This window comes from Rhodococcus wratislaviensis (assembly GCF_041228765.1).
Classification (GTDB): Bacteria; Actinomycetota; Actinomycetes; order Mycobacteriales; family Mycobacteriaceae; genus Rhodococcus_F; species Rhodococcus_F wratislaviensis.
In genome coordinates this window covers 922,211-1,037,150 of record NZ_CP150488.1, presented here as the reverse complement: position 1 = coordinate 1,037,150, position 114,940 = coordinate 922,211, and the positions used below count along the sequence as shown (strand labels likewise).

The window sequence follows — 114,940 nt, the reverse complement described above, 5'->3', positions numbered from 1 at the left end:
CGGACGGTCTTCATCTCCTCGAGCAGCCACAGGTAGCGGTCGTATTCGCCGTTGGACGGCCGCTGTCCGGTGTCGGCCACGTGGGACAGGTCCTCGCGCAGATACGTGGGCATCACCCCGGCCACGACGTTGGCGTACGAGTGGTCCCAGCGCGGCGAGTTGTCCATGCCGGACTCCCAGCCGTGGTACAGCGCGATCCGGCCGTTGCCGTCGAGGTCGCGGGCGTTGGCCAGCCAGCGGTGCCAGCGCACGAGGTCGGGCCAGCGCCGGTCGAGGAACTCCTCGGCGACGGCGCGGGTGCTGCGACCGTGCCTGCGCGAGTGGTCGAGGATGCGCTGCACGGCGATGGCGTGCACGGGCGGCTGGGTGATCCCCGACGTCTGCGTGCCGCTCGGCGCGTGCGCCGCGAGGGTCCCGCACTCCCACCGCCCGGGGCCGGGGAAGTATCCGTCGACGCCGTTCGCGAACACGATGTGCGGGATCATGCCGTTCTTCCACTGCGCCGACAGCAGGGTGTCGAGTTCGACGACGGCCCGCTCCACGCTCAGGGGCGCCAGGCCGACCGCGACGAACGCCGCGTCCCAACTCCACATGTGCGGGTACAGGCGCGGCGCGGCACTCGTCATCGTGCCGAGGTCGTTGCCGCGAAGCAGGTACGCGGCACGTGCCGCGAGCTGTGTCGGGGTGAATCCGCGGTCCGCCATTGCACCATTCTGCTGCGGGTCGGCCCACATCGCTCGTCGGACGGGGTTCAGCCTGCGAATCCGCACAGGGTCAGCGTCGGACGCGAGTTGCGCAGCGGCCGCGATTCCGACAGCCTGCGGAGCAGGGTCGACCCCCACAGACCGCGGCCGAGGGGCAACATCACCTCACGGGTGAACGCGAGGTCCGGCACCTGTCCGGGCAGGTCCGCCGCCTCGCCGGCGGAGAGGTGGAACGGCATCGGCGGGACGGTGTAGCCGCCGTGAATCCGCAGTCCCTTCTGCGTCTTGCGGCTGAACCATTTCGGCACCGAATCGAACATCATCCGGCCGCCGGGGAAACGCCGGGCGCAGTCGCCGATCAGGGACAGCGACTCGTCGGCGGGCAGATACATCAGCAGGCCCTCCGCCGAGACGAACACGCCCCGGCCGGTGTCTACGTGGTCCATCCACGAGCGGTCGAGCGCGGACACCGCGAGTGTGGTGACGTTCGGCTCGTCCGGCAACAGTTGCCTGCGCAGGGCGACCACCTCGGGCAGGTCGATCGACACCCACCGGACGTCCGGGTCGCCGATCCGCCAGTAGCTGGTCTGCAATCCTTCACCGAGCGCGACGACCGTTCCGCCGGGGTGACCGTCGAGGAACACCCGTATCTCGTCGTCGAAGGCCCGAGCGCGCAGAGCGTGGGATTGGCTCGGTTTCCCGAAGTTCTCGTACGGATAGTCGAGGGTCTCGTAGAGCGTCACGGCGAGCGGGTCGACCAACGTGCCGTCGGGACGCGACGCCTCGACGGCACGGTTGCGGAGGGTCCACATCATCGTCGCGGGAACACCGGTCAGGGTGGTCGCGTCCACCCGTTCCCCGTCGTCGTCAGGCACGCGGCACCGGCTCTGCTTCTTCGAGTTTGGAGTGCTTGCGCGAGTAGAAGAAGTACACGATCAGACCGAGGATCAGCCAGATCCCGAACCGCAGCCAGGTCTCCCACGGCAGCGAGAGGATGAGCCAGCCGGAGAACACGACGCCGATGATCGGGATGACCGGCATGAACGGAAGCTTGAACGTGCGGGGGACCTCGGGGCGGGTGCGCCGGAGCACCGCGACCGCGATGCAGACGACGATGAATGCCGACAGGATCCCGATGTTGGTGAGTTCCGCGACCGTGTTGATGGGGAAGAACCCGGCCAGCAGCGCCGAACCGATCCCCACGATCCACGTGACCCGCGTCGGAACCTTGCGCACCGGGTGCGTCTTCGCGAACCATTCCGGGAGCAGGCCGTCCCGGCTCATCGCGTACCAGACGCGGGTCACACCGAGCATGAAGGTGAGCACGACGGTGATGATGCCGACGATGGCACCGACCGCGATGATGTTCGCGACCCCGGGCATGCCGACCGAATCGAAGGCGGTGGAGAAGCCGCTCTCGGGGCTGATCTCGGTGTACTTCTGCATTCCGGTCAGCACGAGGGTGACCAGGACGTACAGCGTCATCGCGATGCCGAGGGAGTACAGGATCGCCTTCGGCAGGTGCTTGGTGGCGTCCTTCGATTCCTCGGCGGCCGTGCTCATCGCGTCGTACCCGAAGACGGCGAAGAACACGGTGGCCGCGCCGGTGAACACGGCTGCGGTGCCGAACGGGAAGTAAGGGGTGTAGTTGGCGCTGTCGATGTGGAAGAGGCCCAGCACGATGATGAGGACGACCAACGCGACCTTGATCGCCACCGCGACAGTCTCGAATCGGCCGACACTGCGGATTCCGCGCGAGAGCACCCACGCGGTCCCGAGGCAGAACAGGGCTGCGAAGACGTCGAAGACGTGCCCGTCGCCGGTGCCCAGCGCGCCCATCATCCAGTCGGGCAGGCTGATGCCGATCTGTTCGAGGAGAAACCGGAAGTACCCGGACACGCCGATGGCGACGACGGCCGCCACCGCGATGTATTCCAGCAGCAGGTCCCAGCCGATGAACCAGCCGACGATCTCGCCGAGCGCCACGTAACCGTAGGTGTAGGCCGATCCGGCCTTGGGGATCATTCCGGCGAACTCGGCGTAACACAGTGCGGCCGCAGCACTGGCGACACCGGCGATCAGGAAGGAGATCAGCACGGCCGGGCCGGTGACGGAATGCGCGACCGAGCCGGCGAGGGAGAAGACGCCTGCGCCGATGATGCCGCCGACGCCGATCGCGGTGAGTTGCCACAGGCCGAGCGATTTGGTCAGACGCTCGTCGGGCGGGGTGTCCTCGTCGACCTCGGTGAGGGGTTTGCGGCGCAGCATTTGGGTGCGCAACTTGTCCATCGACATTGCCGGGCTCCGTTTCTCAGTGGGGTGAGATGCGGTATCTCACTCAATCACCTTTTCGGGCCGGCGTGGGCCAGGAACACGGGACTCGGTGGCCGTCGTCACCCTTGCAGGAATACGGTAGGGGGGTATGGTAGTTCTCAGATAGGACATCGATACCCCCGAGAGAGGCAGATCCGTGAGCACCTCGAGCGTCACCGTCACCGGCATGACCTGCAACCACTGCGTGTCCTCGGTCACCGAGGAGATCAGCGCACTCCCCGGCGTCACCAACGTGAACGTCGATCTGGCCACCGGCAAGGTCGTCATCGACAGCACCACCGACCTCGATCCGAGTGCTGTCGCGGGCGCTGTCGAAGAAGCCGGGTATTCCGTCGCCGGCTGAGCCGGCACCTCCAACGCGGCCGGCTGAGCCGGCACCTCCACCACAGGAGACCCACCATGAACGCAACCGGCAAGTTCGCCGGATTCACCGTCGGCCTCGTCGTGATCTTCGGCGCCGCGCTCGCACTCGGGTCGGTTGCCGGCCCGGATGTGGCCGAGCCCGCCGCGCACACGGCCGAGGACGACGGACACGGAGCGGCAGGTCACGGCGCCGCCGCCGACCCGACCCCGGGCGGACTGACGCCCACTGCCGACGGCTACACCCTCGCACTCGCATCCGACCAGGTCACCGCGGGTGCCGCGGTCCCGGTGCAGTTCCGGATCACGAACCCCTCGGGGGTACCCGTGACGGACTACACCGTGGAGCACGAGAAACTGCTGCACCTGATCGTCGTCCGCCGGGACCTCGCCGGGTTCCAGCACGTGCACCCGACGCTCGACGCGACCGGAACGTGGAGCGTCCCCCTCGACCTCACTCGCGGCGGCGACTACCGCGTGTTCGCGGACTTCACCCCGGCAGGCGGCGAAGGCGTCACCCTGGGCACGGATCTGCGCGTCGCGGGCACCTACGACCCGCAGGAACTGCCGGCACCCGCACCGACCGCCACCGTGGACGGCTACACCGTCACACTCGACGGCACGTTGCGACCGGGAGAGACGTCGAACGTGACGCTCTCGGTGAGCCGCGACGGGCAGCCCGTCACCGATCTGCAGCCCTACCTCGGCGCATACGGCCACCTGGTGGCGCTGCGCACCACCGACCTCGGATACCTGCACGTACACCCGGACGGACATCCCGGTGACGGCGTCACCGCGGCGGGCCCCGGAATCGACTTCGCCGTCACCGCACCCGGCGCGGGCGACTACCGGCTGTTCCTGGACTTCCAGCACGCCGGCGCCGTCCACACCGCCGAGTTCACCGCCACCGCCGGACCGGAGGAGAAGTGATGACCCGCTCGACCGACCTCGCGGCACCGCCCGATTCCCAGATCGAACTGGCCATCGGCGGAATGACCTGCGCGTCGTGCGCCAACCGCATCGAGCGCAAGCTGAACAAACTCGACGGCGTCACCGCGACCGTCAACTACGCGACGGAGAAGGCCCGCGTCCATTACGACGCCGCCGACGTCTCGCCCGAAGAACTCGTCGCCACGGTCGAGCAGGCCGGGTACACGGCGCGACTGCCCGAGGTGAAGCCCCCGGCCCCGGAGGAGGAGGACCCGGCGGCGGAACTGCGGCAGCGGCTGCTCGTGTCCGCGGTGCTGACGGTCCCCGTCATCGCGATGGCGATGATCCCGGCGCTGCAGTTCACCAACTGGCAGTGGCTCTCGCTCACCCTCGCGGCACCAGTCGTGGTCTGGGGTGCGTGGCCGTTCCACAAGGCCGCCTGGACCAACCTGCGGCACGGCACCGCGACCATGGACACCCTGGTGTCGATGGGCACGCTGGCCGCGTTCGGCTGGTCGCTGTACGCACTGTTCTGGGGCACGGCAGGCATGCCGGGGATGACGCACCCGTTCGAGCTCACGATCGCGCGGGTCGACGGCACCGGCAACATCTATCTGGAGGCCGCGGCCGGCGTCACCACGTTCATCCTGGCCGGCCGCTACTTCGAGGCCCGCGCCAAACGCCGGGCGGGAGCGGCACTGCGGGCGCTCCTCGAACTGGGCGCCAAGGAAGTGTCGGTACTGCGTGACGGCACCGAACAGCTGATCGGCATCGACCAGCTCGAGGTCGGCGACCTCTTCGTGGTCCGTCCCGGCGAGAAGATCGCCACCGACGGCGTCGTCGTCGAAGGTTCGTCGGCGGTGGACGCGTCGATGCTGACCGGTGAATCCGTGCCGGTCGAGGTGTCGCCGGACTCCGAGGTGGCGGGTGCGACGGTCAACGTCGGCGGTCGAATCGTGGTTCGCGCCAGCCGGATCGGAGCCGACACCCAGCTCGCGCAGATGGCGTGGATGGTCGAGGACGCGCAGACCGGCAAGGCCGAGGTGCAACGCCTGGCCGACCGGATCTCCGGCATCTTCGTCCCGATCGTGATCGCATTGTCGGTCGCGACCCTCGGTTTCTGGATCGGCACCGGCGGTTCGGTCGCCGCCGCGTTCACGGCCGCGGTCGCCGTCCTGATCATCGCGTGCCCGTGTGCGCTCGGACTCGCCACCCCGACCGCCCTCATGGTGGGCACGGGACGCGGAGCCCAGCTGGGCATCCTGATCAAGGGACCCGAAGTTCTGGAATCGACCCGGCGAGTCGACACGGTGGTGGTCGACAAGACCGGCACCGTCACCACCGGCACGATGTCGCTGCACGACGTGATCGCCGCGGACGGCCAGGACGGGGAGCAGGTTCTGCGGTTCGCCGGCGCACTCGAGGACGCGTCCGAGCATCCCATCGCACGGGCGATCACCCGCGCGGCACGGGACCGGTTCACGACGCTGCCCGACGTCGAACAGTTCACCAACATCGCGGGACTCGGCGTCCAGGGCATGATCGACGGACACGCGGTGGTCATCGGCCGCGCGAAACTGCTCCGCGACTGGTCGCTGCACCTCACCACGGAACTCCAGCGCGCCGTCGACGCGGCGGAGTCGGAAGGCAAGACTGCCGTCGGGATCGGCTGGGACGGCCAGGCGCGCGGCGTGCTCGTGGTCGCCGACACCGTGAAGCCGACGTCACGCGAGGCGGTGGCGCAGTTCCGCGAACTGGGCCTCACCCCGATCATGCTCACCGGCGACAACAATTCCGCGGCCCGGGCGATCGCCGCCCAGGTCGGCATCGGCGAAGTGATCGCGGAGGTACTGCCCCAGGACAAGGTCGACGTGATCAAGCGTCTGCAGGCCGAGGGCAAGGTGGTCGCGATGGTCGGCGACGGGGTCAACGACGCCGCCGCTCTCGCGCAGGCCGACCTCGGTCTCGCCATGGGAACCGGCACGGACGTGGCCATCGAGGCCAGCGACCTCACGCTGGTGCGCGGCGACCTGCGGGCCGCGGCCGACGCGATCCGGTTGTCGCGCAGGACGTTGAGCACGATCAAGGGCAACCTGTTCTGGGCCTTCGCCTACAACGTCGCGGCGTTGCCACTGGCGGCGGCGGGCCTGCTCAACCCCATGCTGGCCGGCGCCGCCATGGCATTCTCATCGGTGTTCGTCGTGAGCAACAGCCTGCGACTGCGCCGCTTCCAGCCCCTGACCACTCCCACCCGAGGGGAACACTCATGACCGAGCAACCGAACACCGACCACGACCACACGGCCGGCCACGGGTACATCAGCGCCAAGGACGACTACCTCAAGCGCCTGCGCCGCATCGAGGGCCAGGCGCGGGGACTCCAGCGGATGGTCGAGGACGAGAAGTACTGCATCGACATCCTCACCCAGGTCTCCGCGATGACCAAGGCGCTGCAGGCCGTGGCGCTGGGTCTGCTCGAAGACCACATAAGCCACTGCGTCGTCGACGCCGCCGTCGCGGGCGGCTCCGAGGCCGACGCGAAGATCAAGGAAGCCACCGACGCCATCGCACGACTGGTGCGTTCCTGAAACCAGACCACGAGAGCAGCTTCCGAGGGAGCAGGCATGTCTCACGATCATCAGCAGCAGGAAATGGAACGGGTCCGGCACACCGACCACGCTGATCGGCACGCCGGTCACGGCGCGCACGGCGAGGTGTTCCGGCAGAAATTCTGGATCAGCCTCGCACTGTCGGTGCCGGTGGTGGTGTTCAGCCACATGTTCGCCGATCTCCTCGGCTACACCGTCCCCGACTTCCCCGGTGCGTCGTGGATTCCGCCGGTGGTCGGCACCGCGATCTTCTTCTACGGGGGTGCGCCGTTCCTCACCGGCGCGTGGGGTGAGCTGAAGTCGCGGCGGCCCGGCATGATGCTGCTGATCGGCATGGCGATCACGGTCGCGTTCGTCGCGTCGTGGATCACGACCCTGCAGATCGGCGGGTTCAACCTCGACTTCTGGTGGGAGCTGGCGCTTCTCATCGTCATCATGCTGCTCGGCCACTGGCTGGAGATGCGGGCGCTGGGGTCGGCGTCCGGCGCCCTCGACGCACTCGCCGCGCTGCTGCCGGACACCGCCGACAGGGTCACCGACGACGGTGTCACCGAGGTGCCCGTCTCCGAACTCGCCACCGGCGACCTGGTGCTGGTGCGGGCCGGTGGTCGCATCCCCGCCGACGGCACCGTCGAGGACGGCCGCGCGGAGGTCGACGAATCGATGATCACCGGCGAATCCAACCCTGTCCCACGGTCGGTCGGCGACACCGTGGTGGCCGGCACCGTCGCCACCGACAGCGCGCTGCGAATCCAGGTGGGCGCGGTGGGGGAGGACACCGCCCTCGCCGGCATCCAGCGGCTGGTCGCCGACGCGCAGTCCTCCTCGTCCCGGGCGCAGGCCCTCGCCGACCGTGCCGCGGCGTTCCTGTTCTACTTCGCTTCGATCGCAGGGCTTCTCACGTTCGTGGTGTGGTCGCTGCTCGGCAACGTGGACGAGGCCGTGGTGCGGACCGTCACCGTTCTGGTGATCGCCTGCCCGCACGCACTCGGTCTGGCGATACCCCTCGTGATCGCCATCTCCACCGAGCGTGCCGCGAAGGCAGGTGTCCTGGTGAAGGACCGGCTGGCGCTCGAACGCATGCGCAACGTCGACGTCGTCCTGTTCGACAAGACCGGCACCCTGACCCAGGGCAAGCACGTCGTCACCGGGGTGGTCACCACCGCGGGTGTCACCGAGACCGAACTGCTCGCGCTCGCCGGCGCCGTGGAGGCCGACAGCGAGCACCCGGTCGCGCGGGCCATCGTCGCCGAGGCGGCAGCGAACGTGCCCGCGGACGAGCGGCGCACCGCGTCCGACTTCCGGTCGCTGCCCGGACGTGGGGTGCGCGCAGACGTCGACGGCATACCCGTAGAGGTAGGCGGGCCGGCGATGCTCGCGGAGCTGAACGTGACCGTCCCCGAAGACGTTGCCGCGCAGACGACACGGTGGGTCGAGCGCGGCGCCTCCGTCCTCCATCTCGTCCGCGACGGCGCGGTGCTCGGCGCGGTGGCGCTCGAGGACGCCGTCCGCGAGGAGTCCCGGCAGGCGATCGACGCCCTGCACGAGCGCGGTGTGAAGGTCGCGATGATCACCGGAGACGCCCGTCAGGTGGCCGACGCCGTCGCCGCCGATCTCGGGATCGACGAAGCGTTCGCCGACGTGCTACCGGAGAACAAGGACGCCGAGGTGGCCGCCCTCCAGGCCCGCGGTCACCGGGTGGCGATGGTCGGCGACGGCGTCAACGACGCGCCTGCACTCGCCCGCGCGGATGTCGGCGTCGCGATCGGCGCCGGCACGGACGTCGCCATCGAGTCGGCGGGTGTCGTCCTCGCCGCCGACGATCCCCGCGCCGTCCTCTCGATCATCGACCTGTCCCAGGCGAGCTATCGCAAGATGTGGCAGAACCTGGTGTGGGCCACCGGCTACAACGTCATTGCCGTCCCTCTGGCCGCCGGTGTCCTCGCGTTCGCCGGGGTCGCGATTTCACCCGCGGTCGCGGCGATCCTGATGTCCGTGTCCACCATCGTCGTCGCACTCAACGCGCAGCTGCTGCGACGACTCGATCTGGATCCGGAACGGCTGAGCCGACACTGACCCGCTCTGCATCGACCGGGCCGGCGCCCTCGCTATCTGCTGTCGGTCAGTACTTCGATCTTGCGGGAGAGGCCGAACAGCACCGCTCCCAGAAGGACGGCTCCCGAGCCGACGAGGAGGAAGAAGTTTCCGGTGGAAATTGTCGTGAACAACCCGCCGAGTAGGCCGGAGAGCGTCGATCCACCGGCGAGGGTCAGGAAGAGCAGTGCCACGGTTTGCGCCGTGAATCGCTCGGGTGCAATGCGCGTGGCCAGTGCGAGTCCGACCGGTCCGACGAAGATTTCGGATGAACCGGCAACGGCCATGCTGACGAGAACCAGGAGCGGTGGCACAGTCTTGTCGGGAAAGAACTGCGAGAGCAACAGCAGCAGGTAGGCGCAGCCGACCATGGTCAGCCCGATGGCGAACTTCGCGGACGTAGTCGGTTGGCGAGTACCGAGTTTCGTCCACAACATGGCGACGAGAGGGGTGAGCAGGACCGCGGAGACCGGGCTGATGGTGGTCAGCCAGGGAGCGGGTACCTGCCAGCCACCGACATCGAGATCGACCCGATCCTTGATGAACACCGAGATGGTGGTGAACTTCTGGAACAGGAACCCGAAGTACAGCAGGCTTGCGATCCACAGTGGGATGAAGCCCCTCATACGACGCTTCTCCGCCGGTGTCACGTTCGGCGAACGCAGGATCACCGTGAAGTAGATGATCGCGGCGACGAGGATGACGGCCCCGACGAAGTGCGAGAGGTTGGTGTTGTCGACGAACCCGAGCTGCCAGAGGGCGACCACGAACGCAGTCACGGCGGCGACGGCGGCGAACGCGTAGGGCAGGTGCGTGCGAGCGATCGGATTCTTGACGACGCCGGCCTCGGCGGGAAGGTCGCGCATCTTCCACGAGTATTGGATGAGCGCCCCGACCATTCCGACAGCGGCGAGGCTGAAGGCCGCGTGGAATCCCCACCTGCTCTGGGTGAATCCGGTGAGCAGCGGTCCGAATGCGGAGCCGGTGTTGATGGCCATGTAGAAGTACGAGAAACCGGCGTCGCGTGCGGGGCGATTGTCGGCATAGAGCATGCCCACTATCGACGTGATGTTCGTCTTGAGCGCGCCGGTACCCAGGACGATGAGCGTGAGCCCGAAGGCCAGGCCGGAGAGTCCGTCGAGTATCGCGAGAGCGAGGTGGCCGACGGTGATGACGACGGCGCCGTAGAGGACCATTCGGCGTGGCGCGATCAGCCGATCGGCGATCCATGCCCCGAGAATCTGGGACAGGTACACCGATCCGCCGTAGGCGCCGACGATGCTGACCGCGGTCGCCGGCGCGAGATCGAGTCCGCCGTCGCTGAGTGAGTACAACAGATAGAAGCTGAGAACTCCCTGCAAGCCGTAATAGCTGAAACGCTCCCAGAGTTCGGTGAACGCCAGGTTCCACAGACCCTTGGGTTGCCCGAGCGAGTCGGACCTCGTCCGTTCGACCGTGCGGTGGTACTCGGTTGCAACGCTCTTGTCGATCTCGGTCATGTCTCTCCCTGTGTTCGGGGAAGGGGTGTAGTTCGTACCGGTGCCTCGGCGCTGAGCGCGTGCTGGTGGTGAGAGATCAGCGCCCGGCGATCTTGTCGGCCAGCAGCGCGAGTCGGGAGGTGCGAGGGCCGGCCGCTCGAGCCTCGAGAACGTCGGCGATCGAGTAGATGCGGTAGAGGCCGTGTGCGCCGATCCACCGGAGCGGTTCGGGTTCCCAGCGTCGGGGCATCTGACGAACCCACGGCAACGTGGAGAGCTTGGTATCGCCCTGCAGGATCAGGTCGGAAGCGATGCGGCCGGCGAGATGGGCGGCCGTCAGCCCTTGGCCGGCGTAGCCGCCCACGCGCAGGATCTTGCTACTCGGGTCGTTGTCGATGAACGGTGACCAGTCGCGGGTCACCCCGAGCACACCGCACCACGCGTGGGCGGCGGCGAGGGGGACTTGTGGGAACAAGTCCGCCAGGAGGTTGGTCAGTGCGGCAATGGTGTGCTGGTCGACTTCACCGTCGCGGTCTACTCCGGAGGCGAAGCGGTACGGCTTACCGCGGCCGCCGATCGCGATGCGCCCGTCGGGCGTTCGCTGGCCGTAGAAGTACGTGTGGGCTGCACCCGACACGCCGTCGCCGTGCGCCCAGCCGATCTGCTCCCACTGATCGCCGGTGAGCCGGTCGGTCACGAGCATCGCGCTGTTGAGGGGGAGCATCCGCCGGCGCTGTCCCCGCTGCCGGGAGGAATAGCCTTCGGTGGCGACCACGACATGCCGACGTGCCCGGACGGTGTGAGCGCCGACGGCGAGTCGGCCGGGCTCGATCGTGTCCACCCGCGACGAGGTGTAGATGCGTACCCCGGCCTTTTGAACGGTCCGGGCAAGGGCGAGCAGCATCTTCACGGGATCCACGCAGTAGTTGTCCGGTGAGTGCAGGGCGCCCGTCACGCCGGCGATGTTCACCCGCTCGCTCGCCTCGGCGGCGGTGAGGAGGCGGAGGCGGCCTTCGTCGACGCCCCAGCTACGGCTCTTGGCAAGGTAGTTTTCGATCCGGTTCTGTTCGCTGGCCGAGCGGGCCACCTGCATCCAGCCGCCATGGCGGGCGTCGATGTTCTGAGCGCCGAGCACGTCGACGACGTCGTGGATGGATTCTTCCAGTCGCTGTTCGATCTCGAGGACGCCGGCACGACCACCGTGTTGACGTGCCAGAACATCGCGGATTCCAACGGGTTTCGCGGACAACCAACCGCCGTTGCGTCCGGAGGCTCCGAATCCGAGACGCTCGGCTTCGAACACGGCGACGGACAGTGTGGGGTCGGCCTGGGTGAGGGCCCACGCGGTCCACAGTCCTGAGAGTCCACCGCCCACGATCGCGACATCGACTTCCTCGTCGCGGTCCAAGGGCACGGTCGCGGGGGTGTCGAGATCATCTCGCGACATCCAGTGGGAAAGGTGGCCGTTTCGCATGCAGAGACTCCCCGGTCAATTTTTCTTTACCTACGATCAAGTTATCTTGATCACAACCAAAGGCTGATGTACTTTCTGAGGTATGTCAAGTGCATCGACGGACGACGGTTCGCCAGCGGTCGATCCCCATTCACTGGGTGCGCGACTGCGCTCACGACGGCGCGCGCTGCGGTTGACGCTGGCCGAGGTCGCCGCAAAAGCCGAGGTCAGTGAGGGGTTTCTCAGCCAGCTCGAACGGGACCGCAACACTGCCAGCATCGCGACCCTGCAGAGGATCTGCGCGTGCCTGGAGATGAACGTCGGCGAGTTGTTCACCGAGGCATCGACGACCGCTGTGCACCGGTACCGCACCGCGCATTTCAATGCCTTCGGCACCAACGCGCGGAAGGTCCGCATCACGCCGACCACCCATCGCCAGCTCGAATCGTTCATCGGGGAGTTCGACCCGTACGGGACCACCGGTGACGAGCTGTACGCACACGGCGACTCCGAAGAAGTGCTGCTCGTCATCTCCGGCCGCATCGAGGTCACCGTCGGTGAGCACACCGACGTGCTCAACGCACTCGACAGCGTCGCGTACTCGAGCGCCAGCCCGCACCGCGCCCGGGAGATCGACGGCAAGCCCGCTGTGGCGCTCTGGATGATGTCGCCACCGAGCTACTGAAGCGTCACCCGTCGCAATGCGGATATCAGCCCGTCGACTGTGTCGGTGACCGCCGCGACGTACGCGTCGGGGCGGATGACCCACACCTCACCGGGCTTCGCGTCCAACGCGGCGGTGAGGACGCCGGTGCTGTCGATCTCCGACAGCCGGACGAGGCGGATCGGCGTGTGCACCGTGTCGAGTGCCGCGCTGCGGATCTCGTCGACGTCCACACCGTCACCCGCGAGAAGCAGGATTCCGTGCCGGGCGATGGCGCGGAGCCGGGTGCCGGCACCGCCCTGCAACGTCACCGGGGTGTCGGGCACCAGGATTCCCGGCGCCGCGGCCGGGGTGCAGCCGCGGTCGGGGCGCCCGGCGAAGGGTCGCTGCGAATCGATTGTGGTCACGGGTGATTCGACGTACCAGAACGGCTCGGCGAGGCGTCCGCTGTCGACGTGGGCCCGCGCCTCCGGGTCGGTGACCGCCGCGGTGAGCACGTCGCGCCGGTGCCGGTGCTGATCCTCGGACTGCGGGACGAGGAAGTCCATCGTCGCCGTGGTGACCGCGATGTTCTCGACGGCCGCCGCGTGCCGCTCGGTGTGGTACGTCTCGAGCAGCGACTCGCCGGCCCAGCCCCGCAGGACGAACGCGAGCTTCCATGCCGCGTTCTCGGCGTCGGCGACACCGGAATTCAGTCCGCGCGCCCCGAATGGCGACACGATGTGCGCGGCATCGCCGGCCAACAGCACCCGGTCGACGCGCATTCGGCTCGCGACCCGGGAGTGGAAGCGGTACACCGATTTCCACACGATCCGGTAGTCGGTGTCGCCGATGATCTTCCGGATCCGCGCGTCCAACGCGCCCGACTTCTCCTCGGCCTCGAGGTCGTACTCGCCGGGCACCTGCCAGTCGATGCGGAACGTCGAGTCCGGGCACGGGTGGATGAGCACCTGCCTGCCCGGGTTCCACTCGGGGTCGAAATAGAAGCGGCGTTCATCGGCCCAGCCCGGGATGTCGGCGGCGATGTCGCAGATCAGGAACTTGTCGTCGAACGAACGACCGTCGAACGTGACACCCAGCTGCCGCCGGATCGCGCTGCCCCGCGACCCCACGGCCACCACCGCGTAGTCCGACCTGACGGTCTCCTCCCCGGAGCCGGTGCGGCAGGTGATGGTCACGCCGGTCTCGTCCTGATCCACCGACGTGGCCTCGTATCCCCACCGGACGTCGATCGACGGCGTCGCCGCGATCCGCTCGTCGAGCAGTTCCTCGGTCCGTGCCTGGGAGATGTTGACGAACGGCGGGAACGACGAGATGCCGCGGTCGACGAAGGTCTGCGCGAACAGTTCGTGGTCGCGGTGGAAGGTGCGGGCGCACCCCCACGTCACGCCCTCGTCGGCCAGTTGCCTGCCGACGCCGATCGCGTCCCACACCTCGAGGACGTCCCGCTGCTGGCAGATGGCTTTCGATCCGATCGGGTCCCGTTCGGCCCGGGCGTCGAGCAACGTGACCGGAATGCCCCAGCGTGCCAGCAGCAACGCCGTCGTCTGCCCCACCGGGCCGTTGCCCACGACGGTGACCGTGCCGCCGCGGGTGTGTCGTCTTCCCATGATCCTCGCCTTGTCAGTGTGAAACGGTGACGGACGTCAGCCCTGCAACTGGTCCCAGACCTCGCGGTCACGCTCGGCGGTCCAGATGACGGGCCGTTCGATGCCCGACAGTTCGTCCCACACGCGGGAGACGTCGAACGGGAGGCAGTGTTCGAAGATCGGCCAGTGCCCGTACTGGTCGTTCAGTGCGGCGTGGGTGGCCTCGAACGCCTCCTTCAGGGTGCCGCCGCGCTGCTGCACCGCCCCGACCTCGGCCAACATGACCTCGATGAAATGGCGGGTCTGCTCGATGGCGGCGTCGACGGCCTCCCGCCCGTGGGAGACGGCGCCGCGTCCGCCGATCAGGACCTCCGCGCCGAGCGCCTTGATCCGGTCGAGGGTGCCGGTGGACCAGTCGCGGTGGAACGCGTCGCCGGTGTAGAGCGCGGCCTGCGCCTCCACGAGGTCGCCGGCGAAGAGGATCTTCTGCTTCGGCAGCCACGCGGTGATGTCACCCTCGGTGTGGCCGCGGCCGAAGTGCTGGAGCACGAGGTCGCCGCGTCCGCCGCCGAGGTCGATGGTGAGCTTGTCGGCGAACGTCAGGGTGGGCCACGTCAGTCCGGGCACCGAGTCGGCAGCCTTGGCGAGGCGGGGCATGCGTCCGAATTCGCTAGCCCAGTCTTCCTTTCCACGCTCCTCGATGAGGGCGCGGGTGGTCTCGTGCGCCACGACGGTCTCGGCGTCGAACGCGGACGCACCGAGCACGCGGACGGCGTGGTAGTGCGAGAGCACCAGGTACCGGACCGGCTTGTCGGTGTGCTCGCGCAGCTTGCGCAACCAGTCCTGCGCGGCCACCGGGGTGGCGAGTGCCTCGAAGCAAACGACGAAGTCCTCGCCCTCGATGGCGCCGATGTTGGGATCCCCCTCGGCGGTGAGGGCGTACACGCCGTCGGCCAGGACCTCGAGCGTCTGCTCCTTCTCACCGAGGTCGGCCGACGAAGCGAAGCTTGTGGGGCTCATGCGATCCACCTAACTAATCAAAGGTTTGATTGATGGTGGCCACAGTAACCCGGATCACAAAATAATGAAAGCCTTGATCAAAAATCGGCCTGGTATCCCTGCGCCCGCGGCCGACCGACCGGACGAACGGGACGCTCGTTCGATCTGACGCAACGAGCGTCCCGTTCGTCGCGACGGGGGTGGGTAGACGGGGGTGGGTACCCGACAGGCTCAACCCTTGATGAGGTCGTCGATCTGGCCGATCGCCTGCGAGGCGCCCTCCACCACGCCCATGTCGAGCACCTGCTGGAGGCCTTCGGCGGTTGCGTAGGTGCTGACGTAGGTGGCGATGGTGCCGCCGTCCTTGTCCTGGAATGAGAACTCGTTGGTGGACACTGGCATCGATTCGATCGGGGTGAAATCCGCATCGGCGAATCCGTCGGTGAAGGTGAAGCCGGTCGGCTCGTCGACGGAGATGATGTTCCAGTAACCGGCATGCTTGTCACCCTCGGGCCCGGTCATGTAGTAGGTGACCCGCCCGCCGGGGGCGAACTCATGGTCGACCACTGTGGCAGGGTATGTCGGTGGGCCCCAAATCTTTTCGAGCTGGCGCGGATCGGCATAGATCTGCCAGATCCGTACTCGGGGGGCGGCGAACTCGGCGGTGATGGTCAGGGTCAGTGCATCGATGTCGTGGCTGACATTGGTGACAGGCATCGTTCATTCCTTCCGTTGGGGTTGTGTTGCGATCAGTTCGTCAATGCGTGCGATACGTCCACGCCAGACCTGTTCCAGCTCGGCGAGCATGGACGACACTGCGCGAACTGCGTCCACATCGCCCGTGGCGAGTTGTTCACGGCCGCTGCGTCGTTTGACGAGTAGGCCGGACTTCTGGAGGACGGCGACGTGCTTCTGTACGGCAGCGAAACTCATGTCGTATTTCGCTGCCAGTGCCGAGACGGAATGCTCGCCGGCCAGCACGCGACGCATGATGTCGCGCCTCGTTCGGTCGGACAGCGCGTGGAACAGGGCATCGGCCCGGTCCTCATCTGTTTCTGACACCCTTAGAACATACAACCGATTGGTTGTATGTGCAAGGCTGCTTCGACTTTCAGGATGCGAGTGGGCGCGGATGGCACCTTCGACGTACGAGCTCGCGAATCACCTCAGGGAGCTGGTCACGCTGCCACCGGCATTCACGTCGTCCGGCCGCCTCGCCCTCACCCTCCGGCGCGGCAGCACCGAGTTCATGCGCTGCAGGGCCAGAAGCTGATGATCCGAGTCGGTGAGGGTCCCACCGCGGCGGATCGTGACGAAGCGAGGGTCTCGGACCTTCGGGAGGATCTGGCTGGAACTTCTCTCACTTGCATCCGGCCACAGCACCCGAGGGCCGCGCATACCACCCGCCTCGGATCTGAATACTGTTTGCGGGCAGCGCTGGTCGAGGTGGGGAGTTGTTACCCGGTTTGCCGGAGACCGGTGTGGGCAAGGCAGGTGTCGGCAAGCTCGTCGAGCGACAGGGGAAGCACCCGGGCGAGGGCCGCGACAGTGGTGAACGCGGGTGTCGCCATCCGCCCGGTCTCGATCTTTCGAAGAGTCTCCGGTGAGATCCCGGCCTCCTGCGCGACCTCGGCGAGGGTGCGATCACCCCGTGCCTGCCGCAGCTGATGACCGAGGCGCTTGCCTGCGGCCAGCTGTTCCGGGGTCAGAGGGAGACGCACCATGCGAGCAGTCTAACCCTGCAGCGGTATGAAAATCCCAGCCCGCGGTCTAGAGTGGTATTTTAATACCGAATTTGTGCGTACGAAGAGGAGTAGTTGGTGCTGGAACTGAAAACACCCCGCGAGGTCGCTGCGATGGACGTCACCGGCACATTCATCGCCGAGTTGCTCGACGATCTCGAACACCGCGCCGAACCGGGCGTGAATCTGCTCGAGCTCGAAGACCGAGCCCGCCAGTTGATCGCCCAGCGCGGCGCCACGTCGTGCTACTGGGACTATGCGCCGTCATTCGGGCGCGGACCGTTCCGCAACGTCATCTGCCTGTCGGTCAACGACGCGGTCCTACACGGCCTGCCGCACGACTGCGTGCTGCAGGACGGGGACCTGCTGAGCATGGACATCGCAGTCTCCATCGACGGGTGGGTCGCCGATTGCGCCCGCAGCATCATCGTCGGCGATCCACGACCCGAGGACGCGCGCCTCATCGCAGCCACCGAAAAGGCCCTGACAGCCGGAATCGCCGCCGCGTTACCCGGCAACCGGCTGGGCGATGTGTCTGCGGCGATCGGCGCGGTCGCCGCCGAGTACGGGTACCCGGTCAACACCGAGTTCGGTGGTCACGGGCTCGGGCGGACCATGCACGAAGATCCGCACGTATCGAACACCGGACGTGCGGGCCGAGGACTCACACTGCGCCCGGGGCTGACCCTCGCCCTCGAACCGTGGTTCGCCGCCGGCACGGACGAGATCGTCTACGACCCCGACGGGTGGACCATCCGCTCGGCCGATGGATCGCGCACCTCGCACAGCGAGCACACCATCGCGATCACCGACGGCGCGCCGCTCGTGCTGACGCGCCGGGAACAGGTCGCTGCATCTGCACTGTGATTGCCAGGCCCCCGGACGACGGTCCCCGCCGAACGAACGGGACGCTCGTTCGATCTGACGCAACGAGCGTCCCGTTCGTCGCGGCGGGGGACACGACGGGGGCAAGGGGGTGAGGAGGTGGGTGGCGGTGTCACCCCGCGAGCAGGACTCCGACCAGGGCGATCGATGCCACCCAGACGGTGGAGATGCCTGCGAGGACGAAGGGGCGTGCGCCGACCTTCTTGATCGTGGCGATCTGGACGCCGGCGCCGAGGGCGAACATCGCGGCGGTGAGGAGGGCGGTCTGCACGATCTTGGCCTCGGCGAGCAGGCCCGTCGGCAGCAGGCCGGACGACCGCAGGCCGACACAGGCGAGGAACGCGAGGACGAAGAGCGGGACGAGCGGCGGCCGCTTCACGTCGGCATCGGTGCCGGCGAGCCTGCGCTGGCGCACGCTGAGGACGGCCATGACCGGGGCGAGCATGAGGACGCGGGCGAGTTTGACCACCGCGGCCACGCCGAGGGCGGCACCGCCGATCGCGCCGCCCGCGGCGACCACCTGTGCAACCTCGTGGATGGAGCCGCCCGCCCACAGGCCGGCGTCGGTGTCGGAGAGTCCCAGCGCCCGCGACAGCAGCGGGATCGCGGGAATCATGAGCGTGCCGAAGATGACGACGAGCGCGACCGCGGTGATCACCTCTTCCTCGTCGGCGTCCACGACACCGTCCACCGCCGCCACGGCGGCCGCACCGCAGATCGAGAATCCACAGGCGATGAGCAGGCGCTGCGTCCAGCTCAGGCCGAGCAGCTTGCCCGCGAACATCGTTCCCACGATGCCGAGACACACGATCGCGACGACCACGACGATGACGCCCCAGCCCAGTCCGAGGATGTCACTCAGCATCAACTGGAGCCCGAGGAGGGCGATGCCCACCCGCAACAGCTTCTTGGCGGAGAACTGCAGTCCCGGGCGCAGGCGTTCGGGCAGATGCACGGCGTTCGACAGAACGGCGCCCAGCACGATGGCGATGAGCAGCGGGCTCACCGTCGGCAGGAACCGGCCGACACCCATCGCGACGGCGGTGGCGACGGCGCACAGCGCCAGACCCGGCAGGAGAGTGGCCGTGGCGGTCTGGAGTCGCGGCAGCGTTCCCGTGCTCTCGACGCGCTGTTCCTCGGACTTCGATTCGCTCAGTTGACTACTCATGAATCCACGGTCCGTCACGGCGGCTGTCTCCGGTAGCCGTCATCTCGGCATGTACATATATCATCGTGATATGTCTTGCGCCAGGGTCATATACTCAGTGCATGTCCCGCAGATGGCCCGAGTTCCCCGTTCTCGAGTTGCTCGTGGGCGTCGACGACCACGGAAGCCTCAGCGCTGCCGCCAGACTCGCCGGAATGGCGCAGCCGAACGCGAGTCGCGCCATCAAGCAACTCGAGCGCCAGTTCGGCATGACGCTGCTGCAGCGCAGCCCCACGGGCTCGATACTGACACCGCAGGGAACCGTGATCGCGCACTGGGCGCGCCGGGTGCTCTCCGATACGCGCCGGCTTCTCGACGTGGCCGAGGGGCTGCGCGCGGAACGCGCCGCCGAGTTGACGGTGGGTGCCAGCATGACGGTCGCGGAACACCTGATGCCGGGGTGGCTGGGGCAGTTTCGCCGTTTGCACTCCGACGTGACCATTCACCTGCAGGTGCACAACTCGACTCAGGTGTTCGAGCGGATCAACAGCAGGATCTGCGACGTCGGGTTCGTCGAATCGCCGACGGTGCCGCGACCGTTGAAGAGTCTCACGGTCGCGCATGACCGGTTGGTCGTCGTCGTTCACCCCACCCATCCGTGGGCACGGCGACGGAAGGCGCTGTCCGTCGCCGAGTTGGCGCTGACACCGCTCCTGGTCCGCGAGCCGGGATCCGGCACGCGGACCACGCTCGACGTGGCATTGCAGGAATACGACCGGGCGGCACCGCTTCTCGAACTCGGGAGCGCCGCCGCGATTCGCACCAGCGTGCTGGCCGGGGTCGGTCCCGCGGTGATGAGTACCCTCGCGGTGGCGGAGCAGGTCGGTGCCGGCGAGCTGAAGGTGATCGACGTCGACGGTCTCGAGCTCGACAGGGTGCTGCGGGCCGTGTGGCGGGGCGCGCGTCAGCTCGACGGTCCCGCAGGCGAACTGGTGCGTCTGGTCCGCCGGGTCGGTGCCGAGCCGTGAGCGGCTGTCACCCGAGAATGCAGGTCGCCGCACCGGCGGCGATCACCAGGACGATGACCGCGGAACGAAACACCCCCGGCGGAAGTCGGCGGGCGATCGCCAGCCCGGTGACGTTGCCGATCAACGCGGCGGCGACGAAGACCGGGAGGCGCGGCCAGAACATCGATTCCGTGATCTCGTCGTGGAACCACAGGACACCGAGCGCCATCACATTCGCGACGATGAAATAGCCTGCGAGATCGGCGATGAAAGCCATCGGTGGCAACCGCGCTCGCATCAGCAACAGGACCGGTGGCGGTCCGTTGAGCGACGTCGTCGTTCCGAGGTAGCCACCCACGGAACCGGTGAGGACGTGCGCGGTCGTGGAGGGCACACGCGTGGCCTCCGCCCGGTTGGGGAGCGCCATCGCAAGCCCGCACAGCATCACCACAACTCCCGCTGCCGGCTTCAGATACTGCTCCGGCAGCAGACCGAGGGTGACCGCGCCCAGCCAGGCGCCGGGCAGACTGCCACCACCGAGCAGCGCCACCCGTCCCCAAGTGATGTGTTCTCGCAACTGATACGCGGCGCCGATTCGCGTGATCAGGCCCGCCACCAGATTGACGAACACCACTTCGGGAACGGCGAAGCCGACCATCAGCATCACCGGCGTCGCGATCAATGCCGTCCCGAACCCGGTGGCGCCGCCGATGACCGACGCGATGCCGATGCACAGGGCACCGATGAGGAGCATCGTCATCGCGACTCCCTTCCCGATCCGGTGGTACGTTCCCGTGCAGGTCTGATGTTCAGGTGGCCAAAGATTGGACTGCGCTCACCAGAGCCATCAGTTCGATGTCGCTGGCGGTGCACCCTCGGGACAGGTCGTTCCACGGTGCGGCCAGGCCTTGCAGGATGGGACCCAAGGCTATTGCACCCCCGAGCCGCTGAGCAATTTTGTACCCGATGTTGCCGGCATCGAGATTGGGAAAGACCAAAACGTTGGCCCGGCCGGCGACCCGCGAACCGGGCGCCTTGGACGCGCCGATCTCGGCGACCAGCGCGGCATCGAATTGCAGGTCACCGTCCACGTGCAATTGCGGGTCCCGGACGCGCACCAGTTCCGCGGCCTCGCGGACCTTCTCCACGCGGGGGTGGCTGGCGCTGCCCTGGGTGCTGAACGACAGCATCGCCGCGATCGGGGTCTGCTCGGTGAGCTGGAAGTGGGTGGCGCTGGCGGCCAGCGCGATGTCGACCAGTTCCTCGACCGTGGGGTCGGGTACGACGGCGCAGTCGGAGAACGTCAACTGCCTGCCGTCCGACAGCAACATCAGGAACGAGCTCGACAGGATGCTCGAACCCGGCGCGAGACCGACGATGCGCAGTCCCGCCCGCAGCACGTCGGACGTCGGCCTGCTCGCACCCGCGACGCAGGCGTCGACCACTCCGGCGCGCAGTGCCGCTGCGGCGAGGCACACCGGGTCGGACAGCGCCGACTCGATCCGGTCGGGGTACCTGGCGAATCCCGATTCGACGGCGTCACGGATCGCGGGGTCGGCAGCCGCCTCGGCGACGTCGACGACGAGTTCCTCGGCCAGCGGGATACCCGCGGCCTCGGCGATGCGCCGGATGACGTCCCGCCGCCCGAACAGCCGCGGGGACACGACACATTTGTGGTGCAGATGGTGGGCCGCACGGATCGCGCGTTCGTCTTCTCCGTCCGCGAGACCGACGACGCGGTTCTCCCCACGAAGGGTGGCGATCCAGTGCTCGATCAGCGACGAATCGTTCAGTCGTGCAGCGTCGGCGGGTGGTACAGCGGTGACGCCCGGGGCCATGGCCTCGCACTCCCATCACTACGAAGAAGGGTGGCGGTCGTCGATCTCGACGACCGCCACCCGCTGGAAATCGGGGAACGTGTCGTTCCCTACGGCTGGATTGCCTTTTCGATGTCGGTGAGCATGCTGTCGATGCCGTGGAGCAGTTCCGAGAGCACCTCGTCGTCGGCGACGAGGGGCGGCGAGATCATCAGCATCGTGGCACCACGGTCGTCGCCACGGAGAATCACCTTGGTGCGGGCGAACGCCTCCGGCAGTACCTTGCGCAACACCGTCAGCGATTCCTGCTCGGTGAACTCGCGGCCGCTGTCGCTGTCGGCCATCAATTCGATCGCGTAGAAGAATCCGGTGCCGCGCACGTCCTTGACGCAGCGGTGCGCGCTCATCAGCGAGTCGAGTGCCGACTTCAACTTCGGGCCGCGCGCGGTGACGTTGCCCAGCACGTTCTCGTCGCGCATCGCGGTGATGTTCGCGACCGCCACCGCCGTCGACACCGGGTGTCCGCCCCACGTCGCGCCGTGTGTGAACACGCCGCCCTTGGGCGAGTCGTAGAGCTCGCGAACCAGCTGCTCACGCACGATCAGGCCGCCGAGGGGGGCGTATCCGGAGGTGGAGCCCTTCGCGAACGTGATCATGTCGGGAACCACACCGGTCAGCCCGTGCCCGAACCAGTGTCCGAGGCGGCCGAACGAGCAGATCACCTCGTCGGAGACCAGCAGGATCCCGTGCTTGTCGCACAGCGCGCGCAGCGCGGGCCAGTATCCGTCCGGCGGGACCAGGGCGCCGCGCCCGTTCTGAACCGGCTCGGCGAACACGGCGGCGATGGTCTCGGCGCCCTCTTCCTCGATGACGGCTTCGATCGCGGCGATGCAGTCGAGCTCGTTCGCCGGGCCGCAGTCGCCGAGGTAACCGAGAGTGTTGGGTACGGAGCGGACCCCGGGCAGCAACGGTCCGAACGGGTCTTTGATCTTGGGCAGCTGCGTCACCGAGAGCGCACCGAGAGTGGTTCCGTGGTAGGCCATCTCGCGGCTGATGATCTTGGTGCGCTGCGGGTTGCCCTGGCTGCGGTGGTACTGCCGGGCGAACTTGACGGCCGTCTCCACGGCCTCGGATCCCGAGTTGACGAAGAAGGTCGTCCCGAGATCGCCGGGAGCCAGGTCGGCGATGAGCGCGGACGCCTCGATCGCGGGAATGTGGGCGCTGCCCCAGTTGGACGCGTACGCCAGCGTTCCGATCTGCTCGCTCGCCGCCTTGGCGATGTCGTCGCGGCCGTGACCGATGTTCACGCAGAACAGGCCTGCCAGACCGTCGAGGAAACGGTCCCCCTCGGTGTCGATCAGATAGCTTCCCTCGCCACGAACGAACACCGGGAAGTCGCTTTCCCAGGTGTCCTTACGGGTGAAATGAGGTCCGAGGTGCCGGCGGGCCCGTGCTCGCAATTCGGTGACGTCCACGACCATCTCCTTCGTTGTCGAATGGCTGTGATCCACAACATACCGACGGGGCAGACCGCAGGTCAGGGCCAGAAGAGCGGTATTCGATGGGTCCAGTCTGGTCCTCGCAGACGGCGCTCAACTGGTCCTTCTGGTCCCATGCCAGAGTGATCCAGACTTCGGTATCGCTCGGGCACCACGGCGTGTGGTCGGAGCGGCGAACAGCCCCAGCTAACGGAGGTCTCACATGAGGATCGGTATCCCCAAGGAAGTCAAGAACCACGAGTACCGGGTGGCGGCCACTCCCGCCGGCGTCCACGAAATGGTCGCCCACGGGCACGACGTGTTCGTGGAACGCGGTGCGGGGGAAGGCTCGTCGATCGGCGACGACGCCTACGGTGCCGCCGGCGCGAAGATCCTCGACTCCGCCGATGCGGTGTGGCAGAGCGCGGAACTGCTGCTCAAGGTCAAGGAGCCCATCGCCGAGGAATACCACCGGATGCGTTCGGACCTCACGTTGTTCACCTACCTGCACCTCGCTGCGGGCGAAGAGTGCACCCGGGCACTGCTCGCCGCCGGAACCAATTCCGTTGCGTACGAGACCGTTCAGCTTCCCGACGGTTCGCTGCCGCTGCTGTTCCCGATGAGTGAGGTCGCCGGCCGGCTCGCACCGCTCGTCGGTGCGCAGGCACTCATGCGACCGGAGGGTGGCCGAGGCGTACTGATCGGCGGCGTGTCCGGTGTGTCCCCGGCTCGCGTCGTCGTGATCGGTGCCGGCGTATCGGGCATGAATGCCGTCGCCGTCGCCGCAGGCACCTGGGCCGACGTCGTCCTGTTCGACAAGAACGTCGACAAGCTGCGCGCCGCCGACCGGATGTACCAGGGCCGGATCCGCACCCTCGCCGCGAACGCCTACTCGATCGAGCAGGAAGTCATGCAGGCCGATCTCGTGATCGGTGCCGTGCTCGTCCCGGGCGCCAAGGCACCGAAGATCATCTCGAACTCACTGGTCTCGCGGATGAAGCCGGGCAGCGTCCTCGTCGACATCGCGATCGACCAGGGTGGTTGCTTCGAGGATTCGCGTCCCACCACCCACGCGGAGCCCACGTTCAAGGTTCACGACTCGGTGTTCTACTGCGTGGCGAACATGCCGGGAGCGGTGCCCCACACGTCGACGTACGCACTCACCAACGTGACGTTGCCGTACACCCTGCAGATCGCCGAGAAGGGCCTCGCCCGCGCGGCCAGGGACAATGCCGCACTCCGCGCCGGAGTCAGCACCGTCGCCGGGCGCCTGACGAACGATGCCGTCGGTGCCGCACTCGGGATCGAGTCGGTCAGCGTCGACGACGCGCTCAACCTGGTTTGATTTCGCCGCCGGCCCGGCATACTGAGAAGTGCTCGTTCGAGAACTTCTCGGCGTGCCGGGTCGGCCTACATCTGGCCACTCTTGGATCCACAGGAGGCGATGCGTGCCGAGAACACTGATCGAGGTCGACCGCAACTCCGCCGAACCGCTCTACCGCCAGGTTCGACGGGCGATCGAACACGGCATCGCCAACGGACTGTTCGATCCGCGCCACCGTCTTCCGAGTTCGCGTGAACTCGCGGTCGATCTCGCGATCTCACGGAACACGATCAACCTGGCGTATCAGGAACTGATCGCCGAGGGACTCGTTCAAAGCCACCAGCGCTCGGGCATGTTCGTGAATCCCGACATGATCGAGACGCTTGCATCGGACGCCCGCTCGACCATTCCGCGCATCGACTGGTCGTCCCGCATCCGGCGTTACCCCGATGCCGACGTCCCGCACATCGAGAAGAACGTCGACTGGCACAGCTATCCGTACCCGTTCCTGGCCGGGCAGATCGACATCCGCAGCTTCCCCGCCCGTGCGTGGGTGCGCTGTCTCCGCGACGCACTGTATCAACCCCACGCCTACGCGAGTCTCCAGGACAGCGTCGGTGCGGACGACCCGATGCTGATCGACATGATCCGCCAGCATCTGCTGCCCTCGCGCGGCATCGAGGCGAGCGCGGACGAGGTTCTGGTGACGGTCGGTTCCCAGCAGGGGCTGGACCTCGTCGGCCGCGTGCTGCTCGGACCCGAAGATCGGGTTGCCATCGAAAACCCCGGCTATCTCGATGCGCGACACATCTTCCTGCGCACCGGCGCCCAGGTGTACGGCATCGACGTCGACGACCGCGGCCTGCGCCCGCCGGAGACTCTGCACGGCACGGACCTGATGTATCTGACACCGAGCCATCACCATCCGACCAACGCGACGCTCGGCATCGACCGTCGTCAGCGTCTGCTGCAGCTGGCCGCGGAGTCCGGCACTGTGATCGTGGAGGACGACTACGACAGCGAGTTCCGCTATCACGGCAGCCCCAGCCCTGCGCTGAAGGCTCTCGATTCCAGCGGCGACGCCGTGTATCTCGGCACGTTCTCGAAGTTCCTGGCCCCGGGTCTGCGTCTGGGCTACCTCGTCGGACCTGCGGACCTGGTGCGCGAACTGCGGAAGGCCCGGCGGTACGTGCTCCGTCATCCACCGGGCCACCAGCAACGGGCCCTGGCCATGCTCATCGACAGCGGGGAGTATCACCGCGCACTGCGCCATCACCGCACCCAGATGAAACACAAATGGGAGCGGCTCTGTGCGGCCGTCGACAAGTACCTCCCGTGGCCGCAGGAGCCGTATCCGCCCGGTGGCGTCAGCTTGTGGATGACCGGTCCGGAGAACCTCGACTGCCGGGTGCTCGTGCGCGAGGCGGAGGCCCGCGGTGTGCTCATCGAGCGGGGCGACATCTTCTTCACGCAGCCGGTCCCGCCCCGCAACCACTTCCGCATCGGCTACGGGGCGATCCCGTTGCGTTCCATCGAAGAAGGCATCGCGCTCCTCGGCCAGGCGTGCCAGGCGAGTTTCCGCCATGGCAGGTAGACCCCGACAACACCCGCGCCTGCGCGCATACTGCCGCCCATGCGGTCCGGCTGGTGGTGGTCGACTCCACCCACACGGTGTTCGTCCCGGCGGCTGTTCGACGGGGCCCCGGCCGGTTTGTGGTTCGTCGAAACAGCATGGGAGGGGAGCGCGCCATCACGCGACGAATGAACATCCCCGCCGGCGCTCGCGTGTACGAGGTCGACGGTGCGCAGGCGTGGGCAGAACTGTGCAGACGGTTTCCCGTCGAGGTCACCGCGCAGAAACGACACGATTGGTACCGCACCACCGGACGATCTGGACGATGGGTCGTTCCCGACTGGCCGCGGCTCTCCGAACTGTATGAGGGCGTACACCTCACCGTGGCGGGATACCTCGCCGCGGCGGGCACCGCGATCGCCGTCGACACCGACACCGCGAGTGTCATCGCGGGATGGGCGCCCGACGACACCTACTGGCTCACCGACACCGTCAACCTCGACAGTGACGATTCCCGGACCTGGGTGTGCGACACCAGTGGAAGACATCCTTCCTGGGTCGGCGAAACGCACCGCTGAGAACTGCTGTCCTTGAGCCGCAAGCGGATCCGCGAACGCGATACCGGCGGGAATCGGCACGCGACACGCTAAATTTGGGGCACCCCTATGTAGAGGAGAGCCCCATGGGCAAGGTGGTCATGTACAGCTCGGTGTCGGTGGACGGCTTCATCGCGGACGAGAATGACCAGCCCGGACCGCTGTTCGACTGGCTGTCCAACGGTGACGTCCCGTTGGACGAGAGCGGCGAGGTGAAGGTGTCACAGACGTCCTACGACTACACCCGGCCGTACTGGGACCAGATCGGGGCGACACTCGTCGGCCGCCACGTCTTCGACATGACGGACGGCTGGGACGGAAAGCCCCCGAGCGGGGTCGACCACGTGGTCGTCGTGACGCACCAGCCGGAGCCCGAGGGCTGGAACCCCGAGGCGCCGTTTCACTTCGTCGACGGCATCGAGGCAGCCGTGGCCAAGGCGCAGGAGCTTGCGGGTGACCGCATCGTCGAGGTCGCCGCCGGCGACGTGGGTGGCCAGGTGCTTGCCGCGGGCCTGGTCGACGAGGTGCGCATGGACGTCGTACCCGTCGTGTTCGGGTCCGGCAAGCGCTACTTCGGGTCGGTCCACGCGCAGCACCTGTTAGAGGATCCTGACGTGGTGATTCAGGGCAACCGGGTGCTTCACCTGCGCTATCGGGTGCGCCGTCGACCGATCTGAGCGGACTGCGAACGGTGACACAAGATCGGGTCTCAGGCTGCGTTTGCACATCGCTGTCCCTGGTCGGGCAGCCGACGCCGATCCGCCCCAGCGCCTCACCTGCGGCAACTTCAAAGGATCGGGTTCGTCAAAACGCTCTGCCGATCAGGCAGGTATGAGGAAATTTCAGTGAAGCCGTCAGACGATGCTGCCATCCGTGTAGGTCAGGTCAGTGGCTCCTGGGCGAGTGATGAGAATGGGGCGTCATGTGGTTCGGTTGTGTATGGCTGCGGTGGTGGTGACGATCGTGGTGTCCGCCTGTGGGGGTGGTGACTCCGGGTGCCGCGGGCCGATGACCCCGTTGGATGTACACGCCTGCCTGCGGTTCGGCGTCAGCACACCGGGCGGCCCCACGGCCGTCGAGGAATTCGAAGGCGTCGCGAAGATTGTCGGCGAACCACCGACGGTGGTTCTGTCGTATTCCGATTTCACCTCGCCGCCCCCGATCGCCGGCCTGCGGGCCGTGCGGGACCTCGGCGCCGTGCCGGTGATCACCTGGGAACCCTGGCGGTGGCTCGACGGGGGGCGGTACGGGTCGAGTGAGTTCTCGTTGTCGTCGATTGCCGCCGGTGTCCACGACAGGTACCTGTACCGGTGGGCGGACGAACTGATTGCCTGGGATGCACTGGTCTACCTCCGTTTCGCCCACGAGCCGAACGGAACCTGGTACCCGTGGAGTGTGGCCCAGGGAACGCAGCCGAGCAGCTATGTTGCTGCCTGGCGTCATATCCACGACCTGTTCGCATCGAAGGGCGCCGACAACGTGAAGTGGGTGTGGGCGCCCAATGTCGTGTTCCCAGGCAGCAGTCCGATGGCTGACCTGTATCCCGGGGACGATTACGTCGATGTTCTCGGTGTGGACGGATACAACTGGGGCACGACGCAGTCGTGGAGTACGTGGGTGGAGCCGGCCGAACTTTTCGGCCCGAGCCTGGACGAACTGCGGAACCTGGCGCCGCGTAAGCCGATCCTGATCACCGAGGTAGGCAGCGCCGACGCCGGTGGGTCGAAGGCCGACTGGATCGGTACGCTCGTCGACTTCCTCACGGCGCAGGACGACGTGTCCGGTTTCATATGGTTCGATCACGACAAGGAAGCCGACTGGAGGCTGACGAGCACACCGGAATCGGCTGCCGCTCTGGCGGACGCATTGGGGAGGAAATACCGCTGACATGGACATCCCGATCATCGCCGAGGACACCGAGACCGCGCGGCTTCGTTCACTCGAACAGCTGGCGATCCTGGATACGGCGCCAGAGGCGCGTTTCGACCAGATCACCCGTATGGCGCGTCACCTCTTCGGAGTTCCGATGTCGGCGGTCTCGCTGCTCGATCGGGATCGGCAGTGGATCAAGTCGACGCAGGGCCTCGACGTGCAGAATATTCCGCGATCGCAGACGGTGTGTCAGACGACGATCGCCCGGGCGTATCACCATCCGGAGGATCCGATGGTGGTACTCGAGGACGCACGTCGCGATACGGTGTTCGCGGATCTGCCCGGGGTTGCCGCGGACGGCGGGGTGCGATTCTATGCCGGTTATCCGCTGTACGGGCCCGGTGGCCACCCGGTCGGGACGTTCTGCATCTACGACACCGAGCCCCGCAGACTCGACTCGACACAATTGGCCGCATTCGTCGAACTCGCCGAATGGGCGCAGCGCGAACTCGAGCACTCCGACGAACTCGAGCGGGCCGCCAGGATTCAGCGTGAACTGCTCCCTCGACAGGAGATCGACCTACCGGGATACGACCTGGAATCGTCGTGCGTGCAGGCCTTCGCGGTCGGCGGCGACTTCTACGACTATTACCGGATCGGCCGGCACTCGATGTTCAGCCTCGCCGACGTCATGGGCAAGGGCCTGGGCGCGGCGATCCTGACGGCGTCGGTCCGGTCCGCGTTGCGGAGCGTCACCCATGCCGTGGCCGGATACGGCGATGATCGCCCCGACCTCGGACGCACGGTGGCTGCTGTGGCGGCGCAACTCGCCGACGACTTCGACCGTACCGGCACGTTCGTGACGCTGTTCCACGCTGCACTCGACGTCGAATCCGGCGCACTCGACTATGTCGACGGCGGACACGGTCTCGCGATGATCGTCCGCCGGGACGGCACCGTGGAACCGCTTCGCAGCTCCGGGCTCCCGCTGGGAGTGATCGAAAACCACTCCTGGACGGCGCAACACACCGCGTTGCACCCCGGCGACATGCTCATGATCTGCTCCGACGGCCTGCTCGACCACCTCGGCGACGCCGACTGCGAATGGGAATCGGTGCCCGCGTTCGCCGCTGCACACCCGTCGCCGAAGCAGTTGCTGGCAGCCGTTCATACCCTTGCCGCTGCCACTCCGCCCCTCGACGACATCACCGTCGTCGCCCTTCGACGTCGCGACTGCTGAGGAGGACACCTGTGTCACCCCTCCGGCTTGCCGGTCTCCGGATACTCATCGTCCTCACCGCCCTCCTCGGTCTCAACTACATCGTGTGGCGATGGCTGTTCTCGGTGAACTGGCCTGCGTGGTGGATCGCCGTGCCGCTGGTGATCGCCGAAACCTACAGTCTGATCGACTCGTTACTGTTTGGACTGACGATGTGGCGCCTGCGGAAGCGGCCCACACCATCACCGCCGCCGCCCGGCCTCACCGTCGATGTCTTCATCACCACGTATAACGAACCCGAGGACCTGGTGCTCGCGACCGCAGCCGCGGCACACCGGATCCGGTACCCGCACACCACGTGGATTCTCGACGACGGTGACCGCCCCGAACTGGCCCGCGCCGCCGACGAACTCGGCGTGCGCTACATGATCCGCGCGGCGTCCTGGACGAACAAACCCCGGCACGCCAAGGCAGGCAACCTGAACAACGCACTGATGCTCACCGAGGGCGAGTACATTCTCGTCCTCGACGCCGACCAGGTACCCGATCCAGCAATCCTCGACCGTACTCTCGGATACTTCGGGGACGACAAGATGGCCATCGTCCAGACACCGCAGTACTTCGTGAACGTGCCCGCGAGCGATCCTCTCGGCAGCCAGGCCCCCCTCTTCTACGGTCCCATCCAACAGGGCAAAGACGGCTGGAACGCCGCCTTCTTCTGCGGGTCCAACGCCGTTCTGCGCCGCGACGCCTTGATGCAGCTCGGCATTGCCGGATATGTCGAAGCCGTCGAACGCGACGTGCAGCGGGCACTGCGGACGGCTGCGAAGGTGGTCACGAAAGCTCGGGCCGATCTGAACGGGGACCAGGAGGGGATCGCCGACGCCCTCGATGATGTCACCGAGGCCGTGCACTCGGCACGGGAAGCCCTCCGCGGCAACCGACCACTCGCCGACGTTACTTTTGATTTCCAGCAGCGGGTCGACGCCGCCGCGCGCCGGATCGTCGACGCCGACGCCGGGTCGATGCGCGAGGACCTGGCGGCCATCGCCGCGTTGGAAACGGACCTGCACGACACCGACACTCCCGTCGCGGTACTCGACGATGCCGCGTTGGCGCGGCTGGCCGAACGCGAATGGTCGCCGCTCGGCGCGATCGAGTCCGTCCGCACCCTGATCCGAGCGGTTGACGTCGGCCGCGACGACGAGGCGCAGCCGGTGTTGCCGATGGCCACCATCTCGGTCACCGAAGACATGGCGACGTGCATGAAACTGCACGAACTCGGTTGGCACACCGCCTACCACCACGAGAACCTTGCCCACGGTCTGGCACCGGAAGACGCCGGCACGATGCTGACTCAGCGGCTGCGGTGGGCGCAGGGCACCATCCAGGTGATGTTCCGGGAGAACCCGCTGCTGCAGCGTGGTCTCACCCTCGCGCAGCGGCTGATGTACTGGGCGACGATGTGGAGTTATCTCTCCGGCTTCGCCGCCGTCGTCTACATCGCCGCACCCGTGATATATCTCGTCTTCGGCGTCATGCCCGTGCAGGCATACAGCTGGGAGTTCTTCGGCCGTCTCGTCCCGTTCCTCGCCCTCAACCAGCTGGTGTTCTTCGTGGTCAGCCGCGGTACACCCACCTGGCGTGGCCAGCAGTACAGCCTCGCCCTCTTCCCGGTCTGGATCAAGGCGTGCTGGACCGCTGTCCTCAACGTGTACGCAGCGCGGCCGCTGGGCTTCGCGGTAACGCCCAAGACCCGCCAGGAACACGGCACGACCCCGTGGTACCTGGTGCGATACCAGCTGATCGCGATGGCAGCACTCGTCCTCGCGTCGGTGATCGGCGTAATTCATCTGTCACTCGGGAACATCTCCGTCCTCGGTGTCGGCGTGAACCTGTTCTGGGTCGCGTTCGACCTGGTCATCTTGAGTGTCGTCATCCCCGCGGTCCGATATCGCGGATTCCGGCAGGAGGAAACTGCATGATCGAGTTCGAGAGCCGTACCACGGACGAGGGTGTGGCGGTGGTACGTCCGGCCGGCAGGCTGAACATGGTCGCAGCGCCCCGTCTGCGAGAGCTGTTGCGCGACTTCGTCGACGGCGGAACGACCCGCGTGGTGGTCGATCTCAGCGCCACCGACTTCATCGACTCCTCAGGGCTCGGGGCACTCATCTCCGGCCTCAAGGCGGCCCGACAGGCCGGTGGCGACCTCCGCATCGCCCAGCCCACCGAGCAGGTCGAGACCGTACTCGCGCTGACCAACCTCAATCGTGTACTTCGAACACACGATTCGGTCGATGCCGCATTCGATGGCCGCTGAACTCGGCTCCTTCTCCCGGCGGCTTCGCACCACCGCCCGCCCGGAAAGCCTGGACGAGGTCCACGAACTCCTCGCGGACCTGTGGGCGCACGACCCACTGGACCTGCCCCGGCGCATCGAGTTCGAGTCCGCTGTCGCCGAAATCGCCGCGAACATCATCGAGCACACATCCGGTGACAGTGTGACCATGACACTCGAGGTCCGTGCCCTGCCGGACCGGATCGAAGCCCGGTTCGAGGACGACGGTGATCCCGTGTCGGTCGATCTCACAGCCATCGAACTCCCCGACGACCTCGCCGAACGCGGACGCGGCCTCGTCATCGCCACCACGGTTCTCGACCGGCTCGACTACCAACGGGACGGCACCGTCAACACGTGGATTCTGGGCCGCAACCGGGTGGGTTGAATCCACCGAGGGCACCGCGATCCTCACCGGGCTCGGCGGGGGGCGAGCATGCTCAGCAGTCTCGGCGATACCGGTGGCCGAAAGAGTGGTCAATCTCTTCCCGCGCGGCCGCATACCCACCAACATCCAGCACGCCTTCGACGCCGCCCACTGCTAATGCTCCAGAAACGACGGGCAGAGTCACCGGTACCAGGCCCTGAAGGCTGATCATCCGACCTTCGGGGCCGGAGGTCGGCGGTGCGTCGGCCCGTGTCAGGGTTTTGTCGTCCACCCGGCAGGGGCTCCGCGGCACGCTATCGGTATGTGTGGTCGTTACGCCTCGACGACGAGCCGGGAAACGCTGCTCGAGACCTTCGAGATCGACCCCGAACGGGCCGACCCGGAGCTGGCACCGGACTACAACGTGGCGCCCACAAAGACCTCCCCGGTCGTGATAGCCCGCGTACCGAAGGACACCGACGACAAGCAGCCCCAGCGATAGCTCCGCAACCTGAAATGGGGCTTGACACCGTTTCTGGGCCAAAGATCCGGAAATTGGCTCACGCATGATCAACGCCCGCGCCGAGATTGTGCACGAAAAGCCATCGTAGAGATAGCGTTTCAAGTCGCGTCGCGGGATCGTTCCGGTTTCCGTGTTCTACGAGTGGTTCCCGACCGACGAGGTCGGCAAGTCCGGGAAACCCTTCGGGCAGCCGTACTACGTCCACCCGCCGGGTGCGACATTCTCCCGTAGAGCAGCACGGCGATCCGGGTACAGCGCGCCATCAAATCGCCACCCGACGGCAAAGAGAACGTCGAACGGAAGGTAGGTGACCGGCACCTGCCGCCGCACGAGCGCCGGTAGCGGGAGAAACCCGCCCTCGCCTGATCGGCGGGGACGGGTTCCAGTTCCGTTTCAGCTGAAGCACTTACGTTCGGGCTACCGCATGTTCACCGCTTTTCCGTCGATCATGACCATGGTGGGACGGGGGATTTGGGTGGTGCCGTCGGCGAGATCTCCGAGGCTGCCGTCGAGCGCCACCAGGTCCGCACGACGGCCCGCCGTCAAGGTGCCGACACGGGTCTCGTCGTGGACCAGGTACGCGCTGTCGACGGTCATGGCACGGATCGCGCGATCCACTCCGATCCGCTGGTTCCCGCCGAGCACGGTGCCGCCCCTCGTCATCCTGGTGACCGCGGTTCTGATGGTCGCGAGCGGATCCATCGGGGTGATCGGGCAGTCCGAATGCAGTCCGAATCGCAGCCCCAGCTCGTCGGCGCAGGCGAGGGGATCCATCTCGGCGGCGCGCTCGGCACCGAGGAACCGGTCGCGGTGGCGGTCGCCCCAGTAGAAGATGTGGTTGACGAAGAAACTCACCCCGAGTTCGGCTTCCCGGATGGCGGCGAGGTCGCTCGGTGCGCTCACCTGGCAGTGTTCGATGCGGTGCCGTCCCACCCGGCCGTCGGTGGCTTGCGCCCTCCTCAGCGAGGTGATCGCGGCGCCGACCGCCGCGTCGCCGTTGGCGTGCACGGCGACCTGGCCGCCCGCACGATGCACCCGCAGGATCATCTCGTCGAGCTGCGCCTGCGGGTAGAGCAGGTCGCCGTGATGACTGGGGTCGCACGCGTACGGCGTGCGGAGTGCGGCGGACAGCCCCTGGATCGACCCGTCGGCCCAGAACTTCGCGCCGGCCAGCCGGAAGCGTGCGCCGGCCGCGGGTGCGTGGTCGAACGTGACTCCCCGGTCGTCGAGGGCCTCGAGCGCCATGTCACCGCGCAGGAACCCGACGACGTGCACCGGTAGCTCACCCGAGGCGTCCAGCGAGCGGTAGGCGGTCAGCTCCTGCTCGCCCGCCGAGAGACCCACTCCGAGATCGTGGATGGTGGTGATGCCCCGCGACCGCGCCGACAGCAGGCTGCGGAGCAGGGCGCCGTTGACCTCCTGCTCGGTCAGCGCGGGAACCGCCGCGGTGAGCCTGGCCACCGCATCGATTTCCCACGCCATCCCGGTCAGACGACCGTCGGCGCCGCGAGGGAACAGCGGGTCGTCCACCGGCACCGTGGATTCGTCGATGCCTGCCGCCGCGAGTGCGGCGGTGTTGGCGACGGCGAAGTGCCCGCAGATGTGCAGCACGATGACCGGCCGCTCGGTGCTGACGGCGTCGAGATCCGTCCGGGTCGGATGCCGTCCCTCGGCGATCTGGGTGTCGTCGTAACCCCACCCCCTGATCCATCCGCTGCCGGTGGCCGCGGTACGCAACGCCTGCTGGATGTCGGCGATCGACCGGCACGGTGGTGTCCGGCAGTCCGCCCAGCCGTCGGTGAGGCCGGCATAGGTGGGGTGGATGTGCGATTCGATCAGTCCCGGGATCACCGTGGCACCGGGCAGGTCGAGGCGGCGGGCCCCGATGCCGGCGTAGTCGGCCATGTCCTTCCTGGTGCCGGTGGCGACCACGTCGGCTCCGTCGATGACCAGCGCTTCGACGGTCGGCGACGACGGGTCCTGGGTGTGGATCGAATCGGCGGTGAGCAGTGTCCTGGACATCAGGCACCCACTTCGCTGCGTGCGGCCACTGATTCCGCGGCGGTGCCGGACGTTCGGCCGTCGGAGCGAAGGCCACGGACGGGATCGGTGGGTGGCCAGAACACCCGCGTCGACACCACGAACAGGATGTTGAGGACGAGGGCGGCTGCGCCGAGGTTGACACCGTGCTCGGCGAGCCACACGGACACGGGGCCGTGCTTGTCGAGATACAGCCACAGCACCACGACGTCGCCGAGCACCACACCCATGGCGAGGGCAGCGGGACGCAGTTTCCACCCGAAGACCATCGTCGCGAAGACCACCGCGGCCTGGGTGACGCCGTAGTACGCCGTGTTGACCAGGGTCAGCAGGAGCTGAGGTGTCGCGAGGGTGAGTAGGAGCGAGATCCCGAGATACGCCACGACGACTCCGCGCACCCAGACCCGTTGGCGGGATTCCGGGATCCCGGGAATGATGTTGCGCGACACGATCGCGCCGATTCCGAGGGCCGCGCCGCACAGCACCACGATCGCGCAGAGGGCCGCGCCGCCTGCGACGACGCCGGTCAGCCAGTCGGGCAACAGTTGCCGCGACAACTGCAGGAGCACCTGGTCGGATTCCGTGCCCTCGAGCTTGGTGGGCAGCAGTGTGATCGCCCCGAAGGCGGCGGCGACGAGGAACGGGTACATGAGCATGTACAGCGGATTGAACTTGGCGACCCGCTTGATCGTCGCCTCGGACTTCGCCGCGAGCACGGCCTGCACGATGATCGGGAAGATGAAGAATCCGACCGATTGGAACACGATCGTCGTCAGGACGAACGTCAGTGACGAGCCGGTGACCGTGGAGTGTGAGGCCGCGCCGCCACCACTGGCCGCCGCCGCGGCGAACAGTTTCTCGGTACCACCGGTCTCGATCACTGCCGCCAGTCCGATCAGGACGGCGCCGAGCAACAGGGCGGTGTCCTTGACGTACGACACGAATGCGGGGGCGCGCACCCCGGACAACATGAGGAACAGCAGCGCGAGGGCGGCGCCTGCGAATACCGCGACGGTGGGGTCGATGGAGATGCCCAGACCGGTCAGCGCGATCTGCAGTCCCGCGAGCTGAAGCTGGCCCCACGGGATGAGGAATACGACCGAAGCGATGGCGATCGTCAATTCCAGCCCACGCGACCGGAAGTGGCGCCCGGCCACATCGGGCAACGTCATGGCGCCGTATCTCTTGCCCGCGCGCCAGAGGTAGGGCGCGAAGAAGTATCCGATCGGGTAGGCAAGCAGGATGTACCCGATGAACCAGACGCCGTAGCTCGCCCCGTGCGCGTACACGCCGCCGGGGAACCCGATCAGGGTGCCGATGCTGTACGCCTCGCCCGCTCCCAGGATGAACACCAGCAGCGGACCGAACGACCGGCCACCCACGAGGTAATCGGAGATCTCCTTCTTGCTGCCGCGCCGCGACAGCACGCCTGCCCCGAGGGCGAGGACGAGCACCAGGGTGAAGAAGGCCGCGGTCATGACTGTTCTCCGATCCGAGCGCTCGCAGCGGCCGACTCGGCGCGCTCGGCAGCTTCGAAGTCCTTACGGTCGAATAGCTTCCAGGCAAGATGGAGGCACAGCGAGGTGAGCGGCATCCACAGGAACAACCACGCGAACAGGATGGGGACTCCGAAGACCGTGGCCGTGGATCCGGACAGCGCGACGATGCCGCCCAGAACGCCGGCGAACGGGACACCTATCGCGAGTAAGGCGCTTTTTGCCTCGTTGGACATGATTGTTTTGTCTCCTATTCCGACTGCGTCCACCGGCGTCGCGGGTTGGGTCCGGTGCCGGTCGACGTGCACTCTGGCACTAGTGTGGTCTGAATCACTCCCCTCGGGCCATGGGCGAATCCCGGAAAACGCCGAGGCGGTTCGTGAATTTCACGGGAGTGTGGAATGCGAGGGAGAGGGTGCCCGAGGCCGTGGGTGAAGACACGATCCAGCGGTTGTGCCGGCAGGTCTCGGAGGAGATCGAGTCGGTAACCGACCGGGCGGTGGGTCAGATCCGCGCCGAGCTGCAGTCGTACGCCGCCGTTCCGATCGACGAGCAGCGCGGATACATCAGTCGCCAGCTCGCGGCGACGTTGCGCGCCCTCGCGGAGAGCGAACCTCTCGCCGACGACGTCCTCGAGCGTTCGCGTCAGCTCGGCAGGCGCCGGGCCATGCAGGGGTTGCCGCTGTCCGACGTCATCGAGACGTACCACATCGCGTCCCGCGAATTGTGGAACACGATGGTGGCCACAGCCGCCGAGCCGACAACCGACCTGCTGCGCGCAGGCGGCATGATGTGGGACCTCGTCCACACCGCGACCAGCGCGGTCGCCGTCGGACACACCGACGCGACCCGAAGCGAACAGGCCATCCGCGCGGGGGTGCGATACCGGTTCTTCGAGGCCCTCGCGAGGTCGGTCGACGGCGACCACCGTGATGTGCGCGAGCTGGCAGAGGCACTGGGTTTCACCGCGCAGCACGAGTTCCAAGCGGTGTGCGTCGCGGCGGAGGAGTGGTCGGAAGCGCAGCTCGAGCGCCTGCAACGCACCCTGGACACGATCCCGGGCACCACTCAATGCAGCGGGCACGGCACCGTCATCATCGCCCTGAGCCAGCGCGCACCGGTCGACGACATCATCCGCGAGGTACGGCTCGGCCACCCGGGGACCACGGTCGGAGTCGGATTGGGCCGCCCCGGCCTGGCCGGCGCGGCGATGAGCATCACGGACGCGCGACGGGTCCTGCAGCTGGCCTCGCCTACCGGAGAGGTGGTCCGTTTCGCCGACGAATGGGTTGCCGCCACCCTGGCAGACCATCGCGACGAGCTCGCCACGCTGCTGGAGCCGGGTGTCGCCGTCGCCGCGGACCATCCGCACCTCGTCGAGGCGGTATTGGCGTTCGCCCGCAACGAGTTCTCCATCAGCGCGGCCGGGCGGGACATCCACCTGCATGCGAACTCGATCACCTACCGGCTCGACCGCTGGCAGCAGCTGACCGGCTGGGATCCCCGGACTCTCGACGGCCTGCAGCGGTCGGTGTCGAGTCTGAGTCTGTTCCAGCGGGATTCGGGCGGCGCAGCCTTCCGGCAGGAAGATGAGCAGCAGCCTTCCCAGCTCGACACGTCAACTCCATCTGTTTCGCCGACAGGTGCGTCGCACCCGAGGAGTGAGCCGCGCCGGCTGTCGGATAGCTGACTACGTCTTTGGATCGACGAGGCGAACCTGAAGGCGTGTAGCATGTTACTCAGGTAACATGCTACACGTTACTCAACCACGACCGACTAGAGTGACGAAGTGGCCGACTCTCCACTCACACTCCAGCCGCTACCTCGAACGGCCGAATCACTCACCGAGAAAGTGATCACCGGGGTGCTCGACGCCGTGCATAGCGGACAGATGGTTCCAGGCGTTCTGTACTCGGTGTATCAGGTCGCCGAGGAGTTCGGCGTGTCCCGGAGTCCGGTCCGCGAGGGCTTGCTTCGCCTCGCTGATTCCGGATTGCTGCGATTCGAACGCAACCGCGGATTCCGGATAATCCTTCCCCAGCCTCATGAGATCGCAGAAATCTTCGCGGTCCGGCTCGCACTGGAACTACCTGCTGTGCGCCGAGTCGCGCGGGAGTCTTCTCCTGCCCTGATCGAGCAACTCCAGCGACAGCTGGACGATATGGATCGCAGTGCGGCGGCCGGAAACGAGGAATCGTTCTCGAAACAGGACGAGCGACTCCACGATCTGATCCTCGCGGCCGCCGGCAACTCGCGCGCGCGAACCATCATCAGCACCCTGCGGGAAACAACGAGGTTGCTGGGGGCAGCGACGGCCGACCGCTCGCGAACTCTTGCGGACATCAGTTCCGAGCACCGCCCGATTGTCGATGCGATCATGGAGGCGGATTCGTCGACAGCCGAGAGGGCAATGCGGCAGCACATCCTTCATACGGGAAGGCTCCTGGTGGAGCAGGCAGCTGCCGACCAGGGCTCCAACCAGGACTGCAACGAGATCTGGGCCTCCGTTATCGACTGAGCCCGGTAACATCGGCTCACCGACAGGCAAGGCGAGAAGGGGGCGCGCGGTGAGCGAAGAGCTGCCTGCGGGCACACAGTCTGTCGGCCGGGCGCTGGCCGTGCTCAAATTGCTCGCAGCTTCACCTGACGAGCTGAACGGCAGCGCAATCGCCACAGAACTCCAATTGTCGTCCGGCACGGCTAACAGGCTGATCCGAGCGCTGATCGCAGAGGGCCTTGTAGCGCGGAACCCGATATCCGACAGCTACTATCTCGGAAGCGGAATGGTGCTTCTTGGGCAGGCCGCGCAGCGCGGATTCGGCATGGACAAGGCCCTGCCCATCCTGGAGCAGCTTCATTCCGAGACCCAGGAATCGGTGAACCTCTCCATCCGTGAGGGGTCGGAGTCGGTTGTGATGATGCGGGTGCAGTCGACGCTTCCGTTGCGATTCGAACAGCACACAGGCGCCCGGTTCCCCCTGTACACGACCGCTTCGGGCAAGGCCATCCTCGCGTTCTCTCCGAGTGCCGAGACGTACGTCAAGACGCTTCCGGTCAAGCTCGCCAAGGTCACGCCGTACACCCTGAGCACACCCCGCGAGCTCTCCGAGCAACTGAGAGAGATCCGGGCACGGGGGTACAGCGTCGACGAGCAGGAGAACGTAGAGGGTGTGCGATGCGTGGGCGCGCCGATCCTGGACGCAAACGGAACCGCGCACGCTGCACTTGTGATCCAGGTACCCACTGTTCGTATGCCGAAGTCCAGGGTCCGTACGCTCGGGGAACGCATTCTTCAGGCAGCGAAGGAAGTGTCACAGTTCATCCCGGTCAACCGGGCGATGTCTCACTGATCCGACGCCGTTCCGCGGACAGGTCTCGCATAGGGCTTTTACTCGCCGCAGTTCAGTGACGTCCCAGTCCGTCCGGCTCTGGATCCGTCAAATTGTTCGTGTGAGGCGCTTCACATATTGGCAATCCTGGCCTATCGTCGCTTCATATTGTGGGGATTGTCCCTACATGGTGACAGCGAAGGAGTCTCAACGATGTATCGATCGAGCGAGAATGAGAGCGTCTTCACCTGGGCAGCACCGCCACTGAAGTTCGGCATCGGAGCATTGGACGAGCTCGGTGCGGAGCTATCGGCTCAGGCCTTGGAATCGTGCTTGGTAATCACCGATCCGGGTGTTCGAAACACCGGGATACCCGACCGGATCCGTGAACAGTTGGTCGCGGTGGGCATCAAGTCGGACGTATTCGATGGCGTCGCTGTCGAGCCGACGGATCAGAGCATCGACGAAGCCGTCTCTTACGCCTCGGAACGTGGGTGGGACTGCTTCGTCGCAGTCGGAGGGGGTTCCGCCATCGACACGGCCAAGGCAGTAAACCTCCTCACCACACACCCGGGAGAATTACTCGACTTCGTGACCCCACCGATCGGCGGAGGCAAGGCGCCGTGGCTCCCGCTGAAGCCCCTGATCGCCGTGCCGACCACCGCCGGCACCGGATCGGAATCGACGACGATCTGCGTTATCGATTTCCTCGGCCTGCACTTGAAAGCCGGAGTCAGTCATGCCAAGTTGCGACCGACGCTCGCCGTTGTAGATCCCCTGACCACTGTCTCTCTCCCCTCGCAGGTCACGGCGGCGAGCGGGATGGACGTGCTGTCTCACGCACTCGAGAGCTACACCAGCGTCCGGTTCGATGCCAAGCCCGCACCGGAAGACCCGATGAAGCGCCCGGCCTTCTGTGGTTCCAACCCGATCAGTGACGTCTGGTGCGAGCAGGCCCTCTCCTTGGTAGGGAAGTACCTGCGGCGCGCCGTCATGAATGGACGAGACCTCGAAGCCAGGTACCAGATGGCGCTTGCGTCTACCTCCGCCGGAACAGGGTTCGGGAACGCGGGCACCCATCTACCGCATGCCAATGCATACCCGGTCGCCGGAGCGGTCGAAAACTATCAGGCCGAGGGCTACCCTTCAATGCCCATGGTGCCGCACGGTCAGGCCGTATCCGCGACTGCCGCTGCGGTTTTCCGATGGACCTACCCGAGCGATCCCAGTCGACACCTGCGCGCAGCCGAACTTCTCTCCGGCCAGACCTTCACTCCGACCGACGGAGCCGACGCGCTCGCGCATGTACTGAGCGAGTTGATGTCGGACATCGAAATGCCCTCCGGGTTGCGGAGTTTCGGCTACTGCGAAGAGCACCTTGACACACTGGTCGATGGAACGATGAAGCAAACACGTCAACTGGCTGTGGTGCCCCGTCCGGTAACCAGGGATGCCCTTACAAACATATTCCGGGAGTCGTTGTGAGCACTTCCCGAGACACCGAGCAGGAACCCTCGAAATCCGAGATACGAACCGTCGTGGCCTCGAGTATCGTCGGAACAACAGTCGAGTGGTACGACTTCTTCCTTTATGGCATCGCCGCCGGGCTGGTATTCGACAAGCTCTTCTTCCCGGGCTCGGATCCGATCGTCGGCACGCTGCTCGCGTTTGCCACGTTTGCGATCGGATTCATGGCCCGGCCGTTCGGCGGTCTTGTCTTCGGGCACATCGGCGACCGTGTTGGCCGGAAGAAGACCCTGGTAGCCACCATGATGATCATGGGTGTAGCGACCTGTCTGATCGGGCTGGTTCCCAGTTACGCCACGATCGGTATCGCAGCACCGATTCTGCTGGTGGTACTTCGGCTCGCGCAAGGTATCGCAATCGGCGGTGAATGGGGCGGGGCGGTCTTGATGGCAGTCGAGTACGCCCCCCGCGGCAAGCGCGGCTTCTACGGAAGCTTGCCGCAAATCGGCCTCGCGATCGGCCTGATGCTGGGTACGGGCGTATTCGCAGCGCTCAACTCAACATTGTCCGAGGCAGCATTCCTCGCCTGGGGTTGGCGAATTGCCTTCATGCTGAGCGCGATCCTGGTGGCGGTGGGCCTCTTCATCCGCCTCAAAGTCATGGAGACACCTGCCTTCCGCAAGCTAGAGACGGTAGAGGAGAAGGCTACTGTGCCTGCTCTGGAACTGATCAAGAGCGCACAGTCACGACGAAACATGTTGCTTGGAATGGGCAGTCGATGGGCCGAGGGCGTGGCATTCAATACGTGGGCGGTATTTGTCATTGCGTATGGCACCGGCACGCTGCACCTCAGCCGTCAAACCCTACTGCTGGCGGTCATGGCCGCGGCGGCGACCATGGTCGTCTTCATCCCGATCTTCGGAAGAGTTGCAGACCGTTTCGACCGCAGACAGGTGTTTGCTGCGGGAATCGCGATTCTCACGGCTGCGGCTTATCCCGCCTTCGTGCTAATCGGTACCGGAAATACAGCGGTCATCGTCGTCACGATCGTGTTGGTCCTCGGCGTCCTTTATCCGATCGTCTACGCTCCCGAGTCGTCGTTATTCGCGGAACTGTTTCCCACCCGAGTCCGCTACAGCGGTATCTCCGTCGTCTACCAGCTTTCGGGAATCGTGGCATCCGGGCTGACACCGCTCGTTCTCGCGTCCCTCCTCAGTTCGGCAACCGGTGGACTTTCGCTGATAATGGGATACACCGTGGCAGTGGGGGCTGTCAGCGCCGTATGTACGCTCGCAATCCGCCGTCGGGACATTTACACAGAGAGCAGGGACGAGCAGTCACACCCTGACGATGCCCCAATGTCACGGATAGCCTCGACCTGACGATCAGCTGCCGTGGCCCCGGCTCGGGTTTGACCGAGAGCGGGGCCACAGCGCTGCGACCAACTGCACACCCGTTGCTTGTGCTCAACCTCGCGCGCTCCGTCACGTTTTGTACACGACCAACTTGCCCCGTGATTGGAGTCCTGCGCAAAAGGTTTCGCCGTCAGTCAGCGCAACGCCACCTGCACGAGGACGGCGGCGCCGAGGAAGCCGAGTAGCCACAGCACCCGTTGCCGGACCTGCTGGGCGGTGGTGCGGTCGAACAGCCATTTCCCCGCGGCGGCGCCGAACATGCAGAGCGGCACGAACAGGGCGATCTGCGCGAGGACGGGCACGGTGAGCAGACCACCGGCGGCCGACCCCGCGGCGCCGAACGCGTCGATGACGAGGAAGAACACGACGAGCGACGCGCGGCCGGCCGCGACGTGGGAGGACGCGGAGAAGTACATCAGGACGGCGGGCGGGCCACCGAGGGCGAAGCCGCCGTTGAGGAGACCGGACGCCACTCCCGTCACGGTGGTCACCCCGGGGCCGGGCAGCGACTGCCGGTCGGGGACGGCGGCCATGGCGACGGCGGAGCCGATGATCGCGACACCCAGCAGCACGCGCACCAGGTCACCGGACAGCTGCGTGAGCGCCCACATCCCCAGCGGCATACCGATCAGGGTGCCGGCGAACAACCAGCGCAACGACTTCCAGTGCACCTGCCGCCACACCTGGGGCAGCATCGCGGCGCTCGCGACGACCTCGAGGACGAACACGGTGGGGATCACCGACGTCGGCGGGAGCAGCACGACGAGTCCCGCGACCCACACCATCGCGCCACCGAACCCCCCGAAACCGCGGACGACACCGCCGGCCACCACGACGCCGAGCGCGAAGAGGAGGGCAGGCAACGACAGATCCCACACCGTTGCCGCCATACCCTGTTGCACCGCTTTCGTTCGCCGTTGTCTCCGTCAGAAGTGTGAGGGTCGCGGCGGCGAAGCGACAGGTCCAGACGACGTCGAATCGTCGGTACCAGGAACGCACGGGACGTGGCCCCCGGCGTGTGCGCCGGGGGCCACGTGCTCGCGGGGAGCGGACTACACGTAGTCCTTGTACTTGTCGAGCAGGCGAACCGGCTTCGACAGCGCGTCGCGGCGGAAGGGGTCGCCGAGTTCGCGGGTGCACATGATCTCGATGACCGTCGTCTTGCCCTCGTTCATCTGTGCGGCGACCGCGCGCTGCAGTGCGGGACCGACCTCTTCGAGCTTGTCCACGACGATGCCCTCGGCACCCATCGCCTGTGCGATCCCGGCGAAGGACTCGCTTTCGAGCTCTCCGGCGACGAAGCGGCGGTTGTAGAAGTCGACCTGGTTCTTCTTCTCCGCACCCCACTGCCGGTTGTGGAAGACGACGGCGGTGACCGGGATGTCGTGCCGGACAGCCGTCATGATCTCGCCCAGGCTCATGCCCCAGGCGCCGTCGCCTGCGTATGCGATGGCGGGCCGTTCGGGTGCCGCGGCCTTCGCGCCGATGATGGTCGGCAGCGCGTAACCGCAGTTGCCGAAGCTCATCGGGGCGAGGAAGCTGCGCGGCTTCTCGAACCGGAGGTAGCTGTTGGCGACGGAGTTGATGTTGCCGATGTCGGTGGAGACCATCACGTCTTCCGGCATCGCCTTCTCCAGCTCACGCAGCACCTGGCGCGGGTGAAGCCAGTTGCCGTCCTCGCCTTCCTGTTCGGCGATCATGTCGAGGCTGAACGCATCGCGCTCGTGCGTCCATTCGTCGAGTTCCTTCTCCCACGCGGCCTTCTCGGCGTCGATCTTCTCGCTCCGTGCCGCACGGTTGGCGTCGCAGACGAGGGCCTTGCCCTCGAGCCGCTCGGTGAGCGCGACGGCGGCGGCCTTCGCGTCGCCGCAGATTCCGACGGAGATCTTCTTGACCAGGCCGAGCATCTTGTGGTCCGCGTCGATCTGGATGATTTTGGCATTCTTCGGCCAGTAGTCCATGCCGTGCTGCGGCAGAGTCCCGAAGGGGCCGAGGCGGGTGCCGAGGGCGAGCACCACGTCCGCCTGGCTGATCAGCTTCATCGCCGCCTTGGAACCCTGGTAGCCGAGCGGTCCGGTCCACAGCGGGTGGCTGGCGGGGAACGAGTCGTTGTGCAGGTAGCTGTTGACGACGGGGGCGCCGAGACGCTCGGCGAGTGCCTTGCACTCGTCGACACCGTCGGCCATCACCACGCCGCCACCGGACACGATGACCGGGAACTCGGCCTGTGCCAGCAGTTCTGCCGCCTCGTTCAGGCTCTTCTCCCCGCCGGGACCGCGGTCGAGGCGGGTGGGCTGCGGGATCTCCGTCTCGATCTCACCGTAGAAGTAGTCGCGCGGAATGTTGAGCTGCGTCGGGCCCATCTCGGACATCGCGCGGTCGAAACAGCGGCCCGTGAACTCGGCCATGCGCTTCGGGTTGTTGACGTGCCCCTGGTACTTCGTGAATTCCTGGAACATCGGCAGCTGGTTGGCTTCCTGGAAGCCGCCCAGGCCCGTTCCCATGGTGCCGGCCTCGGGGGTGACGATGACGACGGGGCTGTGCGCCCAGAACGCGGCAGCGATCGCGGTGACGCAGTTGCTGATGCCCGGACCGTTTTGCCCGATCACCATGCCGTGGCGCCCGCTGACCCGCGCATATCCGTCGGCCATGTGTCCCGCGCCCTGCTCGTGCACGACGGGGACCAGTCGAATCCCGGCGGGAGCGAAGATGTCCATCGCATCCATGAAGGCGGATCCCATGATGCCGAACATGTCGGTGACGCCGTTGGCGACCATCGTCTCGACGAACGCCTCCGACGGTGTCATCTTCTGTACACCGGAGACAGCGGTGCGATCGGCACCGTTCTTCTTCTTGCTCATGTGTGATCCTCCTTCAAGGGCGCGCCGGAACCGGCAGAGAATGTCAAAAATCGGAACGTTTCGTTCGTGATTTTGTGATCTGCAGTGACAGTAGGCCACGTCACACACTTCGTCAATGAATGTTCCTAAAACTGGAACGGGATGTATGATTTTTCGATACACGATGCGAATGCGTCGCCGTTTCGGCCAAGGAGGAACCGTGGGTGAGATTCACCGGATCGACGAGTCGAACGGACACCCGACTACGGAGCTACCCGGGGACACACCGACGCTCCGCCTGTTCGCACTGCTCGAGATGATCGCGTCCAAGGACCAGCTGTTCACCTTGCAGGGGCTCGTCGAAGAGACGGGCATGGCCAAGCCGACCCTGCACCGCATGCTCCTGCAACTCGAGGGAGCCGGCCTCCTCACCCGGCAGAACAACGGCAGGCATTACGGCACCGGTGTGCGCCTGCGGCGCTTCGCCGAGAATCTGCTGCTCAACGACACCCACCACGGCGCCCGACACGCCATCCTCCGAAACCTCGTCGCGGAACTCGGCGAGAGCTGCAACGTGACCACCCTGTCGGGTAGCGAAGTGGTGTATCTCGACCGCGTGGAAACCTCAGAGCCCCTTCGGTTCACCCTCCATGCGGGATCGCGGGTGCCTGCGCACTGCTCGGCCAGCGGCAAGATGATCCTGTCGCAGCTCAGCCCCGCCCAGCGCCGGCGACTTCTCGGGCGGATGCCGCTCGAGAGGTACACCAACAAGACGGTCACCGACGTCGAGCTGATCGAGACCGAACTCAAGCAGGTCCGCCGCGACGGTTACGCCATCGACGACGAAGAGTTCCTTCCCGGCCTCGTGTGCGCCGCGGTGCTCGTCCCTTGTGCCACAGGTAATTCCAATCTCTGCATCGCAGTCCAGGCCCCGGTCATGCGACTCACCCCCGACAAGGCGCTCAAGCTTCTGCCCGCGTTGCGGCGGGCAGCCGACGCCATCGGTGAGATCGAGAACGAGGTCACGGACGACGGATCGCCAGACCTGAACTGAAGGAGGGCGCATGCCCGAAATGACCACTGCGGCACCCAGCCACGTGCTGTCCGCACGCGAGCTGTTCGGACTCGACACCGACCTGACGGTGCGCGCCTTCCGCGAACCGGTCGACCACGTCCCCGACATCGACCCCGCGTACCGGTTCGATCACGCGGTGACGACGGCCCTGCTCGCCGGGTTCGGCCGTAACCGCCGGGTGATGGTGCAGGGTCTGCACGGCACCGGAAAGTCCACGCACATCGAGCAGGTCGCGGCGCGGCTCAACTGGCCGTGTGTGCGGGTCAACCTCGACGGACATCTCAGCCGACTGGACCTGATCGGTCGGGACGCGGTGGTCCTGCGAGACGGCAAGCAGGTCACCGAATTCCAGGAAGGCATCCTCCCCTGGGCACTGCAGCGACCGGTCGCCCTCATCCTCGACGAGTACGACGCCGGCCGGCCCGATGTCATGTTCGTCATCCAGCGTCTCCTCGAGCGCGACGGGAAACTCACCCTGCTCGACCAGAACAGGGTTCTGACTCCCCATCCGGCCTTCCGGTTGTTCGCCACGGCCAACACCGTCGGTCTGGGCAATCTCAACGGCTTGTATCACGGCGTGCAGCGGCTCAATCACGCGCAGATCGATCGCTGGAACATCGTCGCGACGCTCGATCACCTCCCCGCGGAACAGGAGATCGAGATCGTGTCCGCGCGGGTGCCGTCGCTGAGCCGGGAGCTCATCGGGTCGATGGTGGCCGTGGCCAATCTGACGCGCAGCGGGTTTCGAGTCGGTGACCTGTCGACGCTGATGTCGCCGCGCACGGTGATCACCTGGGCCGAGAACATCGAAATCTTCCACGACCCCGCCCTGGCATTCCGGTTGTCGTTCGTCAACAAGTGCGACGAGGCCGAGCGACCCGTGGTCGCCGAGTACTTCCAGCGATGCTTCGACTCGGAACTGGAGCGGTCGGCGATGCTCGCGACGAGCACGGCGTGAGCGGGCAGTCATGACAGAACTGCCCGTGCGCCCCGCGTCGGTTCGGCATCGACAGGAGGTTCACGAACTCTGTGCCGGCACGATCCGCGCCCTCGCGGGGCAGGCCGAGTTGCACTTTCGCGGACCGGAACTCCATCGCGGACATCGGCGCGTACCGATGCCCGCCCCACACCTGCACCCGTCCTTCGACGGCGCCGACTTCGCGTCCTTCCGAGGCGCGGCGGACGGCATGGCGTCGCGCCTCCTCCACACCGACCCCGCCCTGCATCGCAGCCTGTGCCCGGACGACACGGCGGGTCGGCTGATCTTCGAGATCCTGGAACAGTTCCGCGTCGAGTCGCTGGCCGCCGACGCGTGGAGCGGCGTGCGCGCCAACCTCGCCCACCGCTTCGCGCAGTGGTCGCAGGATTACGTGGCGTCCGGGCTGACCGAGACCGTGCACGGGATGCTGCTGTTCACGGTGACGCAGATGTGCCGGGCCCGGATCACCGCCGAGCCCATACCCGAGGCCACCGAGGACCTGATCGAATCGACCCGGTTCGCGCTCGCCTCCGTTCTCGGCGGCCACCTGCCGTTGCTGCGTCGAACCCGTTTCTCGCAAAACGACTTCGGGGGTCACGCCCAGGCAGTCGCCGAGCTGATCGGCCGTCACCTGGAGCCGCCCACCGACACGGACGGGTCGGGCGACGACCGGCGCGACGGCCGGGCGGCGTTCTCCCTCCTGTTCGACTTCGACCCCGACGACGAGACCTTCACGACCGCGGTGTCGGGACGCAGTCGCGCGCTGGGGGAGTGCGGAGACGGGTACCGCGTGTTCACCCGCGCGTACGACGAGACCCGACAGATCGCGTCCCTCGTCCGGCCCGAACTGCTCCAGGACTACCGACGACGGCTGGACCTCACCATCGACACGCAGCGCCTCGACGTCCGAAAACTCGGACGGCAGCTGAAGGCCCTGCTCTCGAAACCGGTCCCCGACGGGTGGGACGGCGGCCGGGAGGAGGGATACATCGACGGTCGCCGGCTCGCCCAGTTGGTCACCTCGCCCACCGAGCGCAGACTCTTCCGGGCCGAACGCACCGAGCCGCAGACCGACACGACGGTCACCTTTCTCATCGACTGCTCGGGTTCTATGAAGGAGTTCGGTGAACCGGTTGCGGTCCTGGTCGACGTGTTCGCCCGGGCACTCGAACTGGCCGACGCCCGGTGCGAGATCCTGGGTTTCACGACCGCCGCATGGAACGGGGGACGAGCCCGCCGAGACTGGCTCCGGTCCGGCCGTCCGCGCAACCCGGGACGCCTCAACGAAGTCCGGCAGCTGGTGTTCAAGGACGCCGAGACTTCTTGGCGCCGAGCCCGTCCCGCGATCGCGGGGCTGCTGAAGAACGACCTGTTCAAAGAGGGCGTCGACGGTGAGGCCGTCGACTGGGCATGCTCCCGGATGCGGGGCACCCAGGGCAGGCGGCTCCTGTTCGTGATCTCGGACGGAAGCCCACTGGACGGCGCCACCGCGCTGGCCAACGACGAGTTCTACCTGGACCACCACCTGCAGGTCGTGGTCGAGCGACACGAGGACGAGCGGGCCGTCGAGGTGTACGGACTGGGGGTCGGGCTGGACCTGAGCCCGTACTACGACCGCTGCCGGACGCTCGATCTGTCGCGCGGTACCAACAGCGACGTCATTGCCGACGTGCTGTCGATGATCGCCCACTGACAGCCATCACCTGTCAGTGGCTCAACAGTGAAGGAGTCACACCCATGACCGAACACGGGGTTTCCCTGGTTACCTTGGACATTGCCGGAACGAGCGTCGACGAGGGCGGCGCCGTGTACGTCGCGTTGCGCGACACCGTCGAGAAGCATCTCGGCGAGCCGATTCCGGACGATCGGTTCGATCGATGGAAGGGCACGGGCAAGCGGCAGGCCATCGAGGGGCTGCTGCGGGAGAGCGGGGTGCCGGCCGAGAAGAATGTTCTCGACGCCGTCGAATCGGATTTCACCGCAATGCTTCTGGCTGCGTACCGGGCGACGCCGCCCACCGCACTGCCCGGGGTTCACGACGCATTCGGTACGTTGCGCCAGCGCGGCATCAAGATCGTTCTCCAGACCGGCTATTCACGTGAGATCGCGGAACCGCTGCTCGAGCAGGTCGGGTGGGAGATCGGGCGGGACATCGACGGTGTGATCACGAGCGATCAGGTGCGGATGAGCAGGCCGTCGCCCTATCTCATCTTCCGCGCCATGGAACTCGCCGGAGTGCAGAGCGTCGACGAGGTGCTCGTCGGCGGGGACACCCCGAACGATCTCCGGGCCGGGACGAACGCCGGGGCGCGGTACGTGGTCGGTGTCCTGACCGGCGCCCACGACGCGGCGACGCTGCGTCCGGAGCCCCACACGCACATCCTGGAGAGCGCAGCGAAGCTCCCCGAACTACTGGGCTGAACGAAAGCTGTGGGCCGGTTCTGCTGCACGACAGCAGAACCGGCCCACAGTGTTTCGGACGAGCAGTGTTTCGGACGAGCAGTGTTTCGGACGAGCAGTGTTTCGGACGAGCAGAGTTCAGTACGTCACCAGCCGCGTTCGGCGAGCCGGTGCGGGACGGGGATGTCGTCGACGTTGATCCCGACCATCGCCTCACCCAGCCCGCGGGAGACCTTCGCCAGCACGTCCGGGTCGTCGAAGAACGTGGTCGCCTTCACGATCGCCGCGGCCCGCTCGGCCGGGTTCCCGGACTTGAAGATGCCCGACCCGACGAACACACCCTCCGCACCGAGCTGCATCATCATCGCCGCATCCGCCGGGGTCGCGATACCACCGGCGGTGAACATCGTGACCGGCAACTTCCCGGCCTTGGCGACCTCGACGACCAGGTCGTACGGGGCCTGCAGCTCCTTCGCCGCCACATACAGCTCGTCCTCGCTCAGCGAGGTCAACCGGCGGATCTCCCCACCGATCGTCCGCATGTGCGTGGTCGCGTTGGACACGTCACCGGTACCGGCCTCACCCTTGGACCGGATCATCGCCGCACCCTCGGTGATCCGGCGCAGCGCCTCACCGAGATTGGTGGCACCACAGACGAACGGGACGGTGAACTGCCACTTGTCGATGTGGTTGGCGTAGTCGGCCGGGGTCAGCACCTCGGACTCGTCGACGTAATCGACGCCGAGGGACTGCAGGATCTGCGCCTCCACGAAGTGCCCGATCCGGGCCTTGGCCATCACCGGGATCGACACCGCGGAGATGATGCCGTCGATCATGTCCGGATCGCTCATCCGGGACACCCCACCCTGCGCGCGGATGTCCGCGGGCACCCGCTCGAGCGCCATCACCGCGACCGCACCGGCATCCTCGGCGATCTTCGCCTGATCGGGTGTGACGACGTCCATGATGACCCCGCCCTTCAACATCTCGGCCATGCCACGCTTGACGCGGGCCGTACCGACGGCGGAAGTGTTCACGAGTGTCTCCTCTGGTGACGATGGGGGTTCGGCTTCTGTTGCGCCGCGGCCAGCAGTTCGATGTCCGAGCCGCCGAGCGTCTCCACGGACTCGATGCGCTTCTCGGCCTCCGCGACCGACTCGTCCGCGGAACCGATCGGTGGAGCACCGGACAGTGATTCGTCGTCGCGACCGCCCTTGCCGAGCAACTTCCGCACCTCGTAGCTGATCAGGATGACGATCAACGTCAGACCGCTCATGAGGAACTGGGAGCGGGTGGTCGGCAGGAACGCCATCGCGAGGATGACGGTGGCCATCAGGGCGATGGTGGCGTAGCTGAGCCACGGGAACAACCACATCCGGAGTTGCAGTGCGGCAGGGTCTTCACGCTCGAGTCTCCGGCGGAGGACCACCTGGGAGATGGCGATCAGGAGGTAGACGAAGAGCGCGACGGCGCCGTACGAGTTGACGAGGAAGCCGAAGACGACGTCGCCCCACACGTACGTGCAGGCGACGGACACGTATCCGACGGTGGTGCCGAGCAGGATCGCACGTCGGGGCACGCCGTTCCGGGACAGCGTCGTGAAGAACTTCGGGGCGTCACCGTTGCGGGTGAGCGCGAACAACATTCGGGACGTGGTGTACAGCGCCGAGTTGAGGCAGGACAGGACGGCCGTGAGGACGATGAAGTTCATGATCGTCGCGACACCGGGAATTCCGAGGACCTCGAGCACCGCGGCGTACGGGCTCACCCCCACGCTTTCGGTGTTCCACGGTTGGATCGTGACGACCACGAGAATCGAACCGACGTAGAACGTCACGATCCGGACCACGATCGACCGCATGGCGTGGGCGACAGCACGCTTCGGCTCCTCCGACTCGGCCGCCGCGATCGTCACGATCTCGGCTCCCGTGTAGAAGGCCACGCAGGGGACGACCGCGGCGAGCACCGCACCCCAGCCGAGCGGGGTGAAGCCGCCGTGGTTCACGAGGTTGCCGAGTCCGGGCGTCGAGTCGGGCCACAGCCCGGTGATCCAGAGGGCGCCCATCCCGAGAAACAGAACGATCGCCACGACCTTGATCGACGAGAACCAGTACTCGAACTCGCCGTAGGAGCGGGCGGACACCATGTTGGTGGCGGTCAGCAGGAGCATCAGGCCCAGGCTCAGGAGCCACAGCGGGATCATCGGCAGCCAGAGTTGCAGGATCCGGCCGCCGGCGATGGCTTCGACCGCGACGACGATGACGAAGAAATACCAGTACATCCACCCCGTCGCGAACCCGGCGCGACGCCCCAGGGCCTGGCGAGCGTAGACGTAGAACGATCCGACCACCGGCCGGGCCACCGCCATCTCCGCCAGCATCCGCATGATCAGCAACGTGATGATGCCTGCGATGAGGAAGGAGATGATGGCGCCGGGACCGGCGCCGCCGATGACGACACCGCTGCCCACGAAGAGACCGGCGCCGATCACCCCACCCAGGGCGATGAGATTCATGTGCCTGCGTTTCAGGCCCTTGCCGAGACCTGAACTGTCGGTATGTCCGGGAGCAGTACTGTCCACATTTCCTCCAGAAGGCGCTGCGAGGGGCCCTCGCCTGACAGACCTCGTCGGTCGTACGTCGATGCGGGCACCCACCGGTTCAGCGACTAAATTATGTGTGATCCACATCACTTATTCGAGTGTTCACCTCACACTACGACTGGTGCCGGAGCTCGCCCAGAGCCAGTTGCCTCGCAAGCGTAGGGGCCAGTTCGACAGCGGAATCGCCGCCGGGGAATGCGTTCTGACCTGGGATGACAGCGATCTTCACGAAGAGGGCGGCGTACGCATGGCCCGGCGGCGCGGTTTCACGGCACATCTGGAACCCCCGACTGCGGTGTGCACCCGGGAGACCCCGAGAACACCCATACCCTGTGACCAGTGGTAACGAACTGGTCCTCAGACGTGCCGTCGAACTGGCACTGTGCTGCCCACCAGACCCTCCATACAGTGTTGTGCATCACATCAACAGTTCAGTTCGCGGTGGATCGTCTCCCGTATCTCCGCCGGCACTGTTCTCCGTTCCAACCGCCGACGATCCGACCCCGGATCGCGATGGCGACCTGACGATTCCGGTCAGCGCACAGTGGAGGAAAACGTGACTTCAACACCACCCCCGGTCCAATCCCAGGACTCCGGCCTCGGAAAGGGCCTGAAGAAACGGCACATGAACCTCATCGCCCTGGGCGGCGTGATCGGTGCCGGATTGTTCGTCGGCAGCGGCGTCGTCATCGAGAGCGCAGGCCCGGCGGCGATCGTGTCGTTTCTCATCGCGGGGGTCATCACACTCCTGATCATGCGGATGCTGGCGGAGATGGCGGTGGCCCGGCCGGTGGTCGGCTCGTTCTACGTGTACGCCAGGGAAGCGCTCGGCAATCGCGCCGGCTTCTCGGTCGGCTGGATGTACTGGTATTTCTTCGTCATCGTCGTCGCGGTCGAAGCCATCGCCGGCGGCCGAATACTCCAGCTCTACCTCCCGTCCGCGCCGCTGTGGATCCTCAGCCTCGGCCTTCTCGTGATCCTGACCTGCACAAATCTCGTGTCAGCACGTTCGTTCGGCGAATTCGAATACTGGTTCTCGTCGATCAAGGTGATCGCGATCGTCCTCTTCCTCGGGTTGGGCGCACTGTGGATCACCGGTCTGTGGCCGGACTCGACCCCCGGAGTGGCGAACCTCGTCAGCCACGGCGGATTCGCTCCGCTCGGCTGGGGCGCAGTGCTCGCCGCGGTCGTCCCCTGCGTGGCCTTCTTCACCGGTGCCGAGATCGTGACCATCGCAGCGGCCGAATCCGCGGAACCCAAGAAGGCGGTCGCCCGGGCGATGCGCTCCATCGTGGTCCGGATCATCACCTTCTACGTCGGTTCCATCTTCGTGGTCGTCGCGGTGGTGCCGTGGAGCACGGAGGCCGTCGGAGTCAGCCCCTACGCCGCAGCGCTCTCCGCCCTGCACATTCCCGGGGTCGCCACGATCATGAACGTCGTCATCCTCACCGCGGTCCTGTCCTGCCTGAACTCGGCGCTGTACACCTCCTCGCGGATGCTGTTCGCCCTCACCCGCAACGGCGACGCCCCGCACATGTTCACCCGCCTGTCCGGCGGTGGTGTGCCCCGGCGCGCGATCCTCGCCGGAACGGTGATCGGCTATGCGTCGGTGATCGCGGCGTTCGTCTCCCCGGATCTCGTGTTCTCGTTCCTGGTCAACTCGTACGGCGCCGTGGCGCTCTTCGTCTACCTCATGATCGCGATCTCCCAGGTCGCGCTCCGCAGGAAACTGGAGGCTCGAGATCCCGAGGCCCTCAGCCTGAAGATGTGGCTGTTCCCCTGGCTCAGCTACGCGACCATCGCCCTGATGGGAGCCGTGATCGCCGCGATGGCCGTTCTCCCCACCACCCGTTCGCAGTTCTGGCTGAGTGTGGTGACTCTGGCCTTCATCCTGATCGGGTACGAGTTCCGCCGACGCAGCCGGACCAACGCCGAACGCCTCGACACCGTCACGGCGCCCGCGGAATCGCCCGCCGACGGTTCCGACGCGGAACAACTCGTCGGGGTCGTCACCCCCGAGCAGCACTGATCTCGAACCGCAGCACGAGATACGCCGCGACGGCGAGCCCGAACCCCACGGTGCTCATACGCCGGATCCGCGGCGTTCTCGGCGTTCTCGGCGCTGAGCAACTTCTCACGATGGTCCGCGGGCACTTCGGGGTCAGCCCCAGCTGTTGGCGGGCTCAGCGGACAACCGACCGCGGCTAGCCCCGGGCACCGGCCTGTTCCGTGACCCAGGCCGCGATCTGCGTTCGGGAGGAGAATCCGAGTTTCGCGAGAATGTGTTCGACGTGGCCCTGCGCAGTGCGTTGGGAGATCACGAGGCGGGCGGCGATCGCCTTGTTGGTCAGGCCCCGGGCGACCAGGTCTGCGACCTGGCGTTCACGTGTGGTCAGAGCCGTAGCGGGATCGACGCGCGGCGGTGCGACCGGTGCAGGTTCGCCCAGGGCGTAGGACACGGCGGCGTCGAAACTCAGCGCCTCGCCCTCGTGAGAGGCAGCCGTGAAGGGCCGTTGACCCAGTGCGCGGCGCGTGATGAGCTCGCATTCCTCATGAGATCCGGTCAAGTTCGGGATCTGAAGAGGAGGTGCCCACGCGCCGTCGTAGTACCTCAGCGGCGGCCATCAGGACTGCGGCACGGTGGAAATCCTTCTCGGAGGACGAGATCCAGGCAAGAATCTCGATGCACCAGGTGGCCCCCAACGGATCGTCGACCAGGCGGGCCAGCTCGAGTCCCTTCCGCAGCAGCATCACGGCGCGATCGCGGTCACCCTTTCTCCACATCACCAGGCCCAGGGTCAGGGACGAGCGTCCGCAGGTCACCGATTCGCCATGGGATTCGGCAATCCGGATCGCCTCTTCGAGGCACGCGGTGGCGTCCTCGGTGTGCCCGAGTACCTCGTGGGCCAACCCGATCCCGTGCAAGGCCGTGATGTGCGCAAGGAGGTTGTTCCCGCCGCGCAGGACTGTCAGGGCCTCGGTGTACGAGCGCACGGCGCGATCCGGATTGCCGCTGTGCAGCGCGTGAGCTGCGGTGGCGTGATGCATGAGTGCGCGATCGAGGGCACTTCCCCGGCTCTCGGCCAGCGCACGCCCTCGATCTATCAGCGCAGCTGCCCGCTCCAGATCTTCGTGTCGGGTGGCGAGAACACCGGCCGAATACAGTGCCTTCACTCGGAGCGCGGTGTCGTGTTCATCCTGGAACGCCAGCGCGCGGTCGAGCCAGCGGCGGCCTTCGCGGAGCCGTCCACGGGAGAGCCAGAACGGAAACAGAGCGGTGGCGATCTCCAGCCCCGCGTCGGCCGAGGACTCATCGGCCTGGGACAGGCTGAACTCCATCGCTTCGCGCAGGTTGGGTTGTTCTCGGTCGAGGCGAGCGAGCCAGACGACCTGTCGGTGGCTGATCCACCCGGACTCAGCGTCGAGGGCAAGCTGCCGATACCAGATACGGTGCCGTCGTCGGATCTCCGACAAGGTGCCGGCCTGCTCGAGCTTGTCCCGGCCGTAGTCACGCAGCGTTTCGAGCATCCGAAAACGCACAACAGCCCTCGCCTCCTCGCGGATGAGGATCGACTTGTCCACCAGCGACGCAATGAGATCGAGCAGATCGCCTGGTTCCGCGTCGTCCGCGTACACCCATTCGGCGGCTTCGAGTTCGAAGCTGCCGGCGAAGACCGACAGCTGGGCCCAGAGCTGCTGTTCTGCCGGGAGGCACAGGTCGTAGCTCCAGTCGATGCTCCAACGCAAGGTCTGCTGACGTGTTGGCGCACTCCGACTCCCGCGGGTCAGCAGCTCGTACCGGTTGGTCAACCGTTGCAGGATCTGTTCCGGCGACATGGTGCGCAGTCGGGCCGCCGCCAATTCGATGGCCAGGGGCAGACCGTCCAGCCGGATGCAGATTCGGGCGACGGCGTCGGCGTTGTCCTCGGTGACCTCGAAGCCGGGCACCGTGGTGGCGGCGCGTTCGGCGAACAACGTCACCGCGTCGTAGCTGGGCAGGCCCTTCAGTGTGGGTTCCTTGTCCGAATCCGGAACTGTCAAGGGGCGCACTCGGAGTGCGGATTCTCCGGCGACGTCCAGGGTTTCGCGACTTGTTGCGAGAACCCGCAGACCGGGGCAGGTCCGCAGTAGCGTCTGCGCCAGGTCCGCCGCAGCGTCCACTACCTGCTCGCAGTTGTCGAGCACCAGCAGCATTTCCCGTGTACGCAGGAATTCCACGAGGGTGTGCAAAGGTTTCGGTGAGCGGTGGCGTAATCCCAACTCGGTCGCCACGACTTCTCCCAACAACGATCCGTCGTGCAGGTCACCCAATTCGACCAGCCGAACTCCATCGGCGAATGCCCGCTGCGTGTTGGCCGCGACCCGTAGCGCCAGCCGGGTTTTGCCGACCCCACCGATCCCGGTCAAGGTGACCAGCCGTGACGCCGAGAGCAGTCGCTTCGCCTCGCTGAGTTCCTTTCGCCGGCCGACGAAACTCGTCAAATCCAGCGGGAGATCCCCGTCGGTACCCGAGGTTGAAGGGGGCGGAGGCTGATCGGTGGGTGATCGCCCTGTCGACGGTCGTGCCGGGCGCCTCGTGTCTCGCTCGGCGTCGGGTTCGGACCGGAGAGACATCTCGTCGATCGGGATACCGCGATTGAACTGGATTTCCTGTAGGACTTCGCCCAGCGTCGCCGCGGAGGGACGCTCCCGCGGATCCCGGGACATCGCGCGTTCCACCACGGCGGCCACGTCGGCATCGATACCGGCTTCACTCAGGTCCGGCGTCGGTTGCGTGGTGATCCGCAGGAACTGTGCGACCACCTGCTCACCGCTCCGGCGCTCGAACGCCGCGTGCCCGGTCAGCGCCGCAAACAGCGTCGCCCCCAGCCCGTATACGTCCGACGACGGACTCGGCGGGTCGCCACCGAGGACCTCCGGGGCGGTGAAGGCCGGTGATCCGGTGATGGTGCCGGTGGCGGTCTGGAAACCGCCGGTGATGTGCGCGATTCCGAAGTCGGTCAGCGCCGGTTCGCCGTAGTCGGTGAGCAGGATGTTGCCGGGTTTGACGTCGCGGTGAACGATGCCGAACCGGTGCGCCGTCTCGAGGGCGCCGGCCATCTTCACCCCCAGCCGCAGCGTCTCCGCCATCGTGAGCGGGCCGTGCCGGCGGATCCGCACATCGATGGAATCCTGCGGGTGGTACGGCATCACCAGGAAGGGGAGACCGCTCTCGGTGACGCCGACTTCGAGCACACTCACGACATTCGGATGCCCGGTCAGCCGGCCCATCGCTCGCTGCTCCCGGAGGAATCTGGCCCGGTCCTCGTCGTCGAGATCGCCGGTGAGAACCTTCACCGCCACCGCACGGTCCAGTGCGGACTGGGTGCAGCGGTACACCACCCCGAAGCCTCCGCGCCCGCTCTCCCGGGCGTCATCGAACCCAGCCGCGCGCAGTTCGTCCGTGATCGCGGAGTCTGTGGCGCGCTGAGTTCGGAGGGGATCGTCGGCCGTCACCGTGCTATCCGTCCCTGTGAACCCCTGGGAGCATCTGATCAGCCTCTCGACGACGTCCCCTCAGACTATCGCCATATCGCCGCACCCGTCTCGAGCAGTGTCGTCACGGGGAGCTGGGGAGTTGTGCCGCATCCGGGCCCACGTCGATCAGGTAGTCCTGGAAACGTTCCCGCAGTGGCGCCTTGAGCATCTTGCCGGTCGCACCCATGGGAATCGAATCGGTGAAGACGACGCCGTCGGGGATCCACCATTTGGCCATCTTGCCTTCGAAGTGGGCGCGCAGTTCCTCGGCGGAGACGTCGGAGCCGCGTTTCCGTACTGCGACCAGTAGGGGACGCTCGTCCCACTTGGGATGCCGTACGCCGATGCAGGCCGCGGTAGTGATATCCGGGTGGCCCATCGCGATGTTCTCGATCTCGATGGAACTGATCCATTCGCCGCCCGACTTGATGACGTCCTTGCTGCGGTCGGTGATCTGCATGAATCCATCCGGGTCGATGGTTGCGATGTCACCGGTGGGGAACCAGCCGTCGACGAGCGGGTCGTTGTCGGCCTGTCCGAAATAGTGCGACATGACCCAGAGACCGCGGGCCATCAGGTGACCCGCGGACACCCCGTCCCATGCGAGTTCACGGCCGGTGTCGTCGACGATTTTCAGATCCATCCCGAAGACGCATCGTCCCTGCTTGCCCTGCACGGCGTACCGTTCCTCGGGCTTCGCCTGAAGGTGCGTGTTCTTCAGGACCGAGGCGGTACCGAACGGGCTGGTCTCGGTCATGCCCCATCCGTGGACGACCGTGACGCCATGGGTCTCCTCGAGTTCGCGGAGAATCGCGGGGGGACACGCTGCACCGCCGATGACGGCGCGTCGCAGCGTGGTGAACCGCAGGTGCCGTCGTTTCACGAACTGGAGTTGTCCCTGCCAGACGGTGGGCACGCTTGCCGACACCGTGACCTGCTCGGTTTCCTGCAAGTCGTACAGCGCCCCGCCGTCGAGGTCGGGCCCCGGAAAGACCACCTTCGCGCCGACCATGCACGCGGCGTAGGGGAGGCCCCAGGCGTTGACGTGAAACATCGGCACGATCGGCAACACAGTGTCGCGTGCGGACAGGCCGACCGAATCGGGCAGGGCGACCGCGAAGGAGTGCAGGACCGTGGATCGGTGGCTGTACAGGACACCCTTGGGGTTTCCGGTGGTTCCGCTCGTGTAGCACAGCGAGGATGCGGCGGCCTCGTCGAACTCGGGCCAGTCGTACATTCCGTCCTGTGCCATCAGGAGGTCCTCGTAGGCCAGGATCGGGCCGGCCGGATCGGGCAGGTGGTCGCGGTCCGACATCAGCACGAAGTGCCGCACACTGGTCAGACGCGGCGCGAGTTCCTCGATGACGGGCAGGAATGTGAGGTCGAAGAAGAGCACCGTGTCCTCGGCGTCGGAGACGATCCACTCGAGCTGGTCGGGGTGCAGGCGGGGGTTGAGGGTGTGGAGGACGGCACCGGACCCGGAGACCCCGTAGTAGAGCTCGAGGTGCCGATATCCGTTCCAGGCCAGGGTGGCGATCCGGGTTCCCGGTTGGACACCGAGCGCCTCGAGCGCCTGGGCCAGCTGCCGTGACCGGGCGGCGAGGTCGCTGAAGGTGTAGCGGTGGAGGTCGCCTTCGACCCGCCGAGAGACGATTTCCTGCCGGCCGTGGTGGCGTTCGGCGTGGGTCAGGAGAGAGGAGACCAACAGGGGCTGGTGCATCATCAGACCGTTCACGGGAGCCTCCTGGTTGTCGGCAGTTCGGATTCGAGGGCGCGCGCGGAGATTTCGGAGAGTAGGGCGAGTGCCTGCTGTGCGGCGTCGGCGCCTCCGTCCACGTCGCCCCGGACGAAGAGGGGGCGGAGTTCTTCGATGTCACCGAGGGCGCGGAGCAGGTCGGGCTCGACGATGGAGTATTTGCGGAGTGTGTTCACGACCAGCATGGACGTGTGCACGATGTCCTCGTCCTCGGGGGAGACGCCGTGGTTGTGCAGGGCGTAGTTCGCCCAGTGGGTGCCGGCGAGCATTGCGGCCTCGATCTTCATCTCCCAGTCGCGGTCGCCGCAGTGCACTACCGCCCGCTCGATGCGCTCCGCGAGGAAGCGGTGGCGTTCTGCCCTCACGACACCGTCTCCTTCACTCCGGCCCTCGCGAAGAGGATCGCCTGCACGCGTTCGAATTCGCGCTCGCATTCGCCGACGATGTACCGGGTGGGGCGGCGCTCACCGCGCAGGCACGGGTCCCGGTGTTCCTCGAGCGCCTCGAGAGCGATTTCCAGGCACTGGATGTCCTCGGGAATCTCACCCTCGATCGGGGGCCACCCGACGTGGCTGACGTCGCCCGGGCCTCGCAGAACGCGCGCGTAACCACCGTCGGGCTGCGGCGCCAGGTGAACGCCGGGAATGGTGGAGAAGACCGGGTCGTCGCTGGTCAGGCCGGCGAGGTGCAGGCAGGCGTTGTAGGCGTTGGTGCCGGCGGTGAGGGTGGTCCAGTACCACAGCTCGAAGTGTTCGAGCGGGTCCAACCGAGTGCGCAGGTCGGTGAGCCGCTGGAACTTCTCCACATGGGATGCGGTCCTCACGATGCGTCCGCGAGTGCGTCGTCGACCAGCAGGACGATCTTGCCGAAATGCTGGTCGGTCTGCATGTAGGCATGGGCCGCCGCGATCTCGTCGAGCCGGTACGTCCGGTCGATGATCGGACTGATCGTGCCGGCTTCGAGCGGCGCGAGCAGGTCCCGGGCGCAGGCCTGCACACACGCCAGCCGCTCCTCCTCGGTGCGGGTGCGAAACGTTACCCCGATGAGCTTCAACCGTTTCAGCCACAGCGCGTTGAGATCGATGGTGGCGGTGCTCGACCCCAACCGGCCGATGTTGACCAGTCGTCCCTGAACGGCGAGGGACTCGAGATTGGCTTCGAACGCGGTCCCGCCGACCGAGTCGACGATGACGTCGACGCCGCGGCCCCCGGTGAAATCGGTGACGGCGTCGACCTGGCCGGTGGCGGAGACGTCGATTGCGCAGTCGACGCCCATCGACTTCAGCCGCTCCACCTTGCCTGCCGAACGGGACGTGGCGACGATCCGGGACGCGCCCATTACCCGTGCGATCTGGATCGAGGCCAGCCCGATGCCGCTCGATGCGGCGTTGACGAGCACCGTTTCGCCAGTGTGCAACTGCCCGTTGGTGATCAGCGCGTCATGCGCGGTGATGAACACGTTCGGGAAGGCCGCGGCATCGGCCCAGGAGACGGAGTCCGGGACGCGCATCAGGGCGCGCGACGCGGCCGACGCGTACTCCGCCTGCCCGCCGTTCCCGTGCCCCATCACCCGGTCGCCTTCGCGCCACTGGGTCACACCGGCGCCGACCGCGGCCACCTCGCCTGCGAACTCGACCCCGATCGGTTGCGGCTCGCCGGTGCGCACCCGGCCTGCCTGCAGGATCTCTCCACGGTTGAGCCCGGCGGCTTTCACCTTCACCAGCACCTGATCGGGGCCGGGGGTGGGCGTGGGGACGTCGAGGACGGCGACCTTGCCGCCGTCGGGATGGGGGACTGCACGCGCTGCTCGCATGGGCTGCTCCTTCGACTCGATTGAGGAATTGATGTCGACATTAATCAAAATTCGAGTATTCTGCTAGCCAGCGGGCCACTTTTTCCGGCCCCGTTCATGAATCCGACTTCAGGAGACAGTCATGAGTGCTTCGTCTGCAGAACGTCTCGCCCGACTCCAGGGCAAGATCATCGACTTCCGTCTGCGGCCCCCCACCGGCCCCTACCGCAACTTCTTCACCCCCACCGTGGTGGGCTCGGTCAACCGCATTCTCGGCCATAGCGTGCCCCGCTCCTACACGATCAGCACCGACCCCTTCCCCCAGGCCGAGGAACGCGCACTGCGTGCGCTGATCGACGAGATGGACGCCGTCGGCGTCCGACTCGGCGTGATGAACGGTCGCCATTCGGTGAATCGCCCTGTGCCGGTGCATATCGAGGACGCCGACCTGGCCGAACTGACGCAGCGCACCGACAACCGGGTCCTGGGAATCGCGGGCATCGACTTCGACAAGCCCACCGAGGAGATCATCGCCGGGCTCGACACCGCGATGAAGGAATACGGCCTCGTCGGTGTCTGCATGGAGCCCGGCCTGGCACGCGAGCCCATGTACGCCGACGACGAGCGGATCTTCCCGATCTACGAGAAGATCGCCGAACTCGGTGTGCCGCTGCTGTTCATGACCGGGCCGCTGGCGGGACCCGACATCAGCCACACCGATCCCGTTCGTTTCGACCGGGTGGCCAAGCGCCACCCCACCATGCCGGTCATCCTGGGCCACGGCTGCTTCCCCTACGTCAACGAGGCGATCGCACTAGCGTTCAAGAGCGAGGCGACGGGCATTCACAACGTGTTCGTGTCCCCGGACGTGTACGCGTTCGCCCCGGGCGGACAGGGCTACACCCAGGGCATCAACTGGCTGCCGAACCGGTTCGTCTACGCCTCGGCCTACTCGTTCTGCGGTGTCGAGGAATCGGTGCACGAGACCCTGAAACTCGACATCGACGACGCGGCGCTCGATGCCTACATGTACCGCAACGCCGAGGCGCTGCTGCGTGGGATGGGGGCGTGAGATGACCGGGCGTAACACGAAGGTCACGATGCGGCGGCACCCCGCCGCCATGGTCAGCGAGGACGACTTCGCCGTCGAGGAGACGGACCTGCCGCGGCCCGGCGACGGGCAGGCCCTCGTGAAGGTTCTGTACCTGTCGCTGGACCCGTACATGCGGCCGATGATGGACCCGGTGCGCTCCTACGTACCGCACCTGAACCCAGGCGACGTCATGCCGGGTGCCACCATCGCCGAGGTGATCGAGAGCAACGAACCCGAGCTGCCACAGGGCACCGTCGTGGCGTGCTCTCTCGGGTGGCAGACCCACGGTGTGGTGACCAAGGACGTGGTCCGTGTCATCGACCGGAACGCCGGCCCCGCGTCGACCGCGCTCAGCGTTCTCGGAATGACCGGAGCCACAGCGCATTATGGTCTCCTCGAGCTCGCCAAGCCCACGCCCGGCGAGACCGTCGTCGTGACGGCGGCCTCCGGTGCGGTCGGCGGTGTCGTCGGACAGATCGCCAAGATCAAGGGCTGCCGAGTGGTCGGTATCGCCGGCGGGGCCGAGAAGTGCCGGTACGTCGTCGACGAACTCGGCTTCGATGCCTGCATCGATTACAAGTCCCCAGACTTCGAGAAGCAGCTCGCGGCCGCGACGCCCGACTACGTCGACGTCCTGTTCGAGAACGTCGGGGGTCCCGTACTCGACGCCGTGCTCGGGCGTATCAACGACCATGCACGCATCTCGCTGTGCGGCAACATCAGTGACTACAACGCCGACGAGCCGTACGGTCTCAGGGGCCTACGCCACCTGTTGATGCATCGGGTCACGGTCCATTCCTTCGTGATCGCCGAGCACCGCGACTACTGGCCCACCGCGATCGCCGAACTGTCCGGCTGGCTTGCAGAGGGAAAGATCAAGTACCAGGAGGACATCGCGGAAGGCCTGGACAGCGCACCCAAGGCATTCATCGCGATGCTCACCGGCGGAAACTTCGGCAAACAGCTCGTCAACGTCGGGGCGTGACCCTTCCGATGCCCGCCTGTGCGGCCACTCGGGCACACAGGCGGGCATCGGATCGCGTCTGCCCACTCAACGACGGAGCCGGCGCCGCGGCGGTGATGAGCGACACCAAGGCACAGCAACGAGATCTCACCCCGCTTGCGCGGATCGTCTCGACCGGTGGCGGCGCGTCCGCCTCGGCCACCCCTTCGGCACGACCGGCACACGAGTTGCCGGAACATCGATCAATTCCCTTGTCCACCAAATTAAACAGTTCTGCATCACGCCAGTGTGCGTCGGCGGCGGTCGAGGTATGGCGATGGCGCTCGAGCGGCTGAGCTGAACCCGACAACAGAACCAGTTCGCGCGCCGAGGCGAACGCGAATTCCAGAGAACCGGAGCATGCGAGATGAACACACGATTGGGCAACAAGGTCGCGATCGTCACCGGAGCGAGCCGGGGAATCGGACTCGGCATCGCCGAGCGACTCGTGGCAGAGGGCGCGAAGGTGGTGATCACCGCCCGCAAACAGGATGCGCTCGTCGAGGCAGTCGCGGCACTGGGCGGCCCCGAGTACGCGCTCGCGGTGGCGGGCAGGAGCGACGACATCGATCACCAGACAGAGACTGTCAAGCGGGCGATGGACACGTTCGGGAGTGTCGACCTGCTCGTCAACAACACCGGAATCAACCCCGTATACGGGCCTATGGTCGAACTGGACTTGGACGCGGCCCGCAAGATCGTCGAGGTCAACTGCCTCGCGGCACTGTCCTGGGTGCAGCAGGCCCACAACGCCTGGATGGGCGAACACGGTGGGTCCGTGGTGAACATTTCGTCGGTGGCCGGAATACAGCCCGCACCGGGCATCGGGTTCTACGGCGCCACCAAGGCGATGCTGGCACATCTCACCGCCCAGCTGGCCGTCGAACTCGGCCCGGATCTACGCGTCAACGCGGTCGCTCCGGCGGTGGTCAAGACTCAGTTCGCGACGGCCCTGTACGAGGGCAGGGAAAACGAGGTCATCGCCGCCTACCCGCTCAAACGGCTCGGTGTGCCGCAGGACATCGGTAGCGCAGTCGCCTTCCTGCTCTCCGACGACGCCGCGTGGATCACCGGGCAGACCATCGTCGTCGACGGCGGCCTGACGTTGACCGCGGGAGCCGAATAGCACTGCGTCACAACGTCTGTTCTCACCCTCGCGAGCCTTCCGGCTCCCACATTTCTTCAGCAATGACAAGGAGCGAGACATGTCTGATCAGCGCACCGCCATCGTGACGGGAGCCGCGCGCGGAATCGGCGCCGGCGTGGCGAAACGGCTGAGCCGCGACGGATTTGCCGTCGCCATATTCGACCTCGAGGAAGCTGCCGGTAAGCCGGTGGTGGAGGAGATCGAGAAGGCCGGGGGTCGCGCCCTCGCAGTCGGCGTCGACGTCGGTGACGAGCAGGGGGTGACGCAGGCCGTCGACCGGGTTGTCGAGGAGCTGGGTGCCCCGACGGTCCTGGTGAACAACGCCGGCATCACCCGCGACAATCTACTGTTCAAAATGACGACCCAGGACTGGGATGCGGTGATGACCGTTCACCTGCGCGGCGCATTCCTGATGACCCGCGCGACGCAGAAATACATGGTCGACGCCGGGTGGGGCCGGATCGTCAACCTCTCGAGCACGTCGGCGCTGGGCAACCGGGGCCAAGCCAACTACGCGGCGGCCAAGGCCGGTATGCAGGGTTTGACCAAGACGCTGGCGCTCGAGCTCGGCAAGTTCGGCGTGACCGCGAACGCGATTGCTCCCGGGTTCATCGAGACCGAGATGACCGTCGCCACCGCGGAGCGGATGGGTATGTCGTTCGAAGACTTCAAGGCGATGGGCGTCGCGGACATCCCGGTGGGCCGGGTCGGCCAACCGGAGGACATCGCGGCGACCGTGTCGTTCTTCGCCCGCGAGGAATCCGGGTTCGTCTCCGGTCAGGTGGTCTACGTCGCCGGCGGGCCACGGGCATGACCGCTGAGAGCACCACTCACCGTGAGGTCCGCGCACGAATCGCGGAGCTCGCCACAGCCTTTCCCCCTCGGTCCACCGAACCTCGCGAGTTCCAGAGGGCCCGCTTCGACGCCGGGCTTTCCTGGGTGCACTTCCCCCTCGGACTCGGCGGCCTCGGCCTGGTATGACGTGGGAGTATCCGGCACACCTCTACCTCAAGCGCGCCAAGGCCGACCAGATCGCATTCGGCACGCCGAGCGTGCATCGCACAGTCTTGAGCGAACTCGTACGCCTGCCGATCTAGAGGCTGCAGAACGGAAAGCAGCAGCGTCGGAGTGGATCTCGCACATCGGTGTCGCTCGTCGCGGCACACACACCATCTACCGCAGGAAGTCGACAAATGGATATATCGCGAAGTGTGGCATTGCCACCCCCGACGATCGGCGTCGTTCGGGAGTCGAACGACGGTGAGCATCGGGTGGCGTTGGTGCCGAAGATCGTGGCGTCGTTGATCGCCAAGGGCGTCGACGTGGTGGTCGAGTCGGGTGCCGGGTTGGGCGCGCTGATCCCGGACGAGTTGTACACCGAGGCGGGGGCGAAGATCGCCGACCCGTGGTCGGCGGACGTGATCGTCAAGGTCGCGCCGCCGTCGGACGAGGAAGTGGGCCGGTTGCATGCCGGGCAGATTCTGATCGGGTTCCTCGCCCCCCGCAATCAGGACAATCAGGTCGCCGCGCTGAAGTCGGCCGGGGTGGCGGCGTTCGCGGTCGAGGCGATCCCGCGGATCTCCCGCGCCCAGGTGATGGACGCGTTGTCGTCGCAGGCGAACGTGTCCGGGTACAAGTCGGTGCTGCTCGCGGCGTCGGAGTCGACCCGGTTCTTCCCGATGCTCACCACCGCTGCGGGCACCGTCAAGCCGGCGACGGTGCTGGTCCTCGGCGTCGGTGTCGCCGGCCTGCAGGCCCTGGCCACGGCGAAGCGTCTCGGCGGCCGGGCCACCGGCTACGACGTGCGCCCGGAGGTCGCCGACCAGGTCCGCTCGGTCGGTGCCCAGTGGCTCGATCTGGGGATCGACGCCGCCGGTGAGGGCGGCTACGCCCGCGAGCTCACCGAGGCCGAACGCGCGCAGCAGCAGCAGGCGCTCGAGGATGCGATCAAGGGCTTCGACGTGGTCATTACCACCGCCCTGGTGCCGGGCCGTCCGGCACCGCGGTTGGTGACCGCGGCCGCGGTGGAGGGTATGAAGCCCGGATCCGTGGTGGTCGACCTGGCCGGGGAGACCGGCGGTAACTGCGAGCTCACCGAGCCCGGTCAGACCGTGGTCAAGCACGGGGTGACGATCTGCTCGCCGCTGAACCTGCCCGCGAGCATGCCCGAGCACGCCTCGGAGCTGTACTCGAAGAACATCTCCGCGCTGCTCGAGCTGATGCTCGTCGACGGGGCGCTGGCCCCCGATTTCTCGGACGAGGTCCTCGCCGCGTCCTGCGTCACCCGAGACCCGGAGGGACACTGATGTTGTCGATGATCCTCGAGAGGTGCACAACGTCCGTGACGGCGTTCCTGCACCGAATCTTCACACCATGCGACAACTACGCCCACTTCGATTTCTCGTATGGCACGCCGATCGAACTGGACACGAAAATCGAAGAGGGAGATCGGTAATGTATACCGAATTGTTGGCGAACATCGCGATCCTGGTGCTGTCCGGGTTCGTCGGGTTCGCGGTGATCTCCAAGGTCCCGAACACGTTGCACACCCCGCTGATGTCGGGCACGAACGCCATCCACGGCATCGTCGTGCTCGGCGCGCTGGTGGTGCTCGGCAAGGTCGAGAACCCGCCGTGGGGTCTGCAGGTGATCCTGTTCGTGGCCCTGGTGTTCGGAACGATCAACGTGGTCGGTGGTTTCGTGGTCACCGACCGGATGCTGGCGATGTTCAAGTCCAAGCCCGCCGCCCCCGCCGTTGCTGCTGAGAAGGGTGGGGACAAGTAATGGAGTATTTGGTCAACGTTTTGTACATCGTGGCGTTCGCGATGTTCATCTACGGTCTGATGGGCCTGACCGGCCCGAAGACCGCGGTCCGCGGCAACCAGATCGCCGCGGTCGGGATGGGTGTCGCGGTGGTCGCCACGTTGATCGCGATCCGGGACACCTCCAACTGGGTGCTGATCGTCGCCGGTCTGGTGATCGGTGTGGTGCTGGGGGTGCCGCCGGCGTTGCGGACGAAGATGACCGCGATGCCGCAGCTGGTGGCCCTGTTCAACGGGGTCGGCGGCGGCACCGTCGCCCTGATCGCGTACGCCGAATTCCTCGACTCGGACGGGTTCACCGCCTTTCAGCACGGTGAGTCGCCGACGGTGCACATCGTCATCGCGTCGTTGTTCGCGGCGATCATCGGGTCGATCTCGTTCTGGGGTTCGGTGATCGCGTTCCTCAAGCTGCAGGAAACCCTGCCCGGCCGGCCGATCGGCATCGGCCGGTTGCAGCAGCCCCTCAATGCGGTGCTGCTGATCGGGGCCGTCGCGCTCGCGGTGGCCATCGGGATCAAGGCGATCGACCCGACCGGACCCACCAGCCAGTGGTGGATCGTGGGGGTGCTGGTGCTGGCGGCGGTGCTCGGGTTGATGGTGGTGCTGCCGATCGGCGGCGCCGACATGCCGGTGGTGATCTCCCTGCTCAACGCGCTCACGGGTCTGTCCGCGGCGGCCGCCGGCCTGGCCTTGAACAATCAGGCGATGATCGTGGCCGGCATGATCGTCGGTGCGTCGGGTTCGATCCTGACCAACCTGATGGCGAAGGCGATGAACCGGTCCATCCCGGCGATCGTGGCCGGCGGGTTCGGTGGCGGCGGCGTCGCGGCGGCGGTCGGGGACGGCGCCGCCAAGACGGCGAAGTCCACCTCGGCGGCGGACGCGGCGATCCAGATGGCGTACGCCAACCAGGTGATCGTGGTCCCCGGGTACGGGTTGGCGGTCGCGCAGGCCCAGCACGCGGTCAAGGACATGGCCAAGCTGCTCGAGTCGAAGGGGGTGGAGGTCAAGTACGCCATCCACCCGGTCGCCGGCCGGATGCCCGGGCACATGAACGTGCTGCTGGCCGAGGCCGACGTCGAGTACGACGCGATGAAGGAAATGGACGACATCAACGACGAGTTCGCCCGCACCGACGTCACCCTGGTGATCGGTGCGAACGATGTCACCAACCCCGCCGCCCGCAACGACCCGTCGTCGCCGATCCACGGGATGCCGATCCTGAACGTGGATCAGTCGAAGTCGGTGATCGTGCTCAAGCGGTCGATGAACTCCGGGTTCGCCGGCATCGACAACCCGCTGTTCTTCGCCGACACCACCTCCATGCTGTTCGGGGACGCGAAGAAGTCGGTCGCCGAGGTCACCGAGGAACTCAAGGCCCTGTAAGCGGCTCCGCCGCCCGTGCGTGGTTGACGAGTCCAGAGACTCGCTAACCACGCACGGGCGCGAAGCGCCTTCGCGGCAGACTAGCCTGTGAAGGAACTGACCGCACACGGCAGAAAGGTTCGCGATGGGTCGGATCAAGACGCAGGATCTTCCGGACCTTTCCACGCTGCTGGTTCCACAGAACGAGCTGATGCTCGCGGTGGAGCAGGCCGTGCTCAGGAACCGGGGCGCGGCCGGTGTGGCGGCGTCTCTCGCCGAGCAGATCGCGGCGAAGCTCGCAGGGGTCATCACACTCGGCCATGTGGACTCGGGCCAACGCCTCCTCGAGCAGGACATCAGTGCAGTGCTGGAGGTCAGTCGGGCACCTGTGCGCGAGGCGCTGCGAATTCTCGAGCGTGACCGACTCGTGCACTTCCAGTCTCGGCGGGGTGCGGTGGTGACGGACCTGTGTGCGGGCGACGTTCGCGATCTGTTCGACGTCCGCGCCGCCCTCTACGTGATGTTGCTGCGCCAAGAACTGCTGGAGCAGCCGGAGGATCTGAAGGCGGTATTCGACGCCAACATGCCACGGGTGCTGCAAGGGGCGCGCGAGTCGGTCGACGCCTACGCGGTCGCCACATTTCTGCTGAACAGCACCGTTGCGCAGGTCTCGCGCAATCGCATCGTGGCGGAGCTGTTGCAGTCGGTCTCCTTGCAGACCCTTCGGTATGTGCGCGTCGGTCTGTCCGCCACGCCCCGCGACTTGCCGAAGTTCGCCAAGCGCTGGCGCGCTCTCCACAACGCGATCGTCGAGCACGACGCCGACCTCGCGGTCGAACTTGCCGAGCAACGGATTATCAGCGTCCGTGATTCCGCACTTCGCGAGCTCGCAGCGTCCGAGGAGAACGCCGGAGACCGGCGCGCCATCTGATTCCTGGCCCTCGCGCCTGCTTTCCTCGACCGCAGGTCGGGACGTTGTCGCTCGACCGGTCGGTGTGTGCAGAACTGACCAAAATTGTTGTCGACATAAATTGTGATTCCTGTTACGTTGTGACAGGCACCACTCATCCGGCCTGTGCCGGACATTCGAATCGTGAAGAATCAGCCGAAATCGAGGAGCCCTCGTGAAGCTTTGTGTCACCCCCCTGACCGGATCCATCGGCGCCGCAGTGGACGGCGTTCGCCTGGACGAGCCCATCGACGACCAGACCGTGGAGGCGCTGCGCGCAGCCTTCCGCGAGCACTGCACGCTCGTATTCCGGGACCAGTACGTAAAGCCGTTGGCGCAGATCGAATTTGCCCGGCTGTGGGGCGAGCCGGTAGTCACCGAAATGCTGAACCCGCTGGACGGGCACCCGGAGATCTTTCAGGTCGCCAACGTCAAGAAGGAGACCACCGCCACCGAAGCCTGGCACTACGACGGATCGTTCACCGCGGCACCACCGAAGATCACGATGCTCTCGGCGATCACCACCCCGGTGGGCGGGGACACGATGTGGTCGAACCAGTACCTCGCATACGAACGACTGTCCCCGGCACTGAAAGACACCCTCGACGGACTCATGGTGCGATTCAGCGGCATCCGGCTCGGCCGCATGCTCAACGTCGCCGAGCAGGACACCCCGACCGCGGTGCATCCGCTGGTGCGGACCCACCCCGAGACCGGGCGAAAGGCCCTGTTCGTGGGACACCGGGACAACGCCTGCATCGACGGCTGGACCCGGCAGGAAAGCGAACCCCTGCTCGAATACCTCTACCAGAGCTCGGTCACCCCCGACAACGTCTACCGCCACGCCTGGCGCGAAGGAGACCTCGTCATGTGGGACAACCGGTGCACCATGCACTACGCGATCCACGGCTACGGCACCCAGGAACGAGTCCTCAACCGCATCACCCTCCGCGGCGAGGTCCCCGCGTAGGAGCCCCTACCACCCGCTCGCCGCCGCGGCCGCGTAGCGCACATCCAGACGCGGTGCTCACTGATTGGAGCAGCAATGCAAGAAATCGATCGCCCCTCGGTGAGCGCGACCGCAGCGCCGGGCGGATCGGCACTCTCGGATCGGTCGTGGAAGGTGCCGAGCGAGACTGCTTGCATCTCGACGACGAAGGGAGAGGATGTGTTCATGGCACTCCCGGACGACACCGAACGGGCAGACGACCCCGCCGACGGCGGCAGAAGGGTCGCCCCGGCGGTGAGCGCTCCGACCGCCCGCACCGCATGGAGTATCACGTTCCTCGTGATGATTCTGCAAACGATCAACTTCGCAGACAAGGCAGTACTCGGGATCGTCGCCCGACCGCTGTCCGAGGATCTGGGACTGTCGAACGCGGACATCGGACTCTTGGGCAGTGCCTTCTACGTCCTGTTCGTCATCACCGGGCTGGTGGGCGGATTCATCGCCGACCGAGTACGCATCGTCTGGGTGCTGCTGGCTCTGGCCCTGCTGTGGTCACTGGTTCAGATCCCGGTACTGCTCGTGGGCACGTTCACCGCGCTGATCGTCAGCCGCGTACTGCTCGGCGCCGCGGAAGGCCCCGCGGGCGCGTTGAACAACGTGGCGGTGTTCGGATGGTTCCCCAAGAGCAAACGCGGCCTTCCCTCCGCGGTGGTCAGTTCCGGAACGTCGCTGTCGAAGATATTGATGGCACCCGCGCTCACGGTGATCGTCGCGGCATATGGATGGAAGGCCGCATTCTGGACCCTGATGATCGTCGGCCTGGTGTGGGCGGCGGTGTGGCTGGTTGTCGGCAAGGACGGACCGTATTCGGTGAGCAGTGCACGCCAGGTGGCCCGGTCCGGTGCGCCTGACGGCAACGTGACAAGGGTGAGTTTCCTGCGAATCGCCGCATTACCCACCTTCTGGGGTGGGGTGCTCGGCATGTTCGCCATCTACGGGATGGTTGCGGTGATTCTCACCTGGCTGCCTTCCTACTTCGAGCAGGGGCTGGGTTTCAGCCGGGTCGACTCGGGACTGCTCTTCGCACTGCCGAGTGTGACCGGGATGGCGTCGATGTTGTTGGTGTCCTTCATCACCGATCGACTCGCCGGCAGGGGGATGACAGTGCGGGTCTCGCGCGGAATGGTGTCGGTGGTGGCATTGTTCGCCTGTGGCGTCATGTTGGCCTCCATCCCGTTGGTACACAGTGCGTGGCTGGCCGTGTTCCTCGTCGTCGCGGGATACGGAGCCGGGGTGGCCAGCTACCCGCTGATGAATGTCGCGGTGGCACACATCAGCCCGGAACGTCAGGTCGCATCCACTTTGGGCGTGTTCACCGCATTGTTTTCGACCTCGGGCATCCTCGCGCCGTGGCTCACCGGTCACCTCGTCGATGCGGCGACGACGCCGGCACAGGGGTACACGACGGCTTTCCAGATCTTCGGTGTCGTGGCGATCATCGGCGCCGTGGTGATGGCGCTGACGGTCGATCCCGAGCGTGATCGTGCCCGGATCGCAGCGATCGATACGCTGACCAGCGCCGACGACAGGTCCTGACGAAGGCGCAACCCAGCCGAACCAGTATGCGAGGCCGCGCGGCCACCCGGCTTCGGTCATCGCACACGAATCCACCACGGGCGATTGGCTGACGATACGTCAATTGCTGTGTAGTCCTGCGCTATTCACAGCAGTCGAAACTGACCAAAATTGTTGTCGACATAAATTGTGATTCCTGTTACGTTGTGACAGGCACCACTCATCCGGCCTGTGCCGGACATTCGAATCGTGAAGAATCAGCCGAAATCGAGGAGCCCTCGTGAAGCTTTGTGTCACCCCCCTGACCGGATCCATCGGCGCCGCAGTGGACGGCGTTCGCCTGGACGAGCCCATCGACGACCAGACCGTGGAGACGCTGCGCGCAGCCTTCCGCGAGCACTGCACGCTCGTATTCCGGGACCAGTACGTAAAGCCGTTGGCGCAGATCGAATTTGCCCGGCTGTGGGGCGAGCCGGTAGTCACCGAAATGCTGAACCCGCTGGACGGGCACCCGGAGATCTTTCAGGTCGCCAACGTCAAGAAGGAGACCACCGCCACCGAAGCCTGGCACTACGACGGATCGTTCACCGCGGCACCACCGAAGATCACGATGCTCTCGGCGATCACCACCCCGGTGGGCGGGGACACGATGTGGTCGAACCAGTACCTCGCATACGAACGACTGTCCCCGGCACTGAAAGACACCCTCGACGGACTCATGGTGCGATTCAGCGGCATCCGGCTCGGCCGCATGCTCAACGTCGCCGAGCAGGACACCCCGACCGCGGTGCATCCGCTGGTGCGGACCCACCCCGAGACCGGGCGAAAGGCCCTGTTCGTGGGACACCGGGACAACGCCTGCATCGACGGCTGGACCCGGCAGGAAAGCGAACCCCTGCTCGAATACCTCTACCAGAGCTCGGTCACCCCCGACAACGTCTACCGCCACGCCTGGCGCGAAGGAGACCTCGTCATGTGGGACAACCGGTGCACCATGCACTACGCGATCCACGGCTACGGCACCCAGGAACGAGTCCTCAACCGCATCACCCTCCGCGGCGAGGTCCCCGCGTAGGAGCCCCTACCACCCGCTCGCCGCCGACACCCGATGTTTCCGATTCGAATTCGATTGCGGTACATACTGACTGGAGCAAACCCATGCAAGTTCTCGACCAGACCTCGGTGAACGCGACGGCATCCTCGAGCGAGGCGGAACCCACACGCCGGACCTGGAAGGTGTCGCGGGAGTCGCTGGTGGTGCGGGGAGCGCAGATCCTCCTCGGCCTCGCGTGGCTGGGACTGTGGCAACTCACGGCAGAACACGAGTGGCTGGACCCGGTACTCGCGAAGACACCGGGGCAGTCGTGGGAGTACCTGGTAACGGCGGCGAAGTCCGGCGAGCTGTGGACCAACACTCGGTACACCATGGTCGCAGTTCTCATCGCGTGGATCGTGGCAGGTGCTATCGGCGTCGTCTTCGGTGTCGCGCTGGGACTGCTACCCCGAGTCGAGCGAGTGCTGACTCCGTATCTCGATGCGGCCAATGCAATGCCGCGGATCGCCCTCGCGCCGTTGTTCATCGTGGCACTCGGCATCAACACTTCGGCGAAGGTTGCGTTGGCCTCGACGTTGGTCTTCTTCATCGTGATGTCCGGAGCACGCGCCGGGGTGCGATCCACCGACGCGGAATGGTTGCGCCTCTCCACTGTCTTGGGGGCCACGAAGTCTCAGATGTTTCTGAAGGTACTCATTCCGGTCGCGACGCCCGCGATCTTCGCAGCGCTGCGGTTGGGGCTGATCTATTCCCTGCTCGGCGTGGTCGGTTCCGAACTGATCTCGGCCCGAAACGGATTGGGCCAGTTGGTCGCCACATACTCTGCGACGTTCCGGATGGAGGCGGTGTACGCGATCCTGCTGTTCCTGGCGTTGATGGCAGTGGTACTCAACCAGGCGATGAGTCACGCCGAGCGCTGGTTCCTGCGGTGGCAGCCCCCAGTTGATCGATGACCAATCCTGTCATCGGAAAAGACAAGTCTGGAGCACATGAGATGTCCATGATTTCTACCGCACGGCATGCAGCACGTTCCGCCGGGGTCGGCTCGCCTGCGGATCCGGGCAGGAACGCGATCGAGTTCGAAGGCGTGGAAGTAACCTATCCGGCTCCACAGGGCGGCACCCGGACCGTGTTGTCGGGAATCGACCTACAGATCCCGGCCGGCGAATTCATCGCCATCGTCGGCCGAAGCGGTTGCGGCAAGACGACATTACTGAACATGGCGGCCGGTCTCGTCGACCCCGCTGCGGGCAGGGTATCCGTTATGGGAAAGACACCGCGGGATGCGCGGTCGCATCTCGGATTCATGCTGGCGCGCGACGCCCTGCTGCCGTGGCGCAGCGCGTTGCGCAATGTCGAGTACGGGCTCGAGTTGCGGGGCGTGCGCCGGGCGGAGCGCAGGGCGCTGGGGCGGCGGTGGCTGCAGGCGGTTCACCTCGAGGAAGCTGGGCATCTGTGGCCGTGGCAGCTGTCCCAGGGAATGCGGCAACGCGTGGCACTGGCACGAACCTGGGCGCTGGACCCGGAGGTGCTGCTGATGGACGAACCCTTCGCCGCACTGGACGTCAACACCCGGATGTCGGTGCAGAAGGAATTCCTCGAGTTGTGGCAGCGCGAAGCGCACCGCACCGTCATCTTCGTCACCCACGACCTGGGTGAGGCGGTGGCCCTCGCCGACCGGATCGTGCTGATGGGGGAGGGGAAGGTCCTCGACGACGTACAGGTGGACATCCCACGGCCACGAGAACTCGCCACGGTTTCCGCTGACCCTCGGTACCAGGCGATATACGAACGCCTGCGTGAACGACTGCACTGAATCATCCTCGGCAACCAAGCGTCCCGACAAGCAGGAGACCCAGATGCTCGACAAGCGTTCCGCAATCACAATCGCAGGGGCACTAGCCCTGCTCAGCTCGATGGTCGCGTGTGGCTCCGCCGGCACCGCACCCACGTCGGAGAACGGGCTCACTTCCATCACGATCGGCAGTATGGAGAGCAACTCGCTCAGTTTCCCGTACACGATCGCCCAGGAACAGGGTTTCTTCCAAGGGGCAGGTCTCCAGGTCGAAACTGTCACCGCACCCTCGGGGCCCCAGCTCACGGCGGCGTTGATCGGGAACACGACCCAGATCGCGATCGGGACACCCGAGAACGTCATGGGTGCCATGAATCAGGGGCAGCAGATCACCGCGATACCACCTTTCGGGCACATAGACATGTCACTCGTCACTCCCGCCGACAGCGGGATAACCGATGTCACATCGCTACGCGGAAAGCAAATCGGCGTCGTTCAACGGGGGAGCGCCTCGGAGAGGTTCGCCCGCACGGTTCTCTCCGGTAACGGTGTGGATCCGGATAGCGTGACCTACGTCGCGGTGGGATCCGGCGCGACGATGGAGCCGGCGGTGCGCAACAAAAAGGTCGACGCAACTGTGGGTTCGACCTCCACCGTGGTCACGATGGAGGACCACGGCATCGAATTCCGTACCTTGGCGAGCCCGTTCGACGGCACGGCAGGCGAGCTGGGCGATGTGGGACTGCAGACGTTCTGGACGACGACCGAAGAGTTTGCGCAGCAGAACCCGGAAATCCTCAACGGATTCTGCACCGCGATGAACAAGGCCGCCGACTGGATCGCAGACGACGCGAACCGTGGGTCCGGTGTGCAGTCCCTGGCGACCTTGCTGCGGATTCCGGCGGAGAGCGCCGGACGGATCTGGGACAAAACACATCTGTCCTGGAGTCCGACGATCAATGAAGCCACGTGGACCGCGAACGTCGACTGGATCCTCGGCGACGAGAGTTCGGGTCTTTCCTTCGAGCAAGCCGTCATGCCCGAATGTGCCTGAGGCAGTGAATGCTCCCGCATGTTCGAGGGAGTAGGTCTCGCCCGGCGGCGGCCGCAGGGGCAGATCTGTAGCAACGCGTGAGAGTAATCGCTATGCGAAAGGGTCGACTGTGTCTGAAAGATTGCGGCCGGTAATCGATCTCGAATCATTGCGCATGCTCGTGCTGGTCGCTGATCTCGGCAGCATCTCGGCAGCTGCCCGTGCGGAACAGATCAGCCAGCCGTCGGCGAGTAGGCGAATCAAGGCATTGGAAGAACAGCTGCGGCTGGAACTGATCGATCGCCGGACCCGGGGTGCGGAGTTGACCGTGCACGGCCGAATGGTGACCGACTGGTCTCGCGGCGTCGTGGACGCCGCGGATACCCTCGTGGGCGGCGCCCGGGCGCTGACAGCGCAGGCCACCGAGACGGTGAATATCGGGGCGAGCCAGACCGTCGCGGAGTCTCTCGTGCCGACATGGCTGGCCGAGTTTCGCCGGCACGGCGAGTGGCCCCAAGTGCAGCTGCGCGTTACCAATTCGCAAGGAGTGATCGCGGCACTGCGTGCGCGCGAGATAGACCTGGGGTTCATCGAATCTCCAGACGTTCCCAGCGATCTGCGCAGCGTCCCGGTCGGCCGAGACCGCCTCGTGCTGGTCGTCTCACCTCTGCATCGGCTGGCGTGCTGTCGTCGGCCGCTGTCTGCTCGCGAGTTGGACGAGCTGCCGCTCGCCACCCGTGAAGGTGGCTCGGGAACCCGGGAAACGCTGCAGCGTGCGATGGGCGCAACGATGTCGCCTCCAGCGATCGAACTGCACTCGAATACTGCGGTGAAGGTGGCGGTCAGTGGGGGGGAGTACGCCGCCGTACTCAGTGAGTTGACCGTGCGGCAGGAACTGCGCGACGGACGGTTGATCGAGGTCCCGCTCGCCGATCTGGACCTGACCCGATCGCTGCACGCCATTTGGCGAAGTAGCACCCGCATTCGGGGCTCCGCCGGTGACTTCCTCGCCCTCGCCGCACCGTCCCCAGGCCCGGAACCGGCCGTCGGTCCCGGAGTAGCCCACGACGAGGTGTAGCTCCCTCTAGATTCGGGGTATGGACCTGCGTCAGATGGAGTACTTTCTCGCCGTCGTCGATTGTGGCGGGGTCACACGGGCCGCGACACAGTTGCACGTCGCGCAGCCCTCGCTGTCGCAGGTGGTCCGCAAGCTCGAGAAGGACCTCGGGGTCGAGCTGTTCCATCGCGTCGGCCGAGGCCTGGTACTTTCCCCTGCCGGCGAGGCACTCGTCGGCCCGGCGCGGACGATCCTTCGGGAGGTGGAATCGGCCGAGAACGCGGTGCGCGACGTCGGGGCGATGCGCGGCGGCCGGATCGACATCGCCTCACTGTCGGACCTGTCCTCCGATCCGCTGTCGGTATGGGTTGCGAAATTCCGCCTGCAGTACCCCGACGTCCGGTTCCACATCGAAGAGCGCGACGAGATTGCCGATGTTGTGTCCTTGGTCCGGTCGGGGGCGTGTGAGCTGGGTGTTCTTGCTCTACCGCTGCCGACCGAGGGCCTCGTCGGGGAGGAGCTGATCGACCAGCAGCTCGTGCTGGTGTGTCCGCCCGGCACCGACGCACGGTGGCCGGATCCGGTGCCCATCGAGGAGCTGACTCGTGTTCCGTTCGTCATGGGCGAAAGGGGAACGGCGACCCGGGACTTCATCGATCGCTCGCTGCGGTTGCACGGAGTCGAACCCGACGTCGCGGTGGAGGTGCGTCAGCGTGGCGCCGTACTTCCGATCGTCCTCGCGGGCGGCGGCGTGTCGATCGTCGCCCTGCGCAGTGGACTCGACGCGATGTTGCGTGGCGGGGTGGTGCGCGAACTGTCGCCGCGGCTCACCCGCCGTATGGGCGTGGTCCGCCGTCCCGGCCGGATCACCGAGGCGTCCACGCAATTCTTGGCATGTGCTCGCGCGTCCTTCGAGGAGTTCGCCGCATCCATCGCCGCGCACATGGCCTCCGGTAGGTCCCTCGTGGACGCGGCGAAGCTGACGCGGGCCGAGTCCGACCGCCAGATACGCGAGGACATCGCGGGCAGCATCGACTCATAGGTAATCGCAGTACTTTTCCTACTTTTCTGGTCTTTGACCTGATCGATTCTCGCGCCTTGAATGGTGTGTACCTGATCACACCGTTGCGGCGGAACCCGGCTCGATCACCTAGGCGGTCGCCTGCGGAATCCATCCGGACCGGTTCACACGCCACGCACATCATCGCGACGGTTCGTTCCACGAAGAGGACCTATGACCCAGACATCATCGCCGACGACCACGTCGGCCAGGCACACCAGATCGGCGCCGATGCGACGCGCCTGGATCGTCGTCGGCCTCCTGGTCGTGTTCATGCTCATCAATCACGCGGACAAGTCCGTCATCGCGTTCGCGGGTGTGCAGATCCAGAAGGACCTCGGCCTGAGCCCGCAGGAGTTCGGCATCATCCAGAGCAGTTTCTTCTGGCTGTTCGCCGTCGGTGCCCTGTTCTTCGGCTGGTTGTCGTCCAAGGTGAGCCTCCGCTGGCTGATGGCCGGCCTGATGCTGACGTGGGTGGCCACCATGGCCCCGCTGCTCGGCACGGTCAGCTTCAGTGTGCTGGTCGCCTGCCGGATCGTGCTCGGCTTCGCCGAGGGTCCCGCGTACGCGCTGGCCAACCACGCCGTGCACTCCTGGTTCACGCCCGAGAAGCGAGCGATGCCAAGTGGATTCGTCACCGCCGGTGCCTCGATCGGCACCCTCATCGCCGCACCCCTGCTGACCTGGATCATCGTCCGCTGGGACTGGCACGCCGCGTTCTACATCCTCATCGTGATGGGTCTGGTGTGGGCGGTGGCCTGGATGATCTTCGGCCGCGGCGCCCCCGAGGAGAACACCCCGGCCGCGAAGACCGCAACCACGATCGTCGTCGACACCGTCGACGCCCCGTACAAGACGATTCTTCGCACCGGCACCGTGCTCGGCATCGCGCTGCTGATGTTCTGCTCGTACTGGTCCACCACGCTGAAGGTGGCCTGGCTCCCGGTCTACCTCCAGGACGGACTCGGCTACGACACACTCACCACCGGCCGCCTGGTAATGCTCCCCTATGGGTTCGCAGCGGCAGGCGCGATCGCCGCGGGTTGGTTCTCCAGCCGCCTCATCGCGCGCGGTGTCTCCCGGAAGGTTGCCCGCGGATACCTCTCGGCCGTGCTGATCGGCGGCGCAGGCGCCGCAATGATGGGCTTCACCGTGCTGCCGCAGGGCCCGGTGCAGATCCTGCTCGTCTCCCTGGCCTTCTCGCTGAACACGGCAGCATTCGGTGTCGCGCTGTCGGCCATCGCCGACGTCGTGCAGTCGAAGAAGCGCGGCATGGTCCTCGGTGGACTCAGCGCGGTGTCGAGCATCTCCGGCATGATCGCGCCGCTCGTGCTCGGCTTCACCGTCGGCGGTACAGCCGACAAGATCTCCGGCTACGCCAGCGGCTTCCTGATGAGCGGCGCGCTGATGGTCGTCGGCAGCATCATCGCGGTGTTCCTGGTCAACCCGGACCGCGACATCGCCCGCATCCGCCGCAGTGTCGAGGAGGCAGCATGAACATCGACAAACCCCTGGACGGCGTTCGCGTCGTCGACTTCGGACAATTCATCGCCGCCCCGGCCGCCACCCAGATCCTGGTCGACCTCGGCGCCGACGTGATCAAGGTCGAGCCGCTGCACGGCGAGTCCGCCCGCGGCATCGGTCCGGCGGGCGAGGCCATGCTGCAGAACTACAACCGCGGCAAGCGTGCAATGGCACTGGACCTGAAAGACCCGCAGGCACAGGAGATCGCGCGAAAGCTGATCGCGAGCGCCGACATCGTGGTGCAGAACCTGCGCCCGGGCGTCATGGAGTCGTTCGGCCTCGGCGCCGAGGATGTCCTCGAGGAGCACCCCTGGATGGTCTACGCCACGGTCAGCGGATTCGGCCTGCACGGACCGTCGAAGTACCGGCCCGGACTCGACATCGCGGCGCAGGCCGAGAGTGGGATGATGTGGGTCACCGGCGAGACCGACAGCGAGCCGCAGAAGGTCGGGTCCCAAATCGTCGACGCCGCTTCCGGTTACGTCTGCGCCCAGGCGATCCTGGCGGCCTACGTGCGCCGGCTCCGCACGGGCGAGGGCGACACCGTCGAGGTGTCGCTGCTCGAGGTCGCGATCCACCTGCAGGGCACGAACTGGGGCCAGTACCTGATCACCGGTGAGGAGCCTGTCCGCAAGGGCAACGGTCAGCCCAGTATCGCCCCCGCCGCGGACGTGATGACGACCAGGGACGGCAGCCTGGTCCTGTCCGCCTACTCGGATGTGCACTTCACCCGACTGTGTCGCCTCATCGGGCGCCCCGACGTCGCCGACGACCCGCGCTTCGCGAACAACACCCTGCGGGTGGCAAACCGCAAGGCGATGCTCGTCGAACTGCGGAGCGCATTCTCGACGATGACGAGCGACGAGGCCATGGAACTGCTGACCACCAACGGCGTTGTCGCGGGCAAGATCAACACCTATCCCGAGGCCATGCGGAGCGCGGACGTGAACGCGTCCGGACTGTTCCTCGAGGTCAGCGGCGCGGACGGGGTCCCGAACACCGCTCTCGGATCGCCCTGGCACCTGGGCAGCGTGGCCAAGCTGTCCAGCGAAGGCGACCCGGACCTCGGCCAGCACACCGCCGAACTGCTCGCCGAACTCGGCTATCCCGCCGCCACGGTCGACGCGCTGGTCGCCGACAAGATCGTCGGCGTCGGCTAGACATCGGCACCCACCTGCCGCCCCCCACTTTCACAAAAGAGGATTCACCATGCAACGCACCATCTTCACCGAAGACCACGAAGCCTTCCGGGACTCCGTCCGCCAGTTCATCGCCAAGGAGATCACCCCGAACCTGCCCGAGTGGGAGGCCGCCGGTTTCATCCCCCGCGACTTCTACAAGAAGACGGCAGAGATCGGAATCAACGGGCTCCAGATCCCCGATCAGTACGGCGGCGGCGGTATCGACAGCTTCTTGTTCAACACCGTCGTCTACGAGGAGATCGGTTATGCCGCAGCATCGCTCGGCGGGTTCCAGGTCCACCTGAACACAGTGCTGCCGTACTTCCTCGAGTACGCCGGCGAGGAGCAGCGCGACCGCTGGTTCCCCGGTTTCGCCGACGGCAGCCTGGTGAGCGCGATCGCGATGACCGAGCCGGGCATCGGTTCCGACCTGGCCGGCGTCACCACCACCGCCGTCCGCGACGGCGACGACTACATCCTCAATGGCAACAAGACCTTCATCACCGGCGGCATCAACGCCGACCTGGTGATCGTGGTGGCGCGCACCTCGAAGGATCCCGAGAACCGCCGCAAAGGCCTGTCGTTGCTGGTCGTCGAGGGTGACATGCCCGGCTTCATCCGCGGCCGCAACCTGCACAAGATCGGCATGAAGTCGTCCGACACCGCCGAGCTGACGTTCGACAACGTCCGCGTGCCGGCCCGGAACCTGCTCGGCGAGGAGGGCGCGGCATTCAAGATGCTCGCCCACAACCTGCCGCAGGAGCGGCTGTCGATCGCGATCACCGGTCTCGCCACCGCGACCGCCGCGGTGAACCTCGCCATCGACTACGCCAAGGAACGCCTGGTCTTCGGCAAACCGCTGGCCGACTTCCAGAACACCAAGTTCGTGCTCGCCGAGTGCGCGACCGAACTGCAGGCCGGCCAGGCGCTCGTCGACCAGGCGCTGATCGCGCTGGACGGCGGCACCCTCACTCCCGCCGACGCGGCCAAGGTGAAGCTGTTCTGCACGGAGATGCAGGCCCGGGTCATCGACAAGTGCCTGCAGGTGCACGGCGGCTACGGCTACATGAGCGAGTACCCGATCGCGCGGCTGTACGCCGACGCCCGCGTCACCCGGATCTTCGGCGGCACCAGCGAGGTCATGAAGAGCGTCATCTCGAAGTCGATGGGTCTGTAGGCATCCCATTCCGCCCCGGCGGGCCACACACCGTTCCCACCCCGGACGCCACGCGGCCGGACAACCCGAAAGACCTTCTCCATGCAGATCAAGGACATCAACGCCGTCGTCACCGGCGGCGCATCCGGACTCGGACTGGCCACCGCGACCCGCCTGGTCGAGGCCGGCGCCACCGTCACCCTGCTCGACCTCCCCGGCTCGTCCGGGGCCGAGCAGGCCGACGCGCTTGGTGCGGCAGCGCGGTTCGTGCCGACCGACGTGACCGACGGGGACGCCGTCGCCGTCGCCTTCGCGGCAGCCGCCGAGAGCGGCCCGGTGCGGGCCGTCGTGCACTGCGCCGGCCGCGGTAGGCCCATGCGCGTCCTCACCAAGGATCGCAAGGCCGCCGACCTCGAGCCTTTCGAGTCGGTGATCAGGCTCAACGTGATCGGCACCTTCAACGTGCTGCGGTTCGCGGCCGAGGCGATGGCCGCGAACGAACCGCTGGACGGCGACCGCGGTGTGTGTGTCTTGACCGCCTCCGTCGCTGCCTACGAGGGGCAGATCGGGCAGATCAACTATGCGACGTCCAAGGCCGGAGTCGTAGGGATGACTCTGCCCGCCGCCCGCGACCTCGCCGGTGTCGGGATCCGGGTGTGCACCATCGCGCCCGGGGTGTTCGCAACCCCGTTGTTGCTCAATGCTCGTGACGACATCCGCGACGCCCTGGCCGCCTCGGTTCCGCACCCGCAGCGGCTCGGCGAGCCCTCCGAGTTCGCCGCGCTGGCCGCGCACATCATCGAGAACGGCATGCTCAACGGCGAGACGATCCGCCTCGACGGCGCGATCCGGATGGCACCCCGGTGACCGACGAGACACCCGCACCGGTCGTGCTGACCGAGCGGGTGGGACCGGTGCTGGTGATCACGCTCAACCGCCCCGACGCGCGCAACGCGGTGAACGGCGCGGTCGCACAGGCGGTCGCCGCGGCGGTCGAGCTGCTCGACTCCGATCCGGACCTGCGGGTCGGCGTGATCACCGGAGCCGGCGGATATTTCTGCGCCGGTATGGATCTCAAGTCCTTCCTGCGGGGCGAAAGTCCCCGCGTCGAGGGCCGGGGGTTTGCCGGTCTCGTCGAGGCACCCCCCGCCAAACCCCTCATCGCCGCAGTCGACGGTCCTGCCCTCGCCGGCGGATTCGAGATCGTTCTGGCCGCGGACCTCGTCGTCGCCGCGCCGACCGCGACGTTCGGCCTGCCCGAGGTCCGCCGCGGTCTGGTCGCCGCCGCGGGCGGACTGACCCGGCTTCCCACCCGACTGCCCCGGGCTGTCGCGCTGGAGATGGTGCTCACCGGCAAGGCGATGACCGCCGCGCAGCTGCACCCGCTCGGCCTGGTCAACCGGCTGGCCCCGGAGGGCGGGGTGCTGGCGGCGGCGCTCGAACTCGCCGAGGAGATTGCCGGCAACGGGCCGCTCGCAGTGCGGGCCAGTAAGAAGGTCGTCGACGAGTCTCCGGGCTGGCCGCCGGCCGATGCCTTCGAACGGACCCGGCAGATCGTGATGCCGGTGTTCGACTCCAACGACGCCCGCGAGGGCGCCGCCGCATTCACCGAACGCCGCGCCCCGGTCTGGACCGCGACGTGATCACCGAGAACGAGAGAACAGGAACACACCATGCGTGATGCAGTCATCGTCGAGGCCGTCCGGAGCCCCATCGGTCGCCGCAAGGGTGGCCTCGCGGAGGTTCACCCCGTCGACCTTTCCGCGACCGTCCTGACTGCGCTGCTCGACCGGTCCGGGGTCGACGCCGCAACAGTCGACGACGTCCTGTGGGGATGCGTCGGTCAGGTCGGCGAGCAGGCAGGCAACATTGCCCGCAACGCGGTTCTCGCCGCGGGATGGCCCGAGTCGGTTCCCGGCACCACGATCGAGCGGCAGTGCGGATCGAGCCAGCAAGCACTGCATTTCGCGGCCGCCGGTGTCATCTCGGGCCAGTACGACATCGTCGTCGCGGGTGGAGTCGAATCGATGACCCGGATCCCGATGGGATCGGCGCGACGCGTCGGACTCGGCGATCCGAACAGCGAAGCGATCCGGCGACGCTACGAGGGCATCGAGTTCAACCAGGGCCGCGGTGCCGAGATCCTCGCCGACCGCTACGAGCAGAGCCGTGGCTGGCTCGACGAGTACAGCCTGCGCTCACACCAGCGAGCCGCACAGGCGGCCGACGACGGCCGATTCACCGGCGAGATCGTGCCGGTGACCCTGCCCGGCGGAACGAAACTCGAGGTCGACGAGGGAATCCGTCGGACCACCACCCTCGAGAAGCTCGCGCAGTTGGAACCGGCTTTCGGTGAGGACGGCCGCATTACCGCAGGCAATGCTTCGCAGATCTCGGACGGCGCAGCCGCATTGCTGGTGATGTCAGGCGAGCGCGCACGGCAACTGGGACTCACACCCCTTGCGCGGGTGCACACCGCCACGGTGGTGGGCGACGATCCGGTCGCGATGCTGGCAGGGCCGATCCCGGCCACCGCACGGGTGCTCGAACGGGCCGGACTGGCAATGGACGACATCGGGGCATTCGAGGTCAACGAGGCGTTCGCCAGCGTGGTGGGCGCGTGGCTACGGGCGACCGGGGCGCCTGAAGACAGGGTGAACTCTCTCGGCGGCGCGATCGCGCTCGGACACCCGCTCGGCGGATCCGGCGCCCGCCTGGCCACCACCCTCGTGCATCACATGCGGGCCGACGGAGTCCGCTACGGACTGCAGACGATGTGCGAAGGCGGCGGCATGGCCAACGCCACCGTCTACGAGAACCTCGCCGTCGCAGGCTGACGCTGGTCATCGTTGGACCTCAGGACCGGGAGATATCGAATGCCATGAACTACCGAGAACCTCGCCGATGGCAACAGAGGCGTCGCGTCGAGTGGATCGATGTCGACCGCAACGGCAAGCACCCTGACAACGAGGCGCAGCGGCTCATCGAGTTCGCCGGCCGGTGGGCACCCTACGGGGGCGCGACCGGGGAGGAGATCCTCGTCAACTTCGGGATGACATCGCTCCGATTCGTCGAGCGTTTATGGCAGGTCATTCCTGAATCGACGTGCGACCAGGAAGAGATTCGCAGTCTCGCCAGCGCGTACCCGCTGGATCGGCAAACGAACCGGTCCTGACCACCCGCAGCCTCAGCCTCCCGGGCTCGGGGCAGTGGCCGTTGATGGTGCCCAGGTCGGGGAGGGGCGGACGATCCGTCCCACCCCTCCCCGTCCTTCTGTGTGCCTCCGACACGACATCGGCTTTTCCGGCACGACCCGCCGGGAATCGGGGCACACTTGCAGAAGACCTCGGCGGAGGAGGACACCGTGTTCCACCGCGGAGACGATGCCGTCACCGAAGAACACTCGCTGGACGAGTCCCTGCTCGTCGAGCCCGAATCCCCGCGCCGGCCGTGGCGGGAATTCCTCGTCTCGACCCCGGGACGACTGTCCGTGCTGGGGATCGCCCTCGTCACCGCCGCGCTCGTGACCGGGGCGATCACCTCGGCGGCGATCAGTGCCCGGCAACAGCGCATCGAGACCCTGCGGACGCACACCGAACCCCTCACCTACGCGGCCGAACGGCTCTACAGTTCGCTGTCCATCGCCGACGCCGCGGCCGCCACGTCCTTCATCTCGGGCGGTGTCGAGCCGATCGCCGTCCGAAATCGGTACAACCAGGCGATCGGGGACGCGTCGAACGCGCTGGTCACCGCGTCGAACGGCGTCGCCTCGACAGACGCCGCGGCCCTCGCGCTGCTGTCCGAGGTGTCGAGGGATCTCGCCGACTACACCAGCCTGATCGCCACGGCCCGCGCCAACAATCGGTCGGGCAACCCGGTCGGCGTCGCCTATCTCAGCGATGCCTCCGCGATGATGCAGGACACGATCCTGCCCGCAGCCGAGCGTCTCTACTCGGAGCAGTCGAGATCCGTCGCCGACACCCAGTTCCTCACCGGGCGGCTTCCGAGGGCCGCGTTCGCCGTCGCCGTCGCCCTGCTCGTCGCGCTCGTCCTCGCGCAGGTGTACCTGGCGCGCAAGAGCAAACGTCGCGTCAATCCCGGCCTCGTCCTCGCCTCCCTCCTCGCTGCCACCCTCCTGATCTGGCTGGGCGCCGCCACCCTGGTCTCCACCGCAGCCACGGACCGGGCGAGAACCGAAGGGGCGCAACCGCTCGGCACGATCACCCAGGCACGGATCCTCGCCCAGCAGGCCCGGGCGGACGAGACGCTCGCGCTGCTGCAGCGCGGCTCCGACGAACAGTCCGAGGTCGACTACGCCCGGCGGTCGGCCGAACTCGCCGACATCCTCGGGGGGCTGCAGGACGGCGATCACGGGCCGGCGACGACACCGCCGATCGACGCCGCCGTCACCGCGCTCGGCGACTGGCGGCGCGCGCACACCATGCTGCAGGAGAAGCTCGACGTGGGGGACTACCCGGGGGCGAAGGCCATCGCGATCGGCCCCGCGGACTCGGCGTCCCCCGCCACGTTCGCGGCCCTCGACGAGTCGTTGCAGGACGGCATCGACCGATTCCGCAGCGAGGAACTCGACGGGATGGCCGACGCATATCGCTCGTTGTCGCTGCTCGCGGTGGGTAGCATGGTGATCGGCGTGCTCTGCGGGTTCGCCGTCGGTGGGGGGATCTGGCCCAGACTGAACGAGTACCACTGATGACGCGGGTGAGTCGACCGAGACGGCGGACGCGCCCGCGCGCCCTCCTCCTCTCCGCTGCCGTGGTCGCCGTCCTCGCGGCCGGATGCGCCACCCCGCAGCCCCTCACTCCCACCGTTTCGGGCGACTACTCGGAAATCCCGTTGACGAGCGGGGCCGAGCTCCTTCTGCCCACCGGCGGCGACGTACCCGAGGAGCCACCCGCACCCGACTCCTGCGGCGCGCTCGCGAGTCTCCGCCCCGCCGCGCCGGATGTCCGGGCGCCGGGAAGCTCGCTTGCCGAGATCACCGCCCGCGGCCGGCTGATCGTCGGAATCGACCAGAACACCAACCTCTTCAGTTTCCGGGATCCGACCACCGGCATGCTGATGGGATTCGACGTCGACGTCGCGGGAGAGGTGGCGCGGGACCTGTTCGGTGACCCCTCCCGGGTCGAGTTCCGACTGCTCACGTCCGGCGACCGTTTCGATGCCCTCGCGAACGAGGACGTGGATCTGGTGGTCAAGAGCACGTCGATCACGTGCGAACGGTCCGAGCGTGTCGCCTTCTCCACCGTGTACTTCCAGGCCTATCAACGTCTGCTGGTGCCGAAAGGCTCCGGTATCTCCGGCCCGGAGGATCTGGCGGGCAAGCGCGTCTGCACCGCCGGCGACACCACCTCACTGGACACCGTTCGCCGCGTGCAGCCCGAGGCCACGATAGTGGCGGTACCCGACTGGGACGACTGCCTCGTGGTCCTCCAGCAACGGCAGGCCGACGCCGCGAGCACCGACGACTCCATCCTCGCCGGGCTCGCCGCCCAGGACCCGAACCTGGAGATCGTCGGCCCGCCGCTCGAATCGGAGCCGTACGGCATCGGGGTCAACAAGACCAACGAGGATCTGGTGCGCTTCGTGAACGGCACGCTGGATCGGATGCGTGCGGACGGAACCTGGACGAGGCTCTACGACAACTGGCTGACGGTTCTCGGCCCTACCGCCGGACCACCCGCCCCCACCTACCGGGACTGAGGTGACACCGACGTGAGCGACGAAACCAGGCGAACACCGATGGACGACCCGCAATCCACCAGGGGTGTGCGATTCGATCCGTTCGCGGACGACGACGATGACGACGTCCCCTCCTCACGCACGGTGCCGGACGCCGTCCACACCTCCGACCTGTCGATGCTCCTGACCAATCCCGTTCTGGCGGAGCACAAACGCTACTGCGACCGATGCAAACGCCCCGTCGGACGTTCCACCGCCGCGCGGCCGGGAGACACGGAGGGGGTGTGCACCCACTGCGGCACCGTCTTCTCGTTCGCCCCGCAACTCGAGGCGGGCGAACTCGTCGCGGGCCAGTACGAGGTCCTGGGGTGCCTCGCCCACGGCGGCGTCGGCTGGATCTACCTCGCGCTCGACCACAATGTCAGCGACCGCTGGGTGGTCCTCAAGGGCCTGCTGCACTCGGGCGACCCCGTGGCCCAGGAGATTGCTCTCGCCGAGCGCCGGTTCCTCGCCGAGGTCACGCATCCGAGCATCGTCAAGATCTACAACTTCGTCGAACACCCCGGGATGGACGGCAATCCCATCGGCTACATCGTCATGGAGTACGTCCGGGGCAGAACGCTGCGCGACCTGCTCACCGAACTGAAGGAGGAGGCCGGGCCCGACGAACCGAAGCCGATGCTGCCGGTGGAGCACGCCATCCGCTACCTCCTCGAGGTCACGCCCGCGCTCGGATACCTGCACTCGATGGGGTTGGTGTACAACGACCTCAAACCCGAGAACATCATGATCGGCGACGACTACGACCAGCTCAAGCTCATCGACATGGGCGCGGTCGCCAGGATCGGGGATCACGGATACATCTACGGCACACAGGGTTACCAAGCCCCCGAGATCGCCACCACCGGTCCCACCGTCGCCTCCGACATCTACACCGTCGGGCGGACGCTGGCCGTGCTGACCCTCGACATGCCCACCGTCGGCGGCTGTTACGTCGACGGCCTGCCGACACCCGAGGAGGCGCCGCTGCTGGCGGAGTACGAGTTCTACCACCGGCTGCTGCTCCGGGCCATCCACCCCGATCCGGCCCGCCGGTTCGCGTCGGCCGAGGAGATGTCGACGCAGCTCGAGGGTGTCCTGCGCGAGGTGCGGGCCCAGCAGACCGGCCACCCGCAGCCGGGGTTGTCCCACCGGTTCAGCCCGCAGCGCACGACGTTCGGGACCGACCTCACGATCAGCCGCACCGACGTCTACGTCGACGGGCACCGCCGGGACGAGCGGATCAGTGCGATGAGTATCGTTCGAGCACTACCGATTCCGTTGGTGGACCCGGACGACCCGGCCGCCCCGTTGCTCTCCGTCGTCCACAGCCGACCGAGGGAGCTCCTCGATTCACTGCGCAGGGCGAAGGAGTCGGCGGACGACGGCGTGGCGTCCACGAGCATCGAGATCCCGCTCGCCGAGGTACGCGCGCACCTCGACCTGGGGCAGCCCCGTGATGCCGCCACCATTCTCGAATCCCTCGACCACCAGCGTGAGGACACGTGGCGCGTCGACTGGCACACCGGACTGTGTGCGCTGGTGGGCGGCGACTTCGAGGCGGCGTTCACCCGGTTCGATTCCGTCCTGACCGCGCTACCGGGCGAGGAGGCCCCGAAGCTCGCCCTCGCGGCGACGGCCGAGATGTGGTGCGAATACCGCTCCGGCGAGGACATCGGGCGGTGGCGGCGGACCGCCGAAAAGTATTACTGCACAGTGTGGCGCACGGATCACGGCGCGGTGAGTGCGGCGTTCGGGCTGTCGCGGCAACTGGAGCACCGCGACGACCGGGCGGCCGCGGTGGAGGCCCTCGACGAGGTGCCACCGACATCCCGGCACTATGCCGAGGCCCGGTTGACGAGTGTGCTGATGCTCGTCCACGATCGGCCGCTCGCCGAGGTGAGCGAACGGGATCTGCAGGAGGCCGCCCGGCGAGTCGAACTGCTCGCCCACGACGAGCGCCGCGCACTCCAGACCCGGGTGCTCGTTCTCGGCGTGGCCGTCGACTGGCTGCACGCCGGCGGCATTCCCGAGACGACGCGGATCCTCAGCGTGCCGTTCACCGAACGCGGTCTGCGCACCGGGGCGGAGTCGGCGCTCCGGGCCCTCGCCCGCAAGGCCCCCGAGCGCAGGCATCGGTACACCCTGGTGGATCTCGCCAACCTGATCCGCCCGACCACGTGGCTGTGACTCCCGGATTCGGGTCACCGCACCCCGAATCCGGTGTGCTCGCGTCCCCACCGGGCATTCCACGCCATCACCTGCATGCGGTCGCTCAAAGCATCACGGCTGCGGACCGTTTCGGCCAGCTGGCCCATGAGTTCGATGATCCGTCGCCGAGCGTCCTCCAGTTCCGTTGCCAGGCGCTCCTCCTCCCTCGACCTCGCGGTGCGGTTCCTGCTCGCGATCATGGTGCTCATCTCTACTCCGATCGTGACGACGTGGCGTTCTCCACGGGGCTCATCGCACCGACAACTCTGGGCCATCTGGTACGGGTCCAGAAGATCCAGAAAGGCGGCGAGACAGGGGTCCAATCTGGACCTATGACGTAGCGCACAAGTGGTTCTGACGCCGGAGACGATTCGATCGTAGGGTTCGAGTGCTCGCTGACATCTCGACCGGAGGTACCCATGCGCATCCACACCGACGCACTCACGATCGCGGGCAGGGACTTCTCGTCCCGGCTTCTCATGGGCACGGGCGGTGCGGCCAACCTCTCGGTGCTGGAAGAGGCACTCGTCGCCTCGGGCACCGAACTGACGACGGTGGCGATGCGCCGAGTGGACGCCGCAGGGAGAACCGGGCTGCTCGAACTGCTGGATCGGCTGGGCATCGCGTTGTTGCCGAACACAGCCGGCTGCCGGGGCGCCGCGGAGGCGGTGCTGACTGCGCGCCTGGCCCGCGAGGCCCTGGGCACCAACTGGGTCAAGCTCGAAGTGATCGCCGACGAGCGCACGCTCCTGCCCGATGGGATCGAACTCGTCTCGGCAGCAGAACAACTCGTGGACGACGGATTCGTCGTGCTGCCGTACACCAACGACGACCCCGTGCTCGCGCAGCGCCTGGTCGATGCCGGATGCGCCGCCGTGATGCCACTCGGTTCGCCGATCGGCACCGGGCTCGGCATCTCGAACCCCCGCAACATCGAGATGATCGTCGCGCGCACCGACATCCCGGTCATCCTCGACGCCGGGATCGGCACAGCGAGCGACGCAGCACTGGCGATGGAACTCGGCTGCGACGCCGTACTGCTCGCCACGGCGGTGACGAGGGCGTCGGACCCTCCGCTGATGGCCGCGGCGATGGCCGCAGCGGTCACGGCCGGGCACCTCGCCCGGAATGCCGGACGGATACCGAAACGGTTCTGGGCGCAGGCGTCGTCACCGGTCGCGGTGTAATCGGCGCCCCGCGAACACCGACTCGGCTAGCGTGAGCCTCCATGCGGGTACACCACCTCAATTGCGGCTCGTTCTCCTCGGCGCTCATCGGGCGGTTGGTGTGCCATGTGCTGGCGTGTGAAACCGACGCGGGCATTGTGCTGGTCGACTCCGGCTTCGGGCTGGCGGACGTCGCCGATCCCACCGGACGCGTCGGCCGGTACGCGAACCTGATGGGCGCCCGGTTCCGGGAGTCGGAGACGGCGGTCCGCCGGCTCGAGAAGCTGGGCCTGAATCCTGCGGACGTGACCCACATCGTCGCGACCCATCTCGACTTCGACCACGTCGGCGGCGTCGCCGACTTCCCGAACGCCACCCTGCACACCACCGCCGCGGAACGAACGGCGTCAGAAGGACGTTCGTCGTTCCGGGAGAAGATCCGCTACCGTCCCGCCCAGCTCACCCCCGCACCCACGGTGCACACCTACTCGGGGCCGGGCGAATCCGTGCTCGGTTTCTCCGACACCTACCCGATCGCCGGGGTCGGCGACCGCATCGTGCTCGTCCCGTTGCCCGGCCACACCCGGGGCCACGCGGCGGTGGCCGTCGACACCGGCGAGAAGGGCTGGCTACTGCACGCGGGCGACGCGTTCTACCACCGCAGCACGGTCGCCGCCCCCGGACAGGTGTCGCCGGGAACCGAGGGTCGCGCCCTGCGCGTGATGGAAGAGCTGATCGCGGTGGACCGTTCGAAGATCCGCGGCAATCATCGTCGGCTCCGGGAACTGAACAATCAGGAGGCGCCGCGGGTGCGCGTCTTCTCCGCCCACGACCCGACCCTGTTCGAGGAACTGGCCGGTGAGCGGGGCTAGCGCTACCGCTTCACAAGGGGCTCAGTCGATCGCGAACCAGGCCCGCACCTGAGCCTCGTGGTCGATGTACCGTTCGCCGGACACGTCGACGACGACCTTGTCGATGGCGCCGCCGGTGAAGGTGAACGGTGCGGTGTAGTCCGGGGTCACCGGGGATGCGCTGTCACGCCCGACGCAGATGCCGTCGCCGACGAGGCAGAACGCGCCCGGCTGGGTCACGATGTTCCCGCCCGCCACCCGCTGGTCGTCGACGTACAAGGTGACGGCTCCCGCGAACCCCGGCACTGCCGGGTCGGTGTTCTTGCCCTCCACCGTGAACTCGGCTGTACAGACATGTGATCCCGGAGTGATTTCGCTTTCGGCGGTGATCTCCTGGAGGTGTGTTCCGAGCCAGTTGTACACATAGTGCAGTCGACGATCCTTCAGGTAGAGGCTGTGTCCGCCGGCCACGCCACCGTGGGCGTAGAGGACGCCCTCGGCGTCGGCGGTGTCCAGACGAACCCCCGCCGCGATCGTGAACGACCGGCCGTTGATCGGGACACCGGCCGACTCGGGAACATCCGCGCAATCCGGGTAATACACATACTGATCTCTTTTCTTCCCGGAGTGCGGCCGCTCGGCCACGACCTGCTCGAGGGCGCTGCGGTCGTCGAGTGGCAAACCGTTGTAGAGACCGGCGTAGTAGAACCACAGGCTTTTCAGGGTCGCCAGACGTTCCGGTTCCTGCGCGGCGAGGTCCTTGGTCTGGGCCCGGTCCTCGTCGAGGTGGTAGAGCTCCCAGACGTCGTGCTCGTAGTGACCCCACCCGGACAGTGGCGGATGCACGGCAGTGGCGAGCCACCCCCGCTGATACAGGGATCGCTGACCGAGCATCGTGTAGAACTGCAGTTCCTTGCCCGGTACCGTCGCATCGGTCAGGGATGCCGCGAAACTCTCCCCTTCGATGGGGTTCTGAAGGTATCCCCCGAGGGTGCGCGGCGGTTCGATCCCCACCAGTTCGTAGATCGTCGGAACGATGTCGACGGCATGGATGTACTGGTGCAGGGGCTCACTCCTGGGCTCGAGCTTTGCCGGCCAGGCGACCATGCACATGTCGGCGATGCCGCCCTCGTAGCCGGCCCACCGCTTCCAGTACGGGAACGGTGTATCGAACGCCCAGGCCCATCCGGTGTTGTAGTGGTTGTACGACGCCGGCCCGCCCAGTTCGTCCAGGTGTGGGAGTGTCTCCTCGGTCGTGTCGGCGACCCCGTTGAAGAAGCGCCACTCGTTGAACGATCCGTTCGGGCCGCCCTCACCACTGGCGCCGTTGTCGGAGATGACGACGATGAGCGTGTTGTCGAGTTGCCCCGAGTCCTCCAGAAAGTCGATCACCCGACCGAGCTGATCGTCCGCGTAGGAAACGAAGCCGGCGAACACCTCGGCCATGCGCGCGAAGAGGCGCTGCTCGTCGGCGGTGAGCGACGCCCAGGGCCGGACCGTGTCGAGTTTCGGCCAGGGTTGCCCGTCGGGTCCGGTGCGTGTCGGCTCTCCGTGCGGATTGATGGGTGAGAGCTCGGTGTTCTCGGGCAGAAGTCCCATGTGCTTCTGCTGCTGCAGGATTCCGGCGCGAATGGCCTCGTACCCTTCGTCGAACCTGCCCTTGTACCGGTCGGCCCACTCCGCGGGGACGTGGTGCGGTGCGTGCCCGGCCTGCGGCGCGAGATACATGAAGAACGGTTTGTCGGGGTCGACGGATTTCGCGTCGCGGATGAACTCGATGGCCTTGTCCGACAGGTCCTTCGACAGGTGGTAGCCGTTCTCGGGGGTGCCGGGAGCATCGACCGGGTGATTGTCGTAGACGAGATCCGGGTACCAGCTGTTCGTCTCGCCGCCGAGGAATCCGTAGAAGCGTTCGAATCCGCGGCCCAGTGGCCAGCGGCTCTTGACCGCAGACATGTTCGTCTCTTCGCCCGGGGTGAGGTGCCATTTTCCGACGCAGTAGGTGTTCCAGCCCTGCTCGGCCAGAACTTCGGAGATGAACGCATTCTCGAACGGGATGTGGGTCGAGATGCCCGGGAATCCGGAGCTGAACTCCGCGATGGTCGCCATGCCGTTGGTGGTGGCGTTGCGGCCGGTCAGCAGCGACGCCCGGGTCGGGGAACACAATGCCGTGGTGTGGAAGTTCGCGTATTTCGTCCCCATGTTCGCGATGCGTCTCATGGTCGGGGTGTCGACCGGGCCGCCGAAGACGTCCATGGTGCCGTATCCCACGTCGTCCCAGGCGAGGAGCAAGATGTTCGGGGCACCGTCAGGGGCTGGTGTCGGCAGGTACGGTTCCCAGTCCGGGACCGAGTCACGAATATCGACCGCGATCTTCCCCCGCTGATTCCTGGCCATGGTGTCACTCCTCGACTGGGTAGGGTTGACCTGCCATGCGGTCGCTGCACCCGTGCACCGGCCGCCGGCGGGGATCGCCGGTGATCCCCGCCGGATTCATCGTCCGGCCGCCGACGACCGGGTGTCTACGCCCGCACGGTACGAGCCGACACGATCTTCTTCCCCCACTCCGGGCGAGTCTTGACGGGTTGAATTCCGGCCCCGAAAGGGCCGGCACCTACGGCGGTGCGCGTGTGCGGCGACACCGGATGGACGTCAGGGGCTTACAGCACGGTGGTGAGAATGGTCCTGACGATCATCGAGATCGCGACGACGCCGAATATTCCGAGTCCAACGATCCACACGTAGAACATGAGCCGCAGGTGTATGAGGTTCCCGAACCAGCCTGCATCCAACTTCGTTTCATACGGTTTCCGGAAGGCCGCGCCGTGCGGCCCCCAGTCTCCCGCCCCGAGTTCGTCCTGTTCGAAGCGGTCGAGCCACTGTACGTCCCGAATTTCAGCCTGTCGGTGGCTCGCCATGAGCATGATCGAGATGACCGACAAGTTCAGCGCGAGCACTGCGGAGAAGATCCGAGCCCACGTGTCGACGCCCTGACCCAGCGCGATGCTGAACAGGAAGGCTTGGGCGGTCAGGCTCAGGGCCGGGACCTGCCAGAGCAGGTTCTCGTATTGCAGGCGGCGGGCCGCCACCACCCGGTACAAGGCCTCTGGATCGGTGGGGCGCCGGGGCGCGGGATTGGCCACACCGGCACTGTCTCATGAAACAAACATCTTCCGCCAGAACCGTAACCCGGTGCTCGGCGTCGCCGTGCACGCTCAGTTCGGGCGGGTCGATTCGTGCCGACCACCCGAGAGGATGAACACACTGATCAACAGCACCCACGCCGGAAACAGCAGAGTCACCCAGAAACTCAGGCTGACGACCAGGAGCAGGCTCAGCGCCACCAGATAGGTGATCACCGCCAGCCAGCGCGGCATCAGGCCGGTGCGTAGCCAGATCGTGCCGAGCGAAATCATGAACACCCCGGCCATGCGCAGCGCGTAGACGTTGTTGATCTGCAGCATCACCTCCCGTCCGAAGTAGACGATCGACGATTGCGGGAGGTCGGACTGCCGCGAGATGGCGAGCACACCACCGGCGACCGCCGTCGAGGTGAAGATCATGGCCAGAAACAGCAGCCCGCTGCCCAGGAACACCGTCGAGAAGAATCGGTCCTCGAGATCCCCGAGCCGGTCGCGGATGACGGCGACGAACCACAGGAATGCGATACCCGCGAACGGTAAAAGCGTCAATGCGACAGACATTCTCGATCCGGTGCGCCCCACCCACGCCGTGTCCGTGACGACGCCGCCGGGCAGCGCGGTGCGCACCAGCACGAAGCTGATGGCGAAGAGCACGGCGAACACGATACCGGCGATCGCCGCGGCGCGCGGAGTCTTCAGCTGCCGCAACCGCGCATCGCCCTGCACTTCGGCCATACACCAATCTAGACCGAAGTCGTGTTTCCCGACAGGCCTTCGGCCCGTGCGCGGTTGACGAGTCCCTGCACTCGTCAACCACTCACGGGCGCTGCTTTGCCCATTCCAGCAGATCGTCGGCGGACCACGTGTTCACGACGCGGTCGGCCTCCACACCGCACCGCATCGCCCGCTCGCATCCGTACCCCTGCCAGGCGAGTTGCCCGGGGGCGTGCGCGTCGGTGTCGATCGAGAACAGGCACCCCAGGTCGATGGCCAGATCGATGAGGCGACTCGGCGGGTCGCGGCGCTCGGGACGGCTGTTGATCTCGACGGCGGTGCCGTTGTCGCGGCAGGCGGTGAACACCTGCTCCGCGTCGAACGTCGACTCCGGCCGGGTTCCGCGACCGCCTTCGACGAGGCGGCCCGTGCAGTGCCCCAGCACGTCCACCAGCGGATTCTCCACCGCCCGGACCATCCGGCGGGTCATCGCCCCGCGCTCCGCCCGCAACTTGGAGTGCACGCTGGCGACGACGATGTCGAGTTCGTCGAGAAGATCGGGATCCTGGTCGAGCGAACCGTCGTCGAGGATGTCGACCTCGATGCCGGTGAGGATGCGGAACGGTGCCAGTTCCTCGTTCAGCTCGGCGATCACCTCCAGCTGAGAACGCAACCGCTCCGCCGACAGCCCGTTCGCGACCGTCAGACGCGGGGAATGGTCTGTCAGAGCGCAGTATTCGTGCCCCAGGGCGGCCGCGCTGCGCATCATCTCGTCGATGGGGCTGCCGCCGTCCGACCAGTCCGAGTGGGTGTGCAGGTCGCCCTTCAGCGCGTCGCGCAGCGCACCGCCGCCGATCGATTCCGCGTTCTCCCGTAGTTCCGCGAGATAGACGGGCACGCCGTCGAGCGCCTCACGGATGACGGTCGCCGTCTTGGGTCCGATGCCGGGCAGATCCTTCCAGCTGTCGGTGCGCTGCCGGACGTCCCGCTGTTCCTCGGACAGTTCGGCCACCACGTCGGCCGCGCGCCGGTACGCCTTCACGCGATGCGTCTCGGCACGCGACCGTTCGAGCCAGAACGCTGTCTCTCGCAGGGCCTGCACCGGGTCCATCGGGCTGTCGGCGTCCATGACTCCAGTGTTGCGCCCACCCCGACGTCACCGCAACGCTTCGCGCGCCCCGTCCCGGACCGCGGTGGTGAGCGCCGCGAGGATCGGCGAATCCAGCTTCCACCGCTGCCAGTACAGCGGGACATCGATCGGGCGGGACGGGTCGAGTTCGACGAGCCCGTGGTCGTCGCCGGTGTGCAATTCCGGCAACAGTCCCCAGCCCAGTCCGTGGCGGACGGCGTCGGAGAACGCGGAAGACCCGGGGACGAAATGCCGCGGTGGCTGCAGCCGGCGCCGCGTGAAGCCGCGCAGGAACCGGGCCTGCAGTTCGTCCTTGCGGTCGAAGTCGAGCATCGGTGCCACCGCGAGGGCGTCCGCCGTCGGGCCGTCGGGAAGCCAGCGTTCGGCGTAGTCGCGGCTGCACAGCGCGCGGTACCGCATCGACCCCAGCTTCTCCACGGTGCAGCCCTGCACCGCCTCGGGGACGGACGTCACCGCGGCCATCACCGTGCCCTCCCGCAGCAGGGTGGTCGAGTGGAATTCGTCTTCCCGATGCAGGTCGAACAGCGCCCGATGTTCCGGCGCCAGACGGGCGAGGGCCGGAATCATCCACGTGGACAGCGAATCCGCGTTGACGACCAGCGACAGCGTGCTTGCCGTCGCCTCCTCGGGATTGAGGGACGACATGGCCTCGCGCTCGAGGTGGGCCATCTGGCGGGCGAGCGTGAGCACGACGTGCCCGGACTCGGTGGCCCGGACCGGCTTGGACCGCTGCACGAGGACGCGTCCCACCTGCTGCTCGAGTGCCTTGATCCGCTGGCTCACCGCGGACGGCGTGATGTGCAGGACGCGGGCGGCGGCGTCGAAGGTGCCTTCGTCGATCACTGCGGCGAACGTGCGAAGAGAAGCCAGGTCCAGATCCATATGAAGCGATGCTAATGGCAATGAAGGATAATTAGCTGGATTGATGGACGCGGGGTTCGTAGCGTGGTTTTCATGCACCTCACCCCTGCCTTGCTCACGGTGGCGGCCGGCTTCGGTACCGGCCTGTCGCTGATCGTCGCGATCGGCGCGCAGAACGCGTTCGTCCTGCGACAGGGGATCGCGCGCAGGCACGTCCTGCCGGTGGTCGTGCTGTGCGCGGTGTCGGACGCCGTGCTCATCGCCGTCGGGATCAGCGGGATCGGCGCCGTACTCGCGCACGCTCCGGCCGCCATCACCGTGATCCGCTGGGCGGGAGCGGCATTCCTCGTCTCCTACGCGGTGCTCGCCGCTCGCCGCGCCCTTCGCCCCGGAACTCTCGATGCCACACAGGAAATCGGATCGGCAACTCTCGCGACATCGATCCTCACCTGCCTCGCGCTCACCTGGCTCAACCCGCACGTCTACCTCGACACGGTGCTGATGCTCGGCTCGGTGGCCAACAACCAGGGCGATTCGGGCCGGTGGCTGTTCGGCCTCGGCGCCGCCACCGCCAGCGTCTTCTGGTTCCTGGCGCTCGGCTACGGCGCCCAGTTCCTGCACCGCGTGTTCGCCCGACCCGGCGCGTGGCGCGTGCTCGACGCCGGGATCGCCGCGCTGATGCTCACCCTCGGCATCACCCTCGTCACCAGTTAGTCACCAGCTTGTCAAGATTTTGTTGACAACGGAACTCTTGTCAACTAATACTTGACACATGCCGGATGCCGCGCTCACTCAACTGCTGTCGGACGCGATCGCCAAGGCCGACCCCGAGATCGACCCGGGACTGGACCACGACCCCGCCGCCTACCTGGCCCTCGTCCGGCTCACGTCGCAGGCACGGGAGTCGGTCGACGAACTGCTCGTCTCCGCGATCGCCGCCGCGCGCTCCGCCGGACACAGCTGGGACACCGTCGGCGCCGCACTCGGCATGTCGCGGCAGGCGGCGCAACAACGCTTCGGCAAACGGATCGGCGACGCCCCCGACACGGACCCGGACGGCCGGACCCGCCGGCTCACCCCGCTCACCGCGTTCAACGAGATGCGCATCCTCAACCACGCGGGCTCGTACGGCTGGCACTCCGTCGGGTTCGGCACCTTGTTCCACACGGTCCGCAAGTCCGAGGAACAGTGGGAGCACACCCGGGTGTCGGCGCTGGCGAGCCGCCAGAAGCTCGAGGCCGACGGCTGGCAGAAGGTCGGGACATTGTGGTTCCCGTGGGCATACTTCAAGCGTCCGTTGGGCATTCCCGCCCTCCCGGAACCGGTGAGCGGCGACTATCTGATGGAACCGTGATGGATGCCGTCGCGCGGTTCGCGGCCGCCCGCATCGCGCGCCTCGCCACGGTCGGGTCCGACGGGGTGCCGCACCTCGTCCCACTCGTCTTCGCGCTCGACTCCGACACGATCTATTCCTGCGTCGACCACAAACCGAAGCGCAGCACCGCATTACGGCGCCTGACGAACATCGCGGCCAATCCCGCCGTCACCCTGCTCGTGGACCACTACGACGAGAACTGGGACCACCTGTGGTGGGTGCGGGTCGACGGGCGGGCAGAGGTGCTCGCCCCCGGCTCCCCGGAGAGCGGGGCCGCGATCGACGTTCTCGCCGCGAAGTATCCGCAGTACGTCGACCGCCGCCCGGACGGACCGGTGATCGCGATCCACGACCTGCGGTGGCACCACTGGAGTGCCTTCGGCCCGTGAGTACTTATTAACCTCCCGCGGTTGACAAGTACTCACGGGCGTTAGCCTCGACAGCATGCCCACAGCCCTGATCACCGGCGCGAGCCGTGGCCTCGGAGCCGCCATCGCCCGCGAACTCGCCCCGACCCACGACCTCCTGCTCGGCGCCCGGTCGGCCGGGTCGCTGACCGACATCCTCGACGAACTGCCGGGCGCCACGCCCTGGCCGGTCGAGCTGACCGACTACGGCGCGCTGGCGGCCGCGTGCGCCCCGATCGACCGGCTCGACGTGCTCGTCCACAACGCCGGCGTCGCCGATCTCGCGACCGTGGGGGAGTCGACCGTCGCGCAGTGGCGGCACACGCTCGAGGCGAACGTCATCGCGGTGGCCGAACTGACACGACTGCTGCTGCCCGCCCTCCGCGCCGCGGGTGGGCACGTCGTCCTGATCAACTCGGGCGCCGGGCTCCGCGCGAACGCCGGCTGGGCGTCGTACGCGGCGAGCAAATTCGCCCTCCGGGCGTTCGGTGACGCACTGCGGCTCGAGGAGCCGTTACTGCGCGTCACGTCAATTCACCCCGGTCGGATCGACACCGATATGCAGCGGACCATCGTGGCCGGCGAGGGCGACGAGTACCGGCCGGAGAAGTATCTGCAGCCGTCGACCGTCGCAAAAGCCGTGCGTAACGCGGTGGAGACACCGGGTGATGCGCACCCCACAGAAGTCGTGCTGAGGGTCCGCTGACCGCGGAGAAACCTGCGTGAGATAGATCACAGATTGATCTCACAGAAAGGCTTTAAGCTGCTCACAATTAGTCGCCCTACAGTTCTTCTCATCAGCAGAGGTCGCAAACGTGAGTCAGGTTCAACGAGCTGACTCCCAGGAGGTATCCCCACGATGAACACCGACCAGCGTATGTACAGCGACACCGTCGTCGCCGTCGACGGCGACGTCTTCGCGACGATGTTCACTCTCGACCTCGGTGACGGCGAGGTCGATCGCGAAGCAGTCGAGCGGATTCACGGCGGCGACTTCGACGAGTGGATCGAGGCGGCAGCGCGGTCCGGCCTGTTCACTCCGCAGGCGGTCGCGGGCCTGGTTCAGACGTGGCAGGACAACCCGAAGTCCCTCTTCGACGCCCTGCTCGTCGATGCCGACGAGATGACCCACAAGCGCTACGCGATCATCTGGAACGCGCTCGACGACGCCGACACGTTCGAGAACGTCGAGTACGCCTGACGATCAGAACGGCCACGCGGGCACGGGCGGCAGACCCTCCCGCGTGGGGCGCCCGATAACCCACGCCAGCAGTTCGGTGCGCGGAAGTTCCGGCACCCCGAGATCCGGATGCCGAGCGGCGAGCTCGGGCAGTTCCGATTCCAGCGTGTGCTCCACGAAGGCCGACGGCCAGTCGGCCGCCGAGTAGTCCAGCCCCAGGTCGACGTGGTGGATCTCGAGCTCCCGCCACCGCAGCACCGGCACCTGCCGCGCAGGCACCCGCTTACGCCAGTTCACCGGCGTCTCGTACAGATCTTCGGTGATCCGGCGCAGCGACTCGATCACCCGCCGTCCCGCGAAGCGGAAATCGGCCACCAGCAGTTCGGCCGGACGTCCGGCCCCCTCCTCGATCGCCGCGGCCCGCGCGGCCGGACCGCCCGGGTACATCTCGGGCGCGGCCTCGCCGGTGATCACCCCGACGGCGAACCGGTTAAGCGCGTCCGCATTCCTCGCGAGGTGCGTGACGACGTGCCCCCGGCTCCACCCCGGCAGCAACGACGGCTCGCGCGCCTGATCGTCGGTCAACCCCTCCAGCGTCGCCTCCACCGTGCGGTGCGATTCCGCAACCGCATCCAGCAATTCGGCATACGACAGTGCGGCGATCGGCGACGTCATGCTGACGATGCTAGGCGATGCCACCCACAGCCACCTCACGACGAATCCCCAGGATCTCGATAACGGAACGGTGACGATCGGCACCCGGCGGGTGCAAATCGGACAATCGTACTGATACTGAGATCGACTGTCGGACAACGTGGTTGAAAGGTGGTGTGCGATGTACAACGAATCCGCTACGTGGGGGATACCGAGCGAGACCTTCCTGGTGATCTACGTCGCCGCCGCCGTGCTCGCGGTGGGGCTGGCGGTGTTCCTCCGGTCCCGGGGCACCGCATCCGCCCCGACCGACGGCGTCCGCCTCGATCCGGTGCAGGCCGGCATGCTGACCAGCGACGATCGCGCCATCGCCGCGTCCCTGACGCTGCTGCGGGGAGCCGACCTCATCTCCGCCGACGGGACGGTCCTGCGGGCGTGGGGGGTCACTGACAACGCCCTCGGATGGTTCACGCGGGCCGTTTACGACGAACTCGCCTCCGGGCGCGGCGCCCTCGGCAACCTTCGGCTCCCGGGCCGGTTGCAGGCCCCGCTCGACCACCTGCGCGCCACGCTGGTCGCGCAGGGGCTGCTCACGGGACCCGAACAGAAGGCCTGGAATCGCCGCACGAGCCTCCCGATCCTCGTCGTTCTGGCCATCGGCGTGGCACGCCTCGTATCCGGGTTCGCCGGCGGCAAACCGATCGGCTTCCTGCTGCTCGCGGTGGTCCTGCTCTCGGCCGCGCGGGAGCTCGTTCGCCGGACCGGCCGCCGGACACACCAGGGCACGGCGGAACTGCAGCGACTGCGCCGCGAGCACTCGTACCTGTCGCCGCGGATGCGCCCGTCGCTCACCGCATACGGTCCGACGCCGATCGCACTGTCGACGGCACTCTTCGGGATGGGGGCCGTCGGCTTGTTCTCCCCGGGGTTCGCCAGCGCGGCCGGTGTCACCGACAGCGGCAGCGGCGACGGCGGCAGCAGCGGCGACAGCTCCTGCGGCGGCGGCGGCGGTGGGTGCGGCGGTGGTGGGGGGTGCGGAGGATGAGCACCCTGATCGAGCCGGGCCTCGGCATCGGCTGGCGCCCGGAGATCTGCGGAATCATCGACCGGCTCGACGGGCTGGGGTTCTGCGAGGTGATCGCCGAATCGCTGCCCGCACGCCGGCGCGGAGTCGGCGTTCCGGACGAACTGCGGTCGCTGGGGGTTCCCGTCGTCCCGCACGGCATCTCACTGTCGCTGGGTGGCGCGGACGGCGTCGAGCAGCGCCGGATCGACCATCTGGCGCGGTGCGCCGACGCGCTCGGTGCGCCGCTCGTCAGCGAGCACGTCGCGTTCGTCCGGGCGGGCGGCCTCGAGGCCGGGCACCTGCTGCCGGTGCCGCGCTCGGCGGAGGCCCTCGACGTGCTGGTGCGCAACATCCGGCGCACGCAGGAGTCCCTGCCTGTGCCCCTGGCCGTGGAGAACATCGCGGCCCTGTTCGACTGGCCGGACGACGAGTACTCGGAGGGTGAGTTCCTTGCCGAACTGGTCGAACGCACCGGCGTGTACCTGTTGCTGGATGTCGCCAACGTCTACGCGAACGCCCGCAACCGCGGATGCGACGCCGGTGAGGAACTCCGGCGGCTTCCCCTCGAACGCGTGGCGTACTGCCACGTCGCCGGGGGATCCGTACGGGACGGCGCGTATCACGACACCCACACCGACCCGGTGCCCGGCGAGGTGCTGGACCTGGTCCGGCAGTGGGCAGCCGATGCCATCCCCGCGGTGATGCTCGAGCGCGACGGGAACTACCCGCCCGCCCGGAAGTTGTTCGACGAGTTGGATGCGATCGCCGATGCGGCCGGCTTCGAGCGGATCACCGGGGGCGCCGTGTGGAGCCTGCCGTGACCGGGCTCGTGGCGCGGCAGGCGGCCTTGGTCCGGGCTCTCGTCGCAGCGGGGGAACTGCCGGAGGGATTCGACCGCCACGCGATCGACACCGCATCGAAGGCCTTGCTCCGCAAGCGGTCCGGGGAAGTGGGCGGACACCTTCCCCACGTCCGCGCCGCCCTCGGCGACCGATTCTTCGCGCTGTTCGCCGCCTGGGCCGAGGGCAGGCCGAAGGTGAGCACCCACGCGGACGCCGCAGCGTTCACCGCGTACCTCGAGTCGATCAGCGAACTGCCCGAGCGGAGTCGGCGTCGTCGGCGTCTTTTCCGCCCGCGAGGAATCTGAGCAGCAGCTCGTTCACCTCGTCGGGCCGTTCCTGCTGCACGAAATGCCCGGCTCCCTCGACGAGATGGAGTCCGCGCAGGTCGGGGACGGTGTCACGCATCCGGTCGAGGGCCTGCGCACCACTCATCACGATGACGGGATCGTGCGCGCCGGCCACGAACAGCGTCGGCACCTCGATGTGCGCGCCGGCGAGACTCCCGGAGCGCTCCCAGTTGGCGTCATACGCCCGGTACCAGTTCAGTCCGCCCGTGAATCCCGTCCGGGTGAAGACCTCCACGTAATGGTCGAACTCTGCCTCCGTCAGCCACGACCACGGCAGGGGTGGGGCGTCGGGCAGCACGTCCAGGTAACCGTTGCCCTCCGAGGGATGCTGCCAGATGTCCAGATAGCGGTAGGCGCCCGACAACGCGTAGAACAGTCGCTGCAGGAATCCTCGGGGGTCGGCGTCGAGTTCGCGGTCGGCGACACCCGGTTCCTGGAAGTAGTGGATGTGCAGGAAGTGCTTGCGCGCCATCGACGCATAGAGCTCCGACGGTCGCAGCGGGAACCGGTCGGGCGCGTAGGGGACGGCCAGGAGCACCAGCCCGGACACGCGTGCGCGGTGACGCAGTGCGACGGTCCAGGCGACCGGTGCTCCGAAGTCGTGGCCGACGAACACGGCCTGCTCGTGACCGAGCGCGTCGAGCAGATCGATCAGCGCGTCCGACACCCGCTCGTTCGTGTAGTCGTCGATGTCGCGGGGCACGTCGGTGCCGCCGTAGCCGGGCATGTCGGGGGCGATCGCGCGGTACCCGGAGGCCGCGAGGGCCCGCATCTGATGGCGATAGCTGTAGCCGAGGCCCGGGAATCCGTGACACAGGACGACGGGCGGCCCGTCACCCAGTTCGGAAATCTGCCAACGGAATCCGTCGACCGTCACCACCCGATCCGTCGACGACGGCATGCTCCGCACCCCCTCACCGGATAGAACGCGTTCTCGCAACGTAGCGTATCTGCGACGCCACTAGAATGCAGCTGACTCGCAGTGGCGACCGTCGACCGACCGGGGAAGTGGGGTGATGCGCAATGGTGGAGGCACGCTCCCGCCATGAGTTCGTCGCACTCCAGCTCCGGCAGCGCATCATGCAACGGCAGTACGCGGTGGGTGAGTCGCTGCCCAGCGAGAGCATGCTGTGCGCGGAGTTCGAGGTGTCACGCGGTCCCGTGCGCCAGGCTCTGGCCACGTTGAAGAACGAGGGGCTCATCCAGCTGTCCCAGGGCAAACCGGCCGTGGTGCGCAGCCACGACATCACGCAGACCCTGGACACGTTCACACCGTTCTCCCAGTGGGCGCGCCGGACCGGCCGCGCCGCGGGCAGCCGCACGCTCGAGATCGCGCGTCGCCGGGTGTCCGAACCCGCCGCCGCCGCACTGGGATCGAGTGCGGACGACTTCGTCGTCGAGGTGCTCCGCGTCCGACTGCTCGACGGCGAACCGACGATGATCGAGCGGAGCACGTTCACCGAGCGCGTCGGCTCCCTGCTGTTCGACTTCGACATCGACACCGGATCGATCACCGACTACCTCACCTCCCGCGGCGTCCGCTTCGAATCGATGGAGCACGTGCTCGACGCCGTCGCCGCAACCGAGGTCGACGCCGAGAATCTCGGCATCGACCCCGGCAGCCCGTTGCTTCGGGAACGTCGGACGTCGCGGGATCAGAACGGCGACACGTTCGAGTACGCGGACGATCGGTACCGTCCCGACCTGGTCGCCTTCAGCATCGTGAACGCCCGCACCATCGACCCCCGGCTTCCGTCGGACGACGGCAACGGAGGCTAGTCGGCTGCCGGCATGCGGTTCCAGTGCGGGATCAGTAGCAGCATCGCCACGAACGCCGCGACCGCGAAGCCGTAGAACAGGGTGGACGTCCCGAGGTACCCGGGGAGCAGCCCGCCGAGGATGGCGCCGACCGATCCGCACCCGTTGATGATGCCGCTGGCCGCGCCCGCATGCTTGGACGTGCCGAAGTCGACGGCCGAGACGCAGGAGATCATCGCGTCGGCGCCGTAGATGGACAACCCGATCACGGCGAGGACTCCCACCATGATCCACGCGTTGCCCGCCGCGGTCAGCGGCGTGAACAGTGCCAGCACGGCCACGAGCACCGCCAGGCTCAGGACGCAGGCCGGGATGCGCCGCGCCGTGAACACCTTGTCGGAGATCCGGCCGATGACCATCGGTGCGACGACGCCGGCGACCCCGAACGCGATCGGGATGACGATCGCCTGGAAGTGGCCGGCGCCGTGCAGGCGCTCCGCGACGATGACCGGACCCCACAGGAGGATGGCGTAGCGGGCGGGCTTGAGCAGGAAATATGCCATGCCCAGCGTCATCACCATGCGGTCCTTCAGCACCACCACGAACGACTCGCGCACCGACCGCGCGGGTTCGGCAATGACCTCCGCCGCGGCCGAATCATCCAGTGGCAGAGTCTTCTCCTCCGCGCGGTACTCCTCGATCGGTGGCAACCCCACGTCCTCCGGGGTGTTCCGCTGGAAGACGACGACGGCGACGAACACGACGACCACGATCGCAGCGCCTGCGAAGAACGCGGCCCGCCAACTGTCGAACACGCTGTACGCGACCCAGCCGAGCACGGGCGCGGCCACGAGGCCCCCGAACGCGTAGTTGGTGCTCCACAGCCCGAGGACCCGGCCGCGTTCCGAGATGGCGAAGAACTGGGCCATGTTCTTCAGCGTGCCGGACCAGCCGGTCGATTGCGCAAGACCCTGAATGATCATGAGCGGCAACAGGAAAGCGACAGCAGGCAGGATTCCCATGAACATCGTCGCGACAGCCGAGATGGCCAGGCCGCCGAGAACGACGATGCGCGGGCCGTATCGATCGGAGACGGAGCCCCAGACGAATTGGCCGAGCGCGTAGGCGGCGAGGTACACCGCATCGAGATTGGCGAGCATTCCCTTCGTCAGGACATCGTTGACGAGTGGGTCTTCCAGGATGCCGAGTTTCGCGACAGCGAAGGATTGCCTCGTGAAGTAGAACCCGGCATACGCGATCCAGGTGATCGCGAAGATTTGTATTCTCCAGCGTTCGTAACGCGGGATCGTTGTGCGTGTGGTCATGATTGTCTGCGCCATGATATTCACCTCGAGGTGAGTGCGGCGGCCTACGAGAGATGTCGAGGCCGGTTCAGGCAGATACGCGGGCTGATGTGCCGAGAAAGGGGCGGCCCCGGAATCGGGGCGGCCACGTGCGCCGAGAATGCGGAAGATGTTCGGCTGTAGAATTTTTCGCCGGTGCGCCGGGCTGGGGCGCCGCGTCGGGCGGGGTGTGCGAAGCGGAAGAACGGGACTGCGCCGCCGAATGACCTGCCGGCGGCGCAGCCGGCTGTGGAACGGGTTTGATCAGGTGTTGCGCAGTTGAGCGAGCAGACTGGGCAAGTCCGCGACGCTGTCGAGAACGTGGGTGGCCCCGGCCTCGGACAGCTGGGTGGCGTCATGGGCGCCGGTGAGCACGCCCACGGAGGCGAGTGCTCCGGCGCGGAGGCCGGTGGTGACGTCCGACGTGGTGTCGCCGAGCACCACCATGGACTGCACGGACGGGGCGCCGGTGCGCATCAACGCGGTCAGCGCCAGGTCCGGGAAGGGGCGGCCGCGGACGCCGTCTCCGGGGCACAACACGACGTCGGCGACGTCCTGCCAGCCGAGCGCGCGGATGATCGACATCTGCGTCTCGTGCGCGAACCCGGTGGTGAGCGCCGTCTTGATGCCCTGCTCACGCAGCGAGCCGAAGAGTTCCTCGGCGCCGGGGATGGCGCTGCATCGGCCGTCGTCGACGAGTTGCGAGTAGCAGCGTTCGAATTCCTTGTTCGCGGCCTGCGCCTGCTCCTCGTTTCCGCCGCTGAGATGGCGGAAGACGACGATCTTGGACTGGCCCATGGTGTCGGAGACGTATTCGAGCATCCGTCGGCGGTCCTCCTCCGTCTTCGACAGTCCGGCATGCTCGTCCGCGGCGAGGAAGGACTGCTGTACCAGTCCGCTGTCCTCCACGGTGGTGCCTGCCATGTCGAAGACGACGAGGCTGATGTCCCGGTGATGTGTTCCCATTGTCTGGTTCCTCTCGATGTTCGTGAGTGTGGTTGTGCTGCTATGCCATTACAGGAACGGTCTCGCGACCGAAGGCGTGGTCGATGCGATCCTTCGCGAGACCCATGCTGGTCGTCATGCCGATCCCGGTGGTCACGGTGACGATGTGCACGCCGTCGATCGGCTCCTCGATCAGGAATTCCGAATCGGGGGCCGAGCTGTACACGCCCTGCCAGCGTTCGGTGACGGTGACGTCCGAGACCCCGAACAGGGCGGCGGCTTCGCCGATCAGCACCTCGAACCCCTTCTCCGACTGGAACGGTTCCGCCGAGATCTCGCGGATGTGGGTGTCGCCCAGCAGGATCGATCCGTCGGGCTGCGGTGTGTACATCTGGTGCAGGTCGAGGTCGACGTAGTCGGGGTACTCTTCCCGCAACCGCGCCGCGAGCGCCGCCGTCGTGGGAAGATTCTCGAAACCGCTGTACCGCACGAGCGACCAGCCGGTGAACAGGGGCGCGGGCAACGGCGCGGACAGCGGCATCCTCGCGCGCATCATGTGGAGCCGGCACCGCAGGAGTCCGCCGCGCTCGGCCGGCTCCGGGAACAGGCGGTCGATGTCGTAGTTGACGGTGACGAACACCGTCCCCGCGTGCAGATCGCCCCGCGAGGTGTGGACGACTCCGGTCCCGAATCCGGTGGCGGCGGTGCGCCAGAAGAAGTCGACACCCGACGCTTCGAGCCACTGCGCGATGGTGGGGGCCGCTTCCCGCGGGTTCACCTGGAGGTCGTCGGCCATGTACATGCCCCCGACGACGCGATCGCCGGCGATGGGTAAGGCGCCGAGGATCCGGTCTCGGGACAGCAGTTCCACTTCGGCCGGTCCGCGTACGTCCGCGAACTCGGTCATGACGGCCAGCTCGTCGTCATGTCGTGCCACGCAGTATGTTCCGGACTCGGCAGACCAGAATCCGGCCTTGCGTGCCAGATCGAGCCAGTGCTCCCGGCCCGCTCGAGCATAGTCGCGGGCGACGCCCGACTGGGCGGTGATGCAGGCGTGGCCGAAGTTCTGAACGGAAGCGCCCGCAACTCGGTCGGCATGGTCGATCACCGCCACGGACCGGCCTCGATTGTGTGCGTGGTATGCGTGCGCGAGGCCGACGATTCCGGCACCGACAACCACCACGTCGTAGCGTCGTTGATTTGTCATGGATCCCACTGTGAACCCGCCCACCCAACATGTCAATACAAGTTGGTGGAATTTACCGCAGGTATATATAAGTTTCCTTCCGTTAACCGTCCGTTGCGCGTCCCGGCAGGCGCGTCGAGTGGTCGCTCTTCACTCAGGCGATCGTGATCAACGCAGCGCTCGTCGCCCTGTAGCCGAGTACTCCGCGGCCGACCCTCAGTTGGGAATGGGGATGACGATGGGTGGCAGACCCGGTATCTGCACCTGAATCTGCTGTGGCGGTGCGGGCGCCGGCGCGGGCGGAGGCGGGTAGTTCACCTGCGGCTCGGGTGCGGGCGGTGGTGGTGGAGGCGGGGGTGGGGGTGGCGGCGGAGGGGGTGGTGGCGGGGCGGCCGCCGGTGCCGGTTCGGGAGCCGGCGCGGGACGGGGAGCGGCTTGCTGCACCACGGCGGGCGGCGAATCCACCACCGGCGCCTGAGCTTCCACGGGTGCCACCGAATTCGGGCGCTCCGCCGGCTGCTGCGGGCCGGAACCGATCGGCACCGGCGACAGTCCACCGGTCATCAGATCCACCACGGTCACTTCGGTCATCGCCAGGTTGGACGGCTGCACGACGTACAACTTGTCCTGCTGGAAGCCCGGCCACGGATCGCCCTGCACTTCCGCGTCCTGGTTCACCACCGGGGACAGCAGTGGGCTTCCGCGCACGCATCGGACGCGGGGAACGCCGTGGTCGTCGATCAGCACGATGGTCCCCGCCTCGAGGACCGACTGGAATGCGGTCACCTGACCGTCGTCGAAGCCGTGATTGGTGACGCGGGTATCTGCCCGGAGCAGCACCGGCGTCAGGGTGCGGACGTAATTCCGCACGTCGTCGACCTGGAACACACTCGACCAGGCCTGCAGCCTCGCCGGATCCTTCTCGAGGTCGTCGACGAGACGCTGGCGGTCGCAGAGCACCCGATCGGGGCTTCCGCCGTAGAGACCGGCACGGTCGCCGATCACCCGGATCCCGGCAGCGCGGGGCTCGCTCGGGAGGTCGGTGCCGGGCGGACCGAACGGAACCGTCGTCGGCGTCTGCGGCGGAAGCAGCACTTCCGTCCACGGAAGCTGCCCGTTGTCGGTGGCCCGGTCCAGGTCGACCGGGTCGGGGTGGCCCCCGGAACCCGAGGAACACGCCACGAGCACCGCGGCGGTGAGGGCGCCTGCGACCGCCAGCCAGCTACGCGGTGCGCGCCCGGGGCGCGTACCGGCTCGAACGACTGCTCTGCGTCGGGCACGCCGTGCGGCCTGCCCGGCGACGTCGGTGGCCACCACGCCATGGTAAGCACAGTCGCTGATCAGCCGGGCCGAATTGCGGTGTGGTTGCCAGGCCCGGCAGTCGGTCAGCTCGTGATCATGTCTTCCTGCGACCAGAAGGCCCGCATGGACGTGATCTTGCCGTCGTCGTCGAACGTCATGACGTCGATCGGCGCGATCTCGAGCTTCTGCTCACCCAGGTCGGTCACGAGGGAGAAGTGGAACGCAGCCGAGTTGCCGGCGATCTTCAGCGTCAGGAGCTCGCCGGTCTGCTTCAGCGGTTCGATCACCCCGTAGAACTCCCGCAGCGATTCCACCGTGCTCCGCGGCTCGGTACCCACCGGATCCTCGACGGTTGCGCCCTCGGCGTACAGCGCGACCACGTCGTCGGCGGTCCCGGTGGCCACCGCCTCGATGTACCTCTCGACGGTCTTGCGGATGTCTTCTGCGGACGGTGCCATGATGCGAACTCCTCAGTCGAATAGAACGTGTTCTAGTGGTGAGAGTAACGCAGCACCGGCCCGGTGGGGAGCCCCTTCTCCCAGGCAGCGGGACATGTCCGCACAGGGGTCCGCCCCCGCCGACCTCGCGGAAGTCGGCAAGGGCGGACGGGAACGATTACTCAGGTTCGCGGCGCGGACGCCTCCTCCAACTTCTCCAGCCGCGGAGCGCTCGTCCCCATCGCCGGCGCAGCGGTCACGGAGGACACCTCCTCCAGCGACTTGCCCTTCGTCTCCGGAGACATGAAGAAGCAGATCACGAACGCGACCGCCGTCAGCACGGCGCCGAAGAGCATCGTGGTGCCCGTGCCCAGCGCCGAGATACTCAGCGGCAGCAGGTACGTGCCCGTCGCGGCGCCGAACCGGCTCACCGCGGTGGCGATTCCCACCGCAGTCGCCCTGAACTCGGTGGGAAAGAGTTCGTTGGGGTAGATCCACACCAGGATGCTCGGACCGCCGGAGATGAACGCGTACGCGCAGAAGGCGGCGACGATGAACCAGAGAGGCCCGTCCGCCCACAACCACAGCCCTGCCAGCGGAATCACCATCAGTGCCAGGGGGACCACTGCGATCGGGCGCCGGCCCCACTTCTCGACCAGGAACAGCGCCGGGATGGATCCGGCGACGATGAGCCCGATGATGACGGTTTCGACGATGAGCCCCGCGGAACCGTCGCCGGAGATCGAGAAGCCCGACAGGATCGTGGGCAGGAAGGTCAGCAACGCGTAGAGCGGGGTGACGACCGCCAGATACAAAGCGCTGCACATGATCAGCCGGGCAAGGTACTGGCCCCGGAAGTAGATCCGGATGTCAGCCTTCGGCTTGTCCGCCGTGTCCTCGACCGTCACCTTGCTCAGGTCGAGTTTCTCCCCGTAGATCTTCTTGACCACGGACTCCGCGTCGGCCACCCGGCCGTTCTTCAGGAGCCAGCGCGGCGACTCCGGGATTCCGCGGCGCACCAGGATCACGATCAGACCCAGGACCGCACTGGACGCAAGCAGCAGGCGCCAGTGGTCGTTGCCGCCGGAGATGCCGACGACGAGCGCACCCACCACGTACGCGGCAACCGCGCCCGCCGACCACGCGACGGCCGACATCCCGACCATGGCGCCGCGCTTCTTGGTGGGGGTGAACTCGGTGAGCAGCGAGGTGGCGATGGGGTAGTCCGCACCGATGGCCGCACCGATGACGAAGCGCAGGACGATGAGCTGCCACGGCAATTGCACGAACACCGACAGAACGCACGCGACGACCAGCACCACCAGGTCCAGGGCGTACATCTTCTCCCGGCCTATCCGGTCGGTCAGGAAGCCGAACACGGTGGCGCCGAAGAAGATACCGATCAGCGAGGCGGCGCCGATCAACCCTGCCTCGGCTGTCGTCGGGTGAAGCTGCTCGGTCACCCCGAGCAGGGCCACACCGATGATGCTCATGACGTACCCGTCCAGGAATGGTCCGCCACAGCACGCGATCAGGAGCTTGGTGTGGAACCCGCGTTTGGCGGGTCTGTCCATCACGTCGAAGGAACTCATGTCGTCTCCACTACGTCGATTGGTGCCGTCACCCTGGGGGTGGCGGTCGAGTCGGCCGCACTCGGCCGGTACCGCTAAGGGGTTGTCTTGTTCAGCGCCGAGTAGGCGAGCTGCTCGAGCAGCAGCGAGGCATGATGCGGGGAGTCGGCACTGACGTCCAGCACCTGCTTGGTGATGCTCAGCGCCAGAGGCGAATACGCCGCGAGTTCGTGCGCGATGCTCAGAGCCTGCTTCACGTGCTCCGCGGGAGGGGCGATCTCGCTGACGACGCCCCAGCGTTCGGCGTCCGTGTGGTCGAAGCGCCGCCCGCGCAGGACGAGGTCGCGGGCACGGCCTGCCCCGACGATCCGGGTGATGCGGGTGACCCCACCGGAGCTGGGGAGGATCCCGATTCCGATCTCCGGGAAACCGAACACCGCGGCCGGGTCGGCGACGCGGATGTCGGTGGCGAGCGCCAGTTCGAGCCCGCCGCCGAGGCAGTAGCCGGTGATCGCGGCGACCGTGGGTTGCGGGAGAGCCGCGAGCGCCTCGTACACCGAACCGGAGGTCCGGTAGTACTCGGCGATCGCCTCCGGGGTCATCTCCCGCAGTTCGGTGACGTCCGCGCCGGCCGAGAACACCGAGTCGCCCCCGGTGAGGACGACCGCACGACTGGATTTCACCTCGGGGGAACCCAGTGCGCCGAGCAGTTCGGCTTCCATGTGCGTGGACAGCGCGTTCCGCTTCTGTTCCCGCCTCAGGGTGACGACGGCGACGTCGCCGTCGCGGCGCACATCGACGGTCCCGGCGTTCTCGGTCGGCATCGTGCTACTTCTCCCCGGCCGCGTAGCGGAAGGACAGCAGGTTGTCCAGACCCCGCTTGTTGGCCTCGTTCGCGATGACCAGGCGCTGAATCTCCGACGTGCCCTCCCAGATGCGGTCGACGCGCAGTTCGCGCCACAGCCGCTCGACGGGGTAGTCGCGGATGTAGCCGCGCCCACCGAAGATCTGCACGGCCCGGTCGGCCACCCGGTTCGACGCCTCGGAGGCGGCCAGTTTCACCGTCGCAGCCTTGGCGTGCAGCGTCTTTCGCAGCTCTGCGTCATTGGGGTCGGCCTGGTCGAATTCCCACGCCACCTGGTGGGTGAGCGCCCGGTTCGTGGTGATGTCCACGACGGAGTCGGCGATCATGCCCTGGATCAGCTGACGGTTGATCAGCGGCTCGCCGCCCTGCACCCGCTCCCGCGCCCAGTCGACGGCCAGGGTCAGCGCCCGCTCGGCGGCGCCGATCGTGCGCGCGCCGATCATCAGCCGCTCCTCCGTGAACCAGTCGCGGGTGAGGTCGTGGCCCTGCCCGATGCCACCGAGCACGGCGTCCGCTCCTACGCGCACGTTCTCGAACGTGAACTCGGGGTGCTCGTAGACGAACGTGTGCGTGTAGCGGGGAATGTGCTTGATCTTCACACCCGGGGTGTCGACGTCGATCAGGAAGATCGTCGCGGCGTGCTCGGGTTCGACATTGGCCAGCACGATGAGGTAGTCGGCGACGTCACCGACCGTGACGAACCACTTCTCGCCGTTGATGATGTACCCGCCGTTGCCGTCGGGGGTCGCGGTGGTGCTCGCCGCGGAGAAGTCCGAGCCCGCGTTGGCCTCGGAGATCGCGACGGCGTCGCGGCGGTCGCCGCGGGCACCGGGAATCAGGTAGCGCTCCCGCTGTTCGGGGGTCGCGTGGGTCAGCGGGTTCGCCGGCCGCCACACCGTGTCCCACAGTGCATTGGTGAGCTTACCGAGTTCGTCCTGCACGACGGCCTGCTCGAGCACCGTCAGTCCGGCACCGCCGTATTCGACGGGGGTGTTGATCGCCTGCAGTCCCGATGCCAGGACGGCCGCCTTGATCGTGGCGTGGGATTCGTCGGAAATTCCGTTGTTTCTTTCGCACTCGTCCTCGAACTGCATGATCGTGTCGGTCAGGGCGCGTGCGCGCTCCTTGAGGTCGGCGAGGCGGGGGCTGTATGCGAATTCCATGATGAAAGAACTTCCTTGTGTCAGTTGATGTTCGATGAGCTGAGGACGATGCGTGCGTCGAGTCCGAGGGCCTGCTTCGGAGTGACGAACAGT

107 protein-coding genes and 5 pseudogenes (2 of these 112 cut by a window edge) are annotated in these 114,940 nt (G+C 66.8%); 67 read left to right on the top strand and 45 right to left on the bottom strand.

Going from position 1 to position 114,940, the window contains the following annotated elements:
* The 3 genes in view from WKC72_RS04765 to WKC72_RS04755 are tightly spaced (at most 52 nt apart) and all read right to left on the bottom strand, a layout consistent with a single transcriptional unit that may run on beyond the window.
* Positions 1-704, bottom strand: the 5' portion of a protein-coding gene (locus WKC72_RS04765; RefSeq protein WP_037230412.1) for an amylo-alpha-1,6-glucosidase. Its footprint begins 634 nt before the window's first position; the window shows 704 of its 1,338 coding nt (coding positions 1-704); the start codon lies at positions 702-704; its stop codon lies off the left edge, out of view.
* A 47-nt stretch (positions 705-751) separates the two neighbouring features.
* Entirely contained in the window at positions 752-1,519 is a 768-nt protein-coding gene (locus WKC72_RS04760) for a class I SAM-dependent methyltransferase (RefSeq protein ID WP_370184261.1), read from the bottom strand.
* A 52-nt stretch (positions 1,520-1,571) separates the two neighbouring features.
* On the bottom strand, positions 1,572-2,999 hold the full coding sequence (locus WKC72_RS04755; RefSeq protein ID WP_370181880.1) for an amino acid permease: 1,428 nt from the start codon (positions 2,997-2,999) through the stop codon (positions 1,572-1,574).
* Between the two features lie 175 nt (positions 3,000-3,174).
* On the opposite strand from WKC72_RS04755, the gene WKC72_RS04750 reads away from it, so the two are divergent.
* The 5 genes from WKC72_RS04750 to WKC72_RS04730 are packed head-to-tail and all read left to right on the top strand — an operon-like array spanning position 3,175 to position 9,012.
* A complete protein-coding gene (locus tag WKC72_RS04750) occupies positions 3,175-3,381 on the top strand; it encodes a heavy-metal-associated domain-containing protein (RefSeq protein ID WP_005254342.1) in 207 nt (68 codons plus the stop codon).
* Positions 3,382-3,437: 56 nt separating this feature from the next.
* On the top strand, positions 3,438-4,328 hold the full coding sequence (locus WKC72_RS04745) for a hypothetical protein (RefSeq protein WP_037230308.1): 891 nt from the start codon (positions 3,438-3,440) through the stop codon (positions 4,326-4,328).
* Positions 4,328-6,598 carry a heavy metal translocating P-type ATPase gene (locus WKC72_RS04740; RefSeq protein WP_370181878.1) on the top strand — a complete coding sequence of 757 codons (2,271 nt, stop codon included), beginning with the start codon at positions 4,328-4,330 and terminating at the stop codon, positions 6,596-6,598. Before WKC72_RS04745 ends, WKC72_RS04740 begins: the two co-directional genes overlap by 1 nt.
* The gene (locus tag WKC72_RS04735; RefSeq protein WP_009476541.1) at positions 6,595-6,915 is read left to right on the top strand and encodes a metal-sensitive transcriptional regulator; all 321 of its coding nucleotides are present in this window, start codon (positions 6,595-6,597) and stop codon (positions 6,913-6,915) included. Before WKC72_RS04740 ends, WKC72_RS04735 begins: the two co-directional genes overlap by 4 nt.
* Before the next feature lie 36 nt (positions 6,916-6,951).
* Positions 6,952-9,012, top strand: coding sequence for a heavy metal translocating P-type ATPase (locus tag WKC72_RS04730; protein ID WP_370181877.1), 2,061 nt, complete (start codon positions 6,952-6,954; stop codon positions 9,010-9,012).
* Positions 9,013-9,044: 32 nt separating this feature from the next.
* Here WKC72_RS04730 and WKC72_RS04725 read toward each other — a convergent pair whose 3' ends face one another.
* Together WKC72_RS04725 and WKC72_RS04720 are read right to left on the bottom strand one after the other, a co-directional pair.
* Positions 9,045-10,529, bottom strand: a complete 1,485-nt coding sequence (locus tag WKC72_RS04725) for a peptide MFS transporter (protein WP_370181876.1) — start codon at positions 10,527-10,529, stop codon at positions 9,045-9,047.
* A gap of 76 nt (positions 10,530-10,605) precedes the next feature.
* Positions 10,606-11,982 (bottom strand): NAD(P)/FAD-dependent oxidoreductase, encoded by a 1,377-nt coding sequence (locus tag WKC72_RS04720; RefSeq protein ID WP_370181874.1) that lies wholly within the window; start codon positions 11,980-11,982, stop codon positions 10,606-10,608.
* An 82-nt stretch (positions 11,983-12,064) separates the two neighbouring features.
* Between WKC72_RS04720 and WKC72_RS04715 the strand changes: the two genes are divergently transcribed.
* A complete protein-coding gene (locus WKC72_RS04715; RefSeq protein ID WP_009476612.1) occupies positions 12,065-12,646 on the top strand; it encodes a helix-turn-helix domain-containing protein in 582 nt (193 codons plus the stop codon).
* Here WKC72_RS04715 and WKC72_RS04710 read toward each other — a convergent pair.
* The 6 genes and pseudogenes from WKC72_RS04710 to WKC72_RS04685 all read right to left on the bottom strand — a co-directional run bounded on the left by WKC72_RS04710 (position 12,640) and on the right by WKC72_RS04685 (position 16,937).
* Positions 12,640-14,235, bottom strand: coding sequence for an FAD-dependent monooxygenase (locus WKC72_RS04710; RefSeq protein WP_370181873.1), 1,596 nt, complete (start codon positions 14,233-14,235; stop codon positions 12,640-12,642). The two genes, WKC72_RS04715 and WKC72_RS04710, sit on opposite strands and share 7 nt — an antisense overlap.
* Before the next feature lie 36 nt (positions 14,236-14,271).
* Positions 14,272-15,234: an MBL fold metallo-hydrolase gene (locus WKC72_RS04705; protein WP_370181871.1), complete on the bottom strand. Its 963-nt coding sequence runs from the start codon at positions 15,232-15,234 to the stop codon at positions 14,272-14,274.
* Positions 15,235-15,444: 210 nt separating this feature from the next.
* Entirely contained in the window at positions 15,445-15,930 is a 486-nt protein-coding gene (locus tag WKC72_RS04700; protein WP_370181869.1) for an SRPBCC domain-containing protein, read from the bottom strand.
* 3 nt (positions 15,931-15,933) lie between these two features.
* Positions 15,934-16,275 (bottom strand): helix-turn-helix transcriptional regulator, encoded by a 342-nt coding sequence (locus WKC72_RS04695; RefSeq protein WP_112300014.1) that lies wholly within the window; start codon positions 16,273-16,275, stop codon positions 15,934-15,936.
* A gap of 49 nt (positions 16,276-16,324) precedes the next feature.
* Positions 16,325-16,611: pseudogene (locus WKC72_RS04690) on the bottom strand (hypothetical protein).
* A 59-nt stretch (positions 16,612-16,670) separates the two neighbouring features.
* On the bottom strand, positions 16,671-16,937 hold the full coding sequence (locus WKC72_RS04685; RefSeq protein ID WP_370181868.1) for a helix-turn-helix domain-containing protein: 267 nt from the start codon (positions 16,935-16,937) through the stop codon (positions 16,671-16,673).
* 96 nt (positions 16,938-17,033) lie between these two features.
* Between WKC72_RS04685 and map the strand changes: the two genes are divergently transcribed.
* On the top strand, positions 17,034-17,822 hold the full coding sequence (map, locus tag WKC72_RS04680) for a type I methionyl aminopeptidase (RefSeq protein WP_370181867.1): 789 nt from the start codon (positions 17,034-17,036) through the stop codon (positions 17,820-17,822).
* A gap of 130 nt (positions 17,823-17,952) precedes the next feature.
* Here the strand turns inward: map and WKC72_RS04675 are convergent, their stop codons facing one another.
* Positions 17,953-19,008, bottom strand: a complete 1,056-nt coding sequence (locus WKC72_RS04675) for a YeiH family protein (RefSeq protein ID WP_112300369.1) — start codon at positions 19,006-19,008, stop codon at positions 17,953-17,955.
* Between the two features lie 101 nt (positions 19,009-19,109).
* On the opposite strand from WKC72_RS04675, the gene WKC72_RS04670 reads away from it, so the two are divergent.
* Entirely contained in the window at positions 19,110-20,015 is a 906-nt protein-coding gene (locus WKC72_RS04670) for a LysR family transcriptional regulator (RefSeq protein WP_037230330.1), read from the top strand.
* A 7-nt stretch (positions 20,016-20,022) separates the two neighbouring features.
* Here WKC72_RS04670 and WKC72_RS04665 read toward each other — a convergent pair whose 3' ends face one another.
* The 3 genes from WKC72_RS04665 to WKC72_RS04655 all read right to left on the bottom strand — a co-directional run bounded on the left by WKC72_RS04665 (position 20,023) and on the right by WKC72_RS04655 (position 23,292).
* Positions 20,023-20,754 carry a sulfite exporter TauE/SafE family protein gene (locus tag WKC72_RS04665; RefSeq protein WP_037230332.1) on the bottom strand — a complete coding sequence of 244 codons (732 nt, stop codon included), beginning with the start codon at positions 20,752-20,754 and terminating at the stop codon, positions 20,023-20,025.
* A 49-nt stretch (positions 20,755-20,803) separates the two neighbouring features.
* Entirely contained in the window at positions 20,804-21,832 is a 1,029-nt protein-coding gene (locus tag WKC72_RS04660) for a phosphotransacetylase (protein WP_370181866.1), read from the bottom strand.
* Positions 21,833-21,921: 89 nt separating this feature from the next.
* Positions 21,922-23,292 (bottom strand): aspartate aminotransferase family protein, encoded by a 1,371-nt coding sequence (locus WKC72_RS04655; protein WP_174233809.1) that lies wholly within the window; start codon positions 23,290-23,292, stop codon positions 21,922-21,924.
* A gap of 220 nt (positions 23,293-23,512) precedes the next feature.
* Between WKC72_RS04655 and ald the strand changes: the two genes are divergently transcribed.
* The 9 genes and pseudogenes from ald (at position 23,513) to WKC72_RS04610 (ending at position 32,599) form a co-directional block, all read left to right on the top strand.
* The gene (gene ald / locus WKC72_RS04650; protein ID WP_112300018.1) at positions 23,513-24,634 is read left to right on the top strand and encodes an alanine dehydrogenase; all 1,122 of its coding nucleotides are present in this window, start codon (positions 23,513-23,515) and stop codon (positions 24,632-24,634) included.
* A gap of 103 nt (positions 24,635-24,737) precedes the next feature.
* Positions 24,738-26,207, top strand: coding sequence for a PLP-dependent aminotransferase family protein (locus WKC72_RS04645; protein ID WP_370181865.1), 1,470 nt, complete (start codon positions 24,738-24,740; stop codon positions 26,205-26,207).
* Positions 26,208-26,252: 45 nt separating this feature from the next.
* Positions 26,253-26,764: pseudogene (locus WKC72_RS04640) on the top strand (hypothetical protein); the annotation flags it as partial.
* Between the two features lie 104 nt (positions 26,765-26,868).
* Complete coding sequence (locus tag WKC72_RS04635; RefSeq protein WP_370181864.1) at positions 26,869-27,459, top strand: dihydrofolate reductase family protein; 591 nt, start codon at positions 26,869-26,871, stop codon at positions 27,457-27,459.
* A 331-nt stretch (positions 27,460-27,790) separates the two neighbouring features.
* Positions 27,791-28,669: a glycoside hydrolase family 26 protein gene (locus WKC72_RS04630; protein ID WP_370181863.1), complete on the top strand. Its 879-nt coding sequence runs from the start codon at positions 27,791-27,793 to the stop codon at positions 28,667-28,669.
* A gap of 1 nt (position 28,670) precedes the next feature.
* On the top strand, positions 28,671-29,894 hold the full coding sequence (locus tag WKC72_RS04625; protein ID WP_128640573.1) for a PP2C family protein-serine/threonine phosphatase: 1,224 nt from the start codon (positions 28,671-28,673) through the stop codon (positions 29,892-29,894).
* Between the two features lie 11 nt (positions 29,895-29,905).
* On the top strand, positions 29,906-31,858 hold the full coding sequence (locus WKC72_RS04620) for a glycosyltransferase (RefSeq protein WP_370181862.1): 1,953 nt from the start codon (positions 29,906-29,908) through the stop codon (positions 31,856-31,858).
* Positions 31,855-32,193, top strand: a complete 339-nt coding sequence (locus WKC72_RS04615; RefSeq protein WP_128640571.1) for an STAS domain-containing protein — start codon at positions 31,855-31,857, stop codon at positions 32,191-32,193. Before WKC72_RS04620 ends, WKC72_RS04615 begins: the two co-directional genes overlap by 4 nt.
* Entirely contained in the window at positions 32,183-32,599 is a 417-nt protein-coding gene (locus WKC72_RS04610) for an ATP-binding protein (protein WP_128640570.1), read from the top strand. The genes WKC72_RS04615 and WKC72_RS04610 overlap by 11 nt, the downstream gene beginning before the upstream one ends.
* A gap of 52 nt (positions 32,600-32,651) precedes the next feature.
* On the opposite strand, the gene WKC72_RS04605 is transcribed toward WKC72_RS04610, so the two are convergent.
* Positions 32,652-32,870, bottom strand: a complete 219-nt coding sequence (locus WKC72_RS04605; RefSeq protein WP_128970062.1) for a hypothetical protein — start codon at positions 32,868-32,870, stop codon at positions 32,652-32,654.
* 30 nt (positions 32,871-32,900) lie between these two features.
* Here WKC72_RS04605 and WKC72_RS04600 point away from each other — a divergent pair, with 30 nt between their 5' ends.
* Positions 32,901-33,080, top strand: coding sequence for an SOS response-associated peptidase family protein (locus tag WKC72_RS04600; protein ID WP_370181861.1), 180 nt, complete (start codon positions 32,901-32,903; stop codon positions 33,078-33,080).
* A 438-nt stretch (positions 33,081-33,518) separates the two neighbouring features.
* Here WKC72_RS04600 and WKC72_RS04595 read toward each other — a convergent pair whose 3' ends face one another.
* Genes WKC72_RS04595 through WKC72_RS04585 form a run of 3 tightly spaced genes read right to left on the bottom strand, consistent with a single transcriptional unit; the run spans position 33,519 to position 36,873 of the window.
* Positions 33,519-35,123 (bottom strand): amidohydrolase, encoded by a 1,605-nt coding sequence (locus WKC72_RS04595; protein ID WP_370181860.1) that lies wholly within the window; start codon positions 35,121-35,123, stop codon positions 33,519-33,521.
* Positions 35,123-36,619 (bottom strand): sodium:solute symporter, encoded by a 1,497-nt coding sequence (locus WKC72_RS04590; RefSeq protein WP_370181859.1) that lies wholly within the window; start codon positions 36,617-36,619, stop codon positions 35,123-35,125. The genes WKC72_RS04595 and WKC72_RS04590 overlap by 1 nt, the downstream gene beginning before the upstream one ends.
* Entirely contained in the window at positions 36,616-36,873 is a 258-nt protein-coding gene (locus WKC72_RS04585) for a DUF3311 domain-containing protein (RefSeq protein WP_037230343.1), read from the bottom strand. The genes WKC72_RS04590 and WKC72_RS04585 overlap by 4 nt, the downstream gene beginning before the upstream one ends.
* Positions 36,874-37,052: 179 nt before the next feature.
* Between WKC72_RS04585 and WKC72_RS04580 the strand changes: the two genes are divergently transcribed.
* The 5 genes from WKC72_RS04580 (at position 37,053) to WKC72_RS04560 (ending at position 42,815) form a co-directional block, all read left to right on the top strand.
* Positions 37,053-38,327: a PucR family transcriptional regulator gene (locus WKC72_RS04580; protein WP_370181858.1), complete on the top strand. Its 1,275-nt coding sequence runs from the start codon at positions 37,053-37,055 to the stop codon at positions 38,325-38,327.
* A 99-nt stretch (positions 38,328-38,426) separates the two neighbouring features.
* Positions 38,427-39,155 carry a GntR family transcriptional regulator gene (locus tag WKC72_RS04575; protein ID WP_112300021.1) on the top strand — a complete coding sequence of 243 codons (729 nt, stop codon included), beginning with the start codon at positions 38,427-38,429 and terminating at the stop codon, positions 39,153-39,155.
* A gap of 49 nt (positions 39,156-39,204) precedes the next feature.
* Positions 39,205-39,987, top strand: a complete 783-nt coding sequence (locus tag WKC72_RS04570; RefSeq protein ID WP_112300022.1) for an IclR family transcriptional regulator — start codon at positions 39,205-39,207, stop codon at positions 39,985-39,987.
* A gap of 192 nt (positions 39,988-40,179) precedes the next feature.
* Positions 40,180-41,451, top strand: coding sequence for a hydroxyacid-oxoacid transhydrogenase (locus WKC72_RS04565; RefSeq protein ID WP_112300023.1), 1,272 nt, complete (start codon positions 40,180-40,182; stop codon positions 41,449-41,451).
* Positions 41,448-42,815, top strand: coding sequence for an MFS transporter (locus WKC72_RS04560; RefSeq protein WP_112300024.1), 1,368 nt, complete (start codon positions 41,448-41,450; stop codon positions 42,813-42,815). Before WKC72_RS04565 ends, WKC72_RS04560 begins: the two co-directional genes overlap by 4 nt.
* Before the next feature lie 167 nt (positions 42,816-42,982).
* Here WKC72_RS04560 and WKC72_RS04555 read toward each other — a convergent pair whose 3' ends face one another.
* Positions 42,983-43,738, bottom strand: coding sequence for a sulfite exporter TauE/SafE family protein (locus WKC72_RS04555; RefSeq protein WP_037230348.1), 756 nt, complete (start codon positions 43,736-43,738; stop codon positions 42,983-42,985).
* A 162-nt stretch (positions 43,739-43,900) separates the two neighbouring features.
* Positions 43,901-45,709 carry a sulfoacetaldehyde acetyltransferase gene (xsc, locus tag WKC72_RS04550; RefSeq protein WP_037230350.1) on the bottom strand — a complete coding sequence of 603 codons (1,809 nt, stop codon included), beginning with the start codon at positions 45,707-45,709 and terminating at the stop codon, positions 43,901-43,903.
* A 199-nt stretch (positions 45,710-45,908) separates the two neighbouring features.
* Here xsc and WKC72_RS04545 point away from each other — a divergent pair, with 199 nt between their 5' ends.
* Genes WKC72_RS04545 through WKC72_RS04530 form a run of 4 tightly spaced genes read left to right on the top strand, consistent with a single transcriptional unit; the run spans position 45,909 to position 50,163 of the window.
* Positions 45,909-46,742 (top strand): IclR family transcriptional regulator, encoded by an 834-nt coding sequence (locus tag WKC72_RS04545; protein WP_370181857.1) that lies wholly within the window; start codon positions 45,909-45,911, stop codon positions 46,740-46,742.
* A gap of 10 nt (positions 46,743-46,752) precedes the next feature.
* Complete coding sequence (locus tag WKC72_RS04540) at positions 46,753-47,721, top strand: AAA family ATPase (RefSeq protein ID WP_370181856.1); 969 nt, start codon at positions 46,753-46,755, stop codon at positions 47,719-47,721.
* 10 nt (positions 47,722-47,731) lie between these two features.
* On the top strand, positions 47,732-49,435 hold the full coding sequence (locus WKC72_RS04535) for a cobalt chelatase (RefSeq protein ID WP_268788736.1): 1,704 nt from the start codon (positions 47,732-47,734) through the stop codon (positions 49,433-49,435).
* A gap of 44 nt (positions 49,436-49,479) precedes the next feature.
* Positions 49,480-50,163 (top strand): phosphonatase-like hydrolase, encoded by a 684-nt coding sequence (locus WKC72_RS04530; RefSeq protein WP_037230358.1) that lies wholly within the window; start codon positions 49,480-49,482, stop codon positions 50,161-50,163.
* Between the two features lie 125 nt (positions 50,164-50,288).
* Here WKC72_RS04530 and pdxS read toward each other — a convergent pair whose 3' ends face one another.
* On the bottom strand, positions 50,289-51,179 hold the full coding sequence (gene pdxS, locus WKC72_RS04525; RefSeq protein ID WP_112300028.1) for a pyridoxal 5'-phosphate synthase lyase subunit PdxS: 891 nt from the start codon (positions 51,177-51,179) through the stop codon (positions 50,289-50,291).
* On the bottom strand, positions 51,176-52,723 hold the full coding sequence (locus WKC72_RS04520; protein ID WP_112300029.1) for an amino acid permease: 1,548 nt from the start codon (positions 52,721-52,723) through the stop codon (positions 51,176-51,178). The genes pdxS and WKC72_RS04520 overlap by 4 nt, the downstream gene beginning before the upstream one ends.
* A 646-nt stretch (positions 52,724-53,369) precedes the next feature.
* Between WKC72_RS04520 and WKC72_RS04515 the strand changes: the two genes are divergently transcribed.
* Positions 53,370-54,773: an amino acid permease gene (locus WKC72_RS04515; RefSeq protein ID WP_245973524.1), complete on the top strand. Its 1,404-nt coding sequence runs from the start codon at positions 53,370-53,372 to the stop codon at positions 54,771-54,773.
* A 175-nt stretch (positions 54,774-54,948) separates the two neighbouring features.
* On the opposite strand, the pseudogene WKC72_RS04510 reads toward WKC72_RS04515, so the two are convergent.
* The 5 genes and pseudogenes from WKC72_RS04510 to WKC72_RS04490 all read right to left on the bottom strand — a co-directional run bounded on the left by WKC72_RS04510 (position 54,949) and on the right by WKC72_RS04490 (position 61,829).
* Positions 54,949-58,240 (bottom strand): annotated as a pseudogene (locus WKC72_RS04510) (protein kinase).
* 103 nt (positions 58,241-58,343) lie between these two features.
* Positions 58,344-59,996 carry a 3-(methylthio)propionyl-CoA ligase gene (locus WKC72_RS04505; protein ID WP_370181855.1) on the bottom strand — a complete coding sequence of 551 codons (1,653 nt, stop codon included), beginning with the start codon at positions 59,994-59,996 and terminating at the stop codon, positions 58,344-58,346.
* Positions 59,993-60,382 carry a hypothetical protein gene (locus WKC72_RS04500; protein WP_128640559.1) on the bottom strand — a complete coding sequence of 130 codons (390 nt, stop codon included), beginning with the start codon at positions 60,380-60,382 and terminating at the stop codon, positions 59,993-59,995. Before WKC72_RS04500 ends, WKC72_RS04505 begins: the two co-directional genes overlap by 4 nt.
* Positions 60,379-60,840 (bottom strand): hypothetical protein, encoded by a 462-nt coding sequence (locus tag WKC72_RS04495; RefSeq protein ID WP_112300032.1) that lies wholly within the window; start codon positions 60,838-60,840, stop codon positions 60,379-60,381. The genes WKC72_RS04500 and WKC72_RS04495 overlap by 4 nt, the downstream gene beginning before the upstream one ends.
* Positions 60,837-61,829, bottom strand: coding sequence for a zinc-binding dehydrogenase (locus WKC72_RS04490; RefSeq protein WP_370181854.1), 993 nt, complete (start codon positions 61,827-61,829; stop codon positions 60,837-60,839). The genes WKC72_RS04495 and WKC72_RS04490 overlap by 4 nt, the downstream gene beginning before the upstream one ends.
* A gap of 121 nt (positions 61,830-61,950) precedes the next feature.
* Between WKC72_RS04490 and WKC72_RS04485 the strand changes: the two genes are divergently transcribed.
* The 28 genes and pseudogenes from WKC72_RS04485 (at position 61,951) to WKC72_RS04350 (ending at position 90,500) form a co-directional block, all read left to right on the top strand.
* Positions 61,951-62,880: an amidohydrolase family protein gene (locus tag WKC72_RS04485; RefSeq protein WP_025432790.1), complete on the top strand. Its 930-nt coding sequence runs from the start codon at positions 61,951-61,953 to the stop codon at positions 62,878-62,880.
* 1 nt (position 62,881) lies between these two features.
* A complete protein-coding gene (locus WKC72_RS04480; protein WP_370181853.1) occupies positions 62,882-63,886 on the top strand; it encodes an NADP-dependent oxidoreductase in 1,005 nt (334 codons plus the stop codon).
* A gap of 59 nt (positions 63,887-63,945) precedes the next feature.
* Positions 63,946-64,205 (top strand): annotated as a pseudogene (locus tag WKC72_RS04475) (hypothetical protein); the annotation flags it as partial.
* A 66-nt stretch (positions 64,206-64,271) separates the two neighbouring features.
* Positions 64,272-65,030, top strand: coding sequence for an SDR family oxidoreductase (locus tag WKC72_RS04470; RefSeq protein WP_112300035.1), 759 nt, complete (start codon positions 64,272-64,274; stop codon positions 65,028-65,030).
* 79 nt (positions 65,031-65,109) lie between these two features.
* Positions 65,110-65,865, top strand: coding sequence for a 3-oxoacyl-ACP reductase FabG (gene fabG / locus WKC72_RS04465; protein WP_037241141.1), 756 nt, complete (start codon positions 65,110-65,112; stop codon positions 65,863-65,865).
* Between the two features lie 160 nt (positions 65,866-66,025).
* Positions 66,026-66,148: pseudogene (locus tag WKC72_RS04460) on the top strand (acyl-CoA dehydrogenase); the annotation flags it as partial.
* 96 nt (positions 66,149-66,244) lie between these two features.
* A complete protein-coding gene (locus WKC72_RS04455; protein ID WP_370181852.1) occupies positions 66,245-67,357 on the top strand; it encodes a Re/Si-specific NAD(P)(+) transhydrogenase subunit alpha in 1,113 nt (370 codons plus the stop codon).
* Between the two features lie 148 nt (positions 67,358-67,505).
* The gene (locus WKC72_RS04450) at positions 67,506-67,835 is read left to right on the top strand and encodes an NAD(P) transhydrogenase subunit alpha (RefSeq protein WP_370181851.1); all 330 of its coding nucleotides are present in this window, start codon (positions 67,506-67,508) and stop codon (positions 67,833-67,835) included.
* On the top strand, positions 67,835-69,259 hold the full coding sequence (locus tag WKC72_RS04445) for an NAD(P)(+) transhydrogenase (Re/Si-specific) subunit beta (protein WP_370181850.1): 1,425 nt from the start codon (positions 67,835-67,837) through the stop codon (positions 69,257-69,259). The genes WKC72_RS04450 and WKC72_RS04445 overlap by 1 nt, the downstream gene beginning before the upstream one ends.
* Positions 69,260-69,383: 124 nt before the next feature.
* The gene (locus WKC72_RS04440) at positions 69,384-70,169 is read left to right on the top strand and encodes a GntR family transcriptional regulator (protein WP_037245920.1); all 786 of its coding nucleotides are present in this window, start codon (positions 69,384-69,386) and stop codon (positions 70,167-70,169) included.
* 193 nt (positions 70,170-70,362) lie between these two features.
* A complete protein-coding gene (locus WKC72_RS04435) occupies positions 70,363-71,157 on the top strand; it encodes a TauD/TfdA family dioxygenase (protein ID WP_268788727.1) in 795 nt (264 codons plus the stop codon).
* 204 nt (positions 71,158-71,361) lie between these two features.
* A complete protein-coding gene (locus WKC72_RS04430) occupies positions 71,362-72,732 on the top strand; it encodes an MFS transporter (protein WP_255221827.1) in 1,371 nt (456 codons plus the stop codon).
* Positions 72,733-72,991: 259 nt separating this feature from the next.
* Positions 72,992-73,786: a TauD/TfdA family dioxygenase gene (locus tag WKC72_RS04425; protein ID WP_268788726.1), complete on the top strand. Its 795-nt coding sequence runs from the start codon at positions 72,992-72,994 to the stop codon at positions 73,784-73,786.
* An 83-nt stretch (positions 73,787-73,869) separates the two neighbouring features.
* Positions 73,870-74,718 (top strand): ABC transporter permease, encoded by an 849-nt coding sequence (locus WKC72_RS04420; protein ID WP_268788725.1) that lies wholly within the window; start codon positions 73,870-73,872, stop codon positions 74,716-74,718.
* Between the two features lie 47 nt (positions 74,719-74,765).
* Positions 74,766-75,581, top strand: coding sequence for an ABC transporter ATP-binding protein (locus tag WKC72_RS04415; protein ID WP_255221558.1), 816 nt, complete (start codon positions 74,766-74,768; stop codon positions 75,579-75,581).
* Positions 75,565-76,614 carry an ABC transporter substrate-binding protein gene (locus tag WKC72_RS04410; protein WP_268788724.1) on the top strand — a complete coding sequence of 350 codons (1,050 nt, stop codon included), beginning with the start codon at positions 75,565-75,567 and terminating at the stop codon, positions 76,612-76,614. Before WKC72_RS04415 ends, WKC72_RS04410 begins: the two co-directional genes overlap by 17 nt.
* Before the next feature lie 109 nt (positions 76,615-76,723).
* Entirely contained in the window at positions 76,724-77,671 is a 948-nt protein-coding gene (locus tag WKC72_RS04405) for a LysR family transcriptional regulator (RefSeq protein ID WP_370181849.1), read from the top strand.
* A gap of 19 nt (positions 77,672-77,690) precedes the next feature.
* The gene (locus WKC72_RS04400; protein ID WP_370181848.1) at positions 77,691-78,692 is read left to right on the top strand and encodes a LysR family transcriptional regulator; all 1,002 of its coding nucleotides are present in this window, start codon (positions 77,691-77,693) and stop codon (positions 78,690-78,692) included.
* A gap of 192 nt (positions 78,693-78,884) precedes the next feature.
* Positions 78,885-80,207, top strand: a complete 1,323-nt coding sequence (locus WKC72_RS04395; RefSeq protein WP_081792441.1) for an MFS transporter — start codon at positions 78,885-78,887, stop codon at positions 80,205-80,207.
* On the top strand, positions 80,204-81,394 hold the full coding sequence (locus WKC72_RS04390; protein WP_370181847.1) for a CaiB/BaiF CoA transferase family protein: 1,191 nt from the start codon (positions 80,204-80,206) through the stop codon (positions 81,392-81,394). Before WKC72_RS04395 ends, WKC72_RS04390 begins: the two co-directional genes overlap by 4 nt.
* 49 nt (positions 81,395-81,443) lie before the next feature.
* On the top strand, positions 81,444-82,592 hold the full coding sequence (locus WKC72_RS04385) for an acyl-CoA dehydrogenase family protein (RefSeq protein ID WP_037234698.1): 1,149 nt from the start codon (positions 81,444-81,446) through the stop codon (positions 82,590-82,592).
* An 81-nt stretch (positions 82,593-82,673) separates the two neighbouring features.
* Positions 82,674-83,438: an SDR family NAD(P)-dependent oxidoreductase gene (locus tag WKC72_RS04380; protein WP_268788720.1), complete on the top strand. Its 765-nt coding sequence runs from the start codon at positions 82,674-82,676 to the stop codon at positions 83,436-83,438.
* Positions 83,435-84,214, top strand: coding sequence for a crotonase/enoyl-CoA hydratase family protein (locus WKC72_RS04375; protein WP_268788719.1), 780 nt, complete (start codon positions 83,435-83,437; stop codon positions 84,212-84,214). Before WKC72_RS04380 ends, WKC72_RS04375 begins: the two co-directional genes overlap by 4 nt.
* A 30-nt stretch (positions 84,215-84,244) precedes the next feature.
* Positions 84,245-85,408 (top strand): acetyl-CoA C-acyltransferase, encoded by a 1,164-nt coding sequence (locus WKC72_RS04370; protein WP_370181846.1) that lies wholly within the window; start codon positions 84,245-84,247, stop codon positions 85,406-85,408.
* A 44-nt stretch (positions 85,409-85,452) separates the two neighbouring features.
* Entirely contained in the window at positions 85,453-85,746 is a 294-nt protein-coding gene (locus WKC72_RS04365) for a hypothetical protein (protein ID WP_370181845.1), read from the top strand.
* 189 nt (positions 85,747-85,935) lie between these two features.
* Complete coding sequence (locus tag WKC72_RS04360) at positions 85,936-87,282, top strand: hypothetical protein (protein WP_370181844.1); 1,347 nt, start codon at positions 85,936-85,938, stop codon at positions 87,280-87,282.
* Positions 87,282-88,292, top strand: coding sequence for a glutamate ABC transporter substrate-binding protein (locus tag WKC72_RS04355; RefSeq protein ID WP_370181843.1), 1,011 nt, complete (start codon positions 87,282-87,284; stop codon positions 88,290-88,292). Before WKC72_RS04360 ends, WKC72_RS04355 begins: the two co-directional genes overlap by 1 nt.
* Positions 88,293-88,331: 39 nt before the next feature.
* Positions 88,332-90,500 (top strand): tetratricopeptide repeat protein, encoded by a 2,169-nt coding sequence (locus WKC72_RS04350; protein WP_370184258.1) that lies wholly within the window; start codon positions 88,332-88,334, stop codon positions 90,498-90,500.
* A gap of 14 nt (positions 90,501-90,514) precedes the next feature.
* On the opposite strand, the gene WKC72_RS04345 is transcribed toward WKC72_RS04350, so the two are convergent.
* Positions 90,515-90,730 carry a hypothetical protein gene (locus WKC72_RS04345; protein WP_370181842.1) on the bottom strand — a complete coding sequence of 72 codons (216 nt, stop codon included), beginning with the start codon at positions 90,728-90,730 and terminating at the stop codon, positions 90,515-90,517.
* A gap of 210 nt (positions 90,731-90,940) precedes the next feature.
* Between WKC72_RS04345 and WKC72_RS04340 the strand changes: the two genes are divergently transcribed.
* The gene (locus tag WKC72_RS04340) at positions 90,941-91,708 is read left to right on the top strand and encodes a thiazole synthase (protein ID WP_370181840.1); all 768 of its coding nucleotides are present in this window, start codon (positions 90,941-90,943) and stop codon (positions 91,706-91,708) included.
* Between the two features lie 41 nt (positions 91,709-91,749).
* Complete coding sequence (locus WKC72_RS04335; RefSeq protein WP_370181839.1) at positions 91,750-92,559, top strand: MBL fold metallo-hydrolase; 810 nt, start codon at positions 91,750-91,752, stop codon at positions 92,557-92,559.
* 21 nt (positions 92,560-92,580) lie between these two features.
* Here the strand turns inward: WKC72_RS04335 and WKC72_RS04330 are convergent, their stop codons facing one another.
* From WKC72_RS04330 to WKC72_RS04310, 5 genes are all read right to left on the bottom strand, one after another.
* A complete protein-coding gene (locus tag WKC72_RS04330; protein ID WP_112300261.1) occupies positions 92,581-94,935 on the bottom strand; it encodes an arylsulfatase in 2,355 nt (784 codons plus the stop codon).
* A gap of 263 nt (positions 94,936-95,198) precedes the next feature.
* A complete protein-coding gene (locus tag WKC72_RS04325; RefSeq protein ID WP_009476677.1) occupies positions 95,199-95,681 on the bottom strand; it encodes a hypothetical protein in 483 nt (160 codons plus the stop codon).
* 72 nt (positions 95,682-95,753) lie between these two features.
* Positions 95,754-96,416, bottom strand: a complete 663-nt coding sequence (locus tag WKC72_RS04320) for a hypothetical protein (protein ID WP_112300262.1) — start codon at positions 96,414-96,416, stop codon at positions 95,754-95,756.
* Between the two features lie 82 nt (positions 96,417-96,498).
* On the bottom strand, positions 96,499-97,506 hold the full coding sequence (locus WKC72_RS04315) for a PHP domain-containing protein (protein WP_370184256.1): 1,008 nt from the start codon (positions 97,504-97,506) through the stop codon (positions 96,499-96,501).
* Between the two features lie 45 nt (positions 97,507-97,551).
* A complete protein-coding gene (locus tag WKC72_RS04310; RefSeq protein ID WP_370181838.1) occupies positions 97,552-98,427 on the bottom strand; it encodes a LysR family transcriptional regulator ArgP in 876 nt (291 codons plus the stop codon).
* 72 nt (positions 98,428-98,499) lie between these two features.
* Here WKC72_RS04310 and WKC72_RS04305 point away from each other — a divergent pair, with 72 nt between their 5' ends.
* The 5 genes from WKC72_RS04305 (at position 98,500) to WKC72_RS04285 (ending at position 101,389) form a co-directional block, all read left to right on the top strand.
* Complete coding sequence (locus WKC72_RS04305) at positions 98,500-99,120, top strand: LysE/ArgO family amino acid transporter (protein ID WP_370181837.1); 621 nt, start codon at positions 98,500-98,502, stop codon at positions 99,118-99,120.
* 58 nt (positions 99,121-99,178) lie between these two features.
* Entirely contained in the window at positions 99,179-99,760 is a 582-nt protein-coding gene (locus tag WKC72_RS04300; protein ID WP_037234737.1) for a hypothetical protein, read from the top strand.
* A complete protein-coding gene (locus WKC72_RS04295; protein WP_370181836.1) occupies positions 99,760-100,170 on the top strand; it encodes a TIGR03668 family PPOX class F420-dependent oxidoreductase in 411 nt (136 codons plus the stop codon). Before WKC72_RS04300 ends, WKC72_RS04295 begins: the two co-directional genes overlap by 1 nt.
* A gap of 55 nt (positions 100,171-100,225) precedes the next feature.
* Entirely contained in the window at positions 100,226-100,894 is a 669-nt protein-coding gene (locus WKC72_RS04290) for an SDR family oxidoreductase (protein ID WP_370181835.1), read from the top strand.
* Between the two features lie 153 nt (positions 100,895-101,047).
* Positions 101,048-101,389, top strand: a complete 342-nt coding sequence (locus WKC72_RS04285; protein ID WP_037234747.1) for a hypothetical protein — start codon at positions 101,048-101,050, stop codon at positions 101,387-101,389.
* Positions 101,390-101,392: 3 nt separating this feature from the next.
* Here WKC72_RS04285 and WKC72_RS04280 read toward each other — a convergent pair whose 3' ends face one another.
* Positions 101,393-102,043 carry a maleylpyruvate isomerase family mycothiol-dependent enzyme gene (locus WKC72_RS04280; RefSeq protein WP_037234750.1) on the bottom strand — a complete coding sequence of 217 codons (651 nt, stop codon included), beginning with the start codon at positions 102,041-102,043 and terminating at the stop codon, positions 101,393-101,395.
* A gap of 160 nt (positions 102,044-102,203) precedes the next feature.
* On the opposite strand from WKC72_RS04280, the gene WKC72_RS04275 reads away from it, so the two are divergent.
* Genes WKC72_RS04275 through WKC72_RS04265 form a run of 3 tightly spaced genes read left to right on the top strand, consistent with a single transcriptional unit; the run spans position 102,204 to position 104,235 of the window.
* Positions 102,204-103,067, top strand: a complete 864-nt coding sequence (locus tag WKC72_RS04275; protein ID WP_370181834.1) for a TIGR04222 domain-containing membrane protein — start codon at positions 102,204-102,206, stop codon at positions 103,065-103,067.
* Entirely contained in the window at positions 103,064-103,909 is an 846-nt protein-coding gene (locus WKC72_RS04270; RefSeq protein WP_370181833.1) for a DUF692 domain-containing protein, read from the top strand. Before WKC72_RS04275 ends, WKC72_RS04270 begins: the two co-directional genes overlap by 4 nt.
* A complete protein-coding gene (locus WKC72_RS04265) occupies positions 103,906-104,235 on the top strand; it encodes a hypothetical protein (protein ID WP_235214575.1) in 330 nt (109 codons plus the stop codon). The genes WKC72_RS04270 and WKC72_RS04265 overlap by 4 nt, the downstream gene beginning before the upstream one ends.
* Here the strand turns inward: WKC72_RS04265 and WKC72_RS04260 are convergent.
* Positions 104,174-105,178 (bottom strand): alpha/beta fold hydrolase, encoded by a 1,005-nt coding sequence (locus WKC72_RS04260; RefSeq protein WP_370181832.1) that lies wholly within the window; start codon positions 105,176-105,178, stop codon positions 104,174-104,176. The genes WKC72_RS04265 and WKC72_RS04260 overlap by 62 nt on opposite strands.
* 122 nt (positions 105,179-105,300) lie before the next feature.
* Between WKC72_RS04260 and WKC72_RS04255 the strand changes: the two genes are divergently transcribed.
* A complete protein-coding gene (locus WKC72_RS04255) occupies positions 105,301-106,056 on the top strand; it encodes a GntR family transcriptional regulator (protein ID WP_037234763.1) in 756 nt (251 codons plus the stop codon).
* Here the strand turns inward: WKC72_RS04255 and WKC72_RS04250 are convergent.
* From WKC72_RS04250 to WKC72_RS04210, 9 genes are all read right to left on the bottom strand, one after another.
* Positions 106,053-107,360, bottom strand: coding sequence for an MFS transporter (locus tag WKC72_RS04250; RefSeq protein WP_370181831.1), 1,308 nt, complete (start codon positions 107,358-107,360; stop codon positions 106,053-106,055). The genes WKC72_RS04255 and WKC72_RS04250 overlap by 4 nt on opposite strands.
* Before the next feature lie 282 nt (positions 107,361-107,642).
* On the bottom strand, positions 107,643-108,344 hold the full coding sequence (locus WKC72_RS04245; protein ID WP_370181830.1) for a phosphonatase-like hydrolase: 702 nt from the start codon (positions 108,342-108,344) through the stop codon (positions 107,643-107,645).
* A gap of 40 nt (positions 108,345-108,384) precedes the next feature.
* On the bottom strand, positions 108,385-109,530 hold the full coding sequence (locus WKC72_RS04240) for a TIGR03364 family FAD-dependent oxidoreductase (RefSeq protein ID WP_370181829.1): 1,146 nt from the start codon (positions 109,528-109,530) through the stop codon (positions 108,385-108,387).
* Between the two features lie 195 nt (positions 109,531-109,725).
* Positions 109,726-110,826 (bottom strand): DUF6777 domain-containing protein, encoded by a 1,101-nt coding sequence (locus tag WKC72_RS04235; RefSeq protein ID WP_370181828.1) that lies wholly within the window; start codon positions 110,824-110,826, stop codon positions 109,726-109,728.
* 68 nt (positions 110,827-110,894) lie between these two features.
* On the bottom strand, positions 110,895-111,269 hold the full coding sequence (locus tag WKC72_RS04230) for a nuclear transport factor 2 family protein (RefSeq protein WP_112300275.1): 375 nt from the start codon (positions 111,267-111,269) through the stop codon (positions 110,895-110,897).
* A 161-nt stretch (positions 111,270-111,430) separates the two neighbouring features.
* Positions 111,431-112,840, bottom strand: a complete 1,410-nt coding sequence (locus WKC72_RS04225; protein WP_370181827.1) for an MFS transporter — start codon at positions 112,838-112,840, stop codon at positions 111,431-111,433.
* Positions 112,841-112,914: 74 nt separating this feature from the next.
* Positions 112,915-113,643: an enoyl-CoA hydratase/isomerase family protein gene (locus tag WKC72_RS04220; protein WP_112300276.1), complete on the bottom strand. Its 729-nt coding sequence runs from the start codon at positions 113,641-113,643 to the stop codon at positions 112,915-112,917.
* Between the two features lie 4 nt (positions 113,644-113,647).
* A complete protein-coding gene (locus WKC72_RS04215) occupies positions 113,648-114,847 on the bottom strand; it encodes an acyl-CoA dehydrogenase family protein (protein WP_037234788.1) in 1,200 nt (399 codons plus the stop codon).
* A 20-nt stretch (positions 114,848-114,867) separates the two neighbouring features.
* Positions 114,868-114,940 carry the end of an acetate--CoA ligase family protein gene (locus tag WKC72_RS04210; RefSeq protein ID WP_370181826.1) on the bottom strand. 2,000 nt of this gene lie beyond the right edge of the window, so 73 of the gene's 2,073 nt are visible here — the last part of the coding sequence; its start codon lies off the right edge, out of view — the gene reads right to left on this strand; its stop codon occupies positions 114,868-114,870.

Excerpts from the sequence above, each read along its gene's own strand:
- WKC72_RS04710 (WP_370181873.1), bottom strand. The coding sequence starts at position 14,235 with ATGGGAAGACGACACACCCGCGGCGGCACGGTCACCGTCGTGGGCAAC.
- WKC72_RS04610 (WP_128640570.1), top strand. The coding sequence starts at position 32,183 with ATGGCCGCTGAACTCGGCTCCTTCTCCCGGCGGCTTCGCACCACCGCC.
- WKC72_RS04300 (WP_037234737.1), top strand. The coding sequence starts at position 99,179 with ATGCCGGATGCCGCGCTCACTCAACTGCTGTCGGACGCGATCGCCAAG.
- WKC72_RS04720 (WP_370181874.1), bottom strand. The coding sequence starts at position 11,982 with ATGCGAAACGGCCACCTTTCCCACTGGATGTCGCGAGATGATCTCGAC.
- WKC72_RS04715 (WP_009476612.1), top strand. The coding sequence starts at position 12,065 with ATGTCAAGTGCATCGACGGACGACGGTTCGCCAGCGGTCGATCCCCAT.
- WKC72_RS04365 (WP_370181845.1), top strand. The coding sequence starts at position 85,453 with ATGAACTACCGAGAACCTCGCCGATGGCAACAGAGGCGTCGCGTCGAG.
- WKC72_RS04400 (WP_370181848.1), top strand. The coding sequence starts at position 77,691 with ATGGACCTGCGTCAGATGGAGTACTTTCTCGCCGTCGTCGATTGTGGC.
- WKC72_RS04735 (WP_009476541.1), top strand. The coding sequence starts at position 6,595 with ATGACCGAGCAACCGAACACCGACCACGACCACACGGCCGGCCACGGG.
- WKC72_RS04275 (WP_370181834.1), top strand. The coding sequence starts at position 102,204 with ATGTACAACGAATCCGCTACGTGGGGGATACCGAGCGAGACCTTCCTG.
- WKC72_RS04595 (WP_370181860.1), bottom strand. The coding sequence starts at position 35,123 with ATGTCCAGGACACTGCTCACCGCCGATTCGATCCACACCCAGGACCCG.
- WKC72_RS04385 (WP_037234698.1), top strand. The coding sequence starts at position 81,444 with ATGCAACGCACCATCTTCACCGAAGACCACGAAGCCTTCCGGGACTCC.
- WKC72_RS04630 (WP_370181863.1), top strand. The coding sequence starts at position 27,791 with ATGACCCCGTTGGATGTACACGCCTGCCTGCGGTTCGGCGTCAGCACA.
- WKC72_RS04530 (WP_037230358.1), top strand. The coding sequence starts at position 49,480 with ATGACCGAACACGGGGTTTCCCTGGTTACCTTGGACATTGCCGGAACG.
- WKC72_RS04555 (WP_037230348.1), bottom strand. The coding sequence starts at position 43,738 with ATGGCGGCAACGGTGTGGGATCTGTCGTTGCCTGCCCTCCTCTTCGCG.
- WKC72_RS04535 (WP_268788736.1), top strand. The coding sequence starts at position 47,732 with ATGACAGAACTGCCCGTGCGCCCCGCGTCGGTTCGGCATCGACAGGAG.
- WKC72_RS04255 (WP_037234763.1), top strand. The coding sequence starts at position 105,301 with ATGGTGGAGGCACGCTCCCGCCATGAGTTCGTCGCACTCCAGCTCCGG.
- WKC72_RS04565 (WP_112300023.1), top strand. The coding sequence starts at position 40,180 with ATGTATCGATCGAGCGAGAATGAGAGCGTCTTCACCTGGGCAGCACCG.
- WKC72_RS04320 (WP_112300262.1), bottom strand. The coding sequence starts at position 96,416 with ATGGCCGAAGTGCAGGGCGATGCGCGGTTGCGGCAGCTGAAGACTCCG.
- WKC72_RS04685 (WP_370181868.1), bottom strand. The coding sequence starts at position 16,937 with ATGGTGCGTCTCCCTCTGACCCCGGAACAGCTGGCCGCAGGCAAGCGC.
- WKC72_RS04280 (WP_037234750.1), bottom strand. The coding sequence starts at position 102,043 with ATGACGTCGCCGATCGCCGCACTGTCGTATGCCGAATTGCTGGATGCG.
- WKC72_RS04745 (WP_037230308.1), top strand. The coding sequence starts at position 3,438 with ATGAACGCAACCGGCAAGTTCGCCGGATTCACCGTCGGCCTCGTCGTG.
- WKC72_RS04260 (WP_370181832.1), bottom strand. The coding sequence starts at position 105,178 with ATGCCGTCGTCGACGGATCGGGTGGTGACGGTCGACGGATTCCGTTGG.
- WKC72_RS04215 (WP_037234788.1), bottom strand. The coding sequence starts at position 114,847 with ATGGAATTCGCATACAGCCCCCGCCTCGCCGACCTCAAGGAGCGCGCA.
- WKC72_RS04705 (WP_370181871.1), bottom strand. The coding sequence starts at position 15,234 with ATGAGCCCCACAAGCTTCGCTTCGTCGGCCGACCTCGGTGAGAAGGAG.
- WKC72_RS04290 (WP_370181835.1), top strand. The coding sequence starts at position 100,226 with ATGCCCACAGCCCTGATCACCGGCGCGAGCCGTGGCCTCGGAGCCGCC.
- WKC72_RS04480 (WP_370181853.1), top strand. The coding sequence starts at position 62,882 with ATGACCGGGCGTAACACGAAGGTCACGATGCGGCGGCACCCCGCCGCC.
- WKC72_RS04665 (WP_037230332.1), bottom strand. The coding sequence starts at position 20,754 with ATGACGATGCTCCTCATCGGTGCCCTGTGCATCGGCATCGCGTCGGTC.
- WKC72_RS04670 (WP_037230330.1), top strand. The coding sequence starts at position 19,110 with ATGTCCCGCAGATGGCCCGAGTTCCCCGTTCTCGAGTTGCTCGTGGGC.
- WKC72_RS04585 (WP_037230343.1), bottom strand. The coding sequence starts at position 36,873 with ATGTCCAACGAGGCAAAAAGCGCCTTACTCGCGATAGGTGTCCCGTTC.
- WKC72_RS04700 (WP_370181869.1), bottom strand. The coding sequence starts at position 15,930 with ATGCCTGTCACCAATGTCAGCCACGACATCGATGCACTGACCCTGACC.
- WKC72_RS04370 (WP_370181846.1), top strand. The coding sequence starts at position 84,245 with ATGCGTGATGCAGTCATCGTCGAGGCCGTCCGGAGCCCCATCGGTCGC.
- xsc (WP_037230350.1), bottom strand. The coding sequence starts at position 45,709 with ATGAGCAAGAAGAAGAACGGTGCCGATCGCACCGCTGTCTCCGGTGTA.
- WKC72_RS04590 (WP_370181859.1), bottom strand. The coding sequence starts at position 36,619 with ATGACCGCGGCCTTCTTCACCCTGGTGCTCGTCCTCGCCCTCGGGGCA.
- WKC72_RS04730 (WP_370181877.1), top strand. The coding sequence starts at position 6,952 with ATGTCTCACGATCATCAGCAGCAGGAAATGGAACGGGTCCGGCACACC.
- WKC72_RS04355 (WP_370181843.1), top strand. The coding sequence starts at position 87,282 with ATGACGCGGGTGAGTCGACCGAGACGGCGGACGCGCCCGCGCGCCCTC.
- WKC72_RS04440 (WP_037245920.1), top strand. The coding sequence starts at position 69,384 with ATGGGTCGGATCAAGACGCAGGATCTTCCGGACCTTTCCACGCTGCTG.
- WKC72_RS04635 (WP_370181864.1), top strand. The coding sequence starts at position 26,869 with ATGGGCAAGGTGGTCATGTACAGCTCGGTGTCGGTGGACGGCTTCATC.
- WKC72_RS04415 (WP_255221558.1), top strand. The coding sequence starts at position 74,766 with ATGATTTCTACCGCACGGCATGCAGCACGTTCCGCCGGGGTCGGCTCG.
- WKC72_RS04540 (WP_370181856.1), top strand. The coding sequence starts at position 46,753 with ATGCCCGAAATGACCACTGCGGCACCCAGCCACGTGCTGTCCGCACGC.
- WKC72_RS04380 (WP_268788720.1), top strand. The coding sequence starts at position 82,674 with ATGCAGATCAAGGACATCAACGCCGTCGTCACCGGCGGCGCATCCGGA.
- WKC72_RS04660 (WP_370181866.1), bottom strand. The coding sequence starts at position 21,832 with ATGGCCCCGGGCGTCACCGCTGTACCACCCGCCGACGCTGCACGACTG.
- WKC72_RS04675 (WP_112300369.1), bottom strand. The coding sequence starts at position 19,008 with ATGAGTAGTCAACTGAGCGAATCGAAGTCCGAGGAACAGCGCGTCGAG.
- WKC72_RS04340 (WP_370181840.1), top strand. The coding sequence starts at position 90,941 with ATGCGCATCCACACCGACGCACTCACGATCGCGGGCAGGGACTTCTCG.
- WKC72_RS04755 (WP_370181880.1), bottom strand. The coding sequence starts at position 2,999 with ATGTCGATGGACAAGTTGCGCACCCAAATGCTGCGCCGCAAACCCCTC.
- WKC72_RS04285 (WP_037234747.1), top strand. The coding sequence starts at position 101,048 with ATGAACACCGACCAGCGTATGTACAGCGACACCGTCGTCGCCGTCGAC.
- WKC72_RS04600 (WP_370181861.1), top strand. The coding sequence starts at position 32,901 with ATGTGTGGTCGTTACGCCTCGACGACGAGCCGGGAAACGCTGCTCGAG.
- WKC72_RS04270 (WP_370181833.1), top strand. The coding sequence starts at position 103,064 with ATGAGCACCCTGATCGAGCCGGGCCTCGGCATCGGCTGGCGCCCGGAG.
- WKC72_RS04225 (WP_370181827.1), bottom strand. The coding sequence starts at position 112,840 with ATGAGTTCCTTCGACGTGATGGACAGACCCGCCAAACGCGGGTTCCAC.
- ald (WP_112300018.1), top strand. The coding sequence starts at position 23,513 with ATGAGGATCGGTATCCCCAAGGAAGTCAAGAACCACGAGTACCGGGTG.
- WKC72_RS04490 (WP_370181854.1), bottom strand. The coding sequence starts at position 61,829 with ATGCGAGCAGCGCGTGCAGTCCCCCATCCCGACGGCGGCAAGGTCGCC.
- WKC72_RS04655 (WP_174233809.1), bottom strand. The coding sequence starts at position 23,292 with ATGGTCGTGGACGTCACCGAATTGCGAGCACGGGCCCGCCGGCACCTC.
- WKC72_RS04335 (WP_370181839.1), top strand. The coding sequence starts at position 91,750 with ATGCGGGTACACCACCTCAATTGCGGCTCGTTCTCCTCGGCGCTCATC.
- WKC72_RS04455 (WP_370181852.1), top strand. The coding sequence starts at position 66,245 with ATGGATATATCGCGAAGTGTGGCATTGCCACCCCCGACGATCGGCGTC.
- WKC72_RS04450 (WP_370181851.1), top strand. The coding sequence starts at position 67,506 with ATGTATACCGAATTGTTGGCGAACATCGCGATCCTGGTGCTGTCCGGG.
- WKC72_RS04305 (WP_370181837.1), top strand. The coding sequence starts at position 98,500 with ATGCACCTCACCCCTGCCTTGCTCACGGTGGCGGCCGGCTTCGGTACC.
- WKC72_RS04220 (WP_112300276.1), bottom strand. The coding sequence starts at position 113,643 with ATGCCGACCGAGAACGCCGGGACCGTCGATGTGCGCCGCGACGGCGAC.
- WKC72_RS04430 (WP_255221827.1), top strand. The coding sequence starts at position 71,362 with ATGGCACTCCCGGACGACACCGAACGGGCAGACGACCCCGCCGACGGC.
- WKC72_RS04515 (WP_245973524.1), top strand. The coding sequence starts at position 53,370 with ATGAACCTCATCGCCCTGGGCGGCGTGATCGGTGCCGGATTGTTCGTC.
- WKC72_RS04485 (WP_025432790.1), top strand. The coding sequence starts at position 61,951 with ATGAGTGCTTCGTCTGCAGAACGTCTCGCCCGACTCCAGGGCAAGATC.
- WKC72_RS04250 (WP_370181831.1), bottom strand. The coding sequence starts at position 107,360 with ATGACCACACGCACAACGATCCCGCGTTACGAACGCTGGAGAATACAA.
- WKC72_RS04420 (WP_268788725.1), top strand. The coding sequence starts at position 73,870 with ATGCAAGTTCTCGACCAGACCTCGGTGAACGCGACGGCATCCTCGAGC.
- WKC72_RS04345 (WP_370181842.1), bottom strand. The coding sequence starts at position 90,730 with ATGAGCACCATGATCGCGAGCAGGAACCGCACCGCGAGGTCGAGGGAG.
- fabG (WP_037241141.1), top strand. The coding sequence starts at position 65,110 with ATGTCTGATCAGCGCACCGCCATCGTGACGGGAGCCGCGCGCGGAATC.
- WKC72_RS04350 (WP_370184258.1), top strand. The coding sequence starts at position 88,332 with ATGGACGACCCGCAATCCACCAGGGGTGTGCGATTCGATCCGTTCGCG.
- WKC72_RS04295 (WP_370181836.1), top strand. The coding sequence starts at position 99,760 with ATGGATGCCGTCGCGCGGTTCGCGGCCGCCCGCATCGCGCGCCTCGCC.
- WKC72_RS04240 (WP_370181829.1), bottom strand. The coding sequence starts at position 109,530 with ATGACAAATCAACGACGCTACGACGTGGTGGTTGTCGGTGCCGGAATC.
- WKC72_RS04470 (WP_112300035.1), top strand. The coding sequence starts at position 64,272 with ATGAACACACGATTGGGCAACAAGGTCGCGATCGTCACCGGAGCGAGC.
- WKC72_RS04310 (WP_370181838.1), bottom strand. The coding sequence starts at position 98,427 with ATGGATCTGGACCTGGCTTCTCTTCGCACGTTCGCCGCAGTGATCGAC.
- WKC72_RS04760 (WP_370184261.1), bottom strand. The coding sequence starts at position 1,519 with ATGATGTGGACCCTCCGCAACCGTGCCGTCGAGGCGTCGCGTCCCGAC.
- WKC72_RS04445 (WP_370181850.1), top strand. The coding sequence starts at position 67,835 with ATGGAGTATTTGGTCAACGTTTTGTACATCGTGGCGTTCGCGATGTTC.
- WKC72_RS04725 (WP_370181876.1), bottom strand. The coding sequence starts at position 10,529 with ATGACCGAGATCGACAAGAGCGTTGCAACCGAGTACCACCGCACGGTC.
- WKC72_RS04245 (WP_370181830.1), bottom strand. The coding sequence starts at position 108,344 with ATGGGAACACATCACCGGGACATCAGCCTCGTCGTCTTCGACATGGCA.
- WKC72_RS04615 (WP_128640571.1), top strand. The coding sequence starts at position 31,855 with ATGATCGAGTTCGAGAGCCGTACCACGGACGAGGGTGTGGCGGTGGTA.
- WKC72_RS04230 (WP_112300275.1), bottom strand. The coding sequence starts at position 111,269 with ATGGCACCGTCCGCAGAAGACATCCGCAAGACCGTCGAGAGGTACATC.
- WKC72_RS04625 (WP_128640573.1), top strand. The coding sequence starts at position 28,671 with ATGGACATCCCGATCATCGCCGAGGACACCGAGACCGCGCGGCTTCGT.
- WKC72_RS04395 (WP_081792441.1), top strand. The coding sequence starts at position 78,885 with ATGACCCAGACATCATCGCCGACGACCACGTCGGCCAGGCACACCAGA.
- WKC72_RS04390 (WP_370181847.1), top strand. The coding sequence starts at position 80,204 with ATGAACATCGACAAACCCCTGGACGGCGTTCGCGTCGTCGACTTCGGA.
- WKC72_RS04315 (WP_370184256.1), bottom strand. The coding sequence starts at position 97,506 with ATGGACCCGGTGCAGGCCCTGCGAGAGACAGCGTTCTGGCTCGAACGG.
- WKC72_RS04330 (WP_112300261.1), bottom strand. The coding sequence starts at position 94,935 with ATGGCCAGGAATCAGCGGGGGAAGATCGCGGTCGATATTCGTGACTCG.
- WKC72_RS04740 (WP_370181878.1), top strand. The coding sequence starts at position 4,328 with ATGACCCGCTCGACCGACCTCGCGGCACCGCCCGATTCCCAGATCGAA.